The sequence below is a fragment of the Hydrogenobaculum sp. Y04AAS1 genome, from assembly GCF_000020785.1.
GTDB lineage: Bacteria > Aquificota > Aquificia > Aquificales > Aquificaceae > Hydrogenobaculum.
In genome coordinates this window covers 1,193,460-1,308,802 of sequence record NC_011126.1, presented here as the reverse complement: position 1 = coordinate 1,308,802, position 115,343 = coordinate 1,193,460, and the positions used below count along the sequence as shown (strand labels likewise).

Here is a 115,343-nt window from a genome sequence, read left to right as displayed (position 1 = left end):
GTTATATGCACAGAGTCAAAAGATCACAAAAGATACAAATGGGGATTTTTCCTAAACTTAGAACAACCTATAGCAGATGATGATAAAACAGGACTCTTTTTAAGAGCTGGTTTTAACAACGGACAAACAGAAGATCTTGCCTATACCGATGTAGATAGAGACATAGCAGGTGGTATTTCTATAAACGGCGTTCATTGGAAAAGACCAAAAGACCAACTTGGCATAGGGCTTGGAATAAACGGTCTTTCAAACACCCACAAAAGATATTTGGAATCAGGCACCATCAACGAACCATCATCTTCATTCTTTGTAGGCTCAGGTCAAGACGGACAATTTAACTACTCCTATGAAGAAATAATGGAAGCTTACTACAAGTATCAACTAAACAAATATATATCCATATCTCCAGATGCTCAATACATAAGACATCCAGGGTATGATAAGAATAGAGGCCCTTTATGGGTTTATGGGCTTAGAGTAAATGCACAGTTTTAGGGTTTTTATCATGCCAAAAGCCTATAAACTTTATACATTATTAAAAAACCTTTTGAAGGAGGCGATATGTTTAAACACGTATTTGTATGCGTAAATCAAAGACCACCAGGCCATCCTTTGGGCTCTTGTGCAGAAAAAGGAAGTAGGGACGTTTATACGGCTTTTGCAGATGCCCTTCAACAAGACCCTCAGCTTATGATGACAGTGGCGGTAACACCTACAGGTTGCCTTGGACCTTGCGCTATGGGACCAACGGTGGTTGTATATCCAGAGGGTATATGGTATGGCGGTGTAAAAAAAGAAGATGTAAACGAAATCATTGAAAGCCATCTAAAAGAAGACAAACCAGTAGAAAGACTTATCATATCAAAAGGAAAACCACCAGGTATGCTTTGATGAAAGCTCTAATACTAAGGCATGTTCAGATAGAGCATGCCGGTGTTTTTAACGACATACTATCATCAAAAGGTATAGATATTAGATATGTAGACCAGGCAAAAGAACTTCCACAAGAAGAGTTTGATATACTTTTTGTGCTTGGTGGTTATATGGGCGTTTACGAAGAGAGCCAATATCCCTTCTTAAGTAGAGAGTTTAAAATAATAGAGCAATTTTTAAAAGCCAAAAAACCAATATTAGGTATATGTCTTGGAGCTCAGATGCTTGCTCATGTGTTGGGGGGAAGAGTTTACAAAGGACAAAATGGCAAAGAGATAGGATGGTATGAGATAAAAAAAGAAAACGATCATAAATTTTTTAACGGTTTTCCAGATAAACTGATGGTTTTTCAATGGCATCAAGATACTTTTGACCTACCAAAAAACGCTTTACAAATATACAGCTCAGATAAGTATCAAAACCAAGCTTTTGTTTATGAAAACGCCGTAGGTCTTCAATTTCACATAGAGCTAACAAAAGATATGATAAAAGAGTGGATAGAAGCCTATGAAGAAGATTTAAAACAAGAAAATATAGAAAAAGACTCCCTTATAAAAGAAGATTATATAAAAACTACAAATGAACTATCATACAAACTAATAGAAAATATGCTGCAATGATAAACCTATTGGAAGATTATTTTAATTTAGAGCAAAAATTAAACTTAGAAAAGTATAGAATATCTCAAATCAAATCTTGGGCTTTTAAGAAAAAAATAACGGATATAGAGCTTATGACAGATATTCCTAAAAGCCTAAGACAAGAACTAAAGATAGATTTTCACGTTTTAAGTTTAGACTCGTTTTTAGAAGGGGAGGATTCCACAAAGTTTGTTTTTAAAACAAAAGATGGATATTTTGTAGAAAGTGTACTGATAAAAGAAAAAGACCATTATACTCTTTGTATATCTACCCAGATAGGCTGTGCTGTAGGATGTAAGTTTTGCGTTAGCACCATAGGTGGGCTTTTGAGAAATTTAAGCTTTTCAGAGATAGTAGATCAGTATTTTTACATATCTATACTAAGAAATACCTTTATAAGAAATATCGTTTTTATGGGTATGGGAGAGCCTCTTGCAAACTTTGAAAATCTAAAAAAAGCATCTTTTATTTTCCTAAAAGAGTTTGAGCTTTCAAAAAGACATATAACTATATCCACAAGCGCCTATACAAACTATATTAAAAAACTAAAAGAAGACAGCTTTTTAAACAAACTAAACTTAGCCATATCTTTAAACGCTTCAGATGATGAAACAAGAAAAGCGCTTATGCCAAATGTGATAGGGTCTTTAAAAGAACTTTTTGAGATTTTAAAAACATACCCATTAGAACCAAGAAGGCGCATCACAATAGAGTATGTGCTTATAAAAGATATAAATAGCTCTTTAAAAGATGCCAAAAACCTTGTAAATCTTCTTAAAAACCTAAAACATAAAACAAAGGTAAACCTAATCCCCTACAACGAAAACCCTATGCTTTCTTTCGAAAGACCAGTAGAGAGTGATATCTATAGATTCCAGCAAGAGCTTTTGAAAAACGATATATCCTGCACAATAAGATGGAGTAAAGGTTTAGAGCTAGCCGCTGCCTGCGGGCATCTAAGTAGAATGAGAGCTCATGATATGATAAATATACAATGAGATTTGGTTTTTATGTAAAAGAGGATAAAACGGCGAAGGAGTTTGCAAAGTATATTGAAGGCGAGCTAAAAGCCTTAGGGCAAGAGCTGGTGGAGATTGAAGATGCAGATATACTTGTGGTAATTGGAGGAGATGGGACATTTTTGAGTGCAGCCAGAAGGTTTTCGGCTTTTGAAAAACCAACGGTGGGTATAAACTTAGGAAGGCTTGGATTTTTGACGGAGATACCAAAGCAAGATGCTATACGTATGTTAAAACTCATTATAGAAGGCAAATACAAAGTAATAGATAGGATGATGATAGATGTTTATCTAAACGATAGATACTTAGGAGCATACCTAAACGACGCTGTGTTGGCAAGGTCTTATCTTTCAAGGCTTATAGATATAGAAGTTTACCAACAAGAACACATGATAGCAAATTTAAGAGCGGATGGTATCATAGTATCAACGCCAACGGGTTCTACCGCTTATGCTCTTTCAGCCGGTGGTCCTATACTTACCCCTGAGCTTCAAAATATATTGCTAGCGCCCATATGTCCGCACACAATCTCTGTGAGACCTATGGTATTGTCTTCTGATGCTTTTATAAGCCTAAAACTAGGAGATAAAACAAAAGAAGCTTATCTTACCCTTGATGGTCAGGAATTTTTTAACATATCCAAAGAAGATGTTGTATTGATAAAGCGCTCAAACACCGTTTGTAAAACAATAAGTTTAGACAATATAAGCTTTTTCGATGTAATAAGGGACAAGCTTGGCTATGCTTAATCATTGGTTTTTATCATTTTAAATATATTAGAATATTCTTATATTCTTAATTTATATCTTAATTTATGATATTATATTATAGTGGTTAGAGGTTATTAATCGTGCTAAATTATTTGATTAGGAGGCGATGATATGAGATTTAGATATATGGTATTTGGGTTGTCGTTTTTGGGAATAGCCCATATATCCTTAGCCCAGAGTATAAATATAGGCTATGCCATCAAAGAGGCACTTCAAAACAACTTAGCCATAAAAGCCAAAAGATACGACGTAAAATCAAAAGAATATGAGTTAGAAAGCGTAAAAGGTATGCTTTTCCCAAGGCTTGGCCTACAAACATCTTTTAACCGCACCAACATAGCCCCTTGGAGCATAATGAACAAAATGGATACAAGAAGCCTTCAATTTCCTCAGCCACCTCCTCAATTTTTCCAAGCTCAATATACTACACCCCAAATGGTGGATGGCGCTTTCCAGTCCATGCAGAACTTCTTTAACAACCCCGGGACTTCACAGCTTTACCAAACCCAACTGACATTACAAATACCCATATGGATGGGTGGTAAAGTCCAAGCTTACGAAAGTGCATCTTATCATGCTCTTAAAAGCACCAAAAAAGAACTAAACCAAACAGAGCAAGACATTGTTTACAACTTATACAAAGCTTACCTAGGCGGGCTTTTGGCAAAAGAAGGTATAAAGCTTGCCACCCAAGCGGTAAACGATGCTAAAAAACACGTAGATATGGCTGAGTCCTATTATAAAACTGGTATGGCGCTTTTCTCAGATACTTTAAGGGCAAAAGTATACCTTCATCAAGCAGAACAAAAATTAGTAGAAGCCAAAAACAACTATAAAACCGCCAAAAGAGCGTTGTTTTTGCTAATGGATGAACCCTATAAAGATGTGGATTTAAAAGGAAATCTTTATTGTCCTTCTAATATAGACAGAAATACTCTTGTAAAAGCTGTATACCAAAAACCCCAAATAAAATCTATGGAAGAAAAACTAAAAGCTTTAAAATCAATGAAAAGAGCCTACTTAGCAGATTATCTACCCCAAATAGGGGCCTTTGGTTCTTACTCGCTTTTTGATAACTCAACACCCTTTGGAGCCACCGCCAACGGTTATATGGTGGGGGTTGGTGTAAATTGGAATATCTTTGATGGTTTAACGGCTTTTAATAAAATAAGAAGTTTAAACGAACAAAAACTTATGCTTAGTTCTTACATAGATTACATGGCAAAAGGCTCGATATTTAAAATAAATAAAGCCTTAGCTGATTATGAAAACGCACTGGCTATGATGAAATATGCCAAAAAAGAAAAAGAAGAAGCAAAAGCCACTCTAAAAGTGATGGACCAAAGGTACAAAGTCGGCTTAGCTAAAATAACAGATGTTATAGACGCTGAAACTCAATACGATAAAGCGAGGTTTGACTTTGCAAAAGCTATGTACGATTGCAATTTAGCCTATATTAAAAGCCTATATCAAGCAGGTATATTGAACAAGGAGGTAAAGTGATATGAACACTCTAAAAAAGTATGTGCTATATTTCCTGATACCAATGGTTGTTATCATACTTTGGCTTGGTGGGTTTTTTGAGCATAAAATCTCTCCCGGTGAAAAGCCCCTAAAACCAAAGGTTATTTCAAATGTAAACGTTATCACAGTATCTTCTTCCACACCTTTAGAAGAAGAGTTTGAGGGTGTAGTGAGTGCCAAAAACCACGCTGCTATCTCCACAAGGCTTATGAGCAAAGTTTTGGGGGTTTATGTAAAAGATGGTGATTGTGTGAAAAGAGGACAGCTTTTGGTAAAACTTGATACAAAAGATATATCAAGTATGGTAGCTCAAGCAAATTACGGAGCCAAGCAAGCCCAAGACCAGATGAAAGCAGCCGAAGCTAACTTACAAGCTATCTCAAAAACCTATCAAAGATTTCAAAAGCTTATAAAAACAGGAGCAGTAACAGAGCAAGAGTACGATGAGGTAAAAGCCAAGTACGAAGCGGCAAAAGCTATGGTAGAACAAGCCAAAAACGCTATAATGGCTGCAAAAGCTGGAGCATCCGCTGCCGGGGCAAACTTAGCCTATGCCAATATAACAGCTCCGTTTTCAGGGTGCATATATATGAAAAATGTAAATACAGGAGATATAGCAGCCCCTGGTATGCCACTTATGATGATAGATAAACCACCATACAGAGTAGATGTGGCACTACCAGAAAAGTATATAAACAAAATAACCCCAGGACAAACGTTGAAAGTATATATAGGTGGCATAGATAAAACAGTAGAAGGCACTGTAAAAGAGGTATCCAAAGCTTTAAATCCTATGTCTCATACGTTCGATGTAAAAATAGATATACCAAACCAAGATGGTATCACAAGCGGGCTTTACGCAAAAGTTTATATTCCTAAAAGCCAGGAAACTGTCGTTACTATACCAAAGGATGCACTGTTTAAATGGGACGATATAGACGCGGTATGGCTAGTAGACAAAAACAACATAACCCATATGCAGTTTGTAAAGCTTGGTCAAAAGGTAGGCGATAGCTACGTAGTACTATCTGGTTTAAAACCAGGCGATAGAATAGTGGAAGGAAACGTATACAACGTTTGCGATAAATGCAAGATAGGAGAGTAATATGTACGGGATAGCCGGAAGAATAGCAAAATACTTTATAGATTCCAAGCTTACGCCTATAATGATAATAGCGCTTTTGGCCCTTGGTATATTTGCAGTGGTAACAACGCCGAAAGAAGAAGACCCAGATATCGTAGTACCAATGATAGATATTATGATACCGTATCCAGGCGCTGCTCCAAGAGAAGTAGAAAAAAGAGTGGTTACACCGTTAGAGAAGAAGCTTTGGGAATTAAAAGATATATCTTATATATACAGCGCTTCTGGTGATGGTTACGGTCTTGTGACCGCAAGGTTTCACGTTGGCACAGACCCTATAAAAGCACTTGTGCAGTTAAACGCCAAAATGATGGCTTCAATGGATTTAGTACCACCAGGCGTTCAACTACCACCTCTTATAAAACTAAAATCCATAGACGATGTACCGATAATGACACTTACGCTGTGGGGAAAAGGATATGACTATTATTCTCTAAGAAGGATTGCAGACACCTTAGACAACGAGCTTAAAACCGTGCCAAACGTAGCTCAAGTAAAAATCTATGGTGGCCAACCAAGAAAATTAAGGGTAATGTTAGATCCAGCTAAAGAAGCGGCTTACGGTCTTTCACCAGCTTATATAGTACATATCATCCAAGAGGCAAACCAAGAACTTCCAAGCGGTTATGTAAATCAAAACAATAAACTTTATTATGTAAAAACTGGGAACTTCATAAGATCTAAACAAGACTTAGAAGATTTGGTGGTGGGATGGTATGGCGGAAAACCAGTCTATTTAAGAGACGTGGCAACCATAACAGACGGTCCAGGCGGTATACACAATTACGTGACTATGGGCTTTGGTGCTGCTTCTAAACGCTATGGATCTCCTATGTACCCTGCTGTTACTATCTCAATAGCAAAAAGAGCAGGTACAAACGCAGTAAATGTAGCCAACGATGTACTTAAAAAGATAGATTCTTTAAAAGGCACTGTCGTTCCATCAAGCTTACATATAACCGTTACAAGAAACTACGGGAAATCCGCTCAAAACAAATCCAACGAACTTATAGAGCACCTTTTTATAGCCACTGCGTCTGTTATACTTCTTATAGCAGTAGCTCTTGGTCTCAGAGAGTCTCTTATAGTAGCAATAGCTGTGCCTGTGACTCTTGCATTTGCATTGTTCTTTAGCAAGCTTTATGGTTTTACTATAAATAGGGTTACGCTTTTTGCTCTGATATTCTCAATTGGTATATTGGTAGATGCTGCTATTGTGGTGGTAGAAAATATCCATAGATGGTTTGAGTTTTTCCCAGAACTTCCAAAACACGATGCCATCATAAGAGCCACCGATGAAGTAGGAAACCCCACCATACTTGCAACCTTTGCCATTATAGCCGCTTTGATGCCCATGGCCTTTGTGGGTGGTTTGATGGGTCCTTACATGAGGCCAATACCAGTAAACGCCAGTGCAGCGATAGTTTTTTCTTTGTGGGTGGCTTTTACAACAACCCCTTGGGCAGCCTATAGACTTTTAAAGCACGAACATCATGATCATAATAAAAGCCAAAAACCTATCATAAATATAAAAGATACCGTATTTTGGAAACTATACTGTAAGATGGTAGAACCTCTTCTTATATCAAAATCAAAAAGAAGCCTATTTTACATAGCCGTTTGGTCTTTATTGGGTATATCTGTAGCTCTTATACTAAGTAGGGCTGTAATAGTAAAGATGCTTCCTTTTGACAACAAATCAGAGCTATCGGTAGTCTTAAACATGCCAGAAGACACCACCACAGAACAAACATACTTAGTGGCTAAAAAGATCGCCGATTACATAGCAAAACAAAAAGAGGTCAAATACTATCAAATATATGCAGGTTTGCCAAAACCCTATGGTTTTAACGGCCTTATAAGACACTACTATCTTAGAACAAGACCTTACTATGCCCAGATCGCCATAGAGCTTGTTGGAAAAGATAAAAGAAAGATAGAATCCCACGCTTTTGCCCAGTCGTTAAGGCCAATGGTACAAAAGATAGCTTACTCCATGGGAGCTTCTTATGTGGCTGTAGTAGAGACCCCGCCAGGACCACCAGTTTTAGACCCAATAGTAGCTCAGATATACGGTCCAACGCTTTCTTCTCAAAGGACTTTTGCCAAGCAGGTTTTAAAGCTTTTTAGAAAAGATAAAGAAATAACCGATAGCGGTATATACTTAGAATCAAACGCTCCTCAAATAGATTTTGTGATAGACCAAGCAAGGGCGGCCCAGTTTGGGGTTTCAAAAAAGGATATAGTAAGGACTTTAAGAGTGGCAACGGCTGGTTATAATGCTGGTATCATCCAGTCCACAGACACGGAAGCAGTACCAATAGAAGTAAGGATAGCAAGACCTTATAGGACGCTTCAAAACCTTGAAAACCTACAAATACCCAACAAACAAGGTCAGCTTATACCACTATCAAACCTCATCAAAATAGTAAAACACCCTATACACAAAACCATCTATCACGAAAATCTAAGAAGGGTAGTATATGTGGTAGGAGATGTGGCAAAAGGTGCAGGTGCACCATTTTATAGCATATGGGATATAAGGAAAAAGGTTTTAAGCATACCTAACCCGTATGGCCATGTATCAGAACTTTGGATGTCTTTCCCAAAGATTACAAATCATATATATGTAAGATGGGGCGGTGAGATGTACATCACACTACAAGTGTTTAGAGATCTTGGCATTGCTTTTGCCGGTGCTCTTTTCATAATCTATATCCTCATAGTAGGATGGTTTAAAGACTTCAAAACCCCTGGTATCATCATGTCTCCTATTCCACTAACTTTAGTTGGTATAGTCCCAGGACACTTTATACTACACGCTTTCTTTACAGCCACTTCTATGATAGGTTTTATAGCTCTTGCTGGTATAATCCTTAGAAACTCAATACTTCTTGTGGAATTTGCAGAACAGCGTATAAGAGAAGGAGTACCTCTTCATGTGGCTGTGGTAGAAGCCGGTGTCATAAGAACAAGACCGGTGCTTTTAACAGCGGCAGCCCTTATAGTTGGTGCTTTTGTTATCATATTTGACCCGATATTCAACGGCCTTGCCATATCCCTTATTTTTGGTACAATAGCCTCCACTGCCCTTAGCTTGGTGCTTATACCAGTTATGTATTATGGGTCTAAAGTAAAAGGCTTGCCCCCAGAAGCTTGCCCATTGCCAGAAGAAATAAGTAAAGACCTAAGAAGTTAGTTAAGATCTTAATACCTTTAGAGCCCTTTCACGGGCTCTTTATATGTTTTTATCTTATAATAGATATATGATTAAAATAGGGATATTTCTTATAGTCTTTGGGTTTATAAGCATATTTTTATTTGATAAGGATATAACATATTTTTTGTATGTCCATAGGGATAGTTTTGTGGCTTTTAAAAGTCTAATAAAACTTATTACAACGCTTGGGCATTTTGACATTGTTTTTTATGCGTGCACGGTGCTTATGCTGATTAGTTTTTATGTTAAAAGCCTAAGAAAGTATATACTCTTACTATCGGTTTGCCTTGTGCTTTCAGATAGTGCTATCATGCTATTTAAGTTTACATTTGGTAAAGCAAGGCCAGAGCTTTTTTTGAAAAAAGATATATATGGGTTTTACTTTTTTAAAAGCCAGAAAGAGTATTCTTCTTTACCCTCTGGACATACGCTCTTAAACAGTTCTATAGCTTTTAGCGTTTATCTTAAAAATAAAAAACTAGGGTTTTATCTTATACTTTGGTCAATGCTGGTGGGTCTATCAAGGGTTTTACTTTTTATGCACTATGTGGGGGATGTGCTTGTGAGTTTTGGTATGGGATGCTTGATATCTATTTTGGTTGTAAAGTTAGAAAAACTCTATCTTTCTTCTTTGTAGTGTTCAAGCTTCAAAAATAATAAAGATAGTATACCAAGTATAGAAGAAGAAACAAGCAAAAACACATGGGTTATAAAACCAAGATCCAAAGAAGTTTTTAAAGATATATCGGTTAGTTTTGACGGTATAGAAAAGCCAAACTCGTAAGTGCCAAGACCCATTACACCGTTTATAGGCAATATAGAGCTTAACTCTGCTAAAACATAAGAGGGCAATATCTCAAAAAATCCCATAGGTATAATGTTTTTTGCCATCTCATAAAATCCAAGAAACTTAAAAGCAAAAGACATCACCGAGATAAAGTAAAGCTTTATGGCGGTTTTGCTTTCAAAATGAGTTGATAGATTTTGTTTTAGGGATTTTAAGATAAATATATTTGGTAAAATAGCTATAGTATGCTTTAGCAAAAAAACCATTATCAGACCAAATACAACGATAAAAGCCACAAAATAAAACTTAAAGAAAAAACCAAAGAAAAACCCGAGAAGCGCCAAGGCGTCCATGAGCCTAGCCAAAGCAAATATCCAAAAGGATTTTGTAAGGTTTATTCCACGCTTTTTAAGCATATAAAAGAAGCTAAACTCTCCAGTCCTAGCCGGTAGTATGTTGTTCAAAAAAATATGGACATTATTTATAAGAAAAAAATCTTTCATGTTTATATCTTTTATCATTAGATGCCAGCGATAAGCTCTTAAGAAAGAACTAAAAGCGTAAAGAGTAAAACCAATACCTACATAAATGGGGTTTAAAGCTTCAAACTCTTTTTTAGCCTCTTCAAAACCAACGGTTTTATAAAACACATACAAAAATAAAAAACTCAAAAGAAAAGAGATCAGTATTTTAATTTTCATCTATTGGTTCTATATTTATTGCATCCTTTATCCTATAGGGTTTTATATCTTGAGATTCGTAATAGGTTCTTATAATAACTTCTGCTATGATGCCAGTAGATATAAACTGAAGACCAGATATTATTAGAAGGACTGTCAAAAACAAAAGAGGTCTTTGACCTATCTCTTGATGGTTTATAAGTTTATCGTAGGTTAGATAAAGCCCAGATAAAAATCCAAGGCTAAAAAGTACGAAACCTATGCCCCCAAAAGCATAAAGGGGCTTGTTTATATACTCATTTAAAAACTTTACCAAAAATATGTCAAGCACAACCCTTACCGTGCGCCCTATACCGTATTTTGATTTACCATAAACCCTTGGATGATGACTCACAGGTACTTCTGTTATCTTGGCCCCTAAGCCTTTGGCTAAAGCCGGTAAAAATCTATGCATATCTCCGTATAGTCTAAAGTTTTTAGCAATATCTTTTTTGTAAGCTTTTAAAGAGCATCCGTAATCATGAAGATAAACACCTGTAGCGTTAGAGATTATGTAATTGGCAATTTTAGAAGGCAATGTCCTTGAAAAAAACGGGTCTTTTCTGTCTTTACGCCAACCGCTTACCACATCGTAACCTTCGTTCATTTTTTCAAGTAAAAGCGGTATATCAGCCGGGTCATTTTGAAGATCTGCATCTATAGTGATGACTACGTCTCCAGAAGCGTGCTGAAAACCAGCAAACATGGCTGCCGTTTGTCCATAATTTCTTTTAAAGCTTATTACCTTTAAACGCTCATCTTTTGAGGCTATTTCCTTTAACTTGTTAAAGGTGTTGTCCGTACTTCCATCATCTACCGCTATTATTTCATAATCGTAGGGAAGCTTCTTCATAGTGTTTACGATTTTTTCGTAAAGCGTTCCTACGCTTTCTTCCTCGTTGTAAATTGGTATCACTATAGAAATTTTCATATGATGCCCGCTTTTTTAACAGAGTATTTTCCCTCAGAATGCATATAAACCGTTATAGCGTTACCCTCTTCTTGTATATCGCTTACCACAAAATCTAAAAAGTTTATCTTTTTAAGCTCTTCTATGCTGTTTACGTCTTTTTCAACTACATATCTCATCGTGTAAGCTTTTATCAAAGAACTATCTTTCATGGGTTTATCTTTTATTATGTATTTAAAGTTTACTACCTTTGTTTCTTTTGGTAAAAGCCTATCAAAAGCGCTTGGCAGAAAGTTAAACACAATAAAATCATCGTTAAGTATATATCTCTGTATATCTTCTTTCCAAAAAGCCATAGACTTATACTGACAAGAAACATCCCATTTGCAAACCTTGTCCTCTGGTGATAGCATACCCATTATAGGATGTAATACTATCGTCCTTTCAAAAATTCTCTCTTTTACGGCTTTTGGCATGACGTGCATATGAAGCCCTTCCCAAAACTTGTCTTTGTATATTCTCCAAAGAGGCCCTCCTTCTTTTGGTTTTTTAGCTTTTAAAAGCTTAAAGGCTTTGTTTCTTTTTCCTTGTAAAAAAGAAAATTTTCCATCGACAAACAAATTTTGTTTACAATCCAAATCAGAATAAGCGCTAAACTTGTTGGCACATCTTGTAAGATAAAGCACTCTCATAGCTTTCTCACCTCATAGCCTGTATTTTTCTTTAAAATTAGAAAGTATTTTAAGGCCTACTTCTTGGCTTTTTTCTGGATGAAACTGCAAACCCACTACATTCTCGTATTCTATAGAAGATGCAAAATCAACGCTATAATCGGTGTAGGTAGAGATTATTCCTTTATCCTGAGGATTTACATAATATGAATGCACAAAGTATACAAAAGCCCCGTTTTCTACACCTTTAAAAATACCATCTTTTTTATTTACCCAAAGCTGGTTCCATCCTACATGAGGTATTTTAACACCAACGGGAAATAATCTCACATCTCCTTTAAAAATAGAAAGTCCTTTATGTTCACCAAACTCATAGCTCTTTTCAAACAACAGCTGGTATCCAAGACAAATACCTATAAAGGGTTTACCAGATTTTATAAAACCCACAACACTTTCAACAAGACCAGCACTATTCAAATTATCCATTGCATCTTTAAAAGCTCCAACACCCGGAAGGCAAAGAGCATCAGAAGTTTTTATTTGGTCTTTGGTGTTTATTATCTTAGGGTTTAAACCCACTTTATCAAAAGCCTTAAACACGCTTCCCAAATTGCCCATACCGTAATCTATTATACCTATCATAGGCTTTTGTTTATAATATAAACTATTTTTTCTAAATCCTCCTGAGAAAGGTAAGGGTGCACCGGTATACTAAAAAGCTCGTTTATATATCTGTTAGCATTATCAAGTGGCAGATGCAAAGCATTTCTAAGACCAGCCAGCGTATAAGTGTAATATACCCTTGCGTCTATATCCTCTTTTTTAAGAGATTCTATTATATGGTCCCTATTTTTATGCCTTAACGTATAAAGATGATAAACGTGGAAAGAGTTTGGTCTTTTTTTTGGTTTTATGATTTCATCGCTGATATGTGCGTTGTAAAACTCTGCGTTTTTTATACGCTTATCGTTCTGCTCTTTTATCCTTTGAAGTCCTAAAAACCCTAAGGCAGCCTGAAACTCTGTAATTCTTAAGTTTAAAGCCGGTGAATCTCCAAAATCTATCAAGGAGTTTATGGCTTTTGATATATATTCATCGGAAACTGATATAGCACCGCCTTCTCCCATTGGAATATTCTTAGAAGCGTAAAAACTAAAAGCTCCCACATGTCCTATAGCACCAGCCATCTTACCTTCAAACGATGCACCGTGAGCTTGGGCTGCATCTTCTAGTACATATATGTTGTATTTATTTGCAAGCGACATAATTGAATCCATATCAGCCATACCACCATAAAGATGCACCGGTATTATACAAACTGGGTTGTATTTTTTTATAGCATCTTCTAATTGATTTGGATCCATGGTGTAATACTCATCCACATCCACCACCACCGGTATACCACCCGCCAAAAGTACTGTATCTATCGTAGCCATAAAGCTAAGAGCTGGGACTATAACATGTTTACCTTCAACGCTTAAGGCTTTTAATATCACATATAAAGCGGCGGTGCCAGAGCAAACCGTATAAACTTTTTCTACGCCTAAAAACCGTGCAAAAGCTTCAGAAAATTTCTTAGTCCAAGGACCTCTGGTGATATGACCAGATAGCACTATGTCTGATAAGACTTTTGCATCTTCTTCCGTAAACCTTGGCTCAATTATCTTTATCATTCTAATATTTTACATGAGTTTGACATAAAATTTCTATTTTTATGAAAAAAATGTTATATAATATTTTAATAGGAGGTGCTATGATGAAAAGTTATATACAAACTACCAAGGTGTATCTATTTTTAATATTTATGAGTGTATTAGTAGGTGTAGGTTTATCAAGAGCAGAGCAAGTTTACGTAAAACCTGGTAATTTTTCTTACTTTGATGCTTATATACCAACTTACATCACCGCTGGACAAAAAGTAACCTTTATTTTAAGACCAATGGATGCTTATGGAAATTTTATAAAAGATTTCTCTTATTACGATAAGAAGTTTCTTGTAAGAAGCACCGGTGAGTTATCTGTAGATCCAGCGCTTTTTTCTTCAAAAAGCTTTAAAGATGGTTCTTTTAGTATAACCATAGAAGACAATAAAGCAGGGGTGGCTACTTTATCAATATTGGAAGGCTCTTATCCAATCCTTATAAAAAACGAAGCCACCGGTAGTATGATGCCTGTAATTAGCATAAAAGTAGTCAATGGTCCTGTCTATAAGTTCGCCATAGAAGCGCCTTCTACAGTAGAAGCTGGTAGGGACTTTGCAGCTAAGATTATCGCTTTAGACAATTATGGAAATGTCGTTAGAAATTATGCTTCTATAGGCTCTGACGTTGTAATAGAGCTTAAAACACCAAACGGCACGCTTCCTTACACGGTTCATGCTTATAAGTTTAAAAACGGTATAGCTGATGTGGTATTGAGATACGATACGCCTTCCAAAGTAGCTATAGACGCTTACGAAGTAAACAACCGTAAAATATCAAGCCAAGATTATTACGTAGATTTATATCCACCAAAACCGTCTAAGTTCAGAGTAGAGATTCCAGAAAGTACCATATCCGCCGGTGAGCCCTTTGAAGTATACGTTACGGCCTACGATCAAGATGATCACGTTATAAGAAATTACAACATAGTGGGTAAAACTGTTCACCTTGTGGCAAGTGGCAGTGGCAAGCTTATTCCAGACGTAATACCTCCAGAGGATTTCATAAACGGCACAGCAAAGGTAAGCCTTATATATACGAAATCGGAGCCAATAACAATATCTGCATACATAAAGGGTATGACACCCAGAAAACCAGCACAAACCATCCAAAAAGAAGTTACAAAGCTACAACCCACAAACATACCAAAGCCTAAGAAGAAAGAACTGACAAAACCACAAAAAAATATTTATAAAGAAGTAGCTTCTTTAGAGTTTCCGAAAGCTTATGGATCTATCAGAAAATATGATTACCACACTAAGTTTGTGGACGGAAGGAGAATAGGTATAATAGATGTGTTTTTCACAAGAAGGATAAAACATCCAATAACCAGGACTGTAAAACCTGTATACTTTGGAAACGAAGCTCTTGGCAAGTTAATAGTTCAAAATGGTAAAGATACCGTTGTTGTTGTGCTTGTGCCAGAAAAAGAAGATCTATATGTAACAGATATAAAAAGGCACAACAACAGCCTTGATATCACCATAGAAAGATCAAGGCGTTGAAGGGGTTTTAAGCATGTTTGATTTCACTGAGGAGCAAATTAAAAGATATGCAAGACATATAATATTACCAGAAGTAGGCGGTGCTGGACAAAAAAAGATAAGCCAAGCCAAAATTTTAGTGATAGGTGCAGGTGGACTTGGATCACCAGCCATATATTACTTAACAGCTGCTGGGGTTGGCACGCTTGGTATTGTAGATTTTGATAAAGTAGACTATTCAAATCTCCAAAGGCAAATTATTCATACAGAAGATAGAGTAGGAATGTCTAAGGTTGAATCTGCCGCTATGACGGTAAAAGCTCTGAACAAAGATGTAAACGTTATCACTTACAACACGATGATAAACAAAGACAACGTAATGGATATTATAAAAGATTACGATATAATACTAGATGGCACCGACAACTTTCCCACGAGGTTTTTAATAAACGACGCTTGCTATTTCTTAGGTAAAAAGCTTGTATCCGCCGCAATGCTTAGATTCGAAGGCCAGATAACCGTATTTAATTACGAGGACAAAGAGAACTCTCCTTGCTATAGATGTTTGTTCCCGGAACCACCGCCTCAAGGATTGGTACCCACTTGCCAAGAAGCCGGTATTCTTGGTTCTATCGGTGGTATAATGGGTGCAATACAAGCCACAGAAGCTTTAAAACTTGTAATAGGATGTGGAGAGCCCCTTATAGGTAAACTGCTTATAATGGATGCTTTGTCTATGGATTTTAGGAAAGTCAATTTAAGAAAAGATAAATCTTGTCCACTTTGCGGAGAAAATGCTCATATAAAAGAGCTGATAGAATATGAACAAACCTGCGATGTTCATTTTTAGGAGGTTTAGATGGAAAAGAAATGGCGCACCGGTATCACTCTTCACAAAGGCGAAGATACCTATATAAGAGGTTACAAGCTATTGGACTTGGTAGGTAACCTTAGCTTTTCGCAAGCGATATACCTCATATTAAAGGGTGAGTTGCCGTCTGAAAAAGAAGCTAAAATGATGGATGCTATCTTTGTATCTGTGATAGACCACGGTATAGCTCCGCCTTCTGTAATAGCTGCAAGGGCTGTAGCTTCTGGGGGGAATACGCTAAACGTAGGTGTAGCTGCTGGTGTTGCTACATTTGGTTCTGCTCACGGTGGGGCTTTGGAAGATGCAATGAAGTTTATGCAAGACAACATAGACAAAAATATAGAAAAGCTTGTAAAAGAATATCTTGAAAATAAAAAACCAATACCTGGTTTTGGACACAAATACTATAAAGAATTCGATCCAAGAACAAAGAGGTTGATGGATATAGCTAAATCTTTGGGCTTTTACGATAGATATTGTGCTTTTGCCGAAAAAGTAGAAGAAGAAATATTTAAGCAAAAAGGTAAAAAGCTTGTGCTAAACGTAGACGGTGCCATAGCTGCCGTTACATCGGAAATGGGGTTTGATTGGAGGCTTGGAAAAGGATTTTTTATAATAGGAAGGGTTCCTGGGCTTGTGGCTCATGTATACGAAGAACTTACCAAAGAAAAGCCCTTTAGCAAAAGATTAAACGAAGAAGAAGAAACTGAATACACCGGGATAGAACCAAGAGAGCTACCTCAAGAGTTTAAAAAGTTTTAATGATTTTAAGGGTAAAAGTAAAACCAAACGCAAAAACCGTTTCGGTGGAGCAATTAGAAGATAAAAGTTTAAAAATAAGTATAAAATCTCCGCCGGTAAATGGTAAAGCCAACGAAGAACTCATCAAAGTGCTATCGGAATTTCTAAAGGTGTCAAAATCTAAGATAAATATAAAAGCTGGAAAAAGCTCCAGAGAAAAGCTTGTGGAAATATATGATTAAAAAGCTACTTATAGCAAACAGAGGCGAAATTGCTGTAAGAATCATAAGAACCGCCAAAGAGATGGGCATAAAAACGGTGGCTATTTACTCCGAAGCAGATAAAAATGCTTTACACGTGGAGATGGCAGATGAAGCAATATGTATAGGTCCACCAAAGGCATCGGATAGTTATTTAAATATTCCTTCCATAATGGCGGCTGCAGAAGTCACAAAAGCAGACGCCATACATCCAGGATACGGCTTTTTGTCGGAAAATCCAACATTTGCAGAAATAGTTCAGGCTAGCAATATAAAGTTTGTGGGACCACCTTCAGAAGTTATAGAGTTAAGTGGTGATAAGGTAAAGGCAAAGGAAATAGCAAAAAAAGCCGGAGTACCGGTAGTGCCAGGAAGCGACGGCGAAGTAAGCTTTTTAGAAGCAAAGGATATAGCTCACAAAATAGGATATCCAGCTGTGTTAAAAGCGGCAGCCGGTGGCGGTGGTAGAGGCATAAGGATAGTAAGAGACGACAAAGAGCTCCTTGAGGTGATGCAAACGGCCATGAGCGAAGCAAAAAATGCCTTTGGAGATGAAAGGATATATATAGAAAAGTATCTTATAAACCCAAAGCACATAGAAGTACAAATACTATCTGATGGGAGAAACGTTATAACCTTAGGAGAAAGAGAATGTTCTTTACAAAGAAGACATCAAAAGATAATAGAAGAATCACCTTCTGCTTCAATATCCGATTCTGAAAGAGAACTGCTCTACGAATACGCCGTAAGGTTTGCAAAAGCTATAAACTATATAGGTGCTGGTACTGTAGAGTTTCTCTACACAGAAGGGCAATTTTATTTCATAGAAATGAACGCTCGCATACAAGTAGAGCATCCTGTAACCGAAATGACCACAAGTGTTGACATAGTATCTTATCAGCTTTTAATAGCGGATGAAGGCGATCTCGACATAGGCTCTATAAAACCAAAGGGATTTGCCATAGAATGTAGAATAAATGCAGAAGACCCTATAACCTTCATGCCTTCTGTGGGTGTTGTTGAAAAACTAAGACTACCCGGTGGGTTCGGGGTAAGAGTAGATACTCATCTTTACCAAGGCTATACCATACCTCAATATTACGACTCTCTTTTAGCCAAGATAATAGCTCACGGCAAAAACAAAGAAGAAGCTATAGATCGTATGAAAAGAGCCATTAACGAAGCAAAGATAGAAGGAAAATCTCTAAAATCAAATTTGGATCTTCACAAAAAGCTTTTAGACACAACAGAGTTTAAAAAAAATGAGCATCATGTAAGATTTTTAGAAAACATGATATAATTTGGAAAATGAAGTTTAAAAAGTTTGTTTTTTTAGCTTTTAACGTTACAATGCTTAGTTTATTACTAAATAGTTGTGCTTCAACACCTCATCACCTAAAATACTTACCCTATTCAACACCATCTCAAAACCTAAACTATGTGAAAGGTAGCCTGTACGTACCAGATAGTCCTATGGCTAATCTTTATAGCGACCAAAGGGCTTTTGCGGTCGGGGATTTAGTACACATCCTTGTTTCAGAAAGCGTAAACGCCGTAGAAAGTATATCAAACCAAACCCAACGTTCAAGTACCTTCAACGATGCAGTGTCATCGTTTTTTGGACTTCCTTCAAGCACTCTTAGAAATTTAGGGGTTGGAGCAAGCTCAAACAACCAGCAGAAAGCTCAAGGCACAGAAAGCCAGAGTGGGGTTTTTACTACTACTATTACAGCTTATGTAAAAAGAGTTTACCCAAACGGCAACCTTCTAATAGAGGGTCATAAAATCATATACCTAAACAACGTAGAAAGGGTAATTACGCTAAGGGGCATCGTAAGACCTCAAGACATAGACAACACAGATACCGTCCCAAGCCAGGATATAGCAAACTTAGAGATCTTATATCAAGGTCATGGTTATCTAGTGAATGGCTCTCAACCAGGATGGCTAGCTAGATTCTTAGCTAAAATTCTCCCATTTTAAAACTTTTAAAATAAAATCATTGACTTTTTTCATAAATCGCAATAATATGATATCAAAGGAGATTTTTTATGGGAATTTCTGAGATAGTAGGCGTGATAACGCTTATTGGTATAGTGGTGTATTTTATATGGATGTTTGTTTACGATCCAAATGATGAATCCGATAAAGTCTTAGATTACGATGAGCAAGAGGATGAAACATAAACTAATGTTATGTTAAAATAAGCTTTGTGGAAAGTTACAAAGGCTTAACGGAAGATCAAGCCAAAGAAAATATAAGAAAGTATGGCTTCAACGAGATAAAAGAAAAAAGAGAACCAGCTTTTGTTTTGTTTCTCAAAAAATTTTGGGGTCCTATACCTTGGCTTTTAGAATTTACAGGTATATTGACGTTTTTACTAAAAAAGTATCCTGATGCGATAGCTATCTTTGTATTGCTAATATTTAACGGGGTAGTATCCTTTTGGCATGAACTAAGCGCTCAAAACGCTTTGGAGCTTTTAAAAAAACATCTAAGCATAAAAGCTAAAGTACTAAGAGACGGCACTTGGAAAGAGATAGACGCAAAGTATATTACAATAGATGATATTGTACTTTTACAAAGTGGATTTGCAGTACCAGCTGATGTAGAGATTTTAGAAGGTGCAATATCAGTAGACCAATCAAGCATAACAGGAGAATCTCTTCCTAAAAGCCTAAAACCTAAGGACACAGCGTATATGGGTTCTTTTGTGGTAAGAGGAGAGGCTATAGGAAGGGTGATAAACGTAGGAGAGCATACGTTTTTTGGAAAATCTGCAAAGCTAGTACAAGAGGCTAAAACCAAAACCCAACTTGAAGTAGTGGTTTTTGAGTTGGTAAAATACTTATTTTTGTTTGGGGTCTTTCTCATAATAATATTGTTAGGTCTTTCCATATCAAAAGGTTTTTATTTAGGCGATGTTTTACCTGTTCTTGTGGTGATGCTTCTTCCTATCATACCAGCGGCTTTGCCAGCAGCTTTCACACTCTCCACAGCACTTGGAGCAAAAGAACTAGCTAAAAACGGCGTCCTCACCACAAAACTCTCAGCCATAGAATCTGCTGCATCGATGGATATACTTTGCACCGATAAAACCGGTACTATTACAAAAAACAAGATAACAGTAGATAAGATAACTCCTTTAGGCAATTACCAAGAAAAAGATGTAATGTGCTACGGAGCTCTAGCTTCAGATCCAAAACAAAAAGACCCCATAGAAGAGGCAATATTTAACTATTTAAAAGATGATTGCTACAAAATAGAAAAAGAAGGTTTTGAGGCTTTTGATCCATCAAAAAAATACTCAACAGCAAAAATCAAAAAAGACAACGAAGAAATATATATATTTAAGGGTTCGCCTAAGATGGCTCCTATAGAAAATGAAAAACAAGAAAATCTTTACAAAGAAATGGCCAGTATGGGGTTAAGAGTTTTGGCGGTTTGGATAGAAAAAGACCACAAAAAAGAGTTGGTGGGTTTTATAGGCTTTTCTGATCCTCCAAGAGAAGACTCTAAAGAACTTATAGAAAAAATAAGGGGCTTAGGTGTAGATGTAAAAATGATAACCGGTGATACCAAAGAAACTGCAAGTCATATAGCCTCTTTGGTAGGAATAGAAGGTGATATTTGCGAAGCAAAAGATATAAGAGAAACCTGCGGAGTGTTTGCCGGAGTATTACCAGAAGATAAATTTAAAATTGTAAAAACCTACCAAAAGATGGGTCATACAGTGGGTATGACTGGAGACGGCATCAACGATGCCCCCGCTCTAAAACAAGCGGATTTTGGTATAGCAGTGTCAAACGCCACTGATGTGGCAAAAGCGGCTGCTTCGGTGGTTTTAACGGAAGAGGGACTAATAAATATAGTTTCTGCCATAGTGGTATCAAGAAAAATATATCAAAGACTTCTAACATACGTATTCTCAAAGACCATAAGGGTTTTTGCCGTAGTGCTTACGATATTTGCATTTTTCATCATAGACAAAGATTTTGTACTTACTACAAAAATGATAATAGCCATGTTTTTCTACAACGATTTTCTTACGCTTTCTTTGGCCACCGACAACGTCGGCTATTCTCAAAAACCAGATAAATGGGATATAAAAAAGATATCTATAGCATCTTTGGTATTTGGTATTTTTAGTGTTTTATGGATTGTAGGTGGTATATACATCTTTGGTCATCTAGTATTCAAGCTCCCTCTTCAAAATATAAAAACCCTAACTTTTCTTGCCTTAGTCCTTACCATACCCGTCAGTGTATTCTCCGTAAGAGAAAGAGGCTTTGGCATAAAAAATATGCCTTCAAAAGCATTATTGTTTTCTATGCTTTTTGCAATAATAGGTTCAAACCTTATGGCTTTATACGGTTTTCTAATGCCAAAGCTTCCAGTTTATATAGTACTCACCATAGACCTTTACATATTCTTAATGTTTATACCCTTTAATATATTAAAGATTTTTACTTTTAAAAGCCTCAAAATGATATAATAAGAATATGAGTATTAGCAAAGAAGAGGTCATCAAAATAGCAAAGCTTTCAAGGTTAGAGTTAAAAGAGGATGAAGTAGAGTTTTTCTCAGCTCAGATAAAAAACATACTTGAGTTTGTAAACAAGTTAAACGAAGTAAAAGCCGAGCTCCTAGAAGAAGAGTATAGCGACTCAACACCGTTAAGAAAAGACGAGCCAGAGACTTCTTTAGAAGTGGACAAAGTCCTTCTAAACGCTCCAGCCAAGCGCTTAAACATGTTTGAAGTTCCTAAAATAGTAGATGCAAACTGAGGTAACTATGGATCAAGAAAAGAAAAAAGCTCTAGAGGCAACTCTTACACAAGTAGAAAAGAAATACGGCAAAGGTGCCGTTATGCCTATGAAGGCTGCCTATGAGAAGCAAACTGTAAACGTCATTCCCACAGGGATATTGTCTGTGGATAAAGCTTCGGGAGTAGGTGGCTTACCAAGGGGCAAAATTATAGAAATATTTGGACCAGAATCTGCAGGTAAAACCACGCTAGCTCTTTATGCTATAGCAGAAGCCCAAAAACAAGGTGGTATAGCACTTTTTATAGACGCAGAGCACGCTTTAGACCCGAAGTATGCCGTAAAGCTTGGAGTAAATCTTGATGCTATGTATATATCTCAGCCGGATTATGGAGAGCAAGCTCTTGAGATAGCGGATGCTTTTATAAACTCAAACACAGTGGATATTATAGTAGTAGACTCAGTGGCAGCGTTGGTACCAAAAGATGAATTGGAAGGTGAAATGGGCGATGCTCAAGTAGGTAAACAAGCAAGACTTATGTCTCAGGCTTTAAGAAAACTAAAGGGCGCCACCAACAAATCTAATACAACCCTTATATTTATAAATCAAATAAGAGAAAAGATAGGCCAAATGTACGGAAACCCAGAGACCACACCCGGTGGAAGAGCTTTGAAGTTTTTTGCAGATATGAGGCTTGAAGTAAGAAAAACCGGAGACATAAAAAGCGGGGATAACAAGATAGGTTATAGCGCAAAGGTAAGGGTAGTAAAAAACAAAGTAGCACCACCTTTCCAAGAGGGTGAATACGAAGTTTACTTTGGCGAAGGTGTGTGCAAAATATGTGACCTTGTAAATGTAGCAATAGAGATGGGTATAATTCAAAAAAGCGGTAGTTGGTACAGCTATCAAGATACAAAGATAGGACAAGGCAAAGAGCAAGTAAAAACGTTCCTAAACGAAAACAAAGATGTAGCAAAAGGCATAGAAACCAAAATAAGACAAGCCATATACAGCTCCAACAACCCAACACCATCAGAAGAAAACAAAAAAGAGCAAAAAGCCCAAGCCAAAAAAGAAGAAGCGTAGTTTTATGTTTTTAATGAACACGTATCCTCGTAAAGATATAGTCTTTGTAAGAGGAGAAAATTCTGTTTTATTTGACAAAAATGGCAAAAGGTACATAGATTTTTTATCGGGTATTGCTGTAAATACGTTGGGATACTCACATCAAAAGCTTAAAAACGCTTTGAAACATCAAATAGACGAGATAATCCATACTTCAAATTTATACGAAAACCCTTGGCAAGAAGAAGTGGCCTCAAAGTTGATAAGCTTTTATAAAGATAACGGCAAAGTATTTTTTTGCAACAGTGGCACTGAAGCAAACGAAGCAGCCATAAAACTTACAAGAAAATACTTCAAAGACAAAGGAAAAGACAAATACCGTATCATCACCTTTAAAGGTGGTTTTCACGGAAGGACCATGGGTTCTTTATCGGCTACCCCTAGACCAAACCTACACCAAGGTTTTGAGCCAATGCTTGATGGTTTTGATTATGCCGAGTTTAACGATATAAACTCCGTTAAAAGCCTGATAAAAGATACGGATAAAACGGCAGGCATAATGATAGAAGCCATTCAAGGAGAAGGTGGTATAAACGAAGCAAACCTTGAGTTTCTAAAAGAGCTTGAAAATATATGTAAAGAAAATGACATACTTTTAATATTGGATGAAGTCCAAGCTGGCATGGGAAGGACAGGTAAGTTTTTTTCATATCAGCATGCAGATATAAAACCAGATATCGTTACAATGGCAAAAGGACTTGGCTCTGGGCTTCCGATAGGAGCTGTTATTGCAAAAGATGAGATTTCAGAATCTTTTGGAGTGGGTACCCACGGGGCTACTTTTGGAGGAAACGCCCTTTCTTGTATGGCAGCCTCTATTACCCTTGATGAGCTACCAAATCTTATGAAAGATATACCTTCAAAAGAGGCAATATTTAGAAATGCTTTAGAAGGTTTTGGGCTTTTAAAGGGAAAAGGATTGATGCTTGGGCTTGATATAAAAAAAGATTGCAAGGAGATATCTACAGAACTTCACAAAAGGGGACTAGTGATAAACTGCACCGCCAATAGCGTTTTAAGGATGCTTCCTCCCCTTGTTATTACAAAAGAAGAGATAGAAGAAGGATTAGATATATTGACCTCTACGCTAAAAGAGTTTTTGTGAGATTTTATAAGCTCCACATAGCGTAAGCTAAACCAAAAAGAAGTATCATAGAAAAGATCTTTAAAAATCTATCTTTTATAAAAACTATAGATAGTAGCAAAAGTCCATCAAAAACCACTCCATAGTAAATAGGTATTTTAAAATAAATAGGCATTAGATTAATGCTATAAACAAAATCTCCAAAGTAGTAAGCTATTTTATTTAAAGGTATATAAAATATAGGTATAGAGAAAACCGTTAATATGTTTAAAAACCCAAAAACAAGGTATAATTCTACAACCAAAAGCAAAAATGGCACCACCAAAACAGCTAATATAGATATAGGCCCAAGCTTTGAAACCATTGGCATAGAGCTAAGTATTGCCACCAAAGAAAGCTCCATAGAAAGCAATATCTTACCAAAGAAGGTTTTAGGGGTATCGACGCTTTTAAGATAAAAAAGTATATAGAATGTTATAATCATTGAAAGCCAAAAACCAACACTTTTATAAAAAGATAAATTAAAACAAAGCGTAAGAATACCAGATATAAAAAATATTTTTATGTTGCTTGCGTATCTATAAAAGGTTTTTAGCAAAACACTCACCATAAGATAACTAACAGCCCTTATTATAGGGGCCCCGTGTTCCATAAAAATACCGATATAGATTATCAAAAGTAAAAGTGCAAAAACATCTTTATACTCACCAAAAAAGAGATTTGACATGTTTTTAAAAATCATATCTATATGAATCCCAGACATAATAAGTAAAAATATCAAAGAGTTTACCGAAAAACTTGTAAGAAGATCTTCTGGAAGAGCCTTCACTCCCTCTCCAAACAAAAGCGCAAGGCCTATATCCTTTGACCAATCGTTTGAAGTGGTGCTTTTGAACCTATTTTTTAAAAATATCTTTAGTCTTTCTAAAAACCCCAAATCACGGTTATATGGTTTTGATATTTCAAGGAAATCTTTTGAAGTTTTTGCGATGCCGTTTTTTACCTTTATATAACCTTTTATGTAGCTGTCTTTTGGGAGTTTTATATTTAAACGCAAAATATTACCTTTTAGATAAGATGGGTTTATGATCTTTATTTCGGAGCTTGTTAGCGCTTTAGCTTCTATTTTGTAAAAACCATCCTTTAGATGAGTTTTAGGGATTTTGATATTATTTTTAAAAGTCAAAAAACCCAAAAGTATAAAAAATAAAAATGGATATAAAAATACACTTTTAGGCCATAGATAGCTTTTCATTTACAACTTCATCTATGATTTCGCATAAAGTGTGTCCAAGGGTTATGTGGCACTCTTGGATTCTTGCTGTATCGTAAGAGGGTACTACAAAACTATAATGGGCTATATCCACCACCTTGCCCCCTTGCTTACCGCTAAAAGCTATGGTGGTAGCTCCCATATCGTGGGCTTTCATAAGACCTTTTATCACGTTTGGAGAGTTCCCAGATGTAGATATACCAATAGCCACATCCCCCGGCATACAAAGGGCTTCTATCTGCCTTTCAAATATAACATCAAATCCATAATCGTTGCCAACGGCAGTAAGTATGGAAGTATCTGTAGTAAGGGCTATAGAAGGAAGGCCTTTTCTTTCTTTTTTGTAGTGGCCAACAATCTCTGCCGCTAAGTGCTGTGAGTCTGCTGCTGAGCCTCCATTTCCAAAAAACAAAATCTTATTACCATCCAAAAGCGCCTGAGCCATAATAAGTCCCACTTCCACTATCCTATCTTTATACATCTCTAAAAAGGCCCTTTTGGTCTCTATGCTGTTTATAAAAGAGTCATTTACAATTTTTAACAAGTCTTCCATGTAAATATTATAAATTATCCTAAAAGCAAAGTCTTTAGATCATAAAATGATATAATAATTAAATGTCTTATAGACCCACATCTTCAATGGTGAAATTAGCTATATTCAACATAATTGGAGATATAGAGGGGCTCATGTTCTTAGAGCTTTTTGCTGGAAGCGCTACAATATCTTTGGAAGCAAAAAAGCGAGGTGCCATACCAACGGCAGTAGATATATCTAATAAAAACGTAAAAACCAAAGATGTAAAGTTTGTTAAAAGAGATGTTTTATCGTTTTTAAAAAGCTCAAAAGAGCAGTTTGATATTGTATTTGCAGACCCTCCTTACAAATTTCAAGATTACGATAAGCTTCTTTTTTTGGTAAAAAATGTTTTGTCAGAAGGTGGACTTTTTATACTAGAACACAGTTCAAAGCTTGATTTTGGCTCAAAAGACAAGAGAGTTTACGGAGATACAGCAATATCTTTTTGGTACAAAGAGGAACTTTGATGCACTTTGAAGGATACATATTTGATTTGGACGGCACTTTGATAGATTCTTTGGAAGACATAGCAAACGCTGCCAACAAAACACTGAAAGATTTAGGCTTTGAGGAAAAATCAAAAGAAGAGATAAAAAAACATATAGGCTCTGGTACAAGGGAGCTTTTTAAAGGAATTTTAGAGGATAAAACCTATTTAGAAAAAGCCATAGAGGTATTTAAATCTTACTACGCCCAAGAACCCATCAAAAACACAAAGCTTTTCGAAGGGGCTTCGGAGGTTTTAAAGCTTTTAAAATCAAAAAACAAGAAGATGGCCGTAGTATCAAACAAACCTTTAGAGCTTAGCAATATAATATTAAAAGCTCTAAACATAGAAAACTATTTCGAATATATAGTAGGTCCAGAAACCTACAATGAAAGAAAACCTTCTCCAGTGCCTATTGCGAGGACTCTGGAAAAAATGTGTATAAACCCAGGAGAGAGTATAGTAATAGGAGATACGTATGTAGATATAGAGAGCGCGAAAAAATCAAATTGTAAAAGTGCATTGGCAAGCTGGGGCTATGTAAAATTGAAAGAAACAAAGCCAGATTTTGTTCTAAAAAGCTTTGAGGATTTGGTGTATATGATTTGAAGAAGTCATTGACTTAAAAGCCTTTTATATGATATTATAATAACTAGCCGAAGTGGTGGAATGGCAGACACAGGGGACTCAAAATCCCCCGCCCGCAAGGGCATGTGGGTTCAAGTCCCACCTTCGGCATTTTTATTTTATTTTTTAAGAGGTGGTTAAATGGAATACGCTTATTTTGAAGGAAACATAATACCAGTAGAACAAGCCAACATAAACATCAAAACCAACTCTATACACTACGGTACACTTGTTTTTGAAGGCATAAGAACATATTACAACGAAGAACATAAACAGCTTTACATACTTTTTTCCAACGAACATTATCTTAGGCTTTTAAAAAATGCAAAAGCTATGTTTATGAACATAAATAAAACCCCAGAAGAACTAACAGAAATTACAAAAGAAATTTTGAGAAAAAGCAAAATAAAGGAAGATACTTACATAAGACCTTTTGTATATTTTAAAGATTTGGCGCTAACACCAAAGCTCAAAGATTTTACGCCAGAAATAGCTATATATACGTATAAGTTTGGTAGATACTTAGACACTTCAAAAGGTATCCATGCAAAAGTATCTTCTTGGAAGAGAAACCCCGACAACTCTATACCTTCTCGCTGGAAAGTGGCTGGGGCTTATGTAAATAGCGCTTTAGCCAAAACAGAAGCTTTGATGTCTGGATATGATGAGGCTATACTTTTAAACGAACAAGGAAATATAGCTGAAGGCTCTGGTGAAAATATATTTATAATAAGAGGCAAAAAGCTTATCACACCATCTTTTAGCGAAGGCATATTAGAAGGTATCACAAGAAGAGCCGTCATAAAGCTTGCGAAAAATGAACTTTTTTTAGAGGTAGAAGAAAGATCTATAGCCAGAAGCGAGCTTTATATGGCTGACGAAGTGTTTCTAACGGGTACAGCAGCAGAGATAACCCCAGTAATAGCGGTAGACAATAGACCAATAGGAGATGGAGGTATAGGTCCCATAACTCAAAAGCTTCAAAAACTATACTTTGATGCAGTAAGGGGAAATATAGAAAGATATAGGCACTGGCTTACTCCAGTATATGACACATAAATTTTTAAAGGAGGTTTGCCAAGAGGTATCAAAATACCCAAGACCTGTAAATTCTTTAGGATCTGGCTATGCAAAAGATCTTGTAAAAGAGTTTGCTATAAAAAACAATCTACTATTAAACATAGAAGAGCATAGATCTAAAACCACACCTACACATTTTTTTCTAAAAGCTAAAAAACTTGTAAAACTAAATATATTAAACAAATTCAAAGAGCATGTAGAGGGTAAAATTCTTATTGTTGAAATAGAAAAGTTAAAATATATAAACACCCTTCAAGATTATATTCCAATTTTGCTAATCAAAGATATAGTAGATATAGAACTTTATAAAGATAGGATAAATAAGATAAAACCAAAAGCCGTTATATTTAGCCTGATAACCATCGACACAAACTTTTACCAGAGAGTTTTCAACTTCAACATGCCGGTGTTTTCTATAAGCTCTAAAGACTTAGAATATATAGAAGAGTTAACATACATAACCTTAGAACCCATAAAAGAAGAACAGATAGAGATAGAAAATATATCTTTTGATATAGGAAGAGGCCCTATTGTATATGTCATTACCTCAATAAGCTCAAAAGACGACAGCTACGGATCTATATACAGTGCTTCATCAATAGCTTTGTCCCTTGGTATCGCACAATCTTTTTGTAAACATTACAATAGCGATTTTAGATTTAGGTTCTTTTTTACAGAAGAAGATAACTACAACTTTGATAGTGTGCAAAAGCATATTAGCAAACATCTAAAACACGTTTATTATGCAATATCTGTTTTCAATATGGGCTGGACAAACAAAAGCTGTTTTTATGAAGACGCCCACGGGGATAACTCCTTTTATATGAGCGAAAAATTTTATAAATATGCAAAAAGCATAAATCAAAACATATTTTTCCTAAAGACAAAAACAATGTCTTTTTTGCATGCTCCCTTCAAAAATAAAGATGTAAAAACGCTCATGCTTGGTTCTTATCCTTGCATTGTATCAAATACGAAATATGACAACATAGAAAGTGTGAGGTTTGAAGAGCTGTACTCTTGGTTTGAAATATTGTCAGGATTTTTAAGGAGATTTCATGCGCTTTAGATATATTTTAGTGATTATTTTGATGATATCTTTGGCTTTTGGCGAGGTAGTAGATAAATTTTTAGATAAGATAAAACATATGGAGCTTATAAAGATAGATTTTCAGCAAAAGTTTTACCCTATAGGTTACACTAAGCCTATTGTATCTTATGGTGAAGCATATATTGAAAACAAACCACCTTTTAAAATAAAACTTACATATGAAAAGCCAAACAAGTTTGTTATACTATACAACGGTAAAAGCACCATACTCTACAACAAAAGCTCAAACTATACTTACGATATAAAAGGTAAAAGCCAAGAGATAAAAGGTATAAGCATATTAAACAAAGATATAACCAGCGTATTTAGACCTATACTTACCTCTTATCAGGATGGCTATTATGAGATACTCTTTATACCAAAATCAAGCATCGTAAAAGATGTATCCTACGTAATCCTAAAATTAACAAGAAATCTAACTCCAGAATCTTTTTACGTTTATATGCCACAAAAAGGCGTTTTATATATAAAGGTATTGAGCTTTTACAATGAAAAAAACAACGAAGATTTATTTAATATAAAATAAATCAATGTTCTTCCTCATAACCAAGCTCCTCTTCCGGTATTTCTTCTAAATGCTCTTCTTCTAATATATCTGGTGAGTGTATTATACCTACTGAACCAGATTCTTCTCTTATTAGCTCTTCCAAATATTCTATATACTCCTCTGAAGACATGAGATCTTCTACTTCAAGGGGGTCTGACATTCTAATCTCCGCAATCCAGCCTTCTTCATAGGGATCTTCGTTTATTATACTAGGGTTGTCTTCTAAGTAAGAGTTTGTGTTTTCTACAGTGCCAGTAATAGGGGATAGTACTTCAAACATTCCTTTAAGACCTTCTATTCTGCAAATTACATCTTGTGGCTCAAAGTAATCTCCTACGCTTGGAAGCTTTATCTCTTCTACGGTATCCACTTGAAATTGCGCGTAATCTGTCACACCTATTTTAGCGATATTCCCTTTTAGCAAAACCCATACATGATCTTTTGAATAGTAGTACTTTTGTGTTTTTACTATATACCTTCCTATCACCACTTCGTCTTTTCCTAAATCTTCCATATATAAACCTCCAAATATCTATATATAAATCAAAATATAATACCTATAAAAGCAATATATATTATAAACCATTTACAAGCCTATCCACAACATTTTCCATCTTCATGCCTCTAGAGCCTTTTACCAAAATCATTGTATTGGTATCGGTTTTTTGTTTTAGGCTTTTAACAAGATGAAAAGACAACTCCTCTTGATTATCAAAGTAAAAAACTTCTTTGTTGGAAAGTTTTAAAACATCGTAAGCGTATTTCATATCGCTTCCATAAAGATACACATTGTTAATATGAGAAGACTTCAGCATAGCCCCTACTTTCTCGTGAAGAGCCTTTGAATACTCTCCCATCTCAAGCATATCTCCCAAAACTATTATCTTATTAAAATCTTTAAAACTATCTATAGTAAGAATGGCATTTTTTACAGAAACAGGATTTGCGTTGTAAGTATCGTCTATTATTCTAAAAGGTCCTTTTTTTATAAGTTGCATCCTTCCTTGCACACCTTTAAAACTCTCAAACCTGTCTTTTAGCTCCTTCCAATCTATACCAAAAGATGCAAGAACACCAACCGCTGCGGCTGCACTCTCTGCTATACCTATGCTCAAAACTGGTATAGTAAGCCTAATTCCCATTATCTCAAAATGTGTACCTTCTTCGTCTATATAGACATTTTTTACCCTTATATCAGCATCGTCTCTAAACCTACAAAAACTAAGCCCATATTCTTTTTTATAAAAGCTATGAAACGCCTTAGGGTAGACCCCAGACAAAAGATTTGGAGAGTCAAACACTTCAAAGTTTCCTTTTACTACGTTTTCAATAGAACCAAAACTCTCAAGATGCTCTTCTCCTATAGAAGATATAACCCCTATATGTTGTTTTGCGATGTTTGTAAGCTTTTTAACATCTTCTAAAGCGGTGGCTCCCATCTCCAACACAAGATAACCTATATCATCATCAGCTGTTATAACCACCTTTGGAAGACCTATCTGAGAATTAAAATTTTTGTAAGTTTTATGCACTTTGCCAGGCAACACATGGGCTATAAGCTCTTTTGTAGTGGTCTTACCAGCAGAACCAGCTATCGCTACAACATTCGCTTTAAGGCTATTCCTTTTTAAAGAGGCTATGTCCTGCAAAGCTTTTATCGTATCTTTGGCTTTTAAACAAGATTTACCTTTTGCTAGTATCTCTTTACAGTCAAAGTCTTCTCTTACCAAAAAACCCGCTATATTTTCGTCAAGAAGGTTTTTTATATAAAGATGGCCATCGGTTTTTTCTCCTTTTATAGCTACAAACAAAGCATCTTTTATAGACTCTCTTGAATCAAAAAATACATCTTTTATAAAAAACGGTTTCCCCTCATGTATCAAACCTAAGCTCTTAGAAACTTCTAAAGAGTTCATCCAAACACCCTTTTTACAGATTCTACACCTTTTATAGATTTTATTTCGTCAAAAGCTCTTTTTAAGTCTTTTGTGTTTCTTAATTGCACTTTAAAATCCATGTTTGCTATGTTGAGGTTGTTGGTTTTTGTAGAAGCTTCTACTATGTTTATGTTTGATTTTGTAAAAGCAGAAGACACTTCTGAAAGTATGCCAGGTCTATCTGAAGCTACAACTCTCATCCTTGTGGTATATAACTTGTCTTGGGACTTCCAGTCTATTTTTACCACTTTTTGAGGTATATTTCTAATGGCGTATTGAAGGTTTGGGCATTTCTCATGATGTATAACAATACCAGCGTTTTTTGATATAACCCCCATTACTGGATCTCCTGGAATTGGCATACAACACTTCGCTACACTAAAAAGCACGTTTGATACGCTCTCAAGTTTTAAAGACCCCTCTTTACCCTCGTCTTTTATATGTTTTTGCTCTTTTTCTTTGGAAAACAGCTTTATTACCCTGTTTATTGGGATTTTACCAAAACCTATGTTTGCAAAAAGCTCCTGCTCGTTTAAATCAAAATGAGAACTGAGTTTTTTTATCATATCTTCGAAACCTAAACTTAGTTTCTCTGAAAGCTTTAAAAGGGTTTTGTGAGCTTCTTCTATAGCCACTTCTTTTTCTTTTGCTTTCAAGAAAAGCCTAATACGAGTTTTTGCTTTTTTTGTGGTTACAATCTTAAGCCATTCTATTTTTGGGCTTTGAGAGGGGTTTGTTATAATTTCTACCCTATCACCGCTTTGAAGCACATAAGAAAGAGGCACTATCTTGTTGTTTACTATAGCCCTTTGACAGTGGTTTCCTATATCTGTATGTATGTAATATGCAAAATCAAGCACCGTTGCACCTTTTGGAAGCACTACAACATCATCTTTTGGAGTAAATACAAATACCTCATCTTCGAAAAGCTCATCTTTAACAGCTTCTATGAGCTCATTGGCGTTTTTGGTTTTTATGCTATTTAACACCTCTCTTAACCATGCAAATATGGAGTTGTCTTTTGTAGAGGAATTTTCTTTGTAAGCCCAGTGAGCTGCTATACCCTTTTCAGCTCTCTCGTGCATTTCGTAAGTCCTTATCTGTACCTCCACAACTCTCTTTTTGGGCCCTTCCACGGCAGTATGAAGAGATTGGTACATGTTTGGTTTTGGAAGCGATATGTAATCATCAAAGCTTCCTGGTATAGGCCTAAAAATACTATGAACTATACCTAAAACAGTATAACACTCTGCCACATCCTCTACTATCACCCTTATGCCAAGAATATCCTGTAAATCCTCCAAGCTTAGATTTTTTCGTTTTAGCTTTTGATATATGCTGTATATATGCTTTTGTCTATATTGTATGGTGTAGTTTGGTTTTTTATCTTTGAAAAAATCGTTTATGGCTTCTACCACTTTCGATATAAAGTATTTTTTTAGATAAACCTCTGATTCTGTACTTATTTTTTGGACAAAATCTTTTATTTTTTCGTACTCTTCAGGATGCGTGTATTTTAAATAAAGGTCTTCCAGCTCTTTCTTTATGCTCCATATTCCAAGCCTATGGGCTATCGGAGCGTATATATCTATAGTCTCATTGGCTATTTCAAGCTGTTTGTGCCTCGGCATGTAATCAAGGGTTCTCATGTTGTGTAGTCTGTCTGCTAGCTTTATGACTATGACCCTTACATCCTTTGACATAGCAAAAAGCATTTTCCTATAGTTTTCAGCCTTTGCATGTTCTTTTGAAGAAAACTTATACTTGTCTATCTTGGTAAGGCCATCCACTAGGCTTGCGATCTGAGGGCCAAACTCTTTTTTTATCTCCTCAACGGTAGTATCAGTATCTTCTACTACGTCGTGTAAAAGCCCAGCCACAATACTATGATAATCCATCCCTATAGAAGCTAATATGCTGGCTACTGCTATAGGATGGTTTACGTAGGGTTCTCCAGATTTTCTTGTTTGGTTTTCATGCTTTTGATATATAAAATCTATAGCTTTGCTTATAACATCCTCATGCTCTTTGTATTTGTTTAAAATATCTTCTATGAGTTTTTCGTTGGTTTTATCTAACGTTTTCATATCTTATCCCGATGGAGGTGGTGGAGAATTTTGGGGTTGGTTTTGATTTGGAGAAACCGAAGGCGCGTTCTGATTTTGAGCTTGATTGTTGGCGTTCATAATCTCTTTTTTCATGGCGTTTAGTTCTTTTTTGTGTGTCATAATATAATCAGTAACAAGGGCAGCTTTTTTAGGGTCCATCGCTGAAAGTATATCTCCAGCTTTTCTAGAAGGTAGCATAACAAGAATCTTAGCCGCTATCTCAGGGTCTACATCGTTTAGCATAGCTCCCGCTTGGTCACTATCAGCAGCGGCTACTACTTTTACATACTTTTGTATTTCTTGTTCTTCTTGCTGTTTTTTCTTTTTGGCCTCTTCTTGCTTTTTCTTTTGAAGCTTTTGAAGCTCTTGTTGTTGTTTTATAAGGGCTTGAAGTTCTTTCTTTTCTTTTTCTAACTTCTGAAGTTTTTGGTCTAAAAGAAGGTTTAGGTTTTGTTCATCGGAGTTAATATTTTGTTCCACTTGCGTTTTAGCGTTTTGATACAAAGCCGGTGCTCCAAAGCTTTTCATACTAAAAGCCAAAAACAAGGCTATCAAAACTATGTAAAAATGTTTTAGGTTGTAGAAAAAACTGGCGTTCATCTCCTCTTTGTATAGTTCTTTCTTTGTATGCTCAATCAGTCTATTGTGTTTTATGATCTCCATAGCTTTAATATCTCTAACAATATCTTTTGCTTCCTCAGCCAAAGCCTCCTCTAACAGTTTTAACTCATCAAGCGTTTTTTCTATAGCTTTTAACCTTACATACAGCTTTTGATAAGCTACCAAGTTTGATATATACTCATCGTAAGAAGAAACATCTTCATTTAAAAGGTTCATAGCTTTCTCTATATCTTTTTTCTCGGTTTCTAAGGTGTTTATTTCATCTTTTACCTTGTTTAGCTCGGATAGTTTTAGGTTTAGCTCTTGTTTTTTTATATCTATTATTTTATCCACTGCAAACCTCGCATCCACCAAGAGTCATAGATTTTATCCTCACAGTGGGTTGAGCATCTGAAACTGGCACCCCTTGACCATCTTTACCGCAGGTGCCTATGGCAAAACCCTCGTCGTAACCTACGGCATCTATATCTTCCAAAGCCTTAGGGCCGTTTCCTATGAGTGTTGCTCCTCTTATAGGATATGTAATTTGGCCATTTTCTATAATATAGCCTTCCATTACATCAAAAACAAAATCTCCAGTGATGGTGTTTACTTGTCCACCACCCATTTTCTTTACCAAAATACCCTTTTTGGTGTCTTTTATTATATCTTCTGGATTTGTTTTACCGCTTTTAATAAAGGTATTTGTCATACGCACCACCGGAGGATGGGCATAGCTTTGACGCCTACCGTTGCCAGTGGATTTCACACCGTCTTTCATAGCCCTTAACCTATCGTACATATAGCCTACCAGATAACCATCTTCTATAAGAACTTTCCTTTGAGCCTCAACCCCTTCATCGTCAAAGTTAAAAGAGCCGTTCATGCCTGGAATCGTAGCATCATCAATGACACTCACCAACGAAGAAGCCACTTTTTGACCTATCCTATCTTTATAAACAGATTGGCCTTGCTGTACCAAATCTGCCTCAAGCCCATGACCCACAGCCTCGTGTACCATCGTCCCGCCTGCTTCTGAAGACATCACTATGGTAAAACTACCCGCTGGTGCTGGTTTTGCATCCAAAAGCATGATAGCCCTTCTTGCAGCTACACTTGCTATTTCCTCAGGGGATTTTCTTTCAAAAAGCTCAAAACCTACGTTGCCCCCCATAGATTCGTATCCCCTTTGAAGGATGCCATCTTTGTAAGACACAACTTCCGTGTAGAAGACTGTTCTTGTCTGGATGTCTTCTACATGCTCTCCTAAAGAGTTTATTATCATTATTTGTCTTTTTTTATCCATCAAGACTGCACTCACTTGTTTTACATATTCTCCAAAAGACCTGGCAGCATCATTAGCTCTATTTAAAATCTCTATTTTCTTTGAAAGCTCTATTTGTTCTGGGTCTATCCCTATAGGCATAGAAGCTTTGGCGTAGGCTTTTCCAACCTTTATAGGACCTTGAGAAGACGTGTTTGCTATGGTTTTAGCAAGCTCCACCAAAGAGTCTATGTCAAACTCCGTAGAATATCCATAATATACCTTGTGATTCTTTATAAGCCTAAGACCTACACCCACATCAGACCCATGTTCTATTTTATCCACTTTGTTGTTTTCAAAAACAATACGTGTATTTGAAGAGTCCTCATAAAAAATCTCTCCGTATTCTCCGCCGTTTCCCATCAAAAACGACAGTATATAACCGGCCTTTTCTTGTAAAAGCTCTTTTACATCTATTGCTTCTAAAATCATAAAAACACTCCTTTCCAAATATTCTAACTCTATTAATTTATCTTCAATCAAGGCAGTAGTCAAGCCAAAAAACTATTTTGCAAATTCTTTACGATGGCATCGTATATTTTTATAGATTTTTATACGATGATATCGTATAATATACATATGGATATAGAGGAGATACTTTATAGATTCAATCCTTGGTGGGAAAATGATTATAAGATAAGCGCCATCAATAGACCAAAGTATGTGGATAAACTTATAAAGCGCCTTGATAAAAAAGAGATAGAGTTGATAACAGGGATTAGAAGAGTGGGGAAATCAACCATTTTTAAACTAATAATACACAGTCTTATAAATAAACTCGGTATAAACCCCAAGCATATATTTTATATATCGCTGGACTTTTACGCTTTAGAAAAGAAATCAATCCTTGATTTATTGGAAGATTACTTTAAGATTCAAGGCATAGCTTTTGAGCAAAGAGTTTATGTTTTTTTAGATGAAATAGCTTATAAAAAAGATTTTTCACAACAACTTAAAAATATTTACGATCTTTACAATATAAAGCTATTTGCAACATCTTCATCAGCTTCTATGCTAAAAGACGAAAACGCTTACCTTACTGGAAGAAGCAACTTGATTGAGATTTTACCTCTTGATTTTGAAGAGTTTTTGGCTTTTAAAAACTTAAAAATAACCAAAGCAAACCATCATCTTACCTATACATTCTTTGAAAAATACATGGAATTAGGGGGGGTACCCCAATATGTGATAACAGAGGATATAGAATATATAAAACAGCTTGCCGATGATATTATATACAAAGATATCATGAGTTTTCATAGCGTAAAAGAAGCGTCACTTTTAAGAGATTTTTTCTATCTTCTTATGGAAAGATCTGGAAAGCAGCTTAGCTTAAACAAGGTATCCAAAGTGCTTGGAATAAGCGTAGATACTGCAAGAAGGTTTTTTGAATACTTTAAAGACTCGTTTTTAATATATCCGATAGAAAAATGCGGTAAGTTAAACGAGAGAATAAAATCCCCTAAGAAAATCTACGTGGCTGATGTAGGTATAAAAAACGCATTTACAGGTTTCAAAGATAAAGGGGCAATATTTGAAAATCTTGTATTTTTAAAAATAAAATCAAAAAAACCTTGCTATGTTTATGAAAACAACGTTGAGATAGATTTTCTAACAGAGGACAAAACCCTAATAGAGGTAAAATATAACACCAATATTAATGAAAAACAGTTGGAGGCTTTCAAAAAATACGACGCTAAAACAAAGCTTGTGGTTGATAACGTTGAAAAGTTTTTAAAGCTATAACCTAAGCTTAATTTAAAATATTTCCAAAATCGTTTTTTTTTTTTTTTTTTGATATAATTATACAACTATGGAAACTTCTGATTGCGTATACAAAGAAAGCATAAAAAAATTGATAGATGATTACCTAGATACAGGGATTATAGATGAAGAAACCATAAAGAAGATAGGGTATGAAGCCTATGATAAAACTCATATAAACTATATAAAACACAATATAGAGAATATAAAAAATAGCTTTATAAAAGAATACTTCAAGAGCCACGAATTTACAGAGGAAGCTTACGACAAGATATACTCTTTCTTTAAAATTCTTGAAAAAAATATATCAAGAGCTTACGGTATAAGGTGTATAGAAGATTCAGAAACGTTGGAATCTACTTTGTATGCTGAGGATATATTACCAGAGCTTTTAAAACCAAGCGCACAATTTAAAGCCGCTATAACAAAAGATTATCTTGAATTAAACGAAACACCTTCCATAACGATGGATGCAAAATCTTGCCCAGTCTACAAGGAAATAGAAAACTCAGCAATGCCAAAAGATGTTAAAGAGAATGTTCATAAAGCACACGAGAGGCTTCATTATGCCGCTCAATACTTTTATAAGCTTATAAAAGAAAAAGACACAGAAAATCTATACGGTATATACTGGCGTATGAGATATCTAAATATCTTAATAGTAACTGCTATAGCTATCTATACTCTAAAAGATCAAAATGAATTTTACAAGACATTTTTTGAAGGACACAGTATACCCATGCTTTTGGTAGATCCAGATACCTACAGCATAGCAAACGCCAATCAGGCCGCTCTTGATTTTTATGGATACACAAAAGAAGAAATAACTACTTTGAAAAGTTGGGATATAAACACTTTAGGCGAAAAAGAAATGAAAGAACTCATATCAAAAGCCAAAAACAAAGAGCTAAACTTCTTTAAGTTTAAGCACAGATTAAAATCTGGAGAGATAAGAGATGTGGAAGTTTACTCATCCCCTGTTTATCTGGGTGGTAAAATATACCTTTTGTCCATCGTATATGATGTTACGAAAGAAGAAAGGGCTAAAAAATTTTTAGAAATCTTAAAAGAGATAGATAGTCTTAGCAACATCTCTGACACAGAAGAAGAATTTATAGAAAATCTTTTTAGATTTTTAGAAAAAGAGGATATATCAAAAGATGTATGTTTTATGATAAACCAAGAAGGCAAAACCAAAATAAGTTCGTCATCAGAAAGCTGTATTCAAAATGTAAAAGATAAAGAAGAAAATTTTCCCATATTTGAGGCTTTTTATCTTAAAATCCCTGTTTACCATAAAAATATGGAAGATATAGAAGATGAGTTTGTAAGAAAGAAGCTTTTAGAAAGAGGGACCGTCTCATCCTTTGCAGTGCCTGTATTGAAAGATGGTAAGCCCTACGGAGCCCTTTGCATATGTTCAAACATTAAAGGCTACTTTGAAGATTATGGGTTTTTCATCACACAGCTTAAAGAAAAGATAGAAAATGCATTAAAACACATAAATCTTAGAAAAGAGTTAAACTATAGGAATGAACTTCTTAAAAATATAGTAGAGAATACTCAAATAGGTGTGGTGGTATTTGATATAGATAATATTTATTATACAAACAGATACTTTCTTGAGCTTTTAGGATATGACGAAGATACGATAAAAGAAATAAGCATATTTGATATATTTTCTCCAATACACACGAAAGATCTTATAGAAGCCTTCCCAAACAAAAAATCGATACTTTTACAAGAGTTTAACCTGATAAATAAAAATAACCATCTTGTATATGTAAAGGGCTCTTTAACCCTAACAAAAGATTTAAGCGGTAAAGATATCGCTATATTTAGCTTTGTAGATACCACACAAGAAAAGCAACTAAAAGACATACTAACACGTGAGAAAAAAACATTAGAAAATATATTAGATAGAGCAAACTTTGGGGCTTTTATATTTAAACTAAAAAATTTAGAAAATCTAGAGATAGAAATTATATATAAAAATAAATATTTTGACACTATGATAAAAAATCAAGGTATAAAAACTTTCGAAGATTTTCTTATATTTGATGATGATAAAAAAGAACTAATGAAGAGATATTTGAGGAAAATTACAGCAGACGAGGGTGGAGTTTTTACTATAAACGATATTATTATGAAACAAGATAAAAATATTGTGCTAAAACTAAACATGAACCGAATAAACCAAAACCATGAAACACTGATACTTTGTATACTTCAAGATATCACAGAAGAGTCAATGATTATAAAATATTTTGAAGAACTATCTATAAAAGACGACCTAACTGGAATATGCAACAGAAGGTGTTTAGAAGATAAGCTAGAAGAGTATCTAACCCTTGCAAAAAGATACAACAGGCCTTTAAGCGTTATTATGTTTGACATAGATTTTTTCAAACACATAAATGACTCCTATGGACACGATATAGGAGACAAAGTGTTAAAAACTATAGCAAATATAGTCTTATCAAACATAAGAGCCACAGACATATTGGCAAGATACGGTGGTGAGGAGTTTGTTATAATATCGCCAGAAACCACTTTAGAGGATGCGAAAGCCTTGGCTGAAAAACTAAGAAAAGAAATAGAAAATTTTCTTTTTGAAGAAGGTTTTAGTATAACATGCTCCTTTGGTGTTACATCGCTAAACCAAGAAGATACAAAAGAAACCATTTTAAAACGAGTAGACGAAGCCCTTTACAAAGCAAAGAGAGAAGGGAGAAACAGAGTAGTGGCCTCTTAAGAGGCTTATTAATATGCATGTTAGTTGAAAGCGAGAGTGGCCTAAAAGGCTTATTGAGATGCATGTACTTTGAAAGCAAAGTGGCCTCGCAAGAGGCTTATTAATATGCACATTTGTTGTATTGTTTAGTGGCCTGAAAGGCTTATTAATATACATGTTAGTTTAACTGGCTAAGTGGCCTAAAAGGCTTATTGAGATGCTAATATATTAAACACTAACACATGGTATAATAACTTTATGAAAAAGATTATAGCCGCCAATTGGAAGATGCATAAAACCTATGAGGAAGCCATATCTTATATAAATGAGCTGTTGAAGAAAAATATAGATTTTGAAAAAAAAGATGTTCTTATATATCCGCCGTTTTTATATGTATGCGAGGTTTCTAAGCTTTTAGAAAAATCAAATATAAAAGTAGGAGCTCAAAACGTATACTACGAAAAGAAAGGAGCTTTTACCGGAGAGATATCACCGGTGATGGTAAAATCCTGTAAGGCCCATTATGTGCTCATAGGACATTCAGAAAGAAGGCACATATTTAAAGAATCCGATGAGTTAATAAGGAAAAAAGTGATATCTTCATTGGAAGAAGGTCTAAAGGTGATGCTTTGTGTAGGGGAAACTTTAGAAGAAAGGGAGTCTCAGCTTACTTTTAACGTTATAGAATCTCAATTAAAGCTTGCACTGGCTGGTTTAGAAGAGTGGTTTGAGAATATAGAAATAGCTTACGAGCCTGTTTGGGCAATAGGCACTGGCAAATCTGCAAATACAGAGGATGCTTCAAAGATACATAGCTTTATAAAAGATACATTAAAAGATATAGCAAAAAAAGATACGGACATAAGAGTTTTGTATGGGGGGAGTGTAAATCCACAAAACGCTAAAGAATTTCTAAAAGCACCAAACGTAGATGGGCTTTTGGTAGGTGGTGCAAGCTTAGATCCAAACACGTTTTTAGAGATAATAAACGCTTGCTAATAAACGTTTTACCTAAGGCTTTTCAAACACAAGCAATCCTACCATACCAAGGATAAAAAGCTTTTTATTTATGAGTTTAAGGCCATAGGATTCGCAAAGGTTTTTTATCTCTTCGGTGGATAGACTGTTTTCCAAAGAGTGTATAAAAAAGTCCCAATTTTTGTTACCAAAGATGACGATACCAAGAGGTCTTAAAAACGTCTTTGAGATTTTAGCAAAGAAATCCATACCCACAAACTTCGTAGTATCAAGCACTATAAACCTACCACCTTTTCTTAAAACTCTGTTTATCTCCTTTAACATAGAATCTTTGTCTATTATATGTCTAAAAACCAAAGACATGGATACGTTATCAAAAACCCCATCTTTAAAAGGCATATGCTCAGCAGATGCTATAAACAAATAAGTGGGTTTTCCTTTTAGTTTTTGTTTGGCTATTTTAAGCATCTTTATAGATAAATCTATACCAAAACCTGTCTTTATTTTATTTTGCTCAAAAGCCCTAAAAATAACATCTCCAGTGGCAGTACCAATATCCAGCATGTTTCCAGATTTTAACTCGTAGGCTATGCTTTTGTGCCATTTTTTGTTTTGGCCAAGACTTATAAATCCCACAAATTTATCATAAGCCCCAGATATTGAATCAAAAATATTGGCAAGATTTTCCAAATTCATACAAATATGATATCATATTAATATGATAAAGATAAAAGGTATAACGCTACCTGTTGTGAGCTTGACGCTTTCTTTAAAAGATACCACAAAAGAAAGCCTCATAAATGAGCTTGTAGAGAAGATAAACTCAAACGTATTCTCAAACAGCTATTTTCTCATAGAAATAGATGAAAGCGTAGACAAAAAAACTCTAAAACAAATAGAAAAACTGCTGGAAGGAAAAGACGTTAAAAGCATAAAAACAATGAGTGCCCAAACGGTAAGCGCACAAAAACCCACAAGCGTATCTAGGCTTTTAATAGTAAACAAAAACCTTCGTTCAGGACAGATGATAGAGCATAGCGGAGATGTTTTAATACTTGGTGATGTAAATGAAGGTGCGGAAGTTATAGCCGCAGGGAATATAGTAGTTATGGGTGCTTTAAGAGGATATGCTCATGCTGGAGCTATAGGAGATGATAGCTCTGTGGTGGTGGCGAAGAAGATGATACCCCAACAGCTAAGGATAGGACATCATATAGCCATAAGAGGAGAAAATGAAGAAGAACCTCAAGAGGCTGAGATAGCAAAAGTTATAGATAATAAAATAATATTAGAACCTATAGGAGGTTTTTGATGAGCGATTCGAAAGTTATTGTTATTACATCCGGCAAAGGTGGTGTCGGCAAAACTACGATGACAGCCAACATAAGCACCGCTTTGGCAAAGCTAGGAAAAAGCGTACTAGTAATAGATGCCGACATAGGCCTTAGGAATCTTGATATGATACTTGGGCTTGAAAATCGCATAGTTTATGACGTATTAGATGCAATAGAGCAAAGAGTAAGCCCAGAAAAAGCTTTGGTAAAAGATAAGAGAGGATTACCCTTATGGCTTTTACCGGCAAATCAAACAAAGAACAAAGATGCTATAGACCCAGTAAAATGGAACAAGCTTATAGAAGATTTTAAAGAATCTGGAAAATTCAACTACATAATAATAGATTCGCCGGCTGGCATAGAACAAGGATTTAAAAATGCGGTAACTCCAGCAGATAGCGCCATAGTGGTAGTAAACCCAGAGGTATCATCGGTAAGAGATGCAGATAGGTCCATAGGTCTTATGGAAAGCATGGGCAAGAATGATTACAAGATTATCATAAACCGCATAAGATGGCACCAGGTTAAAAAAGGGGAGATGCTTTCTATGGAAGACATAGTAGAGGTTTTAAAAGTGCCTGTGCTCGGAGTTGTCCCAGAGGAAGAGAAGCTTGTAGATTTTACCAATAGAGGTGAACCTATAGTGCTCGATGAATCATATAACGCCTCAAAAGCAATAATGGATATAGCAAAAAGAATAACCGGTGAAAATGTACCTCTTACCCTCTACAACAAAGAGAAGGGTTTACTGGCAAAACTCTTCGGGAGGTAAAAATGGGTATATTAGATATTTTTTTTAAAAATAAAAGCAAAGATGTTGCCAAGCAGCGCCTTACTATGGTGCTAGCTTATGAAAGAAAAGGTTTAGCGCCAAATTTTATAGATTCTTTAAGAGATGATCTCATAGCGGTTTTCTCTAAATATTACCAGTTTGATGTAAACAACATAGAAGTTGAGCTAAAAAAAGACAACTCTGCAGAAGAGCTTTGGATAAGTATACCATTCAAACATTAAGCATAGTTTTTATAACAAAACATGATATTATATTAGTATGATATGTTTAACTCATTTAGAGGTTTGCCCATACTGTTATCATGTGGCTCTAAAAGTTTGCGAGCTAAATGAGCCTTATCCGAGAGTAGAGGCTAATTGTCTTTGTTGTGGTTATACTATAAAAGACAAAATACCAAAGCATTACGACTTAGATTTTAAAAATATTTTAGAGCTTTTAAGCAGAAAACAAATAGGTCTTGTATGCGTAGACAACGATTGCGGATCTAAAAACATAATAAGGCTTATAGACGAGGGAAATTACAAAGAGTTTAGGTGTCTTGACTGTGGTGCAGAATGGAACAGCAAGGAGCTTCAACATGCTATAAAAAACGTTAAAAAAGTATGGGAGTGTTTAAAGAAAGAAGAACTAGAAGATTGTGTAAGGGCACAAGAAGGCGAGTGTCCCATATGCAAAAACGATATAGGCCACAAAAGAAATGGTTATCTTGTGGAAATTGCTTGTAACTTGTGTGGTTTTCACAATGTATACGAAGAAAAAATACCAAATATTGATGTATCTCAGATAGATTGCAAAGATTACCAGAAAGCTGAGACGCCAGGTTAAAAGCGTGGCATACATTGAAGATCCTATAAAACCCCTTCAAAAGTATATAGACTTGTACGAAAAATATAAAGAAGCCACTAAAAACATACAAAACTACAAACAGGACTTTTTAAATCAGTCCACTGACGAAAGATTAGCCCTCGCCATAGCCTCAGCTATAATAGGGGGTATCGAGTCAAGGACAAAAGACGAAGAGGTAAGAAGATGGGCTATTTGGGGTGTAGATCAAACTATGAGGGTTTTCAACAACTTTCCGAAGCTATCCGAAAACCAGCTTTCCTATCTTTTTTTTGTACTTGGAAGACACTTCATACCGATACTTCTTCATGAAAAAGGCATAAAATCGGACTCTTTTAAAGCCTTAAAAGAAGAAGAACAAATAAAAGCCGTTATGGACGTGCTAGATATAAACTTTGAAAATGTGGTTATAAGATGTCTTCAAGCTATAGACTTTCTTCATATAGAATAGATGAATATCGCAATAAGCGTAAGAAATCTTACAAAGGTAATAAACAATAGGACGATACTAAAAAATATATCTTTTGATGTTTATAAGAAAGAGGTATTTACCATAATAGGTGGTAGTGGTAGTGGTAAGACATCTATTACAAAACATATCATAGGACTTTGGCAACCCACCGAAGGAGATATAGAGATTGAAGGTAAATCTATAGTAAACCTAAACAAAGATGAACTAAACAAAATAAGAATGAAGATGGGATACGTATTTCAAGAAGGGGCTTTGTTTGACAGCCTTAGGGTTTGGGAAAACGTAGGTTTTTACTATTTAGAGCATACAAACAAATCTAAAGACGAGATAATAAAAATAGCCATAGAAAAGCTAAAAGAGGTAAACCTCGATGAGTCGATACTATATCTTATGCCGTCGGAGCTTTCTGGAGGTATGAGAAAAAGAGTAAGCTTGGCAAGAGCCCTTGCCACAGACCCGGAGATTATCATCTACGATGAACCTACCTCTGGCCTTGATCCAATTACAAGTCGCATAATAGACAAATTGATATTGGATCTAAAAATTAGGTTAGGTATAACATCCATCGTAGTGACCCACGATATGGTAAGCGCTCTTGGTATTAGCAATAGAATAATGGTGCTAGACAAAGGAGAGCAAAAATTTTTAGGCACCAAAGAAGAGTTCCTAAATTCAAAAGAACCATCTGTTAGAATGTTTTTAGAAAATGCGGTCCTAAGAATCTAAAAAATTTTCAATTGAATAACGACATTATGTTAATATAATATAGAAGGAGGATTTTATGGCAGACATATTAAAAGCCGAAAGTGCGCCAGCAAAGCCTACGCAGACAACTACTCAAAGGGGCAAGAAGGCTCAAGCAAATATATTGGAATTTTTGGCTATTTACTTAGAGAGTGAGCTTATGGGTATACCCCTTACAAAAGTAGTAGAAATAACAAAAATGAGGGATATAGTACCAGTACCTTTTTCGAAAAGCCATATAAGAGGAGTAATCAATATACGCGGTGAAATAATGGCCATAGTCTCTTTAAAAGAGACACTTGGGCTAAGCGAAACTAGGGAATCTCAAAGGATAGTAATATTAGAAACAAGGTTTGGGAAAATTGGTATCATAGTAGATGAGATCTATGGTGTTATAAAAGTAAGAGAAGATGATTTAGAACCAAATCCAATGGTAGGAAGATATAGTGAATACATAAAAAATATAGCCCAGATAGACAACGGCATACTCATTATAATAGATATTGACAAGATCTTTGAAGACAAAAATGGGTTTCCATGAAAAGATCGTAGATTATATATACCAAAATAGATTGTCTGAGTTTCAATCTTCATTTTTTAACCTTTACAGGGAATATCGCTATTTAAACGAAGAAGAATTTATAAAAGAATGGTTTGATAAATTTATAATAAAAACCCTATACAAATATATGCCTTATACAAAGCTCGTAGAATGTTTTGATAGATACTGCTCTTTAAGAAAGAATATCACAAAATCCTACGTTTCCACTTATTGGAGGTTTTGTAGAAACCCAAAAGGTTTTTCCTCCAAAATATCAGATTCTATGAAGTTTTTTGGCTTAGAAGAGCTTGATGAAGACAGGCTAAAAAAAGCCTACAGAAAAATGATAAAAGAATATCACCCTGATAAGGTAAAAGATAAAAAAATATCCCACGAGAAAACCGTACTTATAAACTATCATTATCAAGTTTTGCTTAGTTATATAAATGGGCTAAAATCATAAAAGCAAATCTTCTAACTCTTTTTGAGACTTTGCTGTAGCATAGATATACTCTCTTGACAAGATGGTGTTCTCTTCATTGTAAAAATTGCAGTGTATATAATATACATAGGGCTTGTAAAAGTCGTTGTAATGCTTTGTCATCATTATATCGCTTATAGTATCTCCAATATAGACTCCGCCTTTTTTACAAATCGCATCTACGCAAAACTTTAGAGCTTCTTTGCTTGGTTTCCTTTTGGTCTTGTCCTCTATATAATCGTCGTCCACCACGAAGTCAAACATATCCTCAATACCAAAAAGCCTTAAAGAAAATATCAAATCATCTTTAGGTCTTCCGGTCACTATACCAGTTTTATAGTTTTTTTTAAGTGCTTTTAAAAAGTCTTTATCCAAAAGAAGTGTTTCGTTTTCTCTAAATTTTCTATAAAAAGCTTCAAAAACATTTACAAGCTCGTTGTAATCAAAGTAAGGATTGTTAAAAATCTTTTGCTGGACATAGGTTTGATTTGTGGTATACTGCAAAGCTTCTTTTTTTGTTATATATCCAAACGCCATCAATATCAAAACAGAACTACTTTCCCAGTCGTTGTTTATACCGGCTTTCTTTTTTACAAATATAAAATCTTCTTCTTTCAAATCCTTACCGGTGTAATGCTTAAAAGCCTCATATATAGCTTTGTGATAAGAAGGTCTTACGTCTATCAAAACGCCGTCTACATCAAATATAACAGCGTCTATTTTATCCTTAAGATTGAAATCCAACAGCTTCTCCAAGAGCTTCTTTGTTGGCAAGAAGGAATTTTATAAATTTATCCACAAGGGCTGATTTTGTAAAATCGGTATAATATATTACGTTAAAAACTTTGTAAGCGCTGAAGTTTCTAATTTTAACAGGCGTAAGCTCCCCTTCTTCAATATCTTTTTGTATTGAGTTTCTAGGGAAAAATGAAGCACCGTATCCGGATTTTACGATATTCATAATAGATCTTATAGAGTTTGTTTCTATTTTTATGTTTAAAAGCTCAAAATTTATACCCATAGCTTCCAGCGTTTCTTTTACGGTTTTCCTTGTACAAGAATAAGCCTCTCTCATTACAAGGTCTATAGTATAAAGATCTTCTGGTTCTATGATGTCTTTTTTTGCAAGCTCGTGATTTTTCCCAACACAAAGCACTAGCTCGTCTCTAAAAAGTTCAACGCTGTTTATTTTAGAATCGGCTTCTTTATCCACTACACCTACGTTTATTAGTCCATTTACTATACTATCTTCTATCTTTTTAGAGGTATCTACGTAGAGCTTTACGGTGATACCCGGATAAAGCTTCTGAAAATCCACTATAAGTTTTGGGAGCTTGTATTCACCAAAGGTAGGGCTAGAACCTATATAAAGCGTGTCTTTTATATCTTTTTTTAACTGAGACATCTCTTTTACGAGATTGTCGTAGCTTTCTAAAAGAAGTTTCGCTTTTTGGTAAAGCCTCTCTCCTTCTTCTGTTAAAACTATTTTACCACCTTGTCTTCTTAAAAGCTTGCAACCAATGGTTTTTTCCAAAGATTTTATCTGTTGGGTTATAGCTGGCTGAGTGACGTAAAGCACATCTGAAGATTTTGAGAAACTTCCAAGATCCGCTACAGTTATAAACGTTTTAAGCTTAACAATATCTATCATCCAACCACTCTTAATTATATATTATAGCACTATAAATAAAATTTATACTTAATCAGTATCATAAAGACATTGAAAAATATTTTTTAAACGGGGCAGCGAAGGCCCCATAGACAAGATTGTAAGATAAGATTATTTTTTAGACTTTACGTAGTTATCCCAGTTTGACCTGTTGAAAGGGGATATTTCCCTTAACTTTTTGATGACTTTAGGAAACTCTCTCGCCACATAGTCTATATCTTCATTGGTACTATCTCTTCCAAAACTAAACACCAAAGAACCGTTTGACACTTCTTTTGGTATACCTATAGCTGCTATAACGTGGGATTGTTTTAAAGCTGTAGACACACAGGCAGAGCCTGAAGCTGTTTCTATACCTTGTAGGTCCAATCTAAGAAGCATAGCCTCACCTTCTATAAGATGAACTATAACGGAAAGATGATGAGGAAGTCTTTGGGTTGGGTGTCCAGTAAACTCTATCATATCAAGATTTTCTTCAAGGGCTTTTCTCACTTTATCTCTGTAGGAAGAAAGGCGTTTTACCCTATCGTCCATCTCTTTCATAGCAAGCTCTGCGGCTGCTCCAAAGCCCACTATACCAGGCACGTTTTCAGTACCAGCTCTAACACCACGCTCTTGAACACCTCCTTCTATAAGGGGTTTTACCTTAATGCCTTTTTTAGTCCAAAGAGCACCAACACCTTTTGGTCCGTACATAAGATGGGCTGTAAAAGAGGCTGCATCTATACCAAGCTCCTGCACATCAATAGGAGTATGACCGCAAGAAGGAGCTATATCGCTATGAAATATAACCTTAGGGTTTTTAGCTTTTGCGATAGAAACAAGATTTTTCATATCCTGAATAGTACCTATTTCTCTATTTGAATGCCCTATAGAAATTAATATGGTATCTGGCCTTATAGCCTCTTCTAACTGCTCTGGGTTTACAAATCCATACTTATCCACTTCAAGATATGTAACTTCAAAACCTTCTTTCTCTAAATTTTTGCAAGGATGAAGTATAGAATGATGCTCTATCGGCGTGGTGATAATGTGTCTGCCCTTTTTTTCATAAGATTTTGCTATCCCTTTTATAGCTAAGTTGTTGGCCTCTATGCCACCAGATGTAAAAACTATTTCTTCAGGGCTTTTAGCATTTATAAAATAAGCTATCTGCTCTCTTGCGTGGTTTATGGCTTTCTTAGCCTGCTGACCAAAGCTGTGTAAAGAGGTTGGATTTCCAAAGATCTCTCTAAAATAAGGTAACATTGCCTCTAAAACTTCCTGAGCCACCGGGGTAGTAGCTATGTGATCCAAGTAAACCGTCTTTTCCCCTGCCTTCTTGAAAAACATGTTATTTACCTCCTTGGTATATAGAATCAACTATTTTTGCTATTCCCATAAAAGCCTTAGCCGTCCTAGACTCCGGTGAGGCTTCCACTATGGGCATTCCTTCATCTGCGTACTTTGTAACATCTGGCTCTATAGGTATTGAGCCTAAAAGCTTTAGATTGTAAGTTTGCACAAATTGGGGCACTTTGCTTTCTCCAAATATGCGGTACTCTTTCCCAGTTTCTGGACATACAAAATAAGCCATATTTTCAACAACCCCAAGTATAGGTATATTTACTTCTCTAAACATAGACACCGCCTTTTTAACATCCGCCAAAGCTACATCCTGAGGTGTAGTGACCACCACAGCGCCGTCTATAGCTGTGTTTTGTGCAAGACTAAGCTGGACATCGCCAGTTCCAGGAGGCAAATCAAGTATAAGATAATCTAACGGTCCCCAATCTACATCAAACAAGAATTGATTTAACGCCTGCATCAATATAGGACCTCTCCATATTACAGGGGTGTCTTCGGAAGGAAGCAAAAATCCCATAGATATCATCTTTACGCCATATTTTTCTATGGGTATTATTTTGTTAAACACGTTTGCGGTTAGCCTTGCCCCCTTGGTACCAAGCATAGTAGGTACAGAAGGACCATAAATATCTGCATCTAAAAGCCCGACACTTTTGCCTAGCTTGCTTAAAGCTATAGCCAAGTTCGTTGCCACCGTAGATTTACCAACACCACCTTTACCGCTTGCTACAGGGATAATCCTTTTAACACCCTTTATACTTCTTTTGCTAAAAACAGGCTGTTCAAAGGGATTTTTCTTCGGCTCACCTTCCACAAATTCTATGTTTGGCTTTAGGTTTTGATTTGTTTCTTTTATAAGGTTCTCAAAACGATTTTTAACCTGCTCTTTAACAGATTCAGGTACAGCCAACTTTAAATTTATAATATCTCCAGACACTTTTAAATCTTTGACTATGCTTGTAGGCTCTTGAATGTTTAAATCTTTCAAATCAAGAGTTTTAATTTTTTCCAAAATTTCTTTTACTGCCATACTTACCTCCGTTTAATTTAAAAAGATATAAACTTTTTAAAGGTATTTTATGAGAAGTATTAGTTTAAAATTAATTTTTATGACTTGATAATCATAGATTTTTATCATAGATTTTTTGGTGTCTCTTTTTAAAAGCTCCAAACTTGTAAAGATAAAATATATTTACACCAAGTATTACAAAAACAAGCGGTTTATAACTAAACATATCAAAGGGTGTTTTCAGTTTGTAGGGTTTTATATAACCAACAAGAGCACCTTTTTTCCCATAAGAAAGCGTCTTTTCATCACCAAGAGGAGATATTATTGCAGATATACCAGAGTTGTTGGACCTTATAAGATATTCTCCGTTTTCAATTGCCCTTGCAACAGCTTGATCGTTGTGCTCATAAGGTTCTAAAGTAGGGCCAAACCAAGCGTCGTTTGTAAGATTTATTATAAAATCGCTGTGCAAAGATAATTTTCTTACATAAGAAGAAAAATCCAATTCAAAGCATATGGGTGTTGCTACCTTATAGATGTGTCCATTAACAATTACATTTATAGGTTTCATGCTTTTACCAGGTACAAAATCTATACCGTTTATGGCAGCGAAAAGCTTTTTAGCAAACTTAAAAGGATAAGGCATATACTCACCAAAGGGAAGAAGTTTTATTTTAGAATAGTAATCTATCATGTTACCCTTATAAAAAGAGTAGGCGTTGTTGGTGGGAAGTATCTTATTGCCTTTGTATTTTATATCCACAAGTCCCACCACAAAAGGTTTGTAATAAGTATAATACATAAATAACTCTCTTACAGGATCTTTGTAATCTGAGTACAAAAATGGAAAAGCAGATTCTGGAAGCACTATAAGATCTGCTTTTTCTGATATAGCTTTTTTTATCAAAGGAAAGTAAACTAGTGACTCTTTCTCAAATTGATAATAATTTAGCTTTATGTTCTCGTCTATGTTTGGTTGTATCGTAGCTACTTTTATAGAGGGTTTATCTTTGTAAAAGTTATAAACATAGTATTTGTAATTATAACAAATTATAGCTAAAAATATCGTAAGAGCAATAGAAAAAACAAATTGTTTCTTGCTTTTAAGACTAACAAGAAAATAAAGCAAGAAAAGACCCACTCCATATACACCAAAAAACGCCAAAGCGTACTTTAAAATAGGTACATGCACTATTAAAGTCCCTACCGGATACCAGGGAAAACCATCAAAAGGCAAAAACTCTCTTAGGTATTCAACGCTTATCCATGACACGGGAAACATGTAAATATTAAACTTATAAAGCTTTTGAAACAAGTAAACGCTTCCAAATTGAAGTATATCAACCCCCACCAAGAAAACAAAAAAAAGCAAAACCACCAAAAATATATTCATCTCACCAAATTTATAAAGCGTATAAAAAATCCAGTAATAGCATAAAAAAGAGTATAAAAACCCAATACCAAGATAAAAACTAAGTTTGTTTTTCATTGTCCTTTATAAGTATTATTTGAAACAATATCCAGCCTATAAAAGCTGAAAAATACTGACTTACAAACCTCCAAAGTATTACAAAAAGCCCTAACTCATAGAAACTAAGATAAGCTTTAAACACTTCAAGCCCTCCTATCTCACCTACACCAGCCCCCCCTGGAGTAGGACTCATGTATATACCATACAAAAGACCCAACTGCCTCAACATGCTACTTACAACATCCACATTCTTACCAAAAGCTTTTATAAGTACTGGGGCTATACTCAAAAATGTTATATAGAGCATAACAGAGTAAAAAAACGCCAAAAAAACGCTACTTTTCTTAATTCTTAAAAAAATCCTCAACGTTGCTACGTATTTTCTTAGTGTATATTTTATGTTTAGCTTTCTTTTGTCGCTAAGTATGTTGCTTTTAAAAAAAAGTTTAGCACCTATATATATTAAAAACCCAATACCAAATGACACTAGAAAAATCTTAAGGACATTCAAGCCAAGCTTTGGCTTTTGATAAAGGTAAAAAGCTGTTATAGGAAAGGCCACAATAAAAAAAAACATACCAGAAAGCGTTTTCATAGTGACTATGCTCATGGTTTTGTGAAGATGTACACCCCTTCTTTTTAACATATAAACGCTAGCTAGCTCTCCACCTATGTGAAGAGGTGTGACTGTAGCTGCAAAAGTATTTATAAAAGACATAATATAGCCATAAAATATCGGATATTTCACGTTTAGGGCTTTTGAAAGGGTAAAAAGCCTAAGTACATCAAAAGTTTGATACAAAAAGCTCAAAAGAAGAGCCAAAAGCACATATCTAAAGTTTAATCTATACAAAACATCTATCGTATATTTGTTAAAAGTCTTATAAATTATATATAATATACTAAGACCTGCTACAAAAGCAAACAATGCGACAGCTTTTAAGATAAGCTTCACAACATATGACCTAACTTATTTTTCTTAGTATTGAGGTAAACTCTGTTGCATTCGTTTGGGTTTATGCTTATGGGCACTCTTTCTACCACTTCCAAGCCATAACCTTTTAAAGCCACTATCTTACGTGGATTGTTGGTTAAAAGTTTTATCTTTCTAATGCCCAAATCAAGAAGTATCTGGACGCCTGTTCCGTATTCTCTCAAATCCGCTGGAAAGCCTATCTTTTCGTTGGCTTCTACCGTATCATAACCCTGTTCTTGCAAAGCGTAAGCCTTTATTTTGTTGGCTATACCAATGCCTCTTCCCTCGTGACCCTTTAGATACACCAAAACACCTTTTCCCGCTTTCGCTATAGCTTCAAGAGCAGCTTCAAGCTGAGACCTGCAATCGCATCTTAAAGATCTAAACACATCACCGGTAAGACATTCAGAATGCACCCTCACCAAAACTGGTTCGTCCTCTTTCCATTCTCCCATTGTAAGAGCCACTTGCTCCTCGCCGTTTAATTTATTTCTATAAGCGTGTACTTTAAAGAGTCCATAAGCGGTAGGTAAAGTAGCACTTGCAACTCTTTCTATAGTCCTATCTTTCTTCAACCTATATTTTATAAGATCTTCAATAGTAATAATTTTTAGATTAAAAGCCTTTGCAAACGTTTGAAGCTCTGGCAATCTAGCCATTGTGCCGTCTTTATTCATAATCTCACATATCACACCAGCAGGGTAAAGACCAGCAAGCTTTGCAAGGTCCACAGAGGCCTCGGTATGCCCAGCCCTTTCCAAAACGCCACCTTCCTTAGCTCTTATGGGAAACACGTGTCCTGGCCTTATAAAATCTGATGGTTTAGCATCTTCGCTGATGGCAAGCTTTATAGTCTTTGCTCTATCAAAAGCTGATATACCTGTAGTAGTACCATGTTTAGGGTGAGCATCTATAGATATGCAAAAAGCGGTTCCTTTTGGGTCTGTATTAATACTTACCATCTGATGAAGTGAAAGCTCATCACATCTTTTTCCCTCCAAGGTAAGGCATATGAGACCCCTTCCGTGGGTAGCCATGAAATTTATAGCCTCTGGCGTTACAAATTCAGCAGCCATGACAAGATCCCCCTCGTTTTCTCTGGAGGGATCATCCACCACTATAAGCATCTTACCGTTCCTTATATCTTCTATAGCTTCTTCAATGCTTGCAAATTCACTCATAATTTTAAATATATTATATTTTTCCTTAGTATGCTATGCTTTTAAGATAACCACCACCCTAACCCACATCATATAACACCCTCTTGACAAAAAGAAAAAATTTCTGTATACTTAATATTCTCAATTGGTTGATAGCTTCAAAACATTGGCTATCAGCAAGCGTACTTCAATAGCTGAATAAGAGGATAGCGTAGCAACACATTAACATCAAAAGTCATGGATAAAATTCTTTGAAGAGTTTGATCCTGGCTCAGCGCGAACGCTGGCGGCATGCCTAACACATGCAAGTCGTACGGAGAGTGGGGCAACTCACTTTCAGTGGCAAACGGGTGAGTAACGCGTGAATAACCTGCCTTTGAGAAGGGGATAACTGTCCGAAAGGATAGCTAATACCCTATATAGCCTTTTGTCACTAAGGCAAAAGGTGAAAGCGAGGCTGTCAAAGGCTTCGGCTCAAAGAGGGGTTCGCGTCCTATCAGGTAGTTGGTGGGGTAATGGCCTACCAAGCCAATGACGGGTAGCTGGTCTTAGAGGATGATCAGCCACAGTGGGACTGAGACACGGCCCGCACCCCTACGGGGGGCAGCAGTGGGGAATCGTGGGCAATGGACGAAAGTCTGACCCCGCAATGCCGCGTGAGGGAAGAAGCCCTTCGGGGTGTAAACCTCTGTCAGATGGGAAGATGGGACTAGGGGCTAATACCTCCTGGTCTTGACGGTACCATCAGAGGAAGGGACGGCTAACTACGTGCCAGCAGCCGCGGTAATACGTAGGTCCCGAGCGTTGCGCGATGTTACTGGGCGTAAAGCGTCCGTAGCTGGTTTCGTAAGCAGATTGTCAAAACCCGAAGCTCAACTTCGGCAAGGCATTCCGAACTGCGTTACTTGAGTCCTGTTCAGGTAGGCGGAATTCCCGGTGTAGCGGTGAAATGCGTAGATATCGGGAGGAACACCAGTGGCGAAGGCGGCCTACTGGGACGGTACTGACGGTCATGGACGAAAGCTGGGGGAGCAAACCGGATTAGATACCCGGGTAGTCCCAGCCGTAAACGATGGATGTTAGGTGTAGTGATAACTTCGCTGCACCCCAGCTAACGCGTTAAACATCCCGCCTGGGGAGTACGGGCGCAAGCCTGAAACTCAAAGGAATTGGCGGGGGCCCGCACAACCGGTGGAGCGTCTGGTTTAATTCGATGCTAACCGAAAAACCTTACCAGGGTTTGAAATGGTAGGAAAGGCTGTCGAAAGATAGCCGTGTTTCCCTTTTGGGAGAAATCCTACCACAGGTGGTGCATGGCCGTCGTCAGCTCGTGTTGTGAGATGTTGGGTTAAGTCCCGCAACGAGCGCAACCCTTGTCCTTATTTGCTTCCTCGTATGAGGTGCTCTATAAGGAGACTGCCGGCGACAAGCCGGAGGAAGGAGGGGACGACGTCAGGTCAGTATGCCCTTTATGCTCTGGGCTACACAGGCGCTACAGTGGCAAGGACAATGAGTAGCAAGAGTGTAAGCTCAAGCTAATCTCACAAACCTTGTCGTGGTGCGAATTGAAGGTTGAAACTCACCTTCATGAAGCCGGAATCGGTAGTAATGGCGTATCAGCTATGTCGCCGTGAATACGTTCCCGGGCCTTGCACACACCGCCCGTCACGCCACGGAAGCTGGTGTTTTCGGAAGTCCTCAAGCTAACCCGCAAGGGAGGCAGAGGCCGATGAAAACATCGGTAACTGGGGCGAAGTCGTAACAAGGTAGCCGTAGGGGAACCTGCGGCTGGATCACCTCCTTTTTTAACGGATAACACTTGCTACGCTATCCTCTCATTGAGCTATTAACCCTTAGGGCCTCTAGCTCAGTTTGGTTAGAGCGTACCCCTGATAAGGGTAAGGTCACTGGTTCAAATCCAGTGAGGCCCATTATCAGGGATGCGTATTAAGGGGATGTAGCTCAGCGGGAGAGCGCCTGCTTTGCAAGCAGGATGTCGTGGGTTCAAATCCCACCATCTCCATGTATAAAACGTGGAGAAGCTCATACTTTATAAGTTGAATAGGTTTGAGAGAAGAAGTAATTAAAGTGGGTATGCAAGTTAGTAAGGGTCCTTGGTGGATGCCTTGGCAGCTAGAGTGGATGAAGGACGTGGTAAGCTGCGATAAGCCGGGTGGAGGTGCAAACAGCCTTTGAGGCCCGGATCTCCGAATGGGGCAACCCGCTATGGATAATACCATAGCACCCGAAAGGGGCACACACGGGACGAAGTAAAACCTTCTAGTAGTCCCAGGAAAGGAAATCGAATGAGACTCCCTCAGTAGCGGCGAGCGAACGGGGATCAGCCTAAACCTACAAAGTGCCATGGTGGCAGCCTTAGCTTTGTAGGGGTCGTGAGGCGAATCTTCAAGACCCTGCCAGGTCTTGCGGAAGTTACAAAACTTTATGCTAGCAAAAGCGCTTGGAACAGTGCGCCATAGAAGGTGAAAGCCCTGTATGCGAAAGCATAAAGTCTTCCGGATGCGTCCTCGAGTACTACCGCCCCCGCGGAAGGTGGTAGGAATCTGGGGAGACCACTCTCCAAGGCTAAGTACTACTAGCTGACCGATAGCGCATAGTACCGCGAGGGAAAGGCGAAAAGAACCCCGGAAGGGGAGTGAAATAGAGCCTGAAACCAAGGATCTACAATCCAGTGGAAGAGGCTTTTGCCTCGACTGCGTGCCTTTTGCAAAATGAGCCAGGGAGTTGTCCTAAGCTGCAAGGTTAAGTCGCAAGACGAAGCCGAAGGGAAACCGAGTCCGAATAGGGCGTTAAGTAGCTTGGGGCAGACGCGAAGCGGAACGATCTACCCATGCCCAAGGTGAAGGACAGGTAATACTGTCTGGAGGCCTGAACCAGTCGGTGCTGCAAAACCGTTGGATGAGGTGTGGGTAGCGGTGAAAAGCCAATCGCGTTCCGGGATAGCTCGTTCTCTCCGAAATAGGTCGACGCCTAGCGTCATGGTAGCTTCTCTCAGGTAGAGCCACTGGAAGGGCTAGGGCCTCGAAAGGGGTACCGAACCCTACCAAACTCCGAATGGGGAGAAAGCGGTCCATGGCAGTCAGTACCCGGGGGATAAGCTCCAGGTACGAGAGGGAAAGAACCCAGACCGTCAGCTAAGGTCCCTAAACTGAGCTAAGTGGGGAAGGATGTGAAATCCCTAAAACAGCCAGGAGGTTGGCTTAGAGGCAGCCATCCTTTAAAGAGTGCGTAACAGCTCACTGGCCTATTGGGGTTTCGCGCCGAAAATTTAGCGGGGCTAAGCTCAGTACCGAAGCTACGGACAGCATCAAGCTGTGGTAGGAGAGCGTTCCCTGTTGGCTGAAGTCAAAGCCGTAAGGCATGATGGACGACAGGGAAGTGAGGATCCTGGCATGAGTAGTAGCGAAGATAGATGAGAAATCTATCCGCCGGAAGCCCAAGGTTTTGGCGTCAATGTAAATCATACGCCAGTTAGCCGGTACCTAAGGTGAGGCCGATGAGGCGTAGCCGATGGAAAACGGGTCAACATTCCCGTGCCAGCTAAGTGGAGGTTAAGTCATGACGTAGGAAGCTAAAGGCAGCCTGCTATGGAATGCAGGTTCAAGGTAGTAGGAGGAAGGGATAGGCAAATCCGTCTCTTCATACTCCGAGAGCTGATGAAGTAATTGCCTTGACGCTACACTACCGAGAAACAATGGCGTAACCTTTGAAGCTTAGCTGACCGTACTGGAAACCGACACAGGTGGGCTGGGTTAGTAGCCTAAGGCGTCGGGGGAACTCTCCTCAAGGAACTCGGCAAATTAACCCCGTACCTTCGGAAGAAGGGGTGCCCATGGAGGTTGTAGTTTTTCAGCGAAGGCCTCCGTGGGTCGCAGAGACCAGGTGGTGCCGACTGTTTACCAAAAACACAGGACTACGCAAACTCGAAAGAGGACGTATGTGGTCTGAAACCTGGCCAGTGCTCGTAGGTTAAGAGGCGGGGTGCAAGCCCCAAATCGAAGCCCGGGTAAACGCCGGCCGTAACTATGACGGTCCTAAGGTAGCGAAATTCCTTGTCGGGTAAGTTCCGACCTGCATGAATGGTCCAACGAGTGCCACGCTGTCTCGAGGAGAGACCCGATGAAATTGTGATGCCGGTCAAGACACCGGCTACCCACGGCAGGACGGAAAGACCCCGTGAAGCTTCACTGTAACCTGACATTGGACTTTGACCTATCCTGCGCAGGATAGGTGGGAGGCTAGGAAACCCCTCTTTCGGGAGGGGTGGAGCCGCCGGTGAGATACCACCCTGGATAGGTTAGAGTTCTAACCTTAGCAAGTGAGCCTTGCAAGGGACAGTGTCAGGCGGGCAGTTTAGCTGGGGCGGCTGCCTCCCAAAGAGTAACGGAGGCGTCCAAAGGTACCCTCAGGCGAGTCGGAAATTCGCCATCGAGTACAAAGGCATAAGGGTGCCTGACTGTGAGACAGACATGTCGAGCAGACGCGAAAGCGGGGCTTAGTGACCCACATGCATTCCGAGTGGAAGGGCATGTGATCAGCGGATAAAAGCTACTCCGGGGATAACAGGCTAATTTCGCCCGAGAGCCCCTATCGACGGCGAAGTTTGGTACCTCGATGTCGGCTCCCCCCATCCTGGAGCTGAAGCAGGTTCCAAGGGTTGGGCTGTTCGCCCATTAAAGGGGGACGCGAGCTGGGTTCAGAACGTCGCGAGACAGTTCGGTCCCTATCCGCCGTGGGCGCAGGAGTTTTGAGAGGGCCTGTCCTTAGTACGAGAGGACCGGGACAGGGAAGGCTCTGGTGTATGGGTTATCACTCCAGTGGTAGCGCCCAGTAGCTATCCTTCTACGGAATAAGCGCTGAAAGCATCTAAGCGCGAAGTCCACCTCAAGATAAGAACTCCCTGAAGAGCCGTGGAAGATGACCACGTTGATAGGCCCTGTAGTGGAAGCCAAGCAATTGGTGGGGCTAAAGGGTACTAATAGCTCGTTCGACTTGCATACCCACTAACTTCTTCTTTCTCAAACCTATTGAGCTTATAAAATTAAAAATCAAGATTCTCCGCGGGCAATAGCGAAGGGGAAACACCCGGTATCCATTCCGAACCCGGCAGTTAAGCCCTTCTGCGCCGATGATACTGTGCTGGGCAAACGGCACGGGAAAGTAGGTCGCCCTCGGGGGGGTTATATTTACTATGGACAACAACATCCAATACTCTCAAGGGCTTTTTGAGACTTTTATATACAACGGCTATACACCCTTTTTAGAAAGACATCTAAAACGATTAAACAACTCATCAAAAGAACTATTTGACATAGAACTTGATCTAAACAATATAAAAACTACATTAAACCAATATCCCAAAAACACAGTTTTAAAGATTTTAATAGCCTACGATGAAACTAAGATTTTCTACGAAAAGCCAAAAACTTACAAAGTTTATATCAAAAACCGTGAAAAAGGACCTATTCCATCTGTAGTAAACCTAACAATCTCACCCTATAAAAGACATAGTAAAGATATAACCATATACCACAAAACCACAAACTACCTTCTAAACACACTAGCAAAAAGAAAAGCCCAAGAGATGGGATTTTTTGACGGGATATTTTTAAATGAAAACGATGATATCCAAGAGTGCTCAAGCTCAAATATACTATTTGAAAAAGATGGCAAATACTACAGCCCTTATATTCAAAGCGGTATTTTGTTTGGTATAACCCTTCAAACGCTAAAAGACCATCTAAATATAGAGTTTTTACCAATAAAAGCAAAAGACCTAAAAGAGTTTGAAAAAGCTTTTATACTAAACTCTGTAATCGGTGTAAAATCCATAAAAAGCATAGATCATATAAACTACAAAATAGACCAAGATTTGGAGTATTATTTAAATTCATGGATAGAAAAAGAAAACTCATAATAGCCTCTGGCTTTTTAAATAAGCACAATAAATTACTCTACAAAGCAAATATAAAAGATATATTATATTTAGATAGTTTAGATCAGTTTAAAGAAGATAAATATATACACTTTCTAATAATACCCTTTTCAAAAGCCAAGATAATAGATATAAAGATATCTTCTTTTGTAAGACTTAGAGCCATTTATACAACATCTCGTTTTAAACTTCTTGATATGACACCAAAACAAGACTATATAAATATGCTACTAAAAGCCAAAAAACACATAGAAAATGGTGATATATACCAAATAAACTTAGCTATGAAGTTTGACTTTGGGCTTTTATCAAAAGAAGAAGCATTGTTTTGGCATTTTTTCAGATATCAGCCGGTGGATTTTGGATTTTTCTTTAAAGATAAAGATTTTTATATAATAAGTGGGTCTATGGAGCTTTTCATAAAAAAAGAAAAAGATGTCATAATATCAAAACCTATAAAGGGCACTTCAAAACGAAAATGTGAACTTATTAAAAGCCAAAAAGACATATCTGAAAATCTTATGATAACAGATGTTATGAGAAACGATTTTAACAAAATATCAAACAATGTCAGCTGTAAAAAACTTTTTGCCATATCAAAACACAAAACCCTTTATCATATGTTTTCTGAAGTATTTGGCAAAACCAAGGAAAAGCCTATAAATATAATAAATCAATGCCTGCCAGTGGCTTCTATAAGCGGTGCTCCAAAGAAAATGGCCACATATCTTATAAAAACATTAGAGCCTCTTGATAGAGGGTATTATTGTGGTGTAGCTTTGCTTTTAAAAGGTAAAAATATGGTTTCAAGTGTTTTGATAAGGACTATAGTAGGAAATGCAAAATATTTTTCTTATTATGCTGGTTCTGGTATTACCTACGATTCAAACGAAGAGAGAGAATACGCTGAAAATCTTTTGAAATCAAAATTTTTTAAACTTAAAAGCCTTTAAATCATTTTATAAACTTTTTTAGAAAAGAAAACACAAAATCCCAAAAGATATGCACTATATCAGATACCACTGCACCCATTACAAACCAAAATATATCTTCTTCTTTTATCCTATATTTTATATGTTGAAAAAAAGTATCTGAGCTTTTAATAAAAGTATGAGAATAATTCGAAAAGCTCATAATACCCACTATAACAAAGTATAAAAACACCACCAAGATTAAAACATATAAGAGCCTAGAGAGTGTACCCACTATAGGAAAGTGCGACAAGCCCCTATGCTTAAAAACAATACGGTATGGATGCCAAAACCACTTTAATATTTTCCATCTTTTTGAGGGTTTTGAATGATGAAGGTCTATATCTGGAGATAGCAAAACAGTAGAAATCACATAAGCACTTCCAAAATATAAAAAATACTCGTGAGGCACACCGTAAAGGAAGATAGGAAGCGTCGCTAAGTTTAAAAAATCGTGGGTATTACCAGAAGCCATCAGATATCAACAAAATACCACATCTATCATGTTTATTCCATAAGAATCTATGTTGTATATGGCTTTTAAACGTTGACCAGGTCTTAGTTTTACAAAAAGCTCCTCTTCAAAACAGCTTAGCTCTACCTCTTTATCTTTGTCTAAGGTTTTCACCCTTACGCCTACGCCTTTGCTTGATATAGAAGATACGGTGATATCTTGAGATATAAAAATCGGTTCTGGGTTTAGTTCACCATATGGAGATAGCTTCTCTATTATTTCTCCAATACGTTTATCAACGCTTCTTAGGGGAAGTTCCATATCCACCTCTAAAACCCTATCCACTTCAAAGGATTCTCTCTTTAATAAATCGTTTATCTTTTGTCTAAAAGCATCAAAATATTCTTTTTTAATGGTAACCCCAGCTGCTCCAGCATGACCTCCCCATTTATCAAACATATAGCTTAAATTTGATAAAAGCTTATGAACATCAAGACCTTCCACAGATCTTATAGAGCCAACCGCGTGAGTGTTGTTGATGTGAAATATACCTGTTGGTTTTTTAAGCTTGTTAGAAAGTCTTCCAGCCACAATTCCAAGAACCCCATGATGCCACGTTTGTTTTCCAAGTATCACAAAATCATCGTTGGACTGAGAGGCAAGGCTATAAGCCTCTTTAAACATCTCGTTTGATATTCTTCTTCTATCTTGGTTTATCTTGTTTAAGTCTTCAGCTAAGATTCTAGCTTTCTCATAGTTTTTTTCCGCCAAAAGCTTCAAAGCTATTTGAGGTTTTCTTATGCGACCTGCGGCGTTTATTCTTGGGGCTATTGAAAATCCTATATCTTTGGCGGTGATTATCTTTTGATTTCCGTTTTGGGTTTTTGATATGTAGTTTATAAGGGCTTTCATACCAGCTTTTCCAAAATCTGTAGCCATATCCCAAGGCATATCTTTTATCTTGTTTATAAGCTCAAGACCTTTAGATATGAGGACTCTGTTTAATGAATTTATCGGCATCACATCTGCTACAGTACCTACTGCCACCAAATCAAGATATTTTTTTATATCAAAATCTACACCCAAAGCCCTTCTTAAAGCCCCCACCATATAAAAGGAAAGCCCAGCTGTGCATAGGCCTTTTAGTTTGTTGTCTTTTTCTAAGTTTGGATTTACCAATATAGCCTCAGGCAAATGTTCTCCATGATTTATCATATGATGGTCTAAAATGATAAAATCCATATTGTATTTTTCTTTTGCATATTTTGTCTCATGAACGGCTGTGGTACCGTTGTCTAATGTAAGCACTAAGTTAGAATACTTTGAGAATAAATCTATAATCTCCTTTGAAAGCCCGTAGCCGGAGTTTCTGTTTGGAAGCACCGGTACTACGTTGGCACCTATTTGCTTTAAAAAATCGTACATGATGGTAGTAGAAGTAACCCCGTCCACATCGTAATCTCCGTAAAGCAGTATCCTTTCTTTAGATTTTATGGCTTTTACAAGTCTATCTACGGCTTGGTTTATGTTTGGTAAAAGCTCAAAACTTGGTATATTTTTCAACTTTACATCCAAATCTTCAATATTTATATTTCTAAGGCCAAGAAGCGTATTAAAAACTAAGCTATATAAATCCGCCGAATCATCTAAACTCTGTATTTGACTTTTAACAACAACATGCCTACCTAAAGCACTTATCATAAACTCTTCTTATAGAGATTATATATAGCTGAAAAATCAAGGTCTTCCATGTTTGATTTTATAGCAAGCCCATAAGTCTCTTTAATAGCTCCTAAGCTAAAAGAGAAAAGCCCAAAATCTTTAAGAAGGTCTTGCACATAATGAAGGTCTTTGTATATGGCTTTTACAGAAAACTGAGGAGAAAAATCCTCTTGTAAAAGCTTTTGTTTTTTAACGTTTAATATGTTAGAGTTTCCAGCTCCAAGCTCTAAAAACTTCAAAATCATCTCTTTGGAAAGGCCAACGCTTTCTCCAATGCCAATGGCTTGGGCTATAGCGTCCATAAAAGCTCCAAGTACTATGTTGTTTATTAGTTTTCCGTAAGTGCCATTTGGTACTGGTCCAAGATACATTCTTTCTTTTGTAAAAAGCTTTAAAACCTCTTCAACGCTTTTAAATACATCCTCATCGCCCCCTACGAGCATAATAAGCTCGCCCTTCGTAGCAGGTATCACAGAACCAAGCACAGGTGCATCAAGATACTTAGCCCCAAGCCCTTTTAATGTCTCATAAGCTTCTTTTACATAGGCGTAGTGGTTTGTGGCGGTATCTACGATAGTCTTATCTTTTAAATTTCCCTTTACAAGACCGTTTTCTCCAAAGATAACCTCTCTTGAAGCAAAAGAGTCAAAAACGTTTATAAAAACAATATCCACCTCTTCTAAAAGATTGTATGGATAATCTACCGCTTTAAAGTCTTTTACCTTTGATTTTGTCCTGTTGTAAACTATCACCTCCACACCTAAAGAAGCCATTCTTCTTACAATAGCTGAACCAAGATTTCCAAAGCCTATAAAACCTACCTTCATACCAATAGTGTATCAATATTTTTATATTTTTTCAAGCAAAATAATTTAAAATATATAGGATGAGTTATATACCTTTTGCTAGAAAGTACAGACCAAAAACGTTTAAAGAGCTAATAGGTCAAGAGATACCAGCTACCATATTAAAAAACGCATTTTTATACCAAAAAATACATCACGCTTATATATTTGCAGGACACAAAGGAACAGGTAAAACCACCACCGCAAGGATATTTGCAAAAGTCTTAAACTGCCTAAATCCCCAAGAAGGAGAACCTTGCAACGCTTGTCCAAACTGCCAAGCTATAGAAAAAGGTACATTTGTAGACCTTATAGAGATGGATGCCGCTTCCAACAGAGGCATAGATGAAATAAGAGCCGTAAGAGAAGGGGCAAGCTATCTACCGATGCAAGGCAAATATAAAGTTTATATCATAGATGAAGCTCATATGCTTACAAAAGAAGCTTTTAATGCACTTTTAAAAACCATAGAAGAACCACCACCTTCTTTGATATTTATCCTTTGTACCACAGAGTTTGACAAGATACTTCCCACCATTCAATCAAGATGTCAAAAGCTTGTGTTTTCAAGAGCTTCAAAAGAAAACATAAAAACATACCTAAGACGAATAGCCAACCAAGAAAACATCGAAATAGACGAAGAGGCTTTGGATGTTTTATCAGATTTAGCAGATGATTCTATGAGAGATGCCGCTAGTCTTTTAGATCAAGCTAGCACATACGGCAACAACAAAGTAACCATAGACATAGTAAAATCTATGTTTGGACCGGTGGATAAAGCATCTATAAGAAAGTTTTTGGAGCTTTTAATAGAATCAGACACAAAAGAAGCTATAAATATGTTAAATACCATAAACGAAAAAGGCTACAACGTAAGGCTTTTCTGGGAAGGAGTTTACAAAGAGATAAAAAACATACTAAAAGCTTTTGCCATCGGAGAAGCCGAAGAAGAGTTTTACAAAAAAATGTTAGAAAAACCCTTAGAAGTATTTTTATACCTTGAAGATATCATAAATCAAGGTTTTAGCGCCATGTATCAAAAAGATCCAATCCTTGCTCTTGAGATAACAGTCTTAAAAGCTTCTTTGATAAAAGATTTTGTGCCCATTTCAGAGCTTTTAAAAGAAAGTTTAGATTTGCCCACAAAATCCGCTGAAAAAAAAACACCAAATGAACCTACTGAGGATATAAAAGCTGAAAACTCTAAGGATCAAGAGTATCCAGAAGAAGTAGAGAAAATTTTAGAAGTCTTTAAACCGGCAAAGATACTTCACTATGAAAAGAAAATAAACCATGATAAAAAGTGATATGAAAGTGGTGATACATCTTTCAAAAGAAGGGGAGCTTCTTATATTAGATGCCATCATAACAGGGGCACCAAATAGGCTTGGTCTTACAAGGACAAGACCCTATGATAAAAAGACCCTTGAAATACTAACTACAGGGTATCAAATTAATGATTTGATGGAGTTTTTAGAAACGTTAAAACCTTATTTTAGTATAGAATCTATAGAGATAGAGCAATGAAGGTGCTTATAATAGACGACGAGGCTTCCATAAGAGAGTCTATATCAAATATACTAAGCGATGAAAATATAAGCTCAAAAACCGCAAAGTCTTTGGAAGAGGCAAAAAAGATCCTTACAAAAGAGTATTTTCCGGTGATACTTCTTGATATATGGCTTGAAGATGGCTCTGGTATAGATTTTATAGATACCATAAAAGAGCTATCTCCAAATTCTTCTATAGTTATGATAACAGGTCATGGTGGTATAGAGCTTGCAGTTCAGTCTATAAAAAAAGGGGCTTTTGATTTTTTAGAAAAACCTCTTTCTATAGAAAAGCTTTTAAACGTTATAGAAAAAGCCCACAAAGAACACATAAAAAACAAACTCACCAACATAGAACATAGTGATGACATCATAGGAGAATCTATTGCTATAAAAAAATTAAAAGAAGAGGTAAAAAAGGTGGCAAAATCAAATGCAAACATCGTAATATTTGGAGAAAATGGCACCGGTAAAGAGCTTGTGGCAAAAAACATCCACAAACTATCTTATAGAAAAGACAAACCCTTTGTGGATATAAACTGTGCTGCAATACCAGATGAGCTTATAGAATCTGAGCTTTTTGGATACGAAAAGGGAGCTTTTACTGGGGCAGTGTCAAGAAAAGCCGGAAAACTTGAGATAGCAAATGAAGGGACGATATTTTTAGATGAAATAGGGGATATGAGTCTAAAAGCCCAGGCAAAACTCTTAAGGGCTATAGAAACCAAAAGCTTTCACCGGCTTGGGGGGCTTCAAAAAATAGATGTGGATGTAAGGTTTATATGCGCTTCCAACAAAGACTTAAAAACACTTATAGAACAAGGGCTTTTTAGAGAAGACCTTTATTATAGGCTCGCAGTTATAACACTAGAAGTACCGCCTTTAAGAGAAAGAGGACAGGATATAATAATCTTAGCAGAATATTTCTTAGACAAGTTTTGCCAAGAGAACAAAACAAAACCAAAAAAATTAACAGAAGAGGCAAAAGAAGTCCTTTTAGAATACCACTGGCCAGGAAACGTAAGAGAGCTAAAAAATCTAATGGAAAGACTAAGCATAATAGTAGAAAAAGATACGATAGACGCTGATTCTCTTGAGATAAAAGTCAAAAACAAAGAGTCTCAGGATTTTAAAAGCGCAAAACAAGAATTTGAAAAGCAGTTTATACTAAAAAAGCTTGCCCAGCACAACTACAATATAAAACAAACCGCCCAGGCTATAGGTATGGATTTTACAAACTTATACCGTAAGATAAAAGCTTACAACATCAAAATAGAAGAGGATTCCAAATGAACAAACAAAAAGACATGCTAAAAAGAACCATAGAAAAAGAAGTGGCAAATATCCTAATAAAGGATATAGAGAATATGCCCGGTTTTGTAACGGTAAACGGTGTACTCTTAAGCGAAGATGGTAAAAATGTGTTGATATCTATAAGCGTTTTAGAAAAAGACAAAGAAGAGGCCGTACTAAAAAGACTTCAAAGCGCAAAAGAGTATATAAGACATCTTTTGACCAAAAAAATAAAAACCAAATCTATGCCAAAAATCGATTTTGTAATATCTAAGGAAGATTGATGGAGCGATACGACGTTATAGTTATAGGAGGTGGTCCTGCTGGAGCTGGTGCATCTTACGAGCTTGCGGATGCTGGCGCAAAAGTCTTAGTAATTGAAAAAGCCAAATACCCAAGACCAAAGCTATGCGCTGGTTGCATATCAAAAAGATCTGTAGATTTGTTTCCGGCTTTTAATATAAAAAACAGCATAAAAGGAGGGATACTGGGCTTCAAAGGCCAAGAGTTTGTAGAAAAAGTTTCCGATGAATGCGCTGTTATAGTAGATAGAGAAGAGTTTGATCATTTTTTGATTTCAAAAGCCCAAGAAAAAGGAGCCCATCTTTTAGAAGAGATCACTGCAAAAGATATAGAGCTAACACCCACCGTAAGAAAAGTCATCACCGACAAAGGTGTATTTGAAGCCGATTATGTGATAGGGGCAGATGGTTATCATTCTATCACAAGAAAATCTATAGCCTGCAAAAGTGCATCAAGAAAGTTTTTTATAGCTATGGAGGTAAAAGTCCCAAAAGATATGTTTAAAGATTTTAAAGAAGATGAGGTTTTGATAGATATAGGCGTTGTAAAAAAAGGCTACGGATGGTATTTCCCCCAAGGGGAGTTTGTAAATATAGGTATAGCCACCGCTGAAAAAGAAGATCTTTTAAATATCTTTAAAGCTTATACAAAGAACCATAAGCTATTTCCTATTGATATATCAAAATATCGCATAAAATCTTGGTTTATACCTTTTATCTCAAAAGCCCAAGAGTTAAGACTTGGAAGAGATAGGGTATTTTTAACAGGAGACGCTGGGGCTATAGTAGACCCATTGCTAGGAGAGGGTATAAGATACGCATACTTAAGTGGGAGCCTTTGCGCAAGAGCCATAAAACTTGCCAAAAAAGACGCCCATTCTTTGTATGAAAGGTTTGTAAAAAATACCATTTTGGAAGATCTCGTTTACGCTGGTAAAATCGCTTCCATAGTTTACAACATCCAAGAGTTATCTTTTAAACTATCTCAAGACAAAGCCCTTTATATGTTTTTTGAGCTTTTAAAAGGAGAGAAAACCTACAAAGATTTATACAGATGGGGTTGGAAAGAGCTTGTAAAAAATATACCTAAGATACTGAGCGAAATGATATAATATAAAGTATAGGAGGAGTATATGAGAAAAGAAAATGTAATTATAGTTAGCGTAGTATTGTTGTTCTTAAGCGCCTTGGCGGGGATATTTGTAAAAAACATGGCTGTTGATTTAGCCCTTATAATTTTAGACATAGCTTGCTTTGGTATAGTTGCATGGAATAGTTTGAGTAAAGAGGCTAAAGAAGAGGTAGAAACAGGCAAAACGCTAGAATGTCAAGATGATAAAATAAAATCAGATTTTAAAACTATAATGCCAGATATAGCCACAGAAGTTTACGACTGCTCAAAGATAGAAATAGCCTCGTTAGAGGCAACGCACACAGCCAATATGCTGAAAGAGTCTATATTGGCTATATCAAATGCAGAAGAAGAATTTAGCGCTACCATGAAAGACATAGCAAACTCCATACTTGATACAAAAAAGATTCAAGACAAACTAAGTGAGCGCATAGAAGAAAAAACAAAGCACGTTGAATCTTCAAAAGAACTTGTAGAAAACTCTAAGCTTGTGTACAAAGAGGTTAGCAAATCTATATCTCAGTTAAGCGAAAAATCAAAAGGTATAGAGTCTATCGTATCCACAATACTATCCATCACAGAACAGATAAATTTACTCGCTCTAAATGCAGCTATAGAAGCAGCTCGTGCTGGTGAAGTGGGAAGGGGTTTTGCTGTGGTGGCCGATGAAGTAAAAAAACTTGCAGAAAGAACATCAAGAAGCGCCCAAGAGATATCGGCTACTTTGACAGATATGCTAAAAGCCACAAACAATGCATCGGAGAAGGTCGGCAATATGAACATCGTTATAAAAAACATGGAATCTTTTTACGAGGAGATAAACTCATACTTTACAGAGATAAAACAAAGCGCAAAAGAAGTGACAGAGCTTTTAGATAGACAAACTGCAGCAGTAGAAGAGCAATCTCAAGCCATACATCAAATATCAGAAAACGTAGTAAACTTTAGAAAAGGTTTTGAAGATTTTATGAATATAATAAATGATATTACAGATTACACAAAGGAATTATTTAAAGACTCAGTGGAAACTTGGAATACCGTATACGAAATTGAAGACAAGGATTTGTTTGTAGAAACCATAAAAAAAGTAGTAGACCACGCAAACTATATGCACAATCTATTTTTAGTATTAACCGGAAAGTCTGATTGGAAACCAGCAGACCATACCCAGTGTGCCCTTGGCAAATGGTATTACGCTCAGAACAAAGAAGAGATAAAAGCAAAGTATGGAGAAAAAGCCTACGAAGCTTTTGTGAAAATAGAGGAGTTTCATAAAGAGTTTCATGATAAAGGAAAAACAGCTTACGATTATTATATAAACAAAGACCTAGAAAATGCTTTAAAGCAAAGCTACGAGCTTGCATCGCTATCTGAAAACACTATAAAAGCAATAGTGGAATTTGCCAACAGCTTAAAAACTTAAAACATTAAAACTTGATTTTTCCGTAGAAATAGATTATCTTATATAAACTATCTTAAATTGGAGTGTGTCTATGAAGGACTCTTGTTCTATGCTGGTCTCTTGTTTGGAATTGTTTTTTGACGAACTAAAGTCCAGCCCTTTTGATAAATCGCTTTTAGACCTAAAGATGGACTTTGCCAAAAACATAAACATAATAATAATGAGTGCAAAATCAAACGGAAATTTGGAATATGTCCTGTGTCAAAATATAGATGGTTTTAGAGAGTACCTTCTTTTAAACATGCCAAACCTAAAGGATAACTGCCAACGTTTTAAGCTTTTAAAAGCATTGGAAGAGGTACTTGACAAGTATATGAGCTCAAAAGATGTCAAAGATAAAAGCTCTATATCAAATTTGGCGGAGGTGGTGTTTACATTGCTACAGCAAACAAAACCCTGCAAAAAATGAATAGATTTGACCAGCTTGATGCCATATTAGAAAGAGAGTACGATTTAGAGGTAAAACATTCTCAAGAAGGTTGGGGCTGTGGATACGATCCAAAATATGTATCCATGGTGGATATGTGGGCAAAGGGGGAGATAGAAGATATACCTCAAATTATAAGAATACCGGCGGGTGTTGTTTACAACGCTTCAGAGTTTTTAAGGGTTTCTCAAGAGCAAGCTATGTCTGATATTGGACATGAGATAAGATATATAATTAGCACAAACCTATTTAACTTTAGAAACGGCCAAAGGGAGGTTTTTAGAGCAGGGTATGATCCCACATCGTTTGTATGTCTTTATGCTGTTTTTGAAAATATAAGGCTTGATAAAGAGGTTGGTTTTGGGGCTTTTGAAAAAAAAAGATTCAACGAAAGATTAAACCGTATAAAGCCAAAGTATCCACACCATCTATACCTTGCTTATATTTATAAAAGCTTTTACCAAGAGCAATTTGATATACCAAACGATATAAAAAAACATGCAAACGATACAAGGCATAGCTTTTACGAGGCTTTAAAAGACATATCAGAAGCTTACAACATCCTGATGGAATCCGTATGGCCAAGATATAGGCAACTGGTGGAGCTATCCCAAGATATAAGGCTTATAGAACTCATATTAAAAGAGCTTGATAAACACTCTGGTAGAATCACCACAGATATAGTAGGGAAATTAAACACAGAGCAGATAAGCTTTTTTGAAAGTCTAAAAAAAGCAAACCTCATAGACAAAGCCATCATAGATAAATCAAAGACTATACTAAAACAAATACCAGATTGGATGGTGGCCTACGCAAGACAAATAGTAAGGATGGAGATGATAGAGCAAGATGCCCTATTCTTTAGAGAGTTTCTACCAAAAGTCCTTGAAGCGGAGATAGAGCACAGGGGATTTTTAAGTTTTATCATAAAACCCTGGGAAGAGAGCATGGCCTCAGGGAGTTCTTCAAAATCTGGGAGATCCGATTCTAAAAACAACGACGGCAATGGATCTTCTTCTCTTGGAAAAGATCAAAGCAAAGCTTACAACGAAATAAGAAACTCTGTAATAGTGGTATCTGAGATTTTAAAAAGAAATATATCAAAACTATTTCCCACAGAGGATAGTTTATTTGAAGGAAAATACCACACCGGAAAGCATATAAACACCACTGCTTTGGCCACTGAGATAGCATCAAAAAGCGGTCGTATTTTCCAAAGAAGGATAGCCGGAAACGAAATACCGGTGTTTTTTTCGTTTTTACTAGACATATCTTCAAGCATGAGAAAAGAAGATAAGCTTATAAACGCCATTAAAAGCCTAATACTTATAAGCGAGGTTTTAAGCGATTTAAAACTTGATTTTTCTATAAGCCTTTTCAACGAAGAATATTTTATATTAAAAGATTACAAAACCCATTATAAGCAAGTCATAGCTGACATATTAAACATATCACCTCAAAAAAGCACAAACTTAGGCCTTGCCATTGAAGAAGAAAGAAGGCATATAGATGACTTCCAAAGAAAAACCCACAAAAGGGGCGTATTTGTACTGTTTTCAGACGGAGAACCCACAAAAGGTATGAAAAAAGAAGAGCTAAGCTCCTACGTAAATTTAATAAAACTAGAAATACCTATAGTAGCTATAAGCGTAGGAAAAGCTGGAGAATCTATAAAGGAGATTTTTGGTAAGAATACGCTTATAGTAAACTCTATAAACAGTTTGCCGATGGCCTTTGGAAGAATCGTACAGCAACAGCTAAATAAGTTTATGAAAAGATAATATGTTTATCTATCAAAAGCGTATTTGTAATGCCAATAAAAGTTTAATACGTTTTTTACATAGTGTCTATTTATGGTGTTTGGTATGTGCTCTACAAACAAAAGCCAATCGTCAAAATCTTTATACCTCGATACGTTTCCAGGTCCTGCGTTGTAAGATGCTATGGCTTTTACAAGGTTTTTGTGCCAAAGGTTGTAAACGAAATAAAAGTAATAGCTTCCATAAAGTATAGAGTATTTTGGGTTTTTCATATCATCTACAAAAGGAAGATTAAACCTTTTTGCCACAAACATACCTGTGGTATCCTTTACTTGCATAAGCCCAACGGTGGTGGGTTTTTTATCTGGAAAAGCCCAATAAGTTCTCGCTATGGGGTTGTAAAAACTTTCCATCCTTATAATAGAAAGCACCAAACTTGGGCTCATGGTATCTTTTGGTATATATCTCAAAAATACTATAGGATAAGCATTCCAATAGCCTTTTTTTATCATGTAAAACTTCGGATTTATATGAAAAATTTCACACATCTGTTTTTCGTTAAAATGTTTATTTTTGTAATAGCTGTAAAGGTAGCTGTTAAACCCATAATCCATAATACGTTTAAATTCCAACACCCCCTTGTCTGGCTTATAAGAAGAACATCTTAAAAATTTTGCGTATATAGGTTTATGAAGTTTTAATTTTGCCAAAGTCCCGTAAAAACTATCATATCTTGAAGCTTTTTCTAAATATTTTTTGTTTTTAGTGCTTTTATAAAGCCAATAATAAGATGCTCCAGTTTTATCATAATAAGAGGCTCTTTTAAAAGCCCTAGAAGCGTTTTGATAATCTCCAAGCTCAAAATAAGATATCCCTTCATAAAAATACTTATAAAAACCATCTGGTACATAAATAGCATAGTTTATAAGAGCTCTTGGTTTATCTTTAAAAAACAAATATCTATAAACATAGTTTGCATAGAAATCCCTTAGGCGTTGATACTTAGGATAAGCCTCTAACGTTGATAGCTCTTCGCTTGCTTTGGCAAAATCGTCTATAAAAAGATAATGATAAAATTTAGCTACAATAGCTGGTTTTGAACTGCTGTTTTGGGATATAAGATAGGCAAGATAATAACACCCTCCTTTTAAAGCGTTTTTTATAGCAAGCTCATTTTCCATAAGCTCTTTGGTTTTATCCTGAAAAAAGCAAGGTTTTTTATACATAACAGTCTTATCTATTCTTGCTAAAAGCCTATAATACTGATATACAAAACCTCTTGTAAGACGATGAGTATCTACTTGATCAAGTATACGTTGAAGGTTATTAGAATCTTTTGAAAGGTAAGCATATACCACCAGTGCATCGCTTTTTGTAATAGGATCGTTGTAAGATATCACTTTTTTCACAAGAGCTTTAGCTTTAGATGGGTGGTCTTTTTTAACAAGTTTTAGGGCTTTTGAGAAAAGATTAAGCTCTTTATCAAAATCATAAGAAAAGCCAAAATTTACAAAGGATAAGAACGTTAAAAAAACCAATAAAAATTTGCGCATTTATCAAGGGTGTTTTATCTCGTATATCCTTACAAAAGCATAAACAAGATCGTCCACGCTCTTTACTTCTACCTCATCCTTTGACCTTCTATCCTTTGGAAGTTTTTTATAACCTATATAAATAAGCACAAGACCTATTATAGACACTACAAGGCTTACGAGAGCCCAGGCAGCATGATTTACGGGCCTACTAAAAGTCCCGATGGTAAAAGTCCAAAAAGACACCGCCACAGATATCACGATGCCACCCATAGCAAGCCAGAAAAAATCTTTTATGGGTATATGTTTAGGTTTTGCCATCAGTATGAGATCTTTATTTCTAAAGAGTATATCTTCAAGCTCTTCTATGCTTATCTTATCAGCATCGGTTATACCTATATCTTTTGCTATATATACGATGGCTTCCCTATAATCGGAGGTTTTAGGTTTTACTAAAAGCGCCAAAACCAAGTTCCTAAAATTCTCTAAAGAGACATTCTCCCCTTTCTTTCTTCCTAACCACGATTTCAATACAGCCTTATCTCTTTCCAATGTATCCATACAAATATTTTAACTCATATTTTTGAAAAAAATATAAAATATAAAACTTTATGAAAAATTTTAGCTTATAATATCATAAACAAATATTATGGTTTTTTATACAGCGTTATTTATATTTATACATAACTTAAGATAGGAGGTGTAAGCTCATGGAAAGTGTCAGCGGTTATTCATCTAAAAGTGTTTCAAGTAGTAACATAGATATATTACAGCTACTTGCGTTTGTAGTTTTACCAGTAAGACTGGTATACGCCTGGATGTATATATCTGCACCATTGAGAAGGGTGGTTTTAGCCAGCGGAAAGCTGGATCCAAATTCACCTTTGTGGGTAGGGCATAAATTCAATTCCTTTTTGCCTCACGCATCAAATATACTATGGCTTCATGATTTTGTTAGATACTTGGTGCTTCATCCAGATCTTTTGGCTAGTTTTCTATGGGTATTTACTATAATAGAATTTCTTACTGGTTTAGGCATAGCTCTTGGGCTTTTATCAAGACTTAGCGCTATTGGTGGGACGCTTTTACCCCTTGGAATGCTCTTAGGAGCAGGTTGGCAAGGTGCCACATGCCTTGATGAATGGCAAATAGGCTCTACGGGTGTTGCAATGGGACTGACGTTATTTTTTGCCGGAAGCGGTGTTTTAAGCGTGGACTGTCTTTTGATGAACAAATATCCAAAACTTAAAGAGAGCGGATGGTTTAAATGGCTTGGTAGTGGCACACTTTTTGACAGCCCTGCCTTTAACAAAATGGCTATAGTTGGTGCTCTTTTTGCTTTATTTGTCACGATGGGGACAAATCAATACTTCCAAGGCGGTGTATGGGGTAAGCTTCACAACTTTGGCAAAGTCCTTGATGTAAAAGTATACGATGCGCATATACAAAATGGAGATCTCGTTTTTGAAGCCTATAGAATAAGTGGAAGCTCTGCTGCTATGGCTTGGATACCAAAGATAGATCTTATCAAAGATGGTAAAGTAGTTTATACCTGGGATCAAAAAGCGATAACATCTTTACCACCTTCAAGTGTAAAAAATATATACATAAACAAAGCTAAGATAAATCAATACGCTCTTGGTATGAGATTAGGTGCTAAGGCGATAATCACCTTACCGCTTCCACAAAATCTAAATTTAACACATGGTCAATATACTCTTGTATTACATGAAATAGGTGGTCAAAAGTTCAGCACAACATTTACCTACTAAGCTATTAAAATAAATGCCCCCTTTGCGGGGGCATTCAAAATTTTTTACACTTTTACAAAAGTTTATGATATAATAAACATTTTATGAAATCTATCGTTTTAAACAGTTTGTTGGTATTTTCTACTTTGTTAAACATAGGGCTTGTTGTATTTATATTAAAAATATTAAGAAAATCCGAGGATAAAACCTTAGAAAAGCTTTTTAGCATCGGGTTTCCAATACTTATAGTTTCAAAAGATGGTAACATTGTAAAAACTAACGATTTTGCCGCTTCTTTTTATGGAATATCAAAAGAAGAGTTAGAAAATAAAACTGTTTTTGACATAAACACGGCAGGAAAAGAATATCTTATGGAATTTATAAAAAGAGGACTTGAAAACTCTTATCAAAGATGTCTGTTCAAACATAAAACCAAATACGGAGAAAAAGATGTAGAAACCAGTGTAATACCAATAACCTACAAAGGCAAAAAACATCTTCTATGCATAGTAGAAGACATATCAGAGAAGACTCATATAAAAACCGAGCTTGAGTTAAAGGAGGAGTTACTTAAAAATATATATGAAAACGCACAGGTCTGCATATTGATATACGACGAAGAATTCAGGATATTACAAGCCAGTCCATGGTGTTTTAGGCTTTTAGAGTATAAGATAGAAGAGCTTAACGGTAAAAAAATTACAGATATAATAGTAGAAAACAACGAAAGCACTATAAGTGTTTTAAAACCGAGGCCTTATCAAAAAATAGCTGGTGTTTTTACGCTCAAAAGAGCAAACGGCAAACCCATACAAGCAAAATTAATAACATCGGTAATCATTCATCAAGCAAACATGCTAAACATAGCTACAATATACGATATTCAAGAAGAACTAAAGCAAAGAGAAGTGTATAAGGTGCTATCAGAAACAGATGAACTTACAAAAGCCTACAACAGAAGATTCTTTGATGAGATTTTAGATGCTTTAGTAGATGCTTACAAAAACAAAACGGCTCCTTTTTCTCTAATAATATTTGATATAGATGATTTTAAAAAAATAAACGACACCTATGGACACGACGCTGGGGATTTGATACTAAAACGTATATCGGAGCTCGTGAAAGCCAACATAAGACAAGAAGATATTTTTTGTAGGATAGGTGGGGAAGAGTTTGCCATTATACTAAAACAGATAGATATATTTGGAGCGTATGTTGTTTCAGAAAAACTAAGGAAAATAGTAGAAACTACAAACTTCACTTACAAGGACAAAACTATAAAAACCACCATTAGCCTTGGCGTAGCTGAGTTTGGTAAAAACGATACAAAAGAAACCTTGTTTAAAAAAGCCGATAGAGCATTGTATGTATCAAAAACCTCTGGTAAAAACATGAGTTATTTATTTTTTGGAGATTTTATGGAAGTATGAATATACTATTAAAAGCTATAAAAGCTTTACAAAATCTTCAAAAGAGTACCTAAAAGCCCTTGGTAAAAGTTTTTTGTTTTGATCTTTATAGCCTATGGCTATTACCATGGTTATTATCTTATAATCTGGAAGCTTTATAAAATCTCTCAATCTTTTATCATTAAAACCATCCATCGGATGCGCTTCAAAGCCAAAGCATCTAGCAGTTATCATAAAATTCATGGCAAACAAAGAGCTGTCCCTTACAGCTTTTAGCTTGGCTTTTTCTGGTATAACATTGTCCTTAACACCATAGCTATCTACTATAGCACTTTTCACAGCTTCTTTATTTCCCTCAGTTATATAACCAAGCTCTAACCAGCTATTTACTATATCATCAGCATGCTCAATAGCAGCTTTTGGGTTTGCTATTACTATTAGATCAGCTGACGCTTGTTCTACCTTTGGTTGGTTGTTGCATATTTCTTTTAAAATTTGTTTGTTTTCTTTTGTGTACACAAGCACGGCTTCCCAAGGCTGTATGTTGTAAGAAGAAGGAGCCGTTGCAGCTTTATTTATTATATCCTTTAAAACTTCTAAATCTATATCTTTGGTAGAATCAAAAAAGTTTACGGCCCTTCTTCCCAATATAGCATCTATACATTCCATATCACGGTCCTATTTGTCTTAAAAATGCTGGTACCTCTTCGCTTTTAGTCCATCCACATTCTTCAAGCACTTTGTCAACCACTTCTTTGTCATGGCCAGTTTTAGAAACAAGGAAGTTTATAAAATCATCTCTTCTACCCTTAAAAGCCTCTATATCGTATAAAGAAACATCTTGAAATCTTGATGCTATCCTATCTTTTACTATTTTCCAAGCCACTGGATGTTCAAAAAGCTTAAAAGTTTTATCCTTAATAGTGGTCTTCACCGATAAATCTTTTATTTGCTCAAGCCTATCTGGATTTATAACCACTATAGCTTCTGCCATGAGAGGATCAACCGTGTAGAATATGCCAAATAGCTTACCTAATATACGCCTTTGGGTTCTTATTATCAAGTTTAGCTTGTCTTTAACTTCTTTTTCTACTTTATCGTATATAAGCTCATAGTAGTTTAGTTGCTCTAGCTCAAGACCACCTAAATACCTTATGAAATTTGATATATCAACGTAGTGAGCTTCTTCGCTGATAAGCTCTTTTTTAGACTCTTCTTTTAGTTTGCCATAATCAGCAGTAACATCTGTGTGAATAGGTGGCATTATGTGAGTGGTGGCCTCTTGCCAGCCAGACTTTATTAAAATTTGCAAGGCCCCATCTTCGTCTATCTTGTATCTTTCCATGAGTAGCTTCTTAAGACCTTCCCTATCGTTTCTATATTTATCAAGTTCCTCATCGGTTAGATCTATATCTACATACACAAATTTTTCCTTGCCATTTTCATCTTTGGTGATAATATTTTTCCGTCCCTTTATATAGTTTTTAACAAAAGTCCAATCTTCCTCTGTCATTTTTGAATACTCTGGATGCCATAAAATAGACATATCCTCTTCTAGTTCCATATAAGGTAGGTCTTCATACCAAGTGGCTTTGTTTAACCTAAGCTCTATGTTTTCTTCAGAGGCCTTATACTTTTCTTTTACATACTTTATAAATTCCTTCCTTTTGAACCTAAACTTTTCTATCTCATCTAAAGTAAGTTCTGGAAACAAAATCTTTAGTTTATACTTTATAAAATCCCAATTACCAAACAAATTTTGAGGCTCTAAAGCTTCATAACCATAAGGATTTACCTTAAGAAACTCAAGATAATAACCTAAAAATCTCCTTACTCTTGGATCTGTGTTTATTAGCTTTGATATAAAATCTGGATCATAATACTCTATAACGCTTAAAAGTCTAGCTATGTTTATTTTCTTTATATCCTGAGTATGGCATATTTCAAACAAAAACCTCTTTGGAATATCCTTATTTTCACAGTATTGATTTAACACATCCATTTCACTTTTAAGCAAGCTCCTAAAAAAAGCTACTTTCTCCCTAGAAGACAGTTGTTCCTTTAAAATAAGTTTGTCTATCATATGAAACACCTCCTTTAAAATTAAATATAGAGCTTCTATTAGTATAAACAATAAAAGTTTATAAGTATTTTATAAGCGATTGTTATCTATTCATATTCTTATATAACTTTTTTTAAAAAGTGATAAGCAATAGATAACACCATTGTAAACACCGCCAGAAACCACTTAATAGGAAGAAGGTTTATAGAGCTAAATCAATCTTTTGGCTTTTTTCTTCTTTTCTATAAACTCTTTGTATTCTTCTTTTGTAAGCAGGCGATAACCCTCATCCTGAGATACCAAAAGCGCAAATTCTTTTAAAAGCTTTTCCTCCTCGATTTTATTTAAAGCAAAAGAAATGTCTCTTTTTAACTCCTCAAAAATAATCAAAAACTCTTTTTTGAACATAAAAGGTGTGGTTGAATAAACAGTTATTACCGCATAGACTTCTCCACTCTTTTCTACAGGGATAGATAGGGATGAATATATATCTCTTTTTAAAAGCTCGTCTTTCCAAGGTTTCGTAAACTCTGATACTAACGTGTTTTCGTTGATGACAATTTCATTTTCCCTGTAAGTTGTCCCAACCGGACCTCTTCCTTCCGGAACATCTGCTCTTGTGCTTATCACCAAATTATCCACATACCCATCGTCTTTACCACACTTGCATACTGGTTTTATAAACTCTTTATCTTTTTTCCCAATCCATACAAATTTTAAATGATTTTTATCCACAAGGCTTTGGCAGATCTGATTAAATAGCTCCTCTTCCGTTTTTGCAGAAACAATTAAATGGTTGATGTCTTGCAAGCTTTTTACAAGAATTTTATGAATAACGAGATCTCTGAGTATTTTTCCAGATTTAGAATATTCTTTTATCTTGTTGAAATCTTCATTGGAGACTTCTTCTAAATCTAAAAGCCCAATAAGTTTATTTATATTGTCCTTATTCTTTTCGTAAAACTCTTCTGATATCAAAAAATAGTGACCTACATCCAAATCTAACTTTTCTATGATTTTTAGATTGTCCTTGATATCTTGTCCCAATTCGTCATAATAATCTTTATAAAAAATCCCTATATCTGCTTTTTCGTTAAGAAGAAACTCCATCATATCATCAAAAGAATCAAGGAGAATAACCTCTTTATCATAAAGATTTAGTTTGTCTAAAATATAAAAAGCTATTGCTTTATCTGGAATGGATACGGTTTTTACATTTTGATAGTTTATATCTTTTCCTTTTAATCCAATAACCAAAAAAACATCGTTTTTGTTTTTAAACCTACCGATAAGTTTGTAATGTTTTTCTAAAAGCAGCAATGAAATATCAAAACTTGCATAATAGATATCTGGTTTAAAGTCATCTATAGAGCACAAAGCCTCTTCTTCGCTAAAGTTTTTAAAAGGCTTAAGCTCTACTTCTTGACCAAAGATTTCCTTTATCTTTTTAGCTATGTTAAGCCATTTGTCAAGTCCTTGTTGTGTATCATGGGGACAAACCCTAAAGTCAATCATAGACCACTCCTACAATACTACCACCCTGTTCCTTCCAGTTCTTTTGGCCTCGTAAAGAGCATTATCAACACGTTTTAAAAGCGTTTCTTTTGTATCGGGCTTTTCTAACGACACCACGCCAAAAGAGCAAGTTACGTTGATCCCTTCTTCAAAATGAAGATTTCTTATAAGACTTCTTAGTTTTTCAGCTAATATTTTGGCATCTTCTTTTGTAGTCTCTGGAGCTACAATGATAAACTCCTCACCGCCGTATCTTGCAAAGATATCGGTATTTCTTATGTTCTCTGATACCACTTTTGAAATAGCTATCAGCACCTTATCACCCACATCGTGACCAAAAGTATCGTTTATATGCTTGAAAAAATCTATATCAAACATAATAACACTAAGTGGTCTTTCGTATCTTTTTGCCAAATTTACATGCCTTTCTAATTTATCTTTAAGATACCTTCTGTTGTAAATTCCTGTAAGAGTATCTTCAATGGATTGTTTTAACAATAGCTCAGACAACTCTTTTTCCTTGGTAATATCAACAAATGTGAAAACAGCGTTGTCTTTGTTTTCAGGATTTCTGATAAAATCTAAAGTCCCTTTTACAAAAAGTATTTTATTGTCTTTTTTAAAAACATGGAACTCCTGTGAAAGTATAGGCATTTTGTTTGCAAAAGCATCTATAAGGTCTTTTACATGAATAGGTGATAATATATCAAATATGGTTAAAGCTTTTAGCTCATCAAAATCGTATCCTAAAAGCTCAAAAAAGTAGTCATTTGCATAATAAACACCATCCATATCAAATACCAAAACGCCTATCTTGGTATTCTGGATGATACTTTTAACAAGCTTGTTCTGATAATCTAATTTTTTCTTTAGTTCTATGGTATTTAGCGTATGCTCTATTTTATCTTTCAAATTTAGCAAGATTTCTTGATACTCATCGAAGTAATTTTCTTTTTTGGAGTATAGCCTGATAGAACCGTATGTATCACCATTTTTTAATATATGTATGATATAAGAGGATAAAGATTCTCCTATGTCCTCAAGGCGTGTCTTTGATGAAGATATCGTATCATCGGTGCCCTTGTGCCTTATCAATATACATACATCTTTAAACATATCCTCTTTTTCAAGCACATCTAAAAGCTTTTCAAAAAATATATCTTCGTTATCAGATGTAATGCCAAGATTTTCTATCTCTTTAAATATCTCCAAGACTCTTCTTGTTCTCTCTTCTTTTGTAATATCGTTTATTATTGAAAGTAAGTAAGTTTTGCCATTTAGACGAACAGGGGATGAATAAACTTCCACATCTCTTATCTCGCCAGATTTTAATCTGTGCTTAAACTTAAAGAAGTTTAGCTCTTTATGTTTTGCTTTGTGAACAAGTTCTTTCATCTTTTCTTCGCCAAGTATGTTTATATCCCAATTTTTCAAAGACGTAATCTCTTCTTTGGTATAACCATAAAACATAAGGGCTGCTTTGTTTGCATCCACTATAGAATAAGTATCTATATCCACAAAAAGCATGGGTATACTGTGTCCTTCAAAAAATGTCTTGTAAAATTCATTTTGATCTTTTAACTTGTGAAGAGCTACGGTTGTTATTATCAAGATGCCTAGATATTCTATATTCCAGTATATATCGTAAAGATTGTCGATATCACCTTGTTCTATAAGCTTGTAAAAATATTTAGCTGCACAATGAATCCTCTCGTGAGCTTTGTGAAGCTCTTTTTTTATATCATCTTCTACTGCTGCATTTTCTATAAGATCGTATCCAGGACAAGCGCGAGCGTCAAAAGTTATGGGGGGGGGGGGGGGGGGGGGGGGGAGTAAGTTCAATAAAACCTTTTGTGATGGCATCTTTAAGTTCTTTGCTTGATCTAAGAAACCCTGACATTACATCTTCGGCATAAAGCATTGATTCCAAAAGCTCAAAGTTTTCTAAATAACTGATTGCATGATATCTTGAGAGTATATTTCTTAGTTTTTTGAAGAAAAACACTATCTTAGCGTAGGATTCTTTTGTGAAGGGATTCTTTTCATAAAAACTCTCAACCACGTCGTTTTTAATATCCTCTATGATATGCTTTAAATAAGCCAAATGGACTTTATCATAAGCCTCTTTTGCTATGTTTTTTATAGCATCCTCGTCCACTGCACCGGTTTTTAGGTAATTTTCCCAAAGGGCTTTTATAGTTCTAATATATATAGTATCGTTATCATATTTATTATCGCTCATCTGACTACGCCTTCAAAAATTGCATGCATAAATACATATCTTCTCCATACCTTTATTTTAACATAATGTAGGGGTTTTTGATAATAATTTCAGCTATGAGGTTAATTTATCATTTTAGATTATAATATTTTAAAGGCAGGTTATATGAAATATTTACCTATTGGCATACAAACGTTTGAGAAAATAAGAAACAGCAACTACTATTATGTAGACAAGACAATGTTTGTTAAAAAATTAGAAAATGGTGGGTATTATTTTCTATCTCGCCCAAGAAGGTTTGGTAAATCCCTTTTTCTTGACACACTAAAAGAAGCCTTTTCTGGCAACAAAGAACTTTTTAAAGGGCTTTATCTATACGATAATTGGGATTGGGAGAAAAAATACCCGGTGGTAAAAATAAGCTTTGCAAGTGGAAATATAAGAACTTCAGATATTTTATTGGATCTAATGACATCTCAAGTAAATAGGATATCAGAAAAAGAACAGATAAACTTAAAAGAAAAGCGTCCAAGCCAAATGTTTTTAGAACTTATCCAAAAACTATACGAAAAATACACTCAAAAAGTAGTAGTACTAATAGATGAATACGATAAACCGATATTGGATGCTATAGAAAATATCGAGATAGCAAGAGAAAATAGAGAGATACTTAAAGATTTTTATTCGGTGTTAAAAGATGCTGATCCTTATCTAAAACTTGTATTCCTAACAGGTGTATCAAGATTTTCGAAAGTATCAATCTTTAGTGGATTAAACCAGCTTCAAGATATCACTTTAAATGAAGAGTTTTCAACAGTATGCGGTTATACCCAATCTGAGCTTGAAAGTGTGTTTTCCGATAGACTAAAGGATTTTGATAAAGAAAAGATAAAACAGTGGTACAACGGCTATGCTTGGCTTGGAGAGAGCGTTTACAATCCTTTTGATATACTCCTTCTTTTTTCAGAAAAAAGGTTTAGAGCCTTTTGGTTTGAGACAGGAACACCTACATTTCTTATTAAGATGTTTATGAAAAACAGATACTACATCCCAGAGCTTGAGAACCTTGAAGTAGGAGATGAGATTTTATCAAACCTTGATGTGGATAACATAAAGATAGAAAATCTTTTGTTTCAAGCTGGTTATCTTACAATAAAAGAGTTTTTAGAAGAAGATGGGGTGTATATACTATCTTATCCAAACTTAGAAGTAAGAAAAAGTTTAAACAACGCTCTTCTTATATATTTAGATTTTGATGCTAGTAGGATAACCAAAACAGAGCTTAATATAAAGCAAATTCTTAAAGAGAAAGATATAGACAAACTAAAAGATGCTATATACACATTTTTTGCCAGCATACCCCATGATTGGTATAGGAAAAACGATATAGCATCATACGAGGGTTTTTACGCATCTATTGTGTATGCTCTTTTTAACGGAGCAGGGCTAAATGTGATAGCAGAAGACAACACCAACAAAGGCCAGATAGATTTAAGTGTCTTTAACCAGGACAGCGTTTATATAATAGAGTTTAAAGTGGTAGAAGACAAAGAAGAAGGAAAAGCTTTAAAACAGATAAAAGAAAAAAGGTATTATGAAAAGTATAAGAGCAAATATAATGATATATACCTAATAGGAATAGAGTTTAGCAAAAAAGATAAAAACATTGTGGGTTTTGAGTGGGGGAAAGTTTCAACTTTTTACATTTAACTCATACACAAAATAATAAATTTGGGTTATAATCTTAAAGAGGAGGATAAAATCATGAACTTTTTGCATAGAGAAGAAAGCCCACTAACAGCTCAAGAGTGGCAAACAATAGACAACATCGTGGTAAATACCGCTAGAAACCACTTAGTAGGTAGAAGGTTTATAGAGCTAACCCAAGCTCTCGATCCAGCTATTCAATCGGTGGCCTACGATACTATACCAAGCTTAGATAATGGAGCTTGTGGGCTTTTTGGGGACAAAGAATGCGGTATAGCCAAAATAAAATCAAGAAAATTTTTACCTATCCCCCAGATTTACAAAGACTTTAAGATACACTGGAGAGACATAGAAACCAGTAGAAAATTAAATATACCCTTGGATGTAAGCGTAGTGGCTTTGGCAACAAGAGAAGTGGCTTTGGCAGAGGATAGGTTTATATTCCATGGAGATAGCGAGATTGGGTATCCTGGGCTTTTAAATGTAGAAGGAAGAAGTATAATTAAAAACAAAAACTTTGACGAGGAAGGCGGTATATTTAAAACAGCTTTAGCTTGCGTGGAAACGCTGGTAGAAAAAGGTTTTAGCAAGAACTTAGCCTATATTTTAAATCCAAAAGACTATACAAAGGCTTTTAGGATATATGGGAACAGCGGTGTACTGGAAATAACGCATATAAAAGAACTTTTTGATGTAGGAGTTTTCACAAGCCATGCTGTTGATGAGGGTAAAACCATAGCGGTTGCCACTGGTGTTGAAAATATGGATATATTTTTAGTACAAGATATGATAAGCGCTTTTATAGATTATGAGAATATGGATTATTACTTTAGAGTGTTTGAGATTTTGGCTTTTAGAATAAAAAATCCATCAGCGGTAGTCACTACAGAATAAGGAAGGCATTTATGGATAACAAAACAATCGTAGAATACCTAAATTACAACATAAGCTTAGAGCATTCTGCTATTATCCAATACTTATTTCACGCTTACACAATAAACGATGAAGGCTTAGAAAACAAACTCGAAGAGATAGCAAGAGAGGAGATGAAACACCTTCGCATGTTTGCCCATAAAGTAGTAGAGCTTAACGGTATACCAGCTATAGACAAAAGGGCCCAAGTATTTTTGGAAGCCCCTACGCTTCAAGATTTGCTTGAGCTTGATATAGAAGCTGAGAGCATGGCCATAGAAGAGTATTCAAAACAACTAAGCAATATAGAAGATAAAAGCATAAAAAAGATATTTGAAAGGATTATAGATGATGAAAACTCACATCTACATATTTTCAAAGATCTTCAGAAAAAGGTATTAGAAACATCAAAAGAGTTTGGGGAAAATCCTATTTTAGATGAAAACAAACTAAAGATAGTAAGCACATTAAATACATTTTTGCAAAAACAATATCAGACTATATTAGAAACCTTATATCAGTCTTTTGTAACAAGACACAAAGATATGTCTTTGAGCGATGAGTTAGAACAAAGAGCTATAGATAAAATGAAACATATGGGCTGGATAGCCGAAGAGATATCAGAAAAAGGTCAAAAACCAAACTTTTCTTTGCCAAACAATGTAAACATGCTTGAAAATAAAGATGAGATAATAGCCTATCAGATAAAAGATCAAGAAACAGCTTCCAATCAAATAAAAGCTATAGAAAGTGGTGTAGAAGATTCCGATCTAAAATGGATTTTAGATAGAATATCAAGAAGAGAGATACACTATAAAGACTTAGAAGCTTTCTTAGAAAATCCAAAAACAAAAGAAGAAGATATAGCAAAAGTTGTAAATGCTCTAACGGTGGGAAGTTTATTTAAGAAACATTGAGTTTATCATCTTCTAACAATCCCTTTAATCCTCCTTCTATATTAAAAGCTTTAAAACCTAAACTATTTAACATATCTACCACATATTTACTTTTATTGCCACTGTTACAAACTACAAAATATTCCTTTGATTTATCTAACATATACTCTAAATTTTCGTTATCTACAATCTCATCAAAAGGAATATAAATATACCCTTCACAACAAAACATATCCATCACTTTATCCAAATCAAATTCTTTCTTATCAATTCTTACATCTAAAAGAATCTTAGTGTGCATAGCATTTTTTATATCTCCTAAGTGCCTCCGCATGCTCCTTAGCGTAGAAATGCGCCATAGTCGCTCTAGTGTGCTTTAGCATTTCTCTCTTCTCATGAGTTTCATTGTCTTTTCTTTAGCTCCGAAATGCGGTTTTACCGCTCTAGTGTGCTCATAGCCGTTCTCTGAACTCATGAGTGCGCCTCCGAGACCGTGGCATACTTGTCATGTTCCTTAACGTCGAAACGCGCCACAGTCGCTCTAGTGTGCTTTAGCATTTCTCTCTTCTCATGAGTTTCATTGTCTTTTCTTTAGCTCCGAAATGCGGTTTTACCGCTCTAGTGTGCTTTAGCATTTCTTACCTCGTATATACATGTTCTTTAATCAACCCAAAACAAATATGTCCGCAGGGCCAAAGACCCGCGGATTATAAAATTAAATAGAGGAGGGAGGTGGCTAATTACAATTAATCTTCTGAGTCTTCTTTAGAATTGTCCTCAGAATTGTCCTCTTGTTTGTTTTCATCTTCAGCCAAAAGATAGGATTGGTGAGCAGCTTTGGCTGAAACGCCAGTTTCCTTGTGAGTTTGTGAGGCTTGGGCAGTTGCCCCAATAAACAAGACAGCTCCTAAGAGAGCCAACATCCTTGGTGCAGATACGATAAGGTTTCTCATAACACTTACCTCCTTTTGAAATATAAAAAAATATAAAATTGTCAAGTGAAATTTTAATGAAAAGATAAAATTTTTATAAAAATATCAAATTATATTTACTTTGCACATTTTATAATCCCACATTGCTAATGTCTTGTTTAAAAGCTTATATAAAAAATTTGGTTTATAATAAGAAGTATGAACATAGATGAGCTTGTAATAAACAGCATTAGATTTTTAAGTATAGATGCCGTAGAAAAAGCCAATTCAGGACACCCCGGTATGCCCCTTGGCACAGCGCATATAGGATATATACTCTTCGATAAGATTTTAAGATACAACCCAGAAAACCCCAAATGGGTAAATAGAGATAGGTTTGTACTTTCCAATGGGCATGGTTCCATGCTTCTTTATTCGCTGCTATACCTTTATGGGTTTGATCTTACACTTGAAGATATTAAAAACTTTAGGCAATTAGGAAGTAAAACCCCAGGACACCCAGAAAGCTTTCTTACAAAAGGAGTAGAAGCCACCACAGGACCCCTTGGACAGGGTATAGCAAACGCCGTAGGTATGGCGATAGAGCAAAAACATCTTGGGGCTATATGCAACAAACTTGATGAGCCTATACTGAACTATAAAGTCTTTTGCATGGTAGGAGACGGGGATTTGATGGAAGGGATCTCCTATGAAGCAGCAGCTTTGGCAGGGCATCTAAACCTTGACAATCTTTTTATTATCTGGGATAACAACCGCATTACTATAGATGGAGATACAAGCTTAGCTTGGGGTGAAGATGTGCTAAAGCGTTTTGAAAACGCAGGTTTTACCGTAAGACACATAGAAGATGGATACGATATCGAGCTTTTAGAAAAGACTATAAAAGAGCTTTTAACAAATCAATCAAAACCGGTGTTTTTATCGGTAAGAACTCATATAGGTTATAAAAGCATAAAACAAGACAGCGCCGAAGCTCACGGATCTCCTCTTGGCAAAGAAGCTATAGCAAAATTAAGGGAAAGCCTAAACTGGCCCTATGAGCCTTTCCACATACCCCAAGAAGTGTTGGATTACACGAGAAGAAAAGTAGAAGAAGGAAAAGTCTTAGAGCAAAAATGGCAAGAAAAGCTGTCAAAATACAAAGAAACTCATAAAGATGTTGTAGATATCTTGACAAAGAATATAAATTTAGAAAACGTAATATCACACATACCAAGGTTTACAGAAGATATGGCCACAAGACAAGCCTCCGGTAAGGTTTTAAATGCTATAGCACCACATATGCCAACGCTTTTTGGTGGTTCAGCAGATTTACACGAATCAAACAACACCTATATTCACAACGAAGGGGATTTTGAAGCCACAAACTACTACGGAAGAAACATCCATTTTGGCATAAGAGAACATGTGATGGGAGCTATAGCCAACGGCATGGCTTACGGTGGCATCACAACCCCATATGTAGCAACGTTTTTGATATTTTCAGATTATATGAGACCAAGTATAAGAGTAGCCGCTCTTTCAAAGCTACATGTGATATACATATTCACCCACGATTCTATAGGCTTAGGAGAAGATGGACCAACCCATCAACCAGTAGAACACATACCATCTTTGAGGCTAATACCAAACCTATGGGTGATGCGCCCTTGCGATGCCAACGAAACCGCTTACTGCTGGGAGCTTGCTTTAAGAAGAAAAGACGGCCCAGTAGCTCTTATACTATCTCGTCAAAAGCTAAAAACTTTAGATAGGACAAAGTATGCCAAAGAAAATATGGCAAAATACGGAGCATACGTGCTTTCTGGTGCTCCAAATCAAGAATTTACCATAATAGCATCAGGGTCTGAAGTAGGATTGGCTTTGGCTCTTCAAGACAAACTTGCCGAAAACGGCATACAGTCTACTGTGGTAAGCGCTCCTTGTTTAGAGCTTTTTGAAATGCAAGATGAAGCTTATAAAAACGAGGTTATTCCAAAAAATACAAAACATGTAGTTATAGAAGCTGCCAAAGGAGATATTTGGTATAAGTATGTAAACAAAGACGCCCTTGTAATATCTATGGAAACCTTTGGCAAATCTGGAAAAGGCCCAGATGTTATGAAACACTTTGGTTTTCACGAAGAATATATATATCAAAAAGTAAAAGAAAAATGGATGTAAAAGATAAACTCCTTCATGCTACCACTGTAATAGCTGTTAGAAAAAATGGCCAAACGGCCATTGGAAGCGATGGGCAAGTAACACTTGGTTCTCAAATACTAAAACACAGTGCAAAAAAGACTAGAAGACTTCATAAAGGCACTGTACTTGTGGGCTTTGCAGGTGGTGCAGCAGATGGGCTTGCTCTCATGGAGAGGCTTGAAGGTAAGTTAGAAGAGCACAGAGGAAACCTAGCAAGGGCGTCTGTGGAACTTGCCAAAGAATGGCGCACCGATAGATATTTAAGAAGATTAGAAGCGGTTTTGATAGCTTGTGATAAAGAAAGTATGTTTTTGCTCTCTGGCAATGGGGATGTTATAGAACCAGATGAGCCGATCTTGGCCACAGGTTCTGGAGGAGATTTTGCAAGAAGTGCCGCCAAAGCCCTATACTATCACACCGACAAAAGCGCCGAAGAGATAGTAAAAATATCTCTTGATATAGCATCTGATATATGTGTTTATACCAACAAACACTTTAGCATAGAGCTGTTGTGAAATGTATAAGTGTAGTTATACCCTCTTACAACGCTTCTAAGTTTTTATTAAAAGCCATAAACTCTGTAAAAAATCAAACATACTTTCCAAAAGAGCTTATAGTAATAGACGATGGATCTACTGACAACACAAAAGAGCTTTTAAAAGATATAAAACTACCCTTTGATTTTAGGCTTTTAACAAACGAAAAAAACAAAGGAAGAAGCTACTCAAGAAACTTAGGGGTAAAAGAAAGCGCTTGTGATTTTGTAGCGTTTTTGGATGCAGACGATATATACTTTCCTCACCATCTTGAAGAGCTTTCAAAAGAAAAAGGGGATTTGATTTACTCTATTCCAAGAACATTTATAGATGAAGAAGATAAGATAATAAGGGTATCGAAAAAAGCTTACCCTGATCTAAAAAGCATTATACTTGGGGGAATGGTAGGATATCCTTCTGGTATCATGGTAAGAAAAGAACGTTTTTTGGCTTTTAACGAAAGCCTTCACCAACGAGAAGACTGGGAGCTATTTTTAAGATATTACAAAAAAGGCCTTGATATAAAGATCATCGATAAAAATACCGTAGGGATAAGAGAGCACGGCAAAAGAACAAGCCGGTCAAAAGAGTATTTTTACTATACGATGAAGGTTTATGAGATGCACAAAGACATCGCCGATGCAAATATGTATCTTAGTATATCTGAAACTGCCTTCAGGTTCAAAGAGAAGGCTTTGGGTTTTGAGTTTTTAATAAAAGCTCTAAAACAAAATCCAAAAGCTTTAGATATTAGAAGACTTTGGAATATAATAAAAAGAATACCAAAAGTATAATGAATAATCTTAGGCTTTTAAAACAACAAATTTCTTTTATATTTAAATTAAAAGTTTAGGAGGTTAAACTATGGAAGTTATTAAACGTTCAGGCGCAAGAGAAAAGTTAGACCTTTTAAAGATAAGGACAGTCTTAGAAAATGCTTTATCTTTGCTAAAAGAGTGGAAAACTACAAAAGATATATCTGCCCAAGATATAGAAGAATGGACAATGGAGGATTTAAACGAAATAAACATAGACGAGATCATGGAAGATATAGAGATAAATATCTTTGATGGTATAGAAACCGCCGCCATATTCCAGCATATACTTCATTCTCTTCTCACAAGGGCCATAGATGACCCAATATACGACGCTATGGCAAGAAATGTGCTTTTACAAAGAATATACAAACAAGCTTTTGGCGGTATGTATTCACCTAAGAAAGCCTACAAAGAGCTTTTCATAGACTATATAGACAACGCTGTGGAGCTTGGGCTCTTGGATGAAAAGCTGGCTTCTTATTATGACCTTGAAATGCTTGCCCTTGAGCTGGTACCTAAAAGAGACCAACTTTTAAAGTTTAACGGTCTATATAATCTCATGGATAGATACCTTATAAAAGATTTGGATACCGGAAATATCTTAGAAGCTCCTCAATGGTTTTGGATGAGAGTGGCAATGGGCGTAGCTTTGGTGGAAAAAACTCCTGAAGATAGAAACCATTGGGCTATAGAGTTTTATCATATGATGTCAAGTATGGAGTTTATCCCCTCCACTCCAACGCTTTTTAATTCTGGCACAAGGTTTCCACAGCTTTCTTCTTGTTTTGTGGTTGATGAGGAAGACGATCTTTCTAAAATCTTTGAAACTGTAAAACAAGTAGGTATGTTAAACAAACACGCCGGAGGAGTTGGGCTACCAGCTACAAAACTAAGGGCAAAAGACTCAATAATAAGAAGCATTCAAGGAAAATCCTCAGGTATAATACCGTTTTTAAAGATAATAGATGAGACGATAACAGCGGTATCTCAAGGTGGAAGAAGAAGAGGCTCAGCACTGGCTTCACTGGAGCCATGGCATCTTGATGTATTTGATTTTGTGAGAACAAAAAGAAAATGGGGCGATGATTCTCAAAGGTTTAAGAACTTAAAAATTGCCCTCTTCTTAAACGATGAATTTATGAGAAGGGTCGAAGAAAATGGAGACTGGTATCTTTTTGACCCAGCTGATTGCCCAAAATTAGTTAGCACCTATGGTAAAAAGTTTTCTAGAGAATATTCAAAATGTATAAGAAAAGCTCTATCGGGAAAGATAAGGCATAAAAAAATAAAAGCGGTGGAGCTATTTAAAGAGGCTATAGAAAATACCATACAAACTGGAGAGCCTTGGTACACATTTAAAGATCCCATCAACATAAGACACCCAAACAAACATACTGGGACAATCCTTACCACAAACTTATGTACAGAGCAACTTTTGGTATCTACCTATGATTCTATAGAGTCTTGCAATTTAGGCTCTTTGGTATTGCCTAGAGCGTTGCTAACGCATTTCAGAGTTAATGAACATGCACAGCCACTCAATAGCTCTGAGAACGGCTCAAAGCACACTAAGTTTTTATCAAATAACACTTTTGACTGGGAAAAGTTTAAAGCGGTTATAAGAAAAGCGATAAGATTTTTAGACAACGTCATAGATGCCAACTATTATGCTTTAGAAGCTGTGGAAAAAGGCACAAAACAAAGCAGGAAAATAGGCCTTGGGTTTATGGGATATCAAGATATGATAGAAAAGCTAAAACTACCAGTAGATTCAAAAGAAGCTTTGAAGCTTTTAGATAAAATAGGAGAAACGATGTCTTACGTTGCTATAGAAACCTCTGTGGAGCTTGCCAAAGAAAGAGGCACTTATCCAAACTTTGATGGTTCGGACTGGTCAAAGGGGATCCTACCAATAGATACCCTAGAGCATCTTTTTAGAGAAAGATCTTTAACCAACGACAAGTATACCACGCCCTACAATGACATGGTTCAAAACTATGCGGATGAGAATAGAGCGGTGCAATCGCGTTTCGACGATAGGGAACATGCACAGCCACTCAATAGCTCAGAGAACGGCGCAAGGCACACTATAGATTATAAGAAGCTTGTTGATAAGTATGTAGGGCTACAAGTATACCACGATTCTGATGATATAGCGGAAGATGAAAGCAGAGCGATATCATCGCATTTCGACGCTAAAGAACAGGACAAGTCTACCACGGTCTCACAGACACTTCAAAGCTCAGAGAACGGCTTGGAGCACACTTTGCCAGCATTTAATTGGGAAGAACTAAGAGAAAAAGTAAAACAAGGTATAAGAAATGCCTGTCAGACAACGCTTGCGCCTACGGCCACAATTTCTATAATAGCCGGGACTTCTCAAAGCTTTGAGCCTTATTACGCTTTGGTATATTCAAGGACAAACATAGCTGGAAGATTTTTAGAAGTAAACGAAAACTTTATACGCGATCTAAAAAAACTAGGTCTTTGGGATAGACTAAGAGAAGATGTATTACTTCAACAAGGTTCTATACAGGACATAAAAGAAATACCTCAAGAGATAAAAGATATATACAAAACCGCCTACGAAATAGATACCGAAGTCTATATAAAACAAGCGGCTGTACTTCAAAAATGGATTGATTCTTCCATATCAAGAAACCTTTACTTTAACACCAGAGACCCACAAAAGATAATGGAAATATATCTAAAAGCTTGGAAATACGGACTAAAAGCCACATACTACGCCTTTATGCCAGCAAAGATAAAAACAGAAGGAAAATACGTGCATGAGGACATAAAAGAGCCGCAATCATCACAAGATAAAGAAGAAGATAAAGCTAGAGCGCTATCAGCGCATTTCAACTCTGAGGAACAGACAAAGGCACCCAAGAATTCAGAGACAAGGCACGCTGTTGAAAGCACCCAAGCTAAAACTGTTAGCAGTGCATCATCTTCGAAGCCAAAAAATGGTAACAAAGGCAAACTCGTTGAAAGCGATAATCTAATGCCTTTAGACGAGATAATGAAAGAAAAAGGCTATTGTGAAGAATGCGGTAACTGATAAAATACTTTTATGAAAAAACTTATAGCCATAATGGGCCTCGGTGTTTTGTTCTTGCTGAGGCTCATTTTTAAATTTGACAAGAGAAATAAAATATAACTTTTAATACTTAAATTATGGTATAATAATAATGTCGTGTTTTTTTATAAGAAAGTTAATAAGGATTTATGGAAGTTTTTGGAGGTAGGTTTTAGCCTTCTATATATTGGTATATTTTTGGGATGTATAGCGCTTTTTATAAAAGGTGATAACTATATAACCGTGGCATACTTGTGGGGCGTGGCAGACTTGTCAATACATTTAAACACAACCATAAAGCACATAACATACTCATTTTACGTAGATAGACTATCCTTATTTTTTATAGGTATTGTGGCTTTTAACGGCGCAATAAACAGCATATACACTTTAGATTACATAGAAGAAGAGAACTATGATAAAAAAATTTTAATGACAATGTTAAAAAACATTTTCATACTATCTATGATATTAGTCTTATTAAGTGCAAACGCTTTTACATTTTTATTGTTTTGGGAGGTTATGAGTATCCTCTCGTTTTTCTTGGTGCTTTGGGATTTTAAAAAAGAAGAAAACTACAAAGCATCTTTGATATACATAGTAATGACACACATAGGTACAGCTTTTATACTCCTTAGTTTTGTAGGATTTTATATAAATACAAACTCCTTGAGCTTTGATCATTGGCAAAACTTATCGCTAAACACCTTTTGGACCACATGGATATTTTTATTTTCAGTGCTTGGATTTGGTATGAAAGCAGGTATTATAGGGCTTCACAATTGGTTGCCAAAAGCCCATCCTGTGGCACCTTCTTTTGTATCAGCCCTTATGTCTGGGCTCATGATAAAAATGCCTGTTTATATGTTTATAAGGTATTGGTTTTATTTTATAAAACAATATCCGGCAAGTTTTGGGCTTTTAATACTAACGATTGGAACTATCACTATGCTATTTGGCATCCTAAACGCATCTGTCCAAAACCGCCTAAAAGCCATGCTCGCTTATTCTTCTATGGAAAATATAGGGATTATATACGTTGGTATAGGACTTGCTATGATTTTTAAAAGCCTAAATGTAGAATATTTATACGCTTTGGCTTTGGGGGCTTCGTTGTTTCATATATTAAATCACTCTTTATTCAAATCCCTTTTGTTTATGAGCGCAGGGTCTTTGATGGCAAGAGCCCATACCCAAGAGATAGCAAAGCTTGGCGGGGCCATAAAATACGCTCCTAAGCTTGGTACAATAACCCTTGTTGGGATGCTTAGCCTTGTCGCTTTGCCTCCTTTTAACGGTTTTATAAGCGAGTGGCTTCTTTATCAAAGCCTTCTTTTATCTTTGAAGGTAAAAGGATATTACCTTTGGATAGCATCGCCCTTATCCGCATCGTTTTTGGCACTTACAGGTGGTATAGCCATGCTTAGCGCCGTCAAATACTTTGGCCTGACGTTTTTAGGAAACCCAAGAAAAGATATAAAACGCAAAGAAGATATAAAAACCATGAGTCTAATATCCATGGGCATATTGGCATTGTCTTGCCTATTGGTGGGTGTTTTGCCGGTTTTTGTATTAGATGTGATAAACAACCTGATACCAGTACCTATACATGTAAATGGGATATTTGAAATTAAAACCCCGGAAAACTTTGGTTCTATAGCACCGTTTTTTATAGGTATATTGATGGTTTTCATGCTTTTAATAAGCATATATCTAAACAAATACATCTCAAAGCACTCTATTTATTACAAAACATGGGCCTGCGGACAAGAGGATGTGCCTCTATCAGCCCAGTATAGCCCAGAAGGGTTTTCTCAGCCTATAAAGAAAATCACTTCCAAACTATACAAAGATGGGTTAGATATTTTTGATGGTATTTATGGTTTTATTGCTAAAAGCCTATTAAACAAACTCCAAACATTAAAGTATAAAATCCAAACAGGTGTCATACATGTATACATACTCTATATGGCTATAACGCTAATAATCTTAATATGGGTAAGTAAGATATATGGGTAATATCTTTATAGGTATTTTACAGATTGTTATATTCATAGCGTTAGCTCCAGCTATAAAGGGTTTTATACATAAAATAAAATTAAACCTAAGAGGTCAAAAAGGACCATCTATTTTACAACCCTACAAAGACCTTATAAAGCTTTTTAGAAAAGAGCCAGTAATATCAAAAGACGCATCTTTTATATCAAAGATAGCTCCTATCGTAGTGCTTTTGGCTACAATCATAAGCGCATCTTTTATACCTATTTTTAGCCCAAATACGCTTTTGTCTTTTACAGGGGATGTTATAGCGTTTATGTACGTACTTGGTTTGTCTACGTTTTTTATAGCGCTTTACGGTTTAGACCAAGGGTCTTCTTTTGGAGGGCTTGGTTCTGCAAGGGAGATGACGATAGCTTCTTTGGCAGAGCCCACACTTATGATGATTATGTTTACATTTTCTTTGGAGTATGGCACATCAAATATAAGCGAGATATTTGTAAAAGCCCATAGTCATTCTTTTAATGTGCCCATAGCCTATGTGTTTAGTTTGTTGGCTTTGTTTTTTGTATCAATGGCAGAAAATGCAAGGATTCCTTTTGACAATCCCGAGACTCATTTGGAGCTTACAATGGTGCACGAAGCGATGATATTGGAAGCAAGTGGTAAATACTTGGCCATATTTGAACTTAGTTCTTATATGAAACTACTTTTGTTTATAAGCATAGCCAGCAATATCTTTTTACCGTTTTTATACTCTTCAAACATGCTTCTAAATATATTATTTTATATCATAAAAGTCATAATATTCTCTATCCCGATAGCCTTATTGGAGCTATCTGTGGCGAAATTTAGATTTTTTAGGATACCAGACCTTCTTATGATATCCTTTGCATTGGCAACACTGGGGTTTGTGCTTTACTATGCTTAAGGAGGGACTATGAATTTAAACATTAGTTTAAGCGAGTTCGTGGAGTTTATGGCAGCTTTGTCGTTGTTTTTTGCTATACTTCAAACTGCCAGTCATAGGCTTGATTTTGCCATAAAAACCTACACAGCCCAGTCAATAGCCCTTAGCATTACCATGTTTTTGAGCGTGTTTTATTATTTTGATTATGAACTTATACTATCGGCAGTTTTAACGCTTTTAATAAAAGGCATACTCATTCCATTTGTGATGAAAAAGATAACAGATAAAATAGTAGAAGACGAAAACGTAAAACCCTTTATAAACTTTACCTACTCTGTGCTTATATGCATATTTATAGTGATATTCTCTTTTTATATCACAAGCAACACATTTTACCATAGTACTGACAACGGCACTATGCAAAAAGTTTTAGCTATAGGACTATCCATTATCTTTGTTGGGATATTTCTTATGCTTGCCAGAAAAAAAGCCCTTATACAGATAATAGGATTTCTTACATTAGAAAACGGCATAATACTTGGGGCCACTTCAACGGTAAAAGGTTTGCCCCTCATAGTGGAAATAGGCGTGTTCTTCGATGTGTTTGTGGGTGCTATCATGGCAGGCATACTCATATTCCACATCAAAGACACACTTGAAAGCATAGACACTTCCAAATTGTCGGATTTGAAAGAATGATTACACTTCTTTTATTAACAGAGCTAATAGGAATAGTTGTTATACCGTTTTTGAATTTTAATAAAAATAAGTATATTCAAGTGTTCTTGCAGTTTATAAATGTGGTTGTATTTTTGTATCTTTTTAAAAGCCTAAAAACAAACGGCCCTTACTACGGGACATACTTCACCTTAGATAGTTTAAATATTGTACTAATAGGTATTGTAAGTGTCGTAGGGTTTTTAACATATTTATACAGTATTGGATATTTGGAAAAAGAGAAAAGTCTAAAAGAATCAAAAATAAAAGAGTTTTATCTTTGGATAAACACATTTATGTTTAGTATGCTTTTGTTGGTTAGCACAAGCAATTTGGGTATCATGTGGGTAAGCATAGAAGCCACTACGCTATCCACTACGTTTTTGATAAGCTTTTATAAAAATAAAACAGCTGTAGAAGCCTCTTGGAAGTATATAATGCTTTGTTCTCTTGGCATAGCCCTCGCTCTTTTTGGGATAATACTCATATACTTTGGGGTTATAAATATCATCGGTGGTGGGCTGTACTCTTTGGACTGGCAAAATATAATGCCTATAGCAGATAAGATAGACAAAAACCTTCTTAAGATAGCCTTTGTCTTCGTGTTGGTTGGTTTTGGGACAAAGATGGGTTTGGCACCCCTTCATTTTTGGCTACCGGATGCTCACTCCGAAGCTCCCACACCTATAAGTGCCTTGATGTCCTCGGTGCTTTTGAGCTGTTCTTTTTATACGATAATAAGGATATTTAGCATAGAATCAAAAGCCGGAATTGGAGCATTTACCTACGATACGATGCTTTACATAGGGCTTTTTAGTATTGTGCTTGCTTCTATATTTATACCCCGTTCAAGGGATTACAAAAGGCTCTTGGCTTACTCTACAATGGAGCATATGGGTATATTGGCTTTTAGCTTGGGGCTTGGGTCTTTTGAAGGTATATTTGCAAGTCTTCTGGGGCTTATAGCACACGCTTTAACAAAAGCCCTTATGTTTATGTCAAGCGGTTCTATATTGGTAAATCTTCATACTAAAAGCATCAAAGACATAAAAGGTTTATTTAAGATACTTCCTATAACAGCAACGTTTTTAGCCGTTGGGGTTTTTGCCATAACAGGAGCTCCGCCGTTTTTACTCTTTATCTCAGAGTTTCTTACGCTTATCTCGGCGTTTAAAGAAGGCTTTATATGGCAAGGGATAGTGGTGCTATTAGCCCTTTCTCTTATCTTTTTTGGTTTTATAGAAAGCTTTTTTGGTATGCTAACAAGAGAACCAACGTTTGAGCAGAAAAAAGAGCATATGTTTATGCTTATACCCATGGGGATACTTGTTATCTTGATTGTGGGTCTTGGGCTTTTCATACCAAACGATATAAAATCTTTATTGGAAAACGCCGTTTATACGATAGGGGTTAGAAGATGAAGCACTATATAGAATCTCTTTTACACTCTGACGATCATCAGTTTTTAGGGGTGTTTGTCAGCGATGATTTAGAAAAAGAAGGTGTATTTAAAATAAGATATTTATTTTGTGATATTAAAAGCAAAAAACTAAACACTGTAGAACTAAACGCAAAAGATACATTCCCTCACATGGATATACCTGTGCTTGATTGGTATGAAAGAGAAATCTATGATATGTTTGGTCTTATACCAGAAGGCCATCCAAATTTAAGACCCCTTATGCTTTTTCCAGAAAACTATCCAAAGGATTTTCACCCACTAAGAAAAGATGCAAATATGAATATAAAATACGAAGGGTATAAAACCTATCCTTACGAAGATTTTGACCCAGAAGGTTCTTTTAAGATACTTGTAGGACCAATACACGCTGGTATCATAGAACCGGGACATTTTAGATTTACCTTGATAGGAGAGCCCATACTAAAACTTGAAATAAGGCATTTTTACAAACACAAAGGCATAGAAAAGCTCTCAGAAGGCAAAACCCCAGAAGAGGGCCTAAAACTATCTGAAAGAATATCTGGTGATCACAGCGTGGCTCATTCTTTGGCTTTTGTAAAAGCAGTGGAAAAAATATACGATATAGATATACCGCCAAAAGCAAGATACATAAGGGCTATATTGTTAGAGCTTGAAAGGCTTATGTGCAATCTAAACGATTTTGCTTTTATATTTCAAGACGTAGGTTATTCTTTTGGAGCCCAAAAGGTGTTTGCTTTAAAAGAGATGCTGATGAGACTAAACGAAACACTTACAGGCAACAGATTTAACAGAAATATCATAAAAATAGGTGGAGTCTCAAAAGAACTTGATACAAACGCCATTAAAGAGGTTTTGGGGCTTTTAGAAAAAGAGTATTTAAAATATAAAAAACTATTTTTAAATTCATCAACGGTGTTAGAAAGAACAGATACCACAGGAAGGATATTTTATGAGACTGCTAAAAAACACGCAGCACTTGGTTATGTAGCAAAAGCAAGCAACATATTTTTTGACACAAGGGCTATTTTGGAAAAAGATCTTTACGGGTCTTTGGTAAAAGCCTTTAAACTGGAGAAAGGAGATGTAAGCGCCCGGGTGAAAGTGAGATTCAACGACATAGAAGAGAGTTCTAATATAATAAAAACCTTCATAGAAAATATGCCTTTGGGAGATATAGCAAAAAATATAGAACCAAAAGATGGAGAAGCCTTTGGATACGAAGAAGGTCAAAGGGGCAACATCACGCATTTTCTTAGGATAGAACAAGGTCTTATATCAAGATGGAAAATAAGAGACCCATCTTTTCACAACTGGCCCATCATTCAAAAAGCGGTGCTTGGGGATATTATAGCGGATTTTCCCCTTATAAACAAAAGCCTAAATTTATCTTACGCCGGGAACGATCTATGAGGTGGGATTATGCTTAATATACTTAAAAGCTTTTTAAAAGAAGGCATCAAAACAGAAGACATAACCCCTTACAACGAACAAAACATCGTCATCTATAAAAAACTTCCAAAACACTTAAAAGGTAGTCTAAACATAAGACATGTGGACTGTGGGTCTTGCAACGCCTGTGAGTATGAGCTTACAGCTTTATCAAACGTATTTTACGATATAGAGCGCTTTGGTATAAAATTTGTAGCCTCGCCAAAACACGTAGACGTTCTAACCATAACAGGTCCCATCACAAGAAACATGTACAAACCACTTTTAGATGCCATCCAAAACACCCCAAACCCAAAAGTTATAATAGCCATAGGCGATTGCTCCATAGACGGCGGTCTTTTCAAAGGCGCTTATGGAATAGTAGGCGGTCTAAAAGACATAAACATAGAACCTCACATCCTCATAAGGGGCTGTCCCCCACATCCAAGAGATATAATATCAGGTATATTGAAGGGATTTGAAGGGTAGGGGTTTTAATTTTACAAGCCTAACTTAGCTAATAATTCTTCTTTATTCCCTAAATATTCATTAACATAAAAATAATCTGGCTCTTGTTTAATCGCTCTTGTTCTAATCTCAAATTTAGGATTCTCTGGATTTTCTCTATCAAATAAAATTAAACCAATTCCAAATCTTAAACAAAGAGATTCTATGCGAGCAACATCCTTTTCAGCTTCTTTTGGGATAACCAAATAAACTTTATGAGAAAATAACTTATAAGCACAAGCCTGACCAAAAGCAGTCACCAGATTGTTCGTATCAGTTTTTATTTCTGCACTTACAATTTCAATCAATGGCTTAAAAACCTTTCTGTCTGGGAACTTATTAATCCCAAGCACATCCGGTGTACCCCATTTATCTCCAAATATATTTCCTCCTAAAGTTATAGCTTCACTGCACTCTTCTAAATTGTTTTTCAAATAATCAGCAAAAGATTGATAAAAATCTTTTTCGTAGTGTTTCTTTTCATTCTTTTCATTTGGTTTATCTTCTGGTTTATCTTCTGATGCTGATTCGTAAAATTTTCTCAGAATATAAAGACCTTTATCTGGTCTCACAACATCTTCAATTTCTCCTTTATCTATAGATTGTTTAAAGTCCCAGATTGATCCATGTATAGTATTAATAGGTATTTCTGGTAATTCTTTATGGATTTCTCTAACTAGATCAGCATAACGAATTCCATTTTTGTTCTTCTCTAAAATCTCATAAACTTTATCACGGATTTTATCTTTTTGTGTAATTTTTGATGACATTATTTAGTTGCCTCCTATTGCATAATTTGAATACATCTAAAAGGTCATCACCCGTCTTCTGGAGCTATGCCTATAATTAGCTCTAATGCCAACATACCTCTTATTGCCTTTTTGATTTGTTCATCTGATAGATGGTATTTGATTGGAGATTCATTAATTGCTCTTAAAATTCTTCTTATAATCTCTTCTTTAGAATTATAAGTTTGCTGATAAATTTCATCCTCAGAATATACTTCTTTTATGAGATTTATTAGTCTTTCTTTAAATTTTTGTTCTTTCTTATTTATAAGTCTTTGCGGATTGTATGAATTAGTATTTTTCGGTACGTTAGATAAATAACCAAAATTTGCTCTTGTTTTTAAGCTCTTGCTCTTTAAAGGTTGCTTAATGTTGATAGTTTTCACTTTTCATCACCTCTTATAAATATAGTATAAATGATTTTATACAACCCTGCATATTTTTTATCACAGTTAGATGCATAAGCCTCATTAAGAAATCTAACAAAATAGCATTCTACCCATGGCACATTTGTCAATTTAACTTGACATTTGATGGTAAAAATATATTTTGTAAAGTGAGATGGACATAAAAGTAATTTGCAATGGTAAACCAGTGGGAACGTTGTTTGAAGGGGATCAGTCTAAAGGTTTAAAAGAATACGTATTTGAGTATTTGGCTTTTAAAGAATCAGATATATACAGTCTTTACAATAGCATATCATTGTCTATGCCTTCTTCTCAGCGTATATATGTAAGCAAGTTGTATCTTCATCCATTTTTTGATAGTTTTTTGCCAGAAGGTTATTTGTTTGAGATTTTAAAAGATTTGATAAATAAAAGGGAAGGAAAAGTAGATGATTTTACTATGTTGGGTTATCTTGCACCGGGCATAGAAGGAAGGGTAAGCTTTGAGGGCGAATCTTTACCAGTACCCACAAACATAAGCCTTGAAGATATCATAGCAAACGATACATGGGATACTTTTAGAGAGCTTTTATACATGTTTCTTCAAAAAAATGCCATATCTGGGGTTCAACCAAAGACGATAGCGGTGATTAAAGATAAAACCAGTTTAGATTTTAAAGAGTTTATAGTAAAAACCTATGGGGATGAATATCCTAACCTTGTGGAAAACGAATACTTTTGTATGAAGGCAATAGAAAAAGCTGGTGTTAAAATACCAAAGATCTACATGTCAGAAAACAAAAGATTTTTGGTGATTGAAAAATTTATTTACGACGAAAAGGGGTATTTGGGCTTTGAAGAAGTGGGCTCAATCTTAGGAAGAAGAAGATACGACAAATACGAAGGCAGCTATGAGCAAATAGCCAAAGCAATAAAAAAACTCTCCACAGACACGCTAAAAGATCTTGAAACATATTATAAGATGATGGTTTTAAACTTTCTTATTAAAAACGGTGATGCACACAACAAAAATTTTGGATTTCTTTATAAGTCAGATATGTCTTATATTTGGCTTGCCCCAGCTTACGATATAGTATGCACAACTGTTTATATAAAAGACGATAAACCAGCTCTATTTTTAGGAGGGACAAAAAGATGGGTAAGTAAAAAGGAATTGGTAGAATTTGGATTAAAGTATTGCGCTTTAGAAGAAAAAACCGCAATAGAGATATTTAACAATTGCCAACAAGCGTTAGTAGAAAGCATTGATGATATTAAAAGCTATATAAAACAAAATAAAAACTTCCAAGAAATTGGAAACAGGATCATAAAAGAATGGGAACTTTCTTTAAATCAAACATAAGGAGTTTTTAATGGATTATGAAAGATTAGGAAAGTTTTTAAAGAAAAAAAGAAAAGAAAAAGGATGGACTCAAGACGAGATCGCCAAAAGGGTAGGACTAAGCAGGCAAACCATCAGCAAAATAGAAAACGGAGTAATGGCAAGGGTCAGCCTAATTCATATGGAAGCTCTTTTAAGACTTATAGGCTACGATATGTGCATAATCCCCCACAATCCCTTCAGCAAAGAAGAGCCCTTTATGTGTAAAGAAGACTTAGAATGGGAAGAGTAAGAAAATGTATTATAATTTTTAAATGGAAGAAAAACAAGTATCAGGCTTGTGGGCATCAACAACTAAGGATGTTCATAGGATTGAAGATATTTGGATGGCTCCAGCTTCTATTAGCGTAAAAATTATAACACATCATAAAAACCCTTTATAATACTTAAGATGAAAATAGGGATGTTTGATTCGGGCGTAGGTGGGCTTACTGTTTTAAAATCTGTGAGAAAAGTCTACGATAAAGTAGATATTGTATATCTTGGGGATACGGCGAGGGTGCCCTATGGTATAAAATCAAAAGAGACTATCATCACCTATGCAAAAGAAAGTGCAAACTTTTTGATAAATCAAAACGTAGATGTGATACTTATAGCCTGCAACAGTGTTAGTGCCAACGCCATGGAAGCGCTTCAAGAGATGTTTGATATACCTATAGTGGGGGTTATAGAAGCTGGAGTTGAGGCTGCTCTTAAAAGCTCAAAAACAAAGCATGTAGGTATTATAGGCACTAGCGCCACCATAAACAGCAACAAATATCAAGAACGTTTAGAGGCTTTTAATATAAAAACCTATGCAAAAGCATGCCCTCTTTTTGTGCCCATAGTAGAAGAAAAACTCATAAACACAGACATATCAAAAAAAGCGGTGGAGTTTTATCTAAAAGAGTTTAAAGATTTAAAAGATATAGATACCCTCATTCTTGGATGTACCCATTACCCACTTTTAGAAGAGGATATAAAAGCGTTTTTACCGCATATAAATTTGGTTAGCTCCTCAGACGCTATAATATCTTATATAAACAATATCGTTAAAAACGAAGGAAATGCTACTACAGAGCTTTATTTTACAGATATATCACAAAACACATCAGAGCTTGTGGAGTATATAATGGGACAAAAATACGATTTAAAATATGTAAATGTAGAGAGTTTAGCGCTCAACTGCTAACACCCTTTATATGCCTTCCGCCGTCTATTGGAAGTATAGCACCTGTTATAGAAGTAGTTTCTAAGAAAAGCTTTAAAACGCTATATATATCATGAAGACTTACTTCCTTCTTTAAAGGTGTGTTTGTTATAACCTTTTGCCATTCTTCATCTTCCATATCATCTGGTTTTAACACAGGTCCCAAAGCCAAAGCATTCACCAAAACATGAGGGGCAAACTCTTTGGCAAGCGTAAGAACAGCCCCGTGAAGCCCAGCTTTTGCCACAAAATAAGGAGCATAGTCTTTATAAGGAGTATGCATTATAGCCCAGTCCCCAAAACCCACGATCCTACCTTTTATATGGCCTTCATTTTTCATCATCAGCTTAAAAGCCTCTATACCAATATTTAAAAAAGCCTCTACTATGATAGCGTTGTAATACCTATACTCTTCTATGCTAAAATTGTTTATAGGTACCTTGTAATAAGGTGATGCCATATGCACAAAAGCCTCTATTTTGCCAAACTTTTCAAATACAATATTTGCTATTCCAGAAGAATCTTTAGATAAATCTCTTTTTATACAAAAAATACCATCTATCTCATCGCAAGGGTTTTTGCTGTTGTAAACAACAGCCACATCTTTCCCCTCTTCCAAGAGCCTCTTTGCCACATAAAAACCTATCCTTCTTGCCCCAGTGATTATAATAGCCATACAAGTATTATAATTGAAAAAGAAGATAGTAATAAGCTGGTAATATTTTTATATCTATCCCATTTATACTTATCTCGTCTTTTTCATCAAAGGTGAGTATGATACCCTCTTTTGAACCCAAATGCTTAGAAGCTTCTAAGATGCCTTCTATCTCCCTTTGCTTGGTTTGAGAGGAGCTCATTTCGTAAGTTATCTGTATTGGTATAAAGTGGTTGTGATCGTAGGCTATTATATCGCATTCTTTTTTTTCTTTAAAAAAGAAAATATCGTAGCCTTTTGTTAGTAGTTCTTTTACCATGGCATTTTCTAAAAGTATGCCCATATTTTCTTTGAAAGAAAAACTAAGAGCGTTTAAAAGACCGTTGTCTATCAAATAAGCTTTTTTCTGGAGTTCAGATTTTAAGATAGATTTGTTGTATTTTTTTACAACAAAAAGAAAGTATATATCCTGAAGCATCTCAAGATATTCATACAAACTATCTTTGGCTATCTTATGAGCTTGGGACTTTAATTCGCTGTATATATTGTTTATAGACAACATACTTCCGATGTTTTCCACCACTCTTTTTATAAAGTACTTCAATGCGATGTGGTTTTTTATTTTGTATCTTTCCACCAAATCCCTATAAAACATCACTTCAAAGTAATTTTGTAAAGTTTTTAGTTTTAGGCTTTTATCATCAAAAAAAACCACCTCCGGGAAAGCCCCGTAGTTAAGATAATCTAAAAACGCCTTTTTTAAAATGGCTCTTCTTTCTATATTGTAAAAATCTATTTCTTCAAAATAAAAGCCCTTAAACTTTAAAAACTCTTGAAAGCTAAGCGGAAACACCTCATATGTCAAAGTCCTACCCCTTAGAGCCGTGGCTATTTCTTTTGATAAAAGCTTTGAATTTGAACCGGTGATGTATATATTTTTTGTATATTTATCGTAAATCCTTCTTACAAAGGTTTCCCAGCCTTCTACGTTTTGAATCTCATCAAAAAATATGTATACATCGTTTAAGGGTATATCAGGATATAGTTCTTTGTAAGCCTCAATTAGTAAACCAAGCTCATCTGATGAGATATCAAGCCTTTCATCTTCAAAGTTTACATACAAAATCCTTTCTATAGGTACACTATCAAGGAGCTTTTTTATGGTTTGAAACATAACGTAAGTTTTGCCGCTTCTTCTTGGGCCTATCAAAGATATTATCTTGTTGGTGTTTAAAGGGAGCTCTATATTTCTATTTAAAAGCTTAGGAAGTGTCCCTTGATGGAACTCAACTATAACTTGCTTAAATACATCTTTCCTTTTCATAAGGAAATTTTAACATAATTATTTCCTTTTTAGAAGGAAAGAATAAACTCAGCTCAAAAACCATATCTATAATCATAGTATTTTATTTTTAACAATATTATCATTGTTAAGATGAATGATTTTGAAATAAATAAAGAGCTTGATATTACCGGTGAAGTATGCCCTTTTACATTTGTGAAAAGCAAGTTAGTTTTAGAAACCATGGGAAAAGGCCAAATCCTTAGAGTCATCGTAGATTACGAACCGTCGGCGGTGAGCGTACCAAAAAGCATGAGAGATGAAGGTCAGGAAGTGTTAGCCACCAACAAAATAGGCGATAACAAGTGGGAAATCATCGTTAGAAAAGCAAGATGAATATCCTTATAGTAGTTACATCAAACCCTTTTTCAAAAGATTTTGACAGCGTATATAAACTATCAAAAGCCCTTGTAGGTAAAGCTGATGTAACGATTTTTTTAAGCGGCAACGGCACTTATTGGCTTAGCTACGATATGACAAAGCAATTTTTAGATATAGGTGTAAAGATAATATACTGCGCTCACTCGGCACGCCAAAGAGGCATCGAAGAGTCTATAAAATCTCAAAATTTTATATCAAGCTCTTCTTACGATATGTTTAGAAAAGTATCAGAGTTTGACAAGGTGATAAACTTTAACTGATATGATAAGCTTTATAATAAAATCAGAACCCTTTTCTTGGAAAGCCCACGAAGGGTTGAGGCTTGCCGCTGCAAGCGGTATAACAAACGATACAAATGTAATATTTACCGGAGACGGTATATACGCCATAACAAAATGGCGCCCAGAAGCCTTAGGACTAGCCAGCTTTGAGAAGATGTTAGAACAAATGAGCATGTTAAACATAAGTTTTTACGCAGAAAACTCTTGTATAGAATCAAGGGGCTTAAAGGCTTTTGAATTTATCATAGAACCAAAGATTATATCCTCTGAAGAAGTCAAAGATTTAATACACAAATCTAAAGCGGTGCTTGTATGGTAGAAAATCCAAACACAATTTGGCTTGTAAGAAAGTTTGGGGATTTTAAAAGTAGCTTACCATCGGAGAACGATATAGTGGTACTTATACAAGATGCGGTGTTAAGAGCACCGAACAAAAATTGGTACTTGTGTAAAGAAGATGTATCTGCAAGAGGTCTAAAAGTCCAAGAAGAGTTCTTGCTTAGCTGGGAAGATATATCAAAACTCATATTAAAAGCCAAAAACGTGGTGGTGTGGTAAATGTGGTATATATCAAAAACATTTAGGTTTGAAGCGGGCCATAGAGTTTGGAAACAAAACCTATCTTGCTCAAGAGGATCAAGTCTTGGTTCTGATTGTATAGAAAATAAGTGCGTAAACTTACATGGGCACAGTTATGAAATAGAAGTTGTGCTTTGTTCAAACGTACTTGATAATCAGGATATGGTGATGGATTTTCATCATCTTAAAAGCGCATTAAACCCTCTTATAGAACAATTTGATCATAGTTTTATAATAGATAAAAACGATCCTTTATTTGAGGCTTTTAAAAAAATAAACCAAGATTTTGGATTAAAACTTACGATAGTGGATTTTTGTCCCACAGCGGAAGCCTTGGCAAAGTATATATACGATCATGTAAAAGAGAAATTTGAAAAAGCAGGACTTTTAAATGAAGTAAATATATATAAAGTAATTATCTGGGAAACAAAAACCTCAAAAGCTGAATACATAGGAGAGAAAATATGAGCGTAAGGCACAAAGTAAAAGAGCTTATAGACAAAAAATACGAAGAGATAGAAAAAATAGACAAAAATCCCATAAAAGTCTATGTGGTATTTAGCCCAAAGGACAATTTAGAGGATTTTGACCCAGAGCTTGCAGAAGTCATAGAGTTTGAAGTAGACAAAGAGAATGAAGAATCAAAAAAGAAGTTTTTGGATAGGCTTTTAAGAGAAGTACTTGAATCAGAAGTTAAAAATATGGTTTGGTGTGGGTTTGTAGTGGATACAAAAGATGAGCTAATACCAATATTAGAACATATACCTAAAGATGATATGGTAGAGTTTATAAGCTTAAAAAAAGAAGATTAGATGCCTTCTTTAATACTTTTAGCGGCTGGGCTTGGCAAAAGAGCCGGTATAAAAAAACAGTTTATAAAGTTTAGAGATATGCCGCTATACAATTTCACTTTAAGAAAAGTGGCCGATCTTTTCAACGAGATAATCATGACGGTGCCCCAGGATGTGGAACCTTATATTTTATACGATGCTCATAAGTTTGGAGCAAAGTTTGTGTATGGTGGTGCAGAAAGACAAGATTCTGTAAGGCTTGCATTGGAAGTGGCAAAAGAGGATATAGTAGTAATACACGATAGCGCAAGGCCCTTTGCTAGCCGAGAAGTATTTAAAAAGGTGATGGAGCTTGAAAACTACGACGGGAAAATAGCAGCGGCAAAAGCAAGAGATACTATAAAAAAGTTAGAAAACGGTATTTTAAGAACTATTCAAAGGGATAACGTGTGGCTGGCTCAAACACCCCAATGTTTTAAAACAGATGTTATAAAACTTTGTCATGAAAAAGCCTTAGAAGATGGTATAAAAGCCACAGACGATGCTTACTTATTGGAATATTATGGATACAGTGTAGGTATAGTAGAATCCTCTTATTGGAATATAAAACTCACCTATCCTGAGGATATTCCGTTTTTTGATAAACTATTGCAAAGATAAAAACCTTATTTATAAGAAAATCTTATTGACAATATATAAAATCATATTTATTATATTTTAATATTCTTAAAGGAGGATGTTTATGGAACAAAAAGCCCCTGATTTGGTGATCATTCTTTTAACCGGTCCAGAAAATCCAGCAAGGTTGCCATCTGCATTTTTCTTGGCATCCACAGCAGCCGCCGAAGATATGAATGTGGTTATGTATTTTACAGGTCCTTCTACACAACTTCTTAAAAAAGGTGTAGCTGAAAGCGTTTATCCAATGGAAGGTGGACAACCTATATCTTACTTTATCAATTTAGCTCGCCAAAACGGTGTACAAATGATAGCCTGCAAACAATCCCTTGACCTAAACGGTATGAAAGAAGAAGATTTAGCCTACGATTTTCCGCTTCTAACACCAACAGCAGCACTACCAAGCCTTGGGATGGCTGGAAAAGTAGTCACTTGGTAAAAAAAGGGCTTCAAAGCCCCATTAAAAATGAACAATAGAAAACATCTAAGGTTTTACACATATATAGAAACCCAATATGGCATTATAAAAAACATATCCTACGAAGGCGCTCTAATAGAACTATCAAGCCAAGATACGCTAAAAACTCTATTAGAAAATAAAAATTTTTCTATAAATATACTAGGAGAAGAGGTTAAAGCCAAGGTAGTCTTAGACAATATAAATCAAGTCAAAAATCCTGAAGAGCGTGGCATACGTGTAGGGCTTTCATTTGAAAAGCCTATATCAAAAGATACGCTACAAAAAGCTATAAAACTACACAAAAAGCCAGAGCGCATAAGAAAAGAACCAAAATTTAAGATAGAAACCGATACATTAGAAGCTTTTGAAGCTCATGATTTTATAAAAGGTACGATGCCTATCATAATGGAGCTTACCAACGAAAACACCAACGTGGATAAAATATATGCTCTTATTAGAAATATGCCTACATTAGAAGAAGATATATTAAATATCGCAAACAACGCTTATTCAAACAAAGGCATAGATATAAAAGATATAAAATCCGCCATTATAAGACTTGGACTCTCAAGGATAAAGGATTTTACATTAAAAGCTATATCAAAAGAAGCTATTACAGAGTACAAAGATGAGCTAAAAGAACTAACAGAAATAGAGCAAATACTCATACTTCAAACAGCCATCTTTGACAACATATGCCAAATCGCCTGCACACAAAAAAGTAGATTTTACGATCTTCTTATGCTATCCATGATAGATGGGCTTCTTATCGTTATAGATTTCCTAAACAAAAACAAATACAACGATATTAAAACCCAAATACTAAATTTGGTAAAAACACCATCAAAATTATACTCTTATGTATCTAGAATATTTGAAAAAGATACGTTTGGAAAAGATATAATAAAATTAGACAAAGAATATTTTGAAAAGGTATTTTATGGTTTTGATGATTTTATTAAAAGCATTATAATTGGCTACAATACTTACGCCCCATACTACAAATACAGCACCGCTAATAAATTACAACCATCAAAGCAAGCCATAAACCTATCTTTTACAATACATCTTTCTATGCTTGGCACAAAGTTTATAATGCAAAACGATGAAAAGGCTGGATTTATAATGTTAAATAGGTTGAATAGGTTTGGTATAGATAGTATAAAGTTTTCAAGCTTTTTGAAAAATATCATAAACGACGCAAATCTGACAATAAGAGACTTGGGAATTTCAAAAGAAATAAGCACTTCTATACAGAAAATAAACTACATCCCAAATATAGAAGGTGAAAATGCAAAAGAACAAACAAAAATAGAAATACCAAAACCCTTTCAAGATTTTTACACTATTTTTACACAAACGCTTACAAAATTAAAAAGGGTTTGCGTAAGATACGAAGATAAGGCTTATACAATGTTAAAAATAGAAAATCTTATAAACTTTATCCAAGAGACCCAAAAAGGTGTATTGGGGGTAATAGATTTGAATACGTTTGAAATACCCTCTTACGAAGATGTAAGTTTTTTAGATATATTAATATTAAAAGATATAGACAACATAGAAGATATAGGCAAGCTAAAGGCTATATTGGATAGTTTTGAAGGGTATATAATAATGACTCTAAGAAACGATATAGATTTAGAAACCATAAACTATACACTTTTTAATGCTATTGAAAAATTTACAATAGACTTTCCCTCTTATATAGAAGATGATGAGCTTTATGCTGACCTTATTAAAAGCGCAAAAAACTTGTTAAAAAAAGACTTTGGTATAAATCAAGAGATAGGCTTAGAAGATCTACGATACGATTTAAAATCAATTGTAAGAAAAGCAATAGAGTAAATGTATATCTAGTATATAATATAAAAAATGAAACGTAAATATATTTTTTATATTGCTTTTCTATCGTTTTCTATTTTTAGCGTATATTCTTGTGCCCAAAACACTCACAATATAGAAGAACTATCCAACAAAAATTCAACATACTATTACAATATTGGTATGGCGGGGCTTACAGCCCAAAATTACGCCGTTGCCATATCAAACTTTAAAAAAGCCATTCTAAAAGACCCAAACAACTACAAAGCTTACGACAAGCTGGCCCTTGCTTACGCCAATGTAGGTAATTATAAAAAAGCTATAAAAAGTATAGATAGAGCATTACATATAAAACCAGATTACTATCAAGCCATTTTAGACAAAGCTATAATATTGCAAGCAGAGCATAAAACCAAGGAGGCAATAGACACTCTTAATAAATGTATAACAAATGATTATTGTAGCTTAAGACCTCAAGCTTACTATCAACTTGCAAACATATACAAATCAAAAGGCGATACAAAAGATTACATTAAAAATCTAAATTTAGCAATACTCTACGATAGGGATTTTAACGTAGCAAAGTTTGATTTAGCGAGAGCCTACGTAGAAAACAATATGTGTAGCAAACCAAATATAGAAGAAAAAGCAATCTATCTTATAGATAGCGAGAAAAATAATATAGGTGCTTCAAGTATACCAGATATGTTGCTTCTAAAAACAAAGTGCTATATGGAAGCTAACAAATTTAAAGAAGCATCGAAATTGATAAGGAAAATATTGTTTAAAGAAGATATAAACCAAAAGTACAAGGACGAAGCTATAGAACTATCAAAAGAACTTATAACGCTAGAGTATGTAAATAAAAATACTGAGAATCCACCTATATCCTACGCAGAATCAATAAAAAAAAGCAAACCAAAAAACCAAAATACAATAGTTAATAATAACAATAAAGAGAAAGAGACCAAAAACTTCTACTATTACCAACTTGGAGTTTACTACATAAAAGAGTATAACTATGCTTATAATATCTATATAAAAGCCAAAAAACTTGGGTTTGATACTTATATGGTGAAAAACAACAAAGCTATTATAGTGTTTGCGAAAGTACCAGAAGATAAAAAAGCTTTGTTTAAAAAAGAGTTTCCATTTGCTTTTAAGATAAAACATCCATAAGAGGTACTTAGTTTAAAAAGGATTGAATAGACCACTCATTCCATCAGACACAAGTATGGGTTTTTTACAATTGTTATTTGATATAAACTCGTTTGCGACTGTATCTTTTTCTTTTAAAAGCCTTGAAACCACAGATTTTTTTGATTTTGATACAAAAAATATAAGCCTTGAGTTTGATAAAGCTTTATAGTTTAAAGATATACGAAGTATGTCGTTTGGACCTACACTTATTAGCGTGTTTTCACAGGATTTTAGCATACGTTTATCTGGGAAAATAGAAGCGCTGTGACCATCTTCTCCTATACCAAGCAAAGTTATGTGTATTGGGTTTTTATTGATAATGTTTGAAAATATTTCACAATCTTTTTCAATATCACCAGATTTATAAACGGGTTCTATATTTAAAAATTTTGATATGTTGTGATAGTTGCTCTCTTTATGATTGTTTGGAACGTAGCGCTCATCTGTAAGAAAAAATTTAAAATTGGGAAATTTGTAATTTGACATAAGCTCATACAAATATAAAGGTGTGCTACCACCAGCTAAAGCTATGTTTAGTTTTATTTTTTTGGCTTTTAGGAAAAATCTAAGTAAAAAATAAGACGAAGACTCAAGCGAATCAAAATCATAAACTTTTATAAAATCTAAAAGATATACCATTGTCTATTATCTTTGTTTATAAGCATATCAGCAGATTTTGGTCCGTAAGAGCCCACTTCGTAAAGCTCTACATCCTTTTTTTCTTGCCATATATCTAAAAGCGGTTGATAAAGTGCCCATGCAATCTCTACTTCGTCTTCTCTTAAAAATAAAGTTTGATTTGAGTTTATTATATCAAGAAGAAGGGTCTCATATGCCTCTGAAGAGGTGTTATTTTCCATACCCATAGACACTTCCAAAGGACAAGATAAAAATTCCGAGTTTGGGGCTCTTATCTCAAGACGAAGCTCTATATTTGTGAAAGGTGAGATTTTTATAACTATCTTATTTTCCCTTGGCTCACAACCTATAAGTTTAGCAAAGGATGTGGGCATTTTTTTAAGCACTATCACTATTTGAGTGGCTTTTGTTTTTAACTTTTTGCCAGTTCTAAGATAAAAGGGTACCCCGTGCCATCTTAAGTTATCTATATAAAGCTTTATAGCAGCATATGTCTCAGTTTTTGAGCCTGGTTTTACACCAGGTTCCATCGTATAACCTTCATATCTTCCAAGCACTACACCCTCAATACCTGGTGGTCTTATGGATTTTAAAACTTTTACCTTTTCATTTCTTATCTCTTCTGCATCTATACAACAAGGGGGTTCCATAGCTATAAAGGTTGCCATCTGGGTAAGATGGTTTTGTATCATATCTTTAAAAGCCCCAAACTTGTCGTAATAAGCACTTCTTCCTTCTATACCAATATCTTCCAAAGCAGATATCTGAACATGGTCTATAAAGTTTTTATTCCAAATACCTTCAAATATATAGTTTGCAAATCTAAAACTAAATATATTTTGAACAGCCTCTTTACCTAAAAAGTGATCTATCCTATATATTTCTTTTTCTAGGAAAAACGTATGAAGAAGGTTGTTTAAACGTTTAGCAGATTCCAAATCGTATCCAAAGGGTTTTTCTATCACAATTTTTCTTTTGTTTGTCATATCAAGAAGTACATGGCCTATATTTTTTATAGCACTTTCAAAAAGGTTTGGTGGTATAGAAAGATAAAATATAATCTCATCTTTTTCTATGCTTTTAATAAAATTAAAATCTTTTGGGTTTGTAACATCTACATTTATATAATCACAAACGGATGCGTACTCCTCACCAAACAAAGACTTTATCTTTGGTATAAACTCATCTCTACTAGATTCTCTTGAGCAAGATATAATCTTTTTTGGTGAAATTTTACCTTCTTTAAGGAGTTTTGCAAGGCTTGGATGTATTTTTTTCCAAGCTAAATCGCCGTTTCCACCAAATAAAACAAAAACAAAGTTATTCATCTTTCTTAAACTTATGTTGGCCAAACTCGTATCTTAAGGCTGCTAAGACCCTATCTCTAAAGCTTTCTTGTTCTCTTGATCTAAATCTCATAAAAAGAGCGTTAGATATAGATGGCATAGCTACTCCTTCATTTACAGCCTCTAATACACTCCATCTTCCTTCACCGGTATCTTCTACGTAAGGCTTTATCTCTTCTAAAAGCCCAAAATCACATAAAGCTTTGTAAGTTAAATCCATAAGCCAAGAAGCCACAACGCTTCCTTTTGTCCACACTCTTACAGCTTCTTTTAAATCTACCTCTGGTTTTGATGTTTTTATAAGATCAAGCCCCTCTGCTATACTTTCCATCATCCCGTATTCAACGGCATTATGTACCATCTTAACAAAGTGTCCCATACCAGGCCCACCCATATATCCAAAACCAACACCCTCATTTGCCAAATCTTTGAGTATTGGGCTTATAAAATAAAAATCCTCTTTATCTCCTCCCACCATCAAAGAAAAACCCCTTTCATAACCCCAAACACCCCCAGATGTCCCTACATCTAAAAATTTTATAGATTTTTCTTTTAGAGTGTTATATCTTCTTATAGAATCTTTGTAATAAGAGTTTCCACCATCTATTATAAG

At 35.6% G+C, this 115,343-nt stretch carries 114 protein-coding genes, 3 tRNA genes and 3 rRNA genes (2 of these 120 cut by a window edge); 81 read left to right on the top strand and 39 right to left on the bottom strand.

Going from position 1 to position 115,343, the window contains the following annotated elements:
- The 9 genes from HY04AAS1_RS07040 to HY04AAS1_RS07000 form a co-directional block, all read left to right on the top strand.
- Positions 1–495 carry the 3' end of a carbohydrate porin gene (locus HY04AAS1_RS07040; RefSeq protein ID WP_012514436.1) on the top strand. The gene continues 921 nt to the left of window position 1, outside the view, so 495 of the gene's 1,416 nt are visible here — the last part of the coding sequence; its start codon lies off the left edge, out of view; the stop codon is at positions 493–495.
- A gap of 66 nt (positions 496–561) precedes the next feature.
- Positions 562–891: a (2Fe-2S) ferredoxin domain-containing protein gene (locus HY04AAS1_RS07035; RefSeq protein WP_012514435.1), complete on the top strand. Its 330-nt coding sequence runs from the start codon at positions 562–564 to the stop codon at positions 889–891.
- Positions 891–1,553: a type 1 glutamine amidotransferase gene (locus tag HY04AAS1_RS07030; RefSeq protein ID WP_012514434.1), complete on the top strand. Its 663-nt coding sequence runs from the start codon at positions 891–893 to the stop codon at positions 1,551–1,553. Before HY04AAS1_RS07035 ends, HY04AAS1_RS07030 begins: the two co-directional genes overlap by 1 nt.
- Positions 1,550–2,572, top strand: coding sequence for a 23S rRNA (adenine(2503)-C(2))-methyltransferase RlmN (gene rlmN / locus HY04AAS1_RS07025; protein ID WP_012514433.1), 1,023 nt, complete (start codon positions 1,550–1,552; stop codon positions 2,570–2,572). Before HY04AAS1_RS07030 ends, rlmN begins: the two co-directional genes overlap by 4 nt.
- Positions 2,569–3,342, top strand: a complete 774-nt coding sequence (locus tag HY04AAS1_RS07020) for an NAD(+)/NADH kinase (protein WP_012514432.1) — start codon at positions 2,569–2,571, stop codon at positions 3,340–3,342. The genes rlmN and HY04AAS1_RS07020 overlap by 4 nt, the downstream gene beginning before the upstream one ends.
- A gap of 132 nt (positions 3,343–3,474) precedes the next feature.
- On the top strand, positions 3,475–4,866 hold the full coding sequence (locus tag HY04AAS1_RS07015; RefSeq protein WP_012514431.1) for a TolC family protein: 1,392 nt from the start codon (positions 3,475–3,477) through the stop codon (positions 4,864–4,866).
- A gap of 1 nt (position 4,867) precedes the next feature.
- Positions 4,868–5,992 carry an efflux RND transporter periplasmic adaptor subunit gene (locus HY04AAS1_RS07010; protein WP_012514430.1) on the top strand — a complete coding sequence of 375 codons (1,125 nt, stop codon included), beginning with the start codon at positions 4,868–4,870 and terminating at the stop codon, positions 5,990–5,992.
- Position 5,993: 1 nt separating this feature from the next.
- Positions 5,994–9,230: an efflux RND transporter permease subunit gene (locus HY04AAS1_RS07005; RefSeq protein ID WP_012514429.1), complete on the top strand. Its 3,237-nt coding sequence runs from the start codon at positions 5,994–5,996 to the stop codon at positions 9,228–9,230.
- Between the two features lie 67 nt (positions 9,231–9,297).
- Positions 9,298–9,888 carry a phosphatase PAP2 family protein gene (locus tag HY04AAS1_RS07000; RefSeq protein WP_012514428.1) on the top strand — a complete coding sequence of 197 codons (591 nt, stop codon included), beginning with the start codon at positions 9,298–9,300 and terminating at the stop codon, positions 9,886–9,888.
- Here the strand turns inward: HY04AAS1_RS07000 and HY04AAS1_RS06995 are convergent.
- The 5 genes from HY04AAS1_RS06995 to HY04AAS1_RS06975 are packed head-to-tail and all read right to left on the bottom strand — an operon-like array spanning position 9,870 to position 14,011.
- Entirely contained in the window at positions 9,870–10,739 is an 870-nt protein-coding gene (locus HY04AAS1_RS06995) for a lysylphosphatidylglycerol synthase transmembrane domain-containing protein (protein WP_012514427.1), read from the bottom strand. The two genes, HY04AAS1_RS07000 and HY04AAS1_RS06995, sit on opposite strands and share 19 nt — an antisense overlap.
- Entirely contained in the window at positions 10,729–11,688 is a 960-nt protein-coding gene (locus tag HY04AAS1_RS06990; protein WP_012514426.1) for a glycosyltransferase family 2 protein, read from the bottom strand. Before HY04AAS1_RS06990 ends, HY04AAS1_RS06995 begins: the two co-directional genes overlap by 11 nt.
- Positions 11,685–12,359 carry a peroxide stress protein YaaA gene (gene yaaA / locus HY04AAS1_RS06985; RefSeq protein WP_012514425.1) on the bottom strand — a complete coding sequence of 225 codons (675 nt, stop codon included), beginning with the start codon at positions 12,357–12,359 and terminating at the stop codon, positions 11,685–11,687. The genes HY04AAS1_RS06990 and yaaA overlap by 4 nt, the downstream gene beginning before the upstream one ends.
- A 12-nt stretch (positions 12,360–12,371) precedes the next feature.
- Entirely contained in the window at positions 12,372–12,980 is a 609-nt protein-coding gene (gene hisH / locus HY04AAS1_RS06980; protein WP_012514424.1) for an imidazole glycerol phosphate synthase subunit HisH, read from the bottom strand.
- The gene (locus HY04AAS1_RS06975) at positions 12,977–14,011 is read right to left on the bottom strand and encodes a DegT/DnrJ/EryC1/StrS aminotransferase family protein (protein WP_012514423.1); all 1,035 of its coding nucleotides are present in this window, start codon (positions 14,009–14,011) and stop codon (positions 12,977–12,979) included. Before HY04AAS1_RS06975 ends, hisH begins: the two co-directional genes overlap by 4 nt.
- 80 nt (positions 14,012–14,091) lie before the next feature.
- On the opposite strand from HY04AAS1_RS06975, the gene HY04AAS1_RS06970 reads away from it, so the two are divergent.
- The 11 genes from HY04AAS1_RS06970 (at position 14,092) to HY04AAS1_RS06925 (ending at position 24,391) form a co-directional block, all read left to right on the top strand.
- Positions 14,092–15,543, top strand: a complete 1,452-nt coding sequence (locus tag HY04AAS1_RS06970) for a hypothetical protein (RefSeq protein ID WP_041308087.1) — start codon at positions 14,092–14,094, stop codon at positions 15,541–15,543.
- Between the two features lie 13 nt (positions 15,544–15,556).
- Positions 15,557–16,372, top strand: coding sequence for a molybdopterin-synthase adenylyltransferase MoeB (gene moeB, locus HY04AAS1_RS06965; RefSeq protein ID WP_012514421.1), 816 nt, complete (start codon positions 15,557–15,559; stop codon positions 16,370–16,372).
- Positions 16,373–16,381: 9 nt separating this feature from the next.
- On the top strand, positions 16,382–17,155 hold the full coding sequence (locus tag HY04AAS1_RS06960) for a citryl-CoA lyase (protein WP_012514420.1): 774 nt from the start codon (positions 16,382–16,384) through the stop codon (positions 17,153–17,155).
- Positions 17,155–17,376, top strand: coding sequence for a DUF167 domain-containing protein (locus tag HY04AAS1_RS06955; protein WP_012514419.1), 222 nt, complete (start codon positions 17,155–17,157; stop codon positions 17,374–17,376). Before HY04AAS1_RS06960 ends, HY04AAS1_RS06955 begins: the two co-directional genes overlap by 1 nt.
- Positions 17,369–18,694, top strand: a complete 1,326-nt coding sequence (locus HY04AAS1_RS06950; RefSeq protein ID WP_012514418.1) for an acetyl-CoA carboxylase biotin carboxylase subunit — start codon at positions 17,369–17,371, stop codon at positions 18,692–18,694. The genes HY04AAS1_RS06955 and HY04AAS1_RS06950 overlap by 8 nt, the downstream gene beginning before the upstream one ends.
- 8 nt (positions 18,695–18,702) lie before the next feature.
- Positions 18,703–19,377, top strand: a complete 675-nt coding sequence (locus tag HY04AAS1_RS06945; protein WP_012514417.1) for a flagellar basal body L-ring protein FlgH — start codon at positions 18,703–18,705, stop codon at positions 19,375–19,377.
- 68 nt (positions 19,378–19,445) lie between these two features.
- Positions 19,446–19,580, top strand: a complete 135-nt coding sequence (locus HY04AAS1_RS08570; RefSeq protein ID WP_012514416.1) for a hypothetical protein — start codon at positions 19,446–19,448, stop codon at positions 19,578–19,580.
- 26 nt (positions 19,581–19,606) lie between these two features.
- The gene (locus HY04AAS1_RS06940) at positions 19,607–21,889 is read left to right on the top strand and encodes a plasma-membrane proton-efflux P-type ATPase (RefSeq protein WP_012514415.1); all 2,283 of its coding nucleotides are present in this window, start codon (positions 19,607–19,609) and stop codon (positions 21,887–21,889) included.
- 7 nt (positions 21,890–21,896) lie between these two features.
- Complete coding sequence (gene gatC, locus HY04AAS1_RS06935; protein ID WP_012514414.1) at positions 21,897–22,181, top strand: Asp-tRNA(Asn)/Glu-tRNA(Gln) amidotransferase subunit GatC; 285 nt, start codon at positions 21,897–21,899, stop codon at positions 22,179–22,181.
- Positions 22,182–22,188: 7 nt separating this feature from the next.
- Positions 22,189–23,247, top strand: coding sequence for a recombinase RecA (gene recA, locus HY04AAS1_RS06930; protein ID WP_012514413.1), 1,059 nt, complete (start codon positions 22,189–22,191; stop codon positions 23,245–23,247).
- Positions 23,248–23,251: 4 nt separating this feature from the next.
- Positions 23,252–24,391: an aspartate aminotransferase family protein gene (locus HY04AAS1_RS06925; protein ID WP_012514412.1), complete on the top strand. Its 1,140-nt coding sequence runs from the start codon at positions 23,252–23,254 to the stop codon at positions 24,389–24,391.
- A 4-nt stretch (positions 24,392–24,395) separates the two neighbouring features.
- Here the strand turns inward: HY04AAS1_RS06925 and HY04AAS1_RS06920 are convergent, their stop codons facing one another.
- Both HY04AAS1_RS06920 and HY04AAS1_RS06915 read right to left on the bottom strand, forming a co-directional pair.
- On the bottom strand, positions 24,396–25,625 hold the full coding sequence (locus HY04AAS1_RS06920) for a ComEC/Rec2 family competence protein (RefSeq protein ID WP_012514411.1): 1,230 nt from the start codon (positions 25,623–25,625) through the stop codon (positions 24,396–24,398).
- On the bottom strand, positions 25,603–26,196 hold the full coding sequence (locus HY04AAS1_RS06915) for a D-sedoheptulose 7-phosphate isomerase (RefSeq protein ID WP_012514410.1): 594 nt from the start codon (positions 26,194–26,196) through the stop codon (positions 25,603–25,605). Before HY04AAS1_RS06915 ends, HY04AAS1_RS06920 begins: the two co-directional genes overlap by 23 nt.
- Positions 26,197–26,258: 62 nt before the next feature.
- On the opposite strand from HY04AAS1_RS06915, the gene HY04AAS1_RS06910 reads away from it, so the two are divergent.
- The 6 genes from HY04AAS1_RS06910 to HY04AAS1_RS06885 all read left to right on the top strand — a co-directional run bounded on the left by HY04AAS1_RS06910 (position 26,259) and on the right by HY04AAS1_RS06885 (position 30,051).
- Positions 26,259–26,687: an RsmD family RNA methyltransferase gene (locus HY04AAS1_RS06910; protein ID WP_012514409.1), complete on the top strand. Its 429-nt coding sequence runs from the start codon at positions 26,259–26,261 to the stop codon at positions 26,685–26,687.
- Positions 26,687–27,316 carry an HAD-IA family hydrolase gene (locus HY04AAS1_RS06905; protein WP_012514408.1) on the top strand — a complete coding sequence of 210 codons (630 nt, stop codon included), beginning with the start codon at positions 26,687–26,689 and terminating at the stop codon, positions 27,314–27,316. The genes HY04AAS1_RS06910 and HY04AAS1_RS06905 overlap by 1 nt, the downstream gene beginning before the upstream one ends.
- A 46-nt stretch (positions 27,317–27,362) precedes the next feature.
- Positions 27,363–27,445 (top strand) — tRNA-Leu (locus tag HY04AAS1_RS06900).
- Positions 27,446–27,475: 30 nt separating this feature from the next.
- Positions 27,476–28,393, top strand: a complete 918-nt coding sequence (locus tag HY04AAS1_RS06895) for a branched-chain amino acid transaminase (protein ID WP_012514407.1) — start codon at positions 27,476–27,478, stop codon at positions 28,391–28,393.
- Positions 28,383–29,483, top strand: a complete 1,101-nt coding sequence (locus HY04AAS1_RS06890) for a hypothetical protein (protein ID WP_012514406.1) — start codon at positions 28,383–28,385, stop codon at positions 29,481–29,483. Before HY04AAS1_RS06895 ends, HY04AAS1_RS06890 begins: the two co-directional genes overlap by 11 nt.
- Complete coding sequence (locus tag HY04AAS1_RS06885; protein ID WP_012514405.1) at positions 29,473–30,051, top strand: outer membrane lipoprotein carrier protein LolA; 579 nt, start codon at positions 29,473–29,475, stop codon at positions 30,049–30,051. The genes HY04AAS1_RS06890 and HY04AAS1_RS06885 overlap by 11 nt, the downstream gene beginning before the upstream one ends.
- 1 nt (position 30,052) lies before the next feature.
- On the opposite strand, the gene HY04AAS1_RS06880 is transcribed toward HY04AAS1_RS06885, so the two are convergent.
- The 5 genes from HY04AAS1_RS06880 to HY04AAS1_RS06860 form a co-directional block, all read right to left on the bottom strand.
- Positions 30,053–30,586 (bottom strand): glycine cleavage system protein H, encoded by a 534-nt coding sequence (locus HY04AAS1_RS06880; protein ID WP_012514404.1) that lies wholly within the window; start codon positions 30,584–30,586, stop codon positions 30,053–30,055.
- Between the two features lie 61 nt (positions 30,587–30,647).
- Complete coding sequence (murF, locus tag HY04AAS1_RS06875) at positions 30,648–31,988, bottom strand: UDP-N-acetylmuramoyl-tripeptide--D-alanyl-D-alanine ligase (protein WP_012514403.1); 1,341 nt, start codon at positions 31,986–31,988, stop codon at positions 30,648–30,650.
- On the bottom strand, positions 31,985–34,096 hold the full coding sequence (locus HY04AAS1_RS06870; protein WP_012514402.1) for a bifunctional (p)ppGpp synthetase/guanosine-3',5'-bis(diphosphate) 3'-pyrophosphohydrolase: 2,112 nt from the start codon (positions 34,094–34,096) through the stop codon (positions 31,985–31,987). The genes murF and HY04AAS1_RS06870 overlap by 4 nt, the downstream gene beginning before the upstream one ends.
- A 3-nt stretch (positions 34,097–34,099) precedes the next feature.
- On the bottom strand, positions 34,100–35,071 hold the full coding sequence (locus HY04AAS1_RS06865) for a hypothetical protein (protein ID WP_012514401.1): 972 nt from the start codon (positions 35,069–35,071) through the stop codon (positions 34,100–34,102).
- The gene (locus tag HY04AAS1_RS06860; protein ID WP_012514400.1) at positions 35,064–36,473 is read right to left on the bottom strand and encodes a TldD/PmbA family protein; all 1,410 of its coding nucleotides are present in this window, start codon (positions 36,471–36,473) and stop codon (positions 35,064–35,066) included. The genes HY04AAS1_RS06865 and HY04AAS1_RS06860 overlap by 8 nt, the downstream gene beginning before the upstream one ends.
- A gap of 147 nt (positions 36,474–36,620) precedes the next feature.
- On the opposite strand from HY04AAS1_RS06860, the gene HY04AAS1_RS06855 reads away from it, so the two are divergent.
- The 3 genes from HY04AAS1_RS06855 (at position 36,621) to tpiA (ending at position 41,538) form a co-directional block, all read left to right on the top strand.
- The gene (locus HY04AAS1_RS06855; protein ID WP_012514399.1) at positions 36,621–37,787 is read left to right on the top strand and encodes an ATP-binding protein; all 1,167 of its coding nucleotides are present in this window, start codon (positions 36,621–36,623) and stop codon (positions 37,785–37,787) included.
- Between the two features lie 67 nt (positions 37,788–37,854).
- Positions 37,855–40,560 carry a diguanylate cyclase gene (locus tag HY04AAS1_RS06850; protein WP_012514398.1) on the top strand — a complete coding sequence of 902 codons (2,706 nt, stop codon included), beginning with the start codon at positions 37,855–37,857 and terminating at the stop codon, positions 40,558–40,560.
- Between the two features lie 237 nt (positions 40,561–40,797).
- A complete protein-coding gene (tpiA, locus tag HY04AAS1_RS06845; protein ID WP_012514397.1) occupies positions 40,798–41,538 on the top strand; it encodes a triose-phosphate isomerase in 741 nt (246 codons plus the stop codon).
- Positions 41,539–41,550: 12 nt separating this feature from the next.
- Here the strand turns inward: tpiA and HY04AAS1_RS06840 are convergent, their stop codons facing one another.
- Positions 41,551–42,213, bottom strand: a complete 663-nt coding sequence (locus HY04AAS1_RS06840; RefSeq protein ID WP_012514396.1) for a class I SAM-dependent methyltransferase — start codon at positions 42,211–42,213, stop codon at positions 41,551–41,553.
- Between the two features lie 22 nt (positions 42,214–42,235).
- Between HY04AAS1_RS06840 and minC the strand changes: the two genes are divergently transcribed.
- From minC to HY04AAS1_RS08565, 8 genes are read left to right on the top strand one after another with little or no spacing between them, the layout of a single operon-like run.
- Positions 42,236–42,829, top strand: a complete 594-nt coding sequence (minC, locus tag HY04AAS1_RS06835; RefSeq protein ID WP_012514395.1) for a septum site-determining protein MinC — start codon at positions 42,236–42,238, stop codon at positions 42,827–42,829.
- Positions 42,829–43,623, top strand: coding sequence for a septum site-determining protein MinD (minD, locus tag HY04AAS1_RS06830; RefSeq protein WP_012514394.1), 795 nt, complete (start codon positions 42,829–42,831; stop codon positions 43,621–43,623). The genes minC and minD overlap by 1 nt, the downstream gene beginning before the upstream one ends.
- Before the next feature lie 2 nt (positions 43,624–43,625).
- Positions 43,626–43,865, top strand: coding sequence for a cell division topological specificity factor MinE (gene minE / locus HY04AAS1_RS06825; RefSeq protein WP_012514393.1), 240 nt, complete (start codon positions 43,626–43,628; stop codon positions 43,863–43,865).
- 37 nt (positions 43,866–43,902) lie between these two features.
- Positions 43,903–44,469, top strand: a complete 567-nt coding sequence (locus tag HY04AAS1_RS06820) for a hypothetical protein (RefSeq protein ID WP_012514392.1) — start codon at positions 43,903–43,905, stop codon at positions 44,467–44,469.
- Between the two features lie 4 nt (positions 44,470–44,473).
- A complete protein-coding gene (locus HY04AAS1_RS06815; RefSeq protein ID WP_012514391.1) occupies positions 44,474–44,938 on the top strand; it encodes a hypothetical protein in 465 nt (154 codons plus the stop codon).
- Complete coding sequence (locus tag HY04AAS1_RS06810; RefSeq protein WP_012514390.1) at positions 44,939–45,685, top strand: ATP-binding cassette domain-containing protein; 747 nt, start codon at positions 44,939–44,941, stop codon at positions 45,683–45,685. It abuts the gene before it with no gap.
- A 55-nt stretch (positions 45,686–45,740) separates the two neighbouring features.
- On the top strand, positions 45,741–46,244 hold the full coding sequence (locus HY04AAS1_RS06805; RefSeq protein WP_012514389.1) for a chemotaxis protein CheW: 504 nt from the start codon (positions 45,741–45,743) through the stop codon (positions 46,242–46,244).
- On the top strand, positions 46,231–46,707 hold the full coding sequence (locus tag HY04AAS1_RS08565) for a DnaJ domain-containing protein (RefSeq protein WP_012514388.1): 477 nt from the start codon (positions 46,231–46,233) through the stop codon (positions 46,705–46,707). Before HY04AAS1_RS06805 ends, HY04AAS1_RS08565 begins: the two co-directional genes overlap by 14 nt.
- Here the strand turns inward: HY04AAS1_RS08565 and HY04AAS1_RS06795 are convergent.
- The 7 genes from HY04AAS1_RS06795 to HY04AAS1_RS06765 form a co-directional block, all read right to left on the bottom strand.
- Positions 46,702–47,469 carry an HAD family hydrolase gene (locus tag HY04AAS1_RS06795; protein WP_012514387.1) on the bottom strand — a complete coding sequence of 256 codons (768 nt, stop codon included), beginning with the start codon at positions 47,467–47,469 and terminating at the stop codon, positions 46,702–46,704. The two genes, HY04AAS1_RS08565 and HY04AAS1_RS06795, sit on opposite strands and share 6 nt — an antisense overlap.
- The gene (locus HY04AAS1_RS06790; protein WP_012514386.1) at positions 47,453–48,376 is read right to left on the bottom strand and encodes a LysR family transcriptional regulator; all 924 of its coding nucleotides are present in this window, start codon (positions 48,374–48,376) and stop codon (positions 47,453–47,455) included. Before HY04AAS1_RS06790 ends, HY04AAS1_RS06795 begins: the two co-directional genes overlap by 17 nt.
- A gap of 129 nt (positions 48,377–48,505) precedes the next feature.
- Positions 48,506–49,726 (bottom strand): cysteine desulfurase family protein, encoded by a 1,221-nt coding sequence (locus HY04AAS1_RS06785; RefSeq protein WP_012514385.1) that lies wholly within the window; start codon positions 49,724–49,726, stop codon positions 48,506–48,508.
- A gap of 1 nt (position 49,727) precedes the next feature.
- Complete coding sequence (locus HY04AAS1_RS06780; RefSeq protein WP_012514384.1) at positions 49,728–50,771, bottom strand: Mrp/NBP35 family ATP-binding protein; 1,044 nt, start codon at positions 50,769–50,771, stop codon at positions 49,728–49,730.
- A 91-nt stretch (positions 50,772–50,862) separates the two neighbouring features.
- Complete coding sequence (lnt, locus tag HY04AAS1_RS06775) at positions 50,863–52,239, bottom strand: apolipoprotein N-acyltransferase (RefSeq protein WP_012514383.1); 1,377 nt, start codon at positions 52,237–52,239, stop codon at positions 50,863–50,865.
- Positions 52,223–53,176 carry a flippase-like domain-containing protein gene (locus HY04AAS1_RS06770; RefSeq protein ID WP_012514382.1) on the bottom strand — a complete coding sequence of 318 codons (954 nt, stop codon included), beginning with the start codon at positions 53,174–53,176 and terminating at the stop codon, positions 52,223–52,225. Before HY04AAS1_RS06770 ends, lnt begins: the two co-directional genes overlap by 17 nt.
- Positions 53,173–54,378 carry a bifunctional 3,4-dihydroxy-2-butanone-4-phosphate synthase/GTP cyclohydrolase II gene (locus tag HY04AAS1_RS06765; RefSeq protein ID WP_012514381.1) on the bottom strand — a complete coding sequence of 402 codons (1,206 nt, stop codon included), beginning with the start codon at positions 54,376–54,378 and terminating at the stop codon, positions 53,173–53,175. The genes HY04AAS1_RS06770 and HY04AAS1_RS06765 overlap by 4 nt, the downstream gene beginning before the upstream one ends.
- A gap of 227 nt (positions 54,379–54,605) precedes the next feature.
- On the opposite strand from HY04AAS1_RS06765, the gene HY04AAS1_RS06760 reads away from it, so the two are divergent.
- The 7 genes from HY04AAS1_RS06760 to HY04AAS1_RS06730 all read left to right on the top strand — a co-directional run bounded on the left by HY04AAS1_RS06760 (position 54,606) and on the right by HY04AAS1_RS06730 (position 61,266).
- Positions 54,606–56,161, top strand: a 16S ribosomal RNA gene (locus HY04AAS1_RS06760).
- A 52-nt stretch (positions 56,162–56,213) separates the two neighbouring features.
- Positions 56,214–56,288 (top strand) — tRNA-Ile (locus HY04AAS1_RS06755).
- 20 nt (positions 56,289–56,308) lie between these two features.
- Positions 56,309–56,380: transfer RNA gene (locus tag HY04AAS1_RS06750), tRNA-Ala, on the top strand.
- A gap of 71 nt (positions 56,381–56,451) precedes the next feature.
- A 23S ribosomal RNA gene (locus HY04AAS1_RS06745) occupies positions 56,452–59,378 on the top strand.
- Positions 59,379–59,435: 57 nt separating this feature from the next.
- Positions 59,436–59,555 (top strand): 5S ribosomal RNA (rrf, locus tag HY04AAS1_RS06740).
- The 16S, 23S and 5S rRNA genes sit together here with 2 tRNA genes alongside, the layout of an rRNA operon.
- Positions 59,556–59,569: 14 nt before the next feature.
- Positions 59,570–60,295, top strand: coding sequence for an aminotransferase class IV (locus HY04AAS1_RS06735; RefSeq protein ID WP_012514380.1), 726 nt, complete (start codon positions 59,570–59,572; stop codon positions 60,293–60,295).
- Positions 60,271–61,266 carry a chorismate-binding protein gene (locus tag HY04AAS1_RS06730; RefSeq protein ID WP_012514379.1) on the top strand — a complete coding sequence of 332 codons (996 nt, stop codon included), beginning with the start codon at positions 60,271–60,273 and terminating at the stop codon, positions 61,264–61,266. The genes HY04AAS1_RS06735 and HY04AAS1_RS06730 overlap by 25 nt, the downstream gene beginning before the upstream one ends.
- A 1-nt stretch (position 61,267) precedes the next feature.
- On the opposite strand, the gene HY04AAS1_RS06725 is transcribed toward HY04AAS1_RS06730, so the two are convergent.
- The 3 genes from HY04AAS1_RS06725 to HY04AAS1_RS06715 are packed head-to-tail and all read right to left on the bottom strand — an operon-like array spanning position 61,268 to position 64,287.
- Positions 61,268–61,759, bottom strand: coding sequence for a metal-binding protein (locus HY04AAS1_RS06725; RefSeq protein WP_012514378.1), 492 nt, complete (start codon positions 61,757–61,759; stop codon positions 61,268–61,270).
- 6 nt (positions 61,760–61,765) lie between these two features.
- The gene (gene recJ, locus HY04AAS1_RS06720) at positions 61,766–63,439 is read right to left on the bottom strand and encodes a single-stranded-DNA-specific exonuclease RecJ (protein ID WP_012514377.1); all 1,674 of its coding nucleotides are present in this window, start codon (positions 63,437–63,439) and stop codon (positions 61,766–61,768) included.
- Positions 63,436–64,287 (bottom strand): NAD(P)-dependent oxidoreductase, encoded by an 852-nt coding sequence (locus HY04AAS1_RS06715; RefSeq protein ID WP_012514376.1) that lies wholly within the window; start codon positions 64,285–64,287, stop codon positions 63,436–63,438. Before HY04AAS1_RS06715 ends, recJ begins: the two co-directional genes overlap by 4 nt.
- Before the next feature lie 59 nt (positions 64,288–64,346).
- Here HY04AAS1_RS06715 and dnaX point away from each other — a divergent pair, with 59 nt between their 5' ends.
- The 8 genes from dnaX (at position 64,347) to HY04AAS1_RS06675 (ending at position 72,252) form a co-directional block, all read left to right on the top strand.
- A complete protein-coding gene (dnaX, locus tag HY04AAS1_RS06710) occupies positions 64,347–65,612 on the top strand; it encodes a DNA polymerase III subunit gamma/tau (protein WP_012514375.1) in 1,266 nt (421 codons plus the stop codon).
- The gene (locus HY04AAS1_RS06705; protein ID WP_012514374.1) at positions 65,599–65,832 is read left to right on the top strand and encodes a hypothetical protein; all 234 of its coding nucleotides are present in this window, start codon (positions 65,599–65,601) and stop codon (positions 65,830–65,832) included. The genes dnaX and HY04AAS1_RS06705 overlap by 14 nt, the downstream gene beginning before the upstream one ends.
- Positions 65,829–67,148 (top strand): sigma-54 dependent transcriptional regulator, encoded by a 1,320-nt coding sequence (locus HY04AAS1_RS06700; RefSeq protein ID WP_012514373.1) that lies wholly within the window; start codon positions 65,829–65,831, stop codon positions 67,146–67,148. The genes HY04AAS1_RS06705 and HY04AAS1_RS06700 overlap by 4 nt, the downstream gene beginning before the upstream one ends.
- A complete protein-coding gene (rbfA, locus tag HY04AAS1_RS06695; protein WP_012514372.1) occupies positions 67,145–67,432 on the top strand; it encodes a 30S ribosome-binding factor RbfA in 288 nt (95 codons plus the stop codon). The genes HY04AAS1_RS06700 and rbfA overlap by 4 nt, the downstream gene beginning before the upstream one ends.
- Complete coding sequence (locus tag HY04AAS1_RS06690; protein ID WP_012514371.1) at positions 67,432–68,562, top strand: geranylgeranyl reductase family protein; 1,131 nt, start codon at positions 67,432–67,434, stop codon at positions 68,560–68,562. Before rbfA ends, HY04AAS1_RS06690 begins: the two co-directional genes overlap by 1 nt.
- 21 nt (positions 68,563–68,583) lie before the next feature.
- Complete coding sequence (locus HY04AAS1_RS06685; protein WP_012514370.1) at positions 68,584–70,005, top strand: methyl-accepting chemotaxis protein; 1,422 nt, start codon at positions 68,584–68,586, stop codon at positions 70,003–70,005.
- A 70-nt stretch (positions 70,006–70,075) separates the two neighbouring features.
- Positions 70,076–70,453, top strand: a complete 378-nt coding sequence (locus HY04AAS1_RS06680; RefSeq protein WP_012514369.1) for a hypothetical protein — start codon at positions 70,076–70,078, stop codon at positions 70,451–70,453.
- A complete protein-coding gene (locus HY04AAS1_RS06675) occupies positions 70,450–72,252 on the top strand; it encodes a vWA domain-containing protein (RefSeq protein WP_012514368.1) in 1,803 nt (600 codons plus the stop codon). The genes HY04AAS1_RS06680 and HY04AAS1_RS06675 overlap by 4 nt, the downstream gene beginning before the upstream one ends.
- Positions 72,253–72,257: 5 nt before the next feature.
- Here the strand turns inward: HY04AAS1_RS06675 and HY04AAS1_RS06670 are convergent, their stop codons facing one another.
- A complete protein-coding gene (locus HY04AAS1_RS06670) occupies positions 72,258–73,784 on the bottom strand; it encodes a transglycosylase SLT domain-containing protein (RefSeq protein ID WP_012514367.1) in 1,527 nt (508 codons plus the stop codon).
- A gap of 3 nt (positions 73,785–73,787) precedes the next feature.
- On the bottom strand, positions 73,788–74,324 hold the full coding sequence (locus tag HY04AAS1_RS06665; RefSeq protein ID WP_012514366.1) for a hypothetical protein: 537 nt from the start codon (positions 74,322–74,324) through the stop codon (positions 73,788–73,790).
- Between the two features lie 149 nt (positions 74,325–74,473).
- Here HY04AAS1_RS06665 and HY04AAS1_RS06660 point away from each other — a divergent pair, with 149 nt between their 5' ends.
- Complete coding sequence (locus HY04AAS1_RS06660) at positions 74,474–75,535, top strand: TQO small subunit DoxD (protein WP_012514365.1); 1,062 nt, start codon at positions 74,474–74,476, stop codon at positions 75,533–75,535.
- 83 nt (positions 75,536–75,618) lie between these two features.
- Positions 75,619–76,944: a diguanylate cyclase gene (locus HY04AAS1_RS08380; protein WP_012514364.1), complete on the top strand. Its 1,326-nt coding sequence runs from the start codon at positions 75,619–75,621 to the stop codon at positions 76,942–76,944.
- Between the two features lie 15 nt (positions 76,945–76,959).
- On the opposite strand, the gene HY04AAS1_RS06650 is transcribed toward HY04AAS1_RS08380, so the two are convergent.
- The 5 genes from HY04AAS1_RS06650 to HY04AAS1_RS08560 all read right to left on the bottom strand — a co-directional run bounded on the left by HY04AAS1_RS06650 (position 76,960) and on the right by HY04AAS1_RS08560 (position 82,742).
- Positions 76,960–77,592 (bottom strand): nitroreductase family protein, encoded by a 633-nt coding sequence (locus HY04AAS1_RS06650; protein ID WP_012514363.1) that lies wholly within the window; start codon positions 77,590–77,592, stop codon positions 76,960–76,962.
- A 1-nt stretch (position 77,593) separates the two neighbouring features.
- Positions 77,594–79,006, bottom strand: coding sequence for a hypothetical protein (locus tag HY04AAS1_RS06645; protein ID WP_012514362.1), 1,413 nt, complete (start codon positions 79,004–79,006; stop codon positions 77,594–77,596).
- Between the two features lie 189 nt (positions 79,007–79,195).
- Complete coding sequence (locus HY04AAS1_RS06640) at positions 79,196–80,500, bottom strand: GAF domain-containing protein (RefSeq protein WP_012514361.1); 1,305 nt, start codon at positions 80,498–80,500, stop codon at positions 79,196–79,198.
- 9 nt (positions 80,501–80,509) lie between these two features.
- Positions 80,510–82,363, bottom strand: coding sequence for a sensor domain-containing diguanylate cyclase (locus HY04AAS1_RS06635; RefSeq protein ID WP_337954069.1), 1,854 nt, complete (start codon positions 82,361–82,363; stop codon positions 80,510–80,512).
- Positions 82,296–82,742, bottom strand: coding sequence for a hypothetical protein (locus tag HY04AAS1_RS08560; RefSeq protein WP_012514359.1), 447 nt, complete (start codon positions 82,740–82,742; stop codon positions 82,296–82,298). Before HY04AAS1_RS08560 ends, HY04AAS1_RS06635 begins: the two co-directional genes overlap by 68 nt.
- A gap of 144 nt (positions 82,743–82,886) precedes the next feature.
- Between HY04AAS1_RS08560 and HY04AAS1_RS06630 the strand changes: the two genes are divergently transcribed.
- Genes HY04AAS1_RS06630 through HY04AAS1_RS06620 form a run of 3 tightly spaced genes read left to right on the top strand, consistent with a single transcriptional unit; the run spans position 82,887 to position 86,257 of the window.
- A complete protein-coding gene (locus HY04AAS1_RS06630; RefSeq protein WP_012514358.1) occupies positions 82,887–84,431 on the top strand; it encodes an ATP-binding protein in 1,545 nt (514 codons plus the stop codon).
- 54 nt (positions 84,432–84,485) lie between these two features.
- The gene (locus HY04AAS1_RS06625; RefSeq protein ID WP_012514357.1) at positions 84,486–85,322 is read left to right on the top strand and encodes a family 1 encapsulin nanocompartment shell protein; all 837 of its coding nucleotides are present in this window, start codon (positions 84,486–84,488) and stop codon (positions 85,320–85,322) included.
- Positions 85,323–85,333: 11 nt separating this feature from the next.
- Entirely contained in the window at positions 85,334–86,257 is a 924-nt protein-coding gene (locus HY04AAS1_RS06620) for a ferritin-like domain-containing protein (protein ID WP_012514356.1), read from the top strand.
- Here HY04AAS1_RS06620 and HY04AAS1_RS06615 read toward each other — a convergent pair.
- Positions 86,244–86,570: a rhodanese-like domain-containing protein gene (locus tag HY04AAS1_RS06615; RefSeq protein ID WP_012514355.1), complete on the bottom strand. Its 327-nt coding sequence runs from the start codon at positions 86,568–86,570 to the stop codon at positions 86,244–86,246. The genes HY04AAS1_RS06620 and HY04AAS1_RS06615 overlap by 14 nt on opposite strands.
- A gap of 412 nt (positions 86,571–86,982) precedes the next feature.
- The gene (locus tag HY04AAS1_RS06610) at positions 86,983–87,189 is read right to left on the bottom strand and encodes a hypothetical protein (protein ID WP_012514353.1); all 207 of its coding nucleotides are present in this window, start codon (positions 87,187–87,189) and stop codon (positions 86,983–86,985) included.
- A 177-nt stretch (positions 87,190–87,366) separates the two neighbouring features.
- On the opposite strand from HY04AAS1_RS06610, the gene tkt reads away from it, so the two are divergent.
- The 10 genes from tkt (at position 87,367) to HY04AAS1_RS06560 (ending at position 100,774) form a co-directional block, all read left to right on the top strand.
- On the top strand, positions 87,367–89,331 hold the full coding sequence (tkt, locus tag HY04AAS1_RS06605; RefSeq protein ID WP_012514352.1) for a transketolase: 1,965 nt from the start codon (positions 87,367–87,369) through the stop codon (positions 89,329–89,331).
- Positions 89,322–89,867 carry an ATP-dependent protease subunit HslV gene (gene hslV, locus HY04AAS1_RS06600; protein ID WP_012514351.1) on the top strand — a complete coding sequence of 182 codons (546 nt, stop codon included), beginning with the start codon at positions 89,322–89,324 and terminating at the stop codon, positions 89,865–89,867. The genes tkt and hslV overlap by 10 nt, the downstream gene beginning before the upstream one ends.
- The gene (locus HY04AAS1_RS06595; RefSeq protein ID WP_012514350.1) at positions 89,864–90,682 is read left to right on the top strand and encodes a glycosyltransferase family 2 protein; all 819 of its coding nucleotides are present in this window, start codon (positions 89,864–89,866) and stop codon (positions 90,680–90,682) included. Before hslV ends, HY04AAS1_RS06595 begins: the two co-directional genes overlap by 4 nt.
- Before the next feature lie 70 nt (positions 90,683–90,752).
- Complete coding sequence (locus HY04AAS1_RS06590) at positions 90,753–93,770, top strand: ribonucleoside-diphosphate reductase subunit alpha (RefSeq protein ID WP_012514349.1); 3,018 nt, start codon at positions 90,753–90,755, stop codon at positions 93,768–93,770.
- Between the two features lie 135 nt (positions 93,771–93,905).
- Positions 93,906–95,807 (top strand): proton-conducting transporter membrane subunit, encoded by a 1,902-nt coding sequence (locus HY04AAS1_RS06585; RefSeq protein ID WP_012514348.1) that lies wholly within the window; start codon positions 93,906–93,908, stop codon positions 95,805–95,807.
- Positions 95,800–96,717 (top strand): NADH-quinone oxidoreductase subunit H, encoded by a 918-nt coding sequence (locus tag HY04AAS1_RS06580; protein ID WP_012514347.1) that lies wholly within the window; start codon positions 95,800–95,802, stop codon positions 96,715–96,717. Before HY04AAS1_RS06585 ends, HY04AAS1_RS06580 begins: the two co-directional genes overlap by 8 nt.
- 9 nt (positions 96,718–96,726) lie before the next feature.
- On the top strand, positions 96,727–97,395 hold the full coding sequence (locus HY04AAS1_RS06575) for a hydrogenase (RefSeq protein ID WP_012514346.1): 669 nt from the start codon (positions 96,727–96,729) through the stop codon (positions 97,393–97,395).
- The gene (locus HY04AAS1_RS06570) at positions 97,392–98,834 is read left to right on the top strand and encodes a hydrogenase 4 subunit F (protein ID WP_012514345.1); all 1,443 of its coding nucleotides are present in this window, start codon (positions 97,392–97,394) and stop codon (positions 98,832–98,834) included. The genes HY04AAS1_RS06575 and HY04AAS1_RS06570 overlap by 4 nt, the downstream gene beginning before the upstream one ends.
- Positions 98,831–100,267 (top strand): NADH-quinone oxidoreductase subunit C, encoded by a 1,437-nt coding sequence (locus HY04AAS1_RS06565; protein ID WP_012514344.1) that lies wholly within the window; start codon positions 98,831–98,833, stop codon positions 100,265–100,267. The genes HY04AAS1_RS06570 and HY04AAS1_RS06565 overlap by 4 nt, the downstream gene beginning before the upstream one ends.
- A 9-nt stretch (positions 100,268–100,276) precedes the next feature.
- Complete coding sequence (locus HY04AAS1_RS06560; RefSeq protein WP_012514343.1) at positions 100,277–100,774, top strand: hydrogenase; 498 nt, start codon at positions 100,277–100,279, stop codon at positions 100,772–100,774.
- A gap of 11 nt (positions 100,775–100,785) precedes the next feature.
- Here HY04AAS1_RS06560 and HY04AAS1_RS06555 read toward each other — a convergent pair whose 3' ends face one another.
- Both HY04AAS1_RS06555 and HY04AAS1_RS06550 read right to left on the bottom strand, forming a co-directional pair.
- Positions 100,786–101,562: a hypothetical protein gene (locus tag HY04AAS1_RS06555; protein ID WP_012514342.1), complete on the bottom strand. Its 777-nt coding sequence runs from the start codon at positions 101,560–101,562 to the stop codon at positions 100,786–100,788.
- Between the two features lie 47 nt (positions 101,563–101,609).
- Positions 101,610–101,966 carry a hypothetical protein gene (locus HY04AAS1_RS06550; protein ID WP_012514341.1) on the bottom strand — a complete coding sequence of 119 codons (357 nt, stop codon included), beginning with the start codon at positions 101,964–101,966 and terminating at the stop codon, positions 101,610–101,612.
- A gap of 175 nt (positions 101,967–102,141) precedes the next feature.
- On the opposite strand from HY04AAS1_RS06550, the gene HY04AAS1_RS06545 reads away from it, so the two are divergent.
- The 4 genes from HY04AAS1_RS06545 to murI are packed head-to-tail and all read left to right on the top strand — an operon-like array spanning position 102,142 to position 104,539.
- Positions 102,142–103,329, top strand: coding sequence for a type II toxin-antitoxin system HipA family toxin (locus tag HY04AAS1_RS06545; protein ID WP_012514340.1), 1,188 nt, complete (start codon positions 102,142–102,144; stop codon positions 103,327–103,329).
- A gap of 10 nt (positions 103,330–103,339) precedes the next feature.
- On the top strand, positions 103,340–103,600 hold the full coding sequence (locus tag HY04AAS1_RS06540; RefSeq protein WP_012514339.1) for a helix-turn-helix transcriptional regulator: 261 nt from the start codon (positions 103,340–103,342) through the stop codon (positions 103,598–103,600).
- A gap of 22 nt (positions 103,601–103,622) precedes the next feature.
- On the top strand, positions 103,623–103,751 hold the full coding sequence (locus tag HY04AAS1_RS08555) for a hypothetical protein (RefSeq protein WP_012514338.1): 129 nt from the start codon (positions 103,623–103,625) through the stop codon (positions 103,749–103,751).
- A gap of 8 nt (positions 103,752–103,759) precedes the next feature.
- On the top strand, positions 103,760–104,539 hold the full coding sequence (murI, locus tag HY04AAS1_RS06535) for a glutamate racemase (protein ID WP_012514337.1): 780 nt from the start codon (positions 103,760–103,762) through the stop codon (positions 104,537–104,539).
- On the opposite strand, the gene HY04AAS1_RS06530 is transcribed toward murI, so the two are convergent.
- A complete protein-coding gene (locus HY04AAS1_RS06530) occupies positions 104,529–105,233 on the bottom strand; it encodes an SDR family oxidoreductase (RefSeq protein WP_012514336.1) in 705 nt (234 codons plus the stop codon). The two genes, murI and HY04AAS1_RS06530, sit on opposite strands and share 11 nt — an antisense overlap.
- A 7-nt stretch (positions 105,234–105,240) precedes the next feature.
- Positions 105,241–106,536: an ATP-binding protein gene (locus HY04AAS1_RS06525; RefSeq protein WP_012514335.1), complete on the bottom strand. Its 1,296-nt coding sequence runs from the start codon at positions 106,534–106,536 to the stop codon at positions 105,241–105,243.
- Between the two features lie 111 nt (positions 106,537–106,647).
- Between HY04AAS1_RS06525 and HY04AAS1_RS06520 the strand changes: the two genes are divergently transcribed.
- The 10 genes from HY04AAS1_RS06520 to HY04AAS1_RS06475 all read left to right on the top strand — a co-directional run bounded on the left by HY04AAS1_RS06520 (position 106,648) and on the right by HY04AAS1_RS06475 (position 112,724).
- On the top strand, positions 106,648–106,890 hold the full coding sequence (locus HY04AAS1_RS06520) for a sulfurtransferase TusA family protein (RefSeq protein ID WP_012514334.1): 243 nt from the start codon (positions 106,648–106,650) through the stop codon (positions 106,888–106,890).
- Positions 106,887–107,195 carry a DsrE family protein gene (locus tag HY04AAS1_RS06515; RefSeq protein WP_012514333.1) on the top strand — a complete coding sequence of 103 codons (309 nt, stop codon included), beginning with the start codon at positions 106,887–106,889 and terminating at the stop codon, positions 107,193–107,195. Before HY04AAS1_RS06520 ends, HY04AAS1_RS06515 begins: the two co-directional genes overlap by 4 nt.
- 1 nt (position 107,196) lies before the next feature.
- Positions 107,197–107,535 carry a DsrE family protein gene (locus HY04AAS1_RS06510; protein ID WP_012514332.1) on the top strand — a complete coding sequence of 113 codons (339 nt, stop codon included), beginning with the start codon at positions 107,197–107,199 and terminating at the stop codon, positions 107,533–107,535.
- Entirely contained in the window at positions 107,529–107,774 is a 246-nt protein-coding gene (locus tag HY04AAS1_RS06505) for a sulfurtransferase TusB (RefSeq protein ID WP_012514331.1), read from the top strand. Before HY04AAS1_RS06510 ends, HY04AAS1_RS06505 begins: the two co-directional genes overlap by 7 nt.
- Positions 107,775–108,263, top strand: a complete 489-nt coding sequence (locus HY04AAS1_RS06500) for a 6-carboxytetrahydropterin synthase (RefSeq protein WP_012514330.1) — start codon at positions 107,775–107,777, stop codon at positions 108,261–108,263.
- Positions 108,260–108,607 carry a hypothetical protein gene (locus HY04AAS1_RS06495; RefSeq protein ID WP_012514329.1) on the top strand — a complete coding sequence of 116 codons (348 nt, stop codon included), beginning with the start codon at positions 108,260–108,262 and terminating at the stop codon, positions 108,605–108,607. The genes HY04AAS1_RS06500 and HY04AAS1_RS06495 overlap by 4 nt, the downstream gene beginning before the upstream one ends.
- Positions 108,608–109,246 (top strand): 2-C-methyl-D-erythritol 4-phosphate cytidylyltransferase, encoded by a 639-nt coding sequence (gene ispD / locus HY04AAS1_RS06490; protein ID WP_012514328.1) that lies wholly within the window; start codon positions 108,608–108,610, stop codon positions 109,244–109,246. It begins immediately after the preceding gene.
- Between the two features lie 82 nt (positions 109,247–109,328).
- Entirely contained in the window at positions 109,329–109,703 is a 375-nt protein-coding gene (locus tag HY04AAS1_RS06485; protein WP_012514327.1) for a DsrE/DsrF/DrsH-like family protein, read from the top strand.
- Positions 109,704–109,730: 27 nt separating this feature from the next.
- The gene (locus HY04AAS1_RS06480; protein WP_012514326.1) at positions 109,731–111,569 is read left to right on the top strand and encodes an HDOD domain-containing protein; all 1,839 of its coding nucleotides are present in this window, start codon (positions 109,731–109,733) and stop codon (positions 111,567–111,569) included.
- Between the two features lie 27 nt (positions 111,570–111,596).
- Positions 111,597–112,724 (top strand): tetratricopeptide repeat protein, encoded by a 1,128-nt coding sequence (locus tag HY04AAS1_RS06475; RefSeq protein WP_012514325.1) that lies wholly within the window; start codon positions 111,597–111,599, stop codon positions 112,722–112,724.
- Positions 112,725–112,736: 12 nt separating this feature from the next.
- Here HY04AAS1_RS06475 and HY04AAS1_RS06470 read toward each other — a convergent pair whose 3' ends face one another.
- The 3 genes in view from HY04AAS1_RS06470 to gnd are tightly spaced (each overlapping or abutting the next) and all read right to left on the bottom strand, a layout consistent with a single transcriptional unit that may run on beyond the window.
- Positions 112,737–113,384, bottom strand: a complete 648-nt coding sequence (locus HY04AAS1_RS06470; RefSeq protein WP_012514324.1) for a 6-phosphogluconolactonase — start codon at positions 113,382–113,384, stop codon at positions 112,737–112,739.
- Positions 113,369–114,712, bottom strand: a complete 1,344-nt coding sequence (zwf, locus tag HY04AAS1_RS06465; protein ID WP_012514323.1) for a glucose-6-phosphate dehydrogenase — start codon at positions 114,710–114,712, stop codon at positions 113,369–113,371. Before zwf ends, HY04AAS1_RS06470 begins: the two co-directional genes overlap by 16 nt.
- Positions 114,705–115,343, bottom strand: partial view of a phosphogluconate dehydrogenase (NAD(+)-dependent, decarboxylating) gene (gnd, locus tag HY04AAS1_RS06460; RefSeq protein ID WP_012514322.1) — the 3' portion only. The gene runs 264 nt beyond the window's last position; 639 of the gene's 903 nt are visible here — the last part of the coding sequence; its start codon lies off the right edge, out of view; it ends in the stop codon at positions 114,705–114,707. The genes zwf and gnd overlap by 8 nt, the downstream gene beginning before the upstream one ends.

Coding starts and splice junctions, on each gene's coding strand:
- HY04AAS1_RS06850 (WP_012514398.1), top strand. CDS start 37,855: ATGGAAACTTCTGATTGCGTATACAAAGAAAGCATAAAAAAATTGATA.
- HY04AAS1_RS06990 (WP_012514426.1), bottom strand. CDS start 11,688: ATGAAAATTTCTATAGTGATACCAATTTACAACGAGGAAGAAAGCGTA.
- HY04AAS1_RS07010 (WP_012514430.1), top strand. CDS start 4,868: ATGAACACTCTAAAAAAGTATGTGCTATATTTCCTGATACCAATGGTT.
- HY04AAS1_RS06525 (WP_012514335.1), bottom strand. CDS start 106,536: ATGAAAAGGAAAGATGTATTTAAGCAAGTTATAGTTGAGTTCCATCAA.
- recJ (WP_012514377.1), bottom strand. CDS start 63,439: ATGATAAGTGCTTTAGGTAGGCATGTTGTTGTTAAAAGTCAAATACAG.
- HY04AAS1_RS06560 (WP_012514343.1), top strand. CDS start 100,277: ATGCTTAATATACTTAAAAGCTTTTTAAAAGAAGGCATCAAAACAGAA.
- HY04AAS1_RS08570 (WP_012514416.1), top strand. CDS start 19,446: ATGGGAATTTCTGAGATAGTAGGCGTGATAACGCTTATTGGTATAGTG.
- HY04AAS1_RS06530 (WP_012514336.1), bottom strand. CDS start 105,233: ATGGCTATTATAATCACTGGGGCAAGAAGGATAGGTTTTTATGTGGCA.
- HY04AAS1_RS06855 (WP_012514399.1), top strand. CDS start 36,621: ATGGATATAGAGGAGATACTTTATAGATTCAATCCTTGGTGGGAAAAT.
- recA (WP_012514413.1), top strand. CDS start 22,189: ATGGATCAAGAAAAGAAAAAAGCTCTAGAGGCAACTCTTACACAAGTA.
- HY04AAS1_RS06575 (WP_012514346.1), top strand. CDS start 96,727: ATGAATTTAAACATTAGTTTAAGCGAGTTCGTGGAGTTTATGGCAGCT.
- HY04AAS1_RS07035 (WP_012514435.1), top strand. CDS start 562: ATGTTTAAACACGTATTTGTATGCGTAAATCAAAGACCACCAGGCCAT.
- HY04AAS1_RS06515 (WP_012514333.1), top strand. CDS start 106,887: ATGAATATCCTTATAGTAGTTACATCAAACCCTTTTTCAAAAGATTTT.
- HY04AAS1_RS06565 (WP_012514344.1), top strand. CDS start 98,831: ATGAAGCACTATATAGAATCTCTTTTACACTCTGACGATCATCAGTTT.
- HY04AAS1_RS08555 (WP_012514338.1), top strand. CDS start 103,623: ATGGAAGAAAAACAAGTATCAGGCTTGTGGGCATCAACAACTAAGGAT.
- hisH (WP_012514424.1), bottom strand. CDS start 12,980: ATGATAGGTATAATAGATTACGGTATGGGCAATTTGGGAAGCGTGTTT.
- HY04AAS1_RS06625 (WP_012514357.1), top strand. CDS start 84,486: ATGAACTTTTTGCATAGAGAAGAAAGCCCACTAACAGCTCAAGAGTGG.
- HY04AAS1_RS06870 (WP_012514402.1), bottom strand. CDS start 34,096: ATGAAAACGTTAGATAAAACCAACGAAAAACTCATAGAAGATATTTTA.
- HY04AAS1_RS06485 (WP_012514327.1), top strand. CDS start 109,329: ATGGAACAAAAAGCCCCTGATTTGGTGATCATTCTTTTAACCGGTCCA.
- HY04AAS1_RS06725 (WP_012514378.1), bottom strand. CDS start 61,759: ATGGCTTCTGGTAATACCCACGATTTTTTAAACTTAGCGACGCTTCCT.
- HY04AAS1_RS06590 (WP_012514349.1), top strand. CDS start 90,753: ATGGAAGTTATTAAACGTTCAGGCGCAAGAGAAAAGTTAGACCTTTTA.
- HY04AAS1_RS06730 (WP_012514379.1), top strand. CDS start 60,271: ATGGATAGAAAAAGAAAACTCATAATAGCCTCTGGCTTTTTAAATAAG.
- HY04AAS1_RS06480 (WP_012514326.1), top strand. CDS start 109,731: ATGAACAATAGAAAACATCTAAGGTTTTACACATATATAGAAACCCAA.
- lnt (WP_012514383.1), bottom strand. CDS start 52,239: ATGAAAAACAAACTTAGTTTTTATCTTGGTATTGGGTTTTTATACTCT.
- HY04AAS1_RS08380 (WP_012514364.1), top strand. CDS start 75,619: ATGAAATCTATCGTTTTAAACAGTTTGTTGGTATTTTCTACTTTGTTA.
- HY04AAS1_RS06645 (WP_012514362.1), bottom strand. CDS start 79,006: ATGATAGACAAACTTATTTTAAAGGAACAACTGTCTTCTAGGGAGAAA.
- HY04AAS1_RS06615 (WP_012514355.1), bottom strand. CDS start 86,570: ATGCGGAGGCACTTAGGAGATATAAAAAATGCTATGCACACTAAGATT.
- HY04AAS1_RS06570 (WP_012514345.1), top strand. CDS start 97,392: ATGATTACACTTCTTTTATTAACAGAGCTAATAGGAATAGTTGTTATA.
- HY04AAS1_RS06680 (WP_012514369.1), top strand. CDS start 70,076: ATGAAGGACTCTTGTTCTATGCTGGTCTCTTGTTTGGAATTGTTTTTT.
- HY04AAS1_RS06860 (WP_012514400.1), bottom strand. CDS start 36,473: ATGATTTTAGAAGCAATAGATGTAAAAGAGCTTTTACAAGAAAAGGCC.
- tkt (WP_012514352.1), top strand. CDS start 87,367: ATGAACATAGATGAGCTTGTAATAAACAGCATTAGATTTTTAAGTATA.
- HY04AAS1_RS06700 (WP_012514373.1), top strand. CDS start 65,829: ATGAAGGTGCTTATAATAGACGACGAGGCTTCCATAAGAGAGTCTATA.
- HY04AAS1_RS06620 (WP_012514356.1), top strand. CDS start 85,334: ATGGATAACAAAACAATCGTAGAATACCTAAATTACAACATAAGCTTA.
- HY04AAS1_RS06915 (WP_012514410.1), bottom strand. CDS start 26,196: ATGGAAGACTTGTTAAAAATTGTAAATGACTCTTTTATAAACAGCATA.
- zwf (WP_012514323.1), bottom strand. CDS start 114,712: ATGAATAACTTTGTTTTTGTTTTATTTGGTGGAAACGGCGATTTAGCT.
- HY04AAS1_RS06735 (WP_012514380.1), top strand. CDS start 59,570: ATGGACAACAACATCCAATACTCTCAAGGGCTTTTTGAGACTTTTATA.
- minE (WP_012514393.1), top strand. CDS start 43,626: ATGGGTATATTAGATATTTTTTTTAAAAATAAAAGCAAAGATGTTGCC.
- gatC (WP_012514414.1), top strand. CDS start 21,897: ATGAGTATTAGCAAAGAAGAGGTCATCAAAATAGCAAAGCTTTCAAGG.
- HY04AAS1_RS07020 (WP_012514432.1), top strand. CDS start 2,569: ATGAGATTTGGTTTTTATGTAAAAGAGGATAAAACGGCGAAGGAGTTT.
- rbfA (WP_012514372.1), top strand. CDS start 67,145: ATGAACAAACAAAAAGACATGCTAAAAAGAACCATAGAAAAAGAAGTG.
- HY04AAS1_RS06690 (WP_012514371.1), top strand. CDS start 67,432: ATGGAGCGATACGACGTTATAGTTATAGGAGGTGGTCCTGCTGGAGCT.
- HY04AAS1_RS06640 (WP_012514361.1), bottom strand. CDS start 80,500: ATGATTGACTTTAGGGTTTGTCCCCATGATACACAACAAGGACTTGAC.
- murF (WP_012514403.1), bottom strand. CDS start 31,988: ATGAACTCTTTAGAAGTTTCTAAGAGCTTAGGTTTGATACATGAGGGG.
- HY04AAS1_RS06785 (WP_012514385.1), bottom strand. CDS start 49,726: ATGTTTTTCAAGAAGGCAGGGGAAAAGACGGTTTACTTGGATCACATA.
- rlmN (WP_012514433.1), top strand. CDS start 1,550: ATGATAAACCTATTGGAAGATTATTTTAATTTAGAGCAAAAATTAAAC.
- HY04AAS1_RS06630 (WP_012514358.1), top strand. CDS start 82,887: ATGAAATATTTACCTATTGGCATACAAACGTTTGAGAAAATAAGAAAC.
- HY04AAS1_RS06495 (WP_012514329.1), top strand. CDS start 108,260: ATGAGCGTAAGGCACAAAGTAAAAGAGCTTATAGACAAAAAATACGAA.
- HY04AAS1_RS06920 (WP_012514411.1), bottom strand. CDS start 25,625: ATGAAAAGCTATCTATGGCCTAAAAGTGTATTTTTATATCCATTTTTA.
- hslV (WP_012514351.1), top strand. CDS start 89,322: ATGGATGTAAAAGATAAACTCCTTCATGCTACCACTGTAATAGCTGTT.
- HY04AAS1_RS06805 (WP_012514389.1), top strand. CDS start 45,741: ATGGCAGACATATTAAAAGCCGAAAGTGCGCCAGCAAAGCCTACGCAG.
- HY04AAS1_RS06840 (WP_012514396.1), bottom strand. CDS start 42,213: ATGAATTTGGAAAATCTTGCCAATATTTTTGATTCAATATCTGGGGCT.
- yaaA (WP_012514425.1), bottom strand. CDS start 12,359: ATGAGAGTGCTTTATCTTACAAGATGTGCCAACAAGTTTAGCGCTTAT.
- HY04AAS1_RS06505 (WP_012514331.1), top strand. CDS start 107,529: ATGGTAGAAAATCCAAACACAATTTGGCTTGTAAGAAAGTTTGGGGAT.
- HY04AAS1_RS06910 (WP_012514409.1), top strand. CDS start 26,259: ATGTCTTATAGACCCACATCTTCAATGGTGAAATTAGCTATATTCAAC.
- HY04AAS1_RS08565 (WP_012514388.1), top strand. CDS start 46,231: ATGGGTTTCCATGAAAAGATCGTAGATTATATATACCAAAATAGATTG.
- HY04AAS1_RS06635 (WP_337954069.1), bottom strand. CDS start 82,363: ATGCCATCACAAAAGGTTTTATTGAACTTACTCCCCCCCCCCCCCCCC.
- moeB (WP_012514421.1), top strand. CDS start 15,557: ATGTTTGATTTCACTGAGGAGCAAATTAAAAGATATGCAAGACATATA.
- HY04AAS1_RS06905 (WP_012514408.1), top strand. CDS start 26,687: ATGCACTTTGAAGGATACATATTTGATTTGGACGGCACTTTGATAGAT.
- HY04AAS1_RS06500 (WP_012514330.1), top strand. CDS start 107,775: ATGTGGTATATATCAAAAACATTTAGGTTTGAAGCGGGCCATAGAGTT.
- HY04AAS1_RS07030 (WP_012514434.1), top strand. CDS start 891: ATGAAAGCTCTAATACTAAGGCATGTTCAGATAGAGCATGCCGGTGTT.
- HY04AAS1_RS06540 (WP_012514339.1), top strand. CDS start 103,340: ATGGATTATGAAAGATTAGGAAAGTTTTTAAAGAAAAAAAGAAAAGAA.
- HY04AAS1_RS06880 (WP_012514404.1), bottom strand. CDS start 30,586: ATGGAAGATTTAGGAAAAGACGAAGTGGTGATAGGAAGGTATATAGTA.
- HY04AAS1_RS06685 (WP_012514370.1), top strand. CDS start 68,584: ATGAGAAAAGAAAATGTAATTATAGTTAGCGTAGTATTGTTGTTCTTA.
- HY04AAS1_RS06555 (WP_012514342.1), bottom strand. CDS start 101,562: ATGTCATCAAAAATTACACAAAAAGATAAAATCCGTGATAAAGTTTAT.
- HY04AAS1_RS06475 (WP_012514325.1), top strand. CDS start 111,597: ATGAAACGTAAATATATTTTTTATATTGCTTTTCTATCGTTTTCTATT.
- HY04AAS1_RS08560 (WP_012514359.1), bottom strand. CDS start 82,742: ATGAGCGATAATAAATATGATAACGATACTATATATATTAGAACTATA.
- HY04AAS1_RS06820 (WP_012514392.1), top strand. CDS start 43,903: ATGATATGTTTAACTCATTTAGAGGTTTGCCCATACTGTTATCATGTG.
- HY04AAS1_RS06960 (WP_012514420.1), top strand. CDS start 16,382: ATGGAAAAGAAATGGCGCACCGGTATCACTCTTCACAAAGGCGAAGAT.
- HY04AAS1_RS06885 (WP_012514405.1), top strand. CDS start 29,473: ATGCGCTTTAGATATATTTTAGTGATTATTTTGATGATATCTTTGGCT.
- HY04AAS1_RS06705 (WP_012514374.1), top strand. CDS start 65,599: ATGATAAAAAGTGATATGAAAGTGGTGATACATCTTTCAAAAGAAGGG.
- HY04AAS1_RS06520 (WP_012514334.1), top strand. CDS start 106,648: ATGAATGATTTTGAAATAAATAAAGAGCTTGATATTACCGGTGAAGTA.
- HY04AAS1_RS06610 (WP_012514353.1), bottom strand. CDS start 87,189: ATGAGAAACCTTATCGTATCTGCACCAAGGATGTTGGCTCTCTTAGGA.
- murI (WP_012514337.1), top strand. CDS start 103,760: ATGAAAATAGGGATGTTTGATTCGGGCGTAGGTGGGCTTACTGTTTTA.
- HY04AAS1_RS06510 (WP_012514332.1), top strand. CDS start 107,197: ATGATAAGCTTTATAATAAAATCAGAACCCTTTTCTTGGAAAGCCCAC.
- HY04AAS1_RS06890 (WP_012514406.1), top strand. CDS start 28,383: ATGACACATAAATTTTTAAAGGAGGTTTGCCAAGAGGTATCAAAATAC.
- HY04AAS1_RS06665 (WP_012514366.1), bottom strand. CDS start 74,324: ATGGATACATTGGAAAGAGATAAGGCTGTATTGAAATCGTGGTTAGGA.
- HY04AAS1_RS06470 (WP_012514324.1), bottom strand. CDS start 113,384: ATGGTATATCTTTTAGATTTTATAAAAGTTTATGATTTTGATTCGCTT.
- HY04AAS1_RS06715 (WP_012514376.1), bottom strand. CDS start 64,287: ATGAAGGTAGGTTTTATAGGCTTTGGAAATCTTGGTTCAGCTATTGTA.
- tpiA (WP_012514397.1), top strand. CDS start 40,798: ATGAAAAAGATTATAGCCGCCAATTGGAAGATGCATAAAACCTATGAG.
- HY04AAS1_RS06950 (WP_012514418.1), top strand. CDS start 17,369: ATGATTAAAAAGCTACTTATAGCAAACAGAGGCGAAATTGCTGTAAGA.
- HY04AAS1_RS07015 (WP_012514431.1), top strand. CDS start 3,475: ATGAGATTTAGATATATGGTATTTGGGTTGTCGTTTTTGGGAATAGCC.
- HY04AAS1_RS07000 (WP_012514428.1), top strand. CDS start 9,298: ATGATTAAAATAGGGATATTTCTTATAGTCTTTGGGTTTATAAGCATA.
- HY04AAS1_RS06945 (WP_012514417.1), top strand. CDS start 18,703: ATGAAGTTTAAAAAGTTTGTTTTTTTAGCTTTTAACGTTACAATGCTT.
- HY04AAS1_RS06675 (WP_012514368.1), top strand. CDS start 70,450: ATGAATAGATTTGACCAGCTTGATGCCATATTAGAAAGAGAGTACGAT.
- minD (WP_012514394.1), top strand. CDS start 42,829: ATGAGCGATTCGAAAGTTATTGTTATTACATCCGGCAAAGGTGGTGTC.
- HY04AAS1_RS06650 (WP_012514363.1), bottom strand. CDS start 77,592: ATGGAATGTATAGATGCTATATTGGGAAGAAGGGCCGTAAACTTTTTT.
- HY04AAS1_RS07005 (WP_012514429.1), top strand. CDS start 5,994: ATGTACGGGATAGCCGGAAGAATAGCAAAATACTTTATAGATTCCAAG.
- HY04AAS1_RS06975 (WP_012514423.1), bottom strand. CDS start 14,011: ATGATAAAGATAATTGAGCCAAGGTTTACGGAAGAAGATGCAAAAGTC.
- ispD (WP_012514328.1), top strand. CDS start 108,608: ATGCCTTCTTTAATACTTTTAGCGGCTGGGCTTGGCAAAAGAGCCGGT.
- HY04AAS1_RS06670 (WP_012514367.1), bottom strand. CDS start 73,784: ATGCGCAAATTTTTATTGGTTTTTTTAACGTTCTTATCCTTTGTAAAT.
- HY04AAS1_RS06995 (WP_012514427.1), bottom strand. CDS start 10,739: ATGAAAATTAAAATACTGATCTCTTTTCTTTTGAGTTTTTTATTTTTG.
- minC (WP_012514395.1), top strand. CDS start 42,236: ATGATAAAGATAAAAGGTATAACGCTACCTGTTGTGAGCTTGACGCTT.
- HY04AAS1_RS06895 (WP_012514407.1), top strand. CDS start 27,476: ATGGAATACGCTTATTTTGAAGGAAACATAATACCAGTAGAACAAGCC.
- HY04AAS1_RS06580 (WP_012514347.1), top strand. CDS start 95,800: ATGGGTAATATCTTTATAGGTATTTTACAGATTGTTATATTCATAGCG.
- HY04AAS1_RS06970 (WP_041308087.1), top strand. CDS start 14,092: ATGATGAAAAGTTATATACAAACTACCAAGGTGTATCTATTTTTAATA.
- HY04AAS1_RS06545 (WP_012514340.1), top strand. CDS start 102,142: ATGGACATAAAAGTAATTTGCAATGGTAAACCAGTGGGAACGTTGTTT.
- HY04AAS1_RS06780 (WP_012514384.1), bottom strand. CDS start 50,771: ATGGCAGTAAAAGAAATTTTGGAAAAAATTAAAACTCTTGATTTGAAA.
- HY04AAS1_RS06660 (WP_012514365.1), top strand. CDS start 74,474: ATGGAAAGTGTCAGCGGTTATTCATCTAAAAGTGTTTCAAGTAGTAAC.
- HY04AAS1_RS06925 (WP_012514412.1), top strand. CDS start 23,252: ATGTTTTTAATGAACACGTATCCTCGTAAAGATATAGTCTTTGTAAGA.
- dnaX (WP_012514375.1), top strand. CDS start 64,347: ATGAGTTATATACCTTTTGCTAGAAAGTACAGACCAAAAACGTTTAAA.
- HY04AAS1_RS06790 (WP_012514386.1), bottom strand. CDS start 48,376: ATGATAGATATTGTTAAGCTTAAAACGTTTATAACTGTAGCGGATCTT.
- HY04AAS1_RS06955 (WP_012514419.1), top strand. CDS start 17,155: ATGATTTTAAGGGTAAAAGTAAAACCAAACGCAAAAACCGTTTCGGTG.
- HY04AAS1_RS06765 (WP_012514381.1), bottom strand. CDS start 54,378: ATGAGTGAATTTGCAAGCATTGAAGAAGCTATAGAAGATATAAGGAAC.
- HY04AAS1_RS06810 (WP_012514390.1), top strand. CDS start 44,939: ATGAATATCGCAATAAGCGTAAGAAATCTTACAAAGGTAATAAACAAT.